Source organism: Haemophilus parainfluenzae, assembly GCF_036288925.1.
GTDB lineage: Bacteria > Pseudomonadota > Gammaproteobacteria > Enterobacterales > Pasteurellaceae > Haemophilus_D.
In genome coordinates, this window is sequence record NZ_CP127167.1 from 458,512 (window position 1) to 573,552 (window position 115,041).

Annotated in this window: 121 protein-coding genes and 5 pseudogenes (2 of these 126 cut by a window edge); 53 read left to right on the forward strand and 73 right to left on the reverse strand. The window is 40.9% G+C overall.

The genetic code is table 11. The features are described 5' to 3' along the window. Window positions 1-726 carry the 3' portion of a ketol-acid reductoisomerase gene (gene ilvC / locus QQS40_RS02325; RefSeq protein WP_005627251.1) on the forward strand. It extends 756 nt beyond the left edge of the window, so only the last 726 of its 1,482 coding nucleotides appear in the window; its start codon lies off the left edge, out of view; its stop codon occupies window positions 724-726. Window positions 727-1,171: 445 nt separating this feature from the next. Beyond that, window positions 1,172-1,435: a hypothetical protein gene (locus QQS40_RS02330; RefSeq protein ID WP_049357491.1), complete on the forward strand. Its 264-nt coding sequence runs from the start codon at window positions 1,172-1,174 to the stop codon at window positions 1,433-1,435. A gap of 39 nt (window positions 1,436-1,474) precedes the next feature. Here the strand turns inward: QQS40_RS02330 and QQS40_RS02335 are convergent, their stop codons facing one another. The 13 genes and pseudogenes from QQS40_RS02335 to QQS40_RS02395 form a co-directional block, all read right to left on the reverse strand. Further along, the gene (locus QQS40_RS02335; RefSeq protein ID WP_329505902.1) at window positions 1,475-2,320 is read right to left on the reverse strand and encodes a DNA adenine methylase; all 846 of its coding nucleotides are present in this window, start codon (window positions 2,318-2,320) and stop codon (window positions 1,475-1,477) included. A 56-nt stretch (window positions 2,321-2,376) separates the two neighbouring features. Next, the gene (locus QQS40_RS02340; protein ID WP_128787198.1) at window positions 2,377-2,496 is read right to left on the reverse strand and encodes a Com family DNA-binding transcriptional regulator; all 120 of its coding nucleotides are present in this window, start codon (window positions 2,494-2,496) and stop codon (window positions 2,377-2,379) included. Window positions 2,497-2,671: 175 nt separating this feature from the next. Then, window positions 2,672-3,160, reverse strand: a complete 489-nt coding sequence (locus QQS40_RS02345; RefSeq protein ID WP_329505904.1) for an enoyl-CoA hydratase — start codon at window positions 3,158-3,160, stop codon at window positions 2,672-2,674. Beyond that, window positions 3,153-3,908 (reverse strand): hypothetical protein, encoded by a 756-nt coding sequence (locus tag QQS40_RS02350; protein WP_329505906.1) that lies wholly within the window; start codon window positions 3,906-3,908, stop codon window positions 3,153-3,155. Before QQS40_RS02350 ends, QQS40_RS02345 begins: the two co-directional genes overlap by 8 nt. Before the next feature lie 10 nt (window positions 3,909-3,918). After that, the gene (locus QQS40_RS02355; protein ID WP_329505908.1) at window positions 3,919-4,827 is read right to left on the reverse strand and encodes a phage tail protein; all 909 of its coding nucleotides are present in this window, start codon (window positions 4,825-4,827) and stop codon (window positions 3,919-3,921) included. Window positions 4,828-4,835: 8 nt separating this feature from the next. Continuing rightward, on the reverse strand, window positions 4,836-5,414 hold the full coding sequence (locus QQS40_RS02360; protein WP_329505910.1) for a phage tail protein: 579 nt from the start codon (window positions 5,412-5,414) through the stop codon (window positions 4,836-4,838). After that, entirely contained in the window at window positions 5,407-6,507 is a 1,101-nt protein-coding gene (locus QQS40_RS02365; protein WP_329505912.1) for a baseplate assembly protein, read from the reverse strand. Before QQS40_RS02365 ends, QQS40_RS02360 begins: the two co-directional genes overlap by 8 nt. An 8-nt stretch (window positions 6,508-6,515) precedes the next feature. Then, window positions 6,516-6,878, reverse strand: a complete 363-nt coding sequence (locus QQS40_RS02370) for a GPW/gp25 family protein (RefSeq protein WP_329505914.1) — start codon at window positions 6,876-6,878, stop codon at window positions 6,516-6,518. Window positions 6,879-6,937: 59 nt separating this feature from the next. Then, window positions 6,938-7,486 carry a phage baseplate assembly protein V gene (locus QQS40_RS02375; protein WP_329505916.1) on the reverse strand — a complete coding sequence of 183 codons (549 nt, stop codon included), beginning with the start codon at window positions 7,484-7,486 and terminating at the stop codon, window positions 6,938-6,940. After that, window positions 7,473-8,534, reverse strand: a pseudogene (locus QQS40_RS02380) (phage late control D family protein). The gene QQS40_RS02375 and the pseudogene QQS40_RS02380 overlap by 14 nt, the downstream one beginning before the upstream one ends. Then, complete coding sequence (locus tag QQS40_RS02385) at window positions 8,527-8,757, reverse strand: tail protein X (protein WP_329505918.1); 231 nt, start codon at window positions 8,755-8,757, stop codon at window positions 8,527-8,529. The pseudogene QQS40_RS02380 and the gene QQS40_RS02385 overlap by 8 nt, the downstream one beginning before the upstream one ends. After that, entirely contained in the window at window positions 8,738-9,673 is a 936-nt protein-coding gene (locus tag QQS40_RS02390; protein WP_329505920.1) for a phage tail protein, read from the reverse strand. Before QQS40_RS02390 ends, QQS40_RS02385 begins: the two co-directional genes overlap by 20 nt. 12 nt (window positions 9,674-9,685) lie before the next feature. Beyond that, window positions 9,686-12,550 carry a phage tail tape measure protein gene (locus QQS40_RS02395; RefSeq protein ID WP_329505922.1) on the reverse strand — a complete coding sequence of 955 codons (2,865 nt, stop codon included), beginning with the start codon at window positions 12,548-12,550 and terminating at the stop codon, window positions 9,686-9,688. Between the two features lie 45 nt (window positions 12,551-12,595). Here QQS40_RS02395 and QQS40_RS02400 point away from each other — a divergent pair, with 45 nt between their 5' ends. Continuing rightward, window positions 12,596-12,910 carry a hypothetical protein gene (locus tag QQS40_RS02400; RefSeq protein ID WP_329505924.1) on the forward strand — a complete coding sequence of 105 codons (315 nt, stop codon included), beginning with the start codon at window positions 12,596-12,598 and terminating at the stop codon, window positions 12,908-12,910. Here QQS40_RS02400 and QQS40_RS02405 read toward each other — a convergent pair. From QQS40_RS02405 to QQS40_RS02450, 10 genes and pseudogenes are all read right to left on the reverse strand, one after another. Continuing rightward, a complete protein-coding gene (locus QQS40_RS02405; RefSeq protein WP_005661658.1) occupies window positions 12,895-13,041 on the reverse strand; it encodes a GpE family phage tail protein in 147 nt (48 codons plus the stop codon). The two genes, QQS40_RS02400 and QQS40_RS02405, sit on opposite strands and share 16 nt — an antisense overlap. Continuing rightward, the gene (locus tag QQS40_RS02410) at window positions 13,025-13,309 is read right to left on the reverse strand and encodes a phage tail assembly protein (RefSeq protein ID WP_329505928.1); all 285 of its coding nucleotides are present in this window, start codon (window positions 13,307-13,309) and stop codon (window positions 13,025-13,027) included. The genes QQS40_RS02405 and QQS40_RS02410 overlap by 17 nt, the downstream gene beginning before the upstream one ends. 89 nt (window positions 13,310-13,398) lie before the next feature. Continuing rightward, a pseudogene (locus QQS40_RS02415) lies at window positions 13,399-13,917 on the reverse strand (phage major tail tube protein). A 12-nt stretch (window positions 13,918-13,929) separates the two neighbouring features. Beyond that, complete coding sequence (locus QQS40_RS02420; RefSeq protein ID WP_329505930.1) at window positions 13,930-15,315, reverse strand: phage tail sheath family protein; 1,386 nt, start codon at window positions 15,313-15,315, stop codon at window positions 13,930-13,932. A gap of 10 nt (window positions 15,316-15,325) precedes the next feature. Further along, window positions 15,326-15,793, reverse strand: a complete 468-nt coding sequence (locus QQS40_RS02425) for a Gp37 family protein (RefSeq protein ID WP_329505932.1) — start codon at window positions 15,791-15,793, stop codon at window positions 15,326-15,328. Between the two features lie 10 nt (window positions 15,794-15,803). Continuing rightward, on the reverse strand, window positions 15,804-16,238 hold the full coding sequence (locus tag QQS40_RS02430) for a gp436 family protein (RefSeq protein ID WP_329505934.1): 435 nt from the start codon (window positions 16,236-16,238) through the stop codon (window positions 15,804-15,806). Continuing rightward, the gene (locus tag QQS40_RS02435; RefSeq protein ID WP_329505936.1) at window positions 16,238-16,498 is read right to left on the reverse strand and encodes a DUF7210 family protein; all 261 of its coding nucleotides are present in this window, start codon (window positions 16,496-16,498) and stop codon (window positions 16,238-16,240) included. Before QQS40_RS02435 ends, QQS40_RS02430 begins: the two co-directional genes overlap by 1 nt. A 74-nt stretch (window positions 16,499-16,572) precedes the next feature. Further along, window positions 16,573-17,499: a major capsid protein gene (locus QQS40_RS02440; protein WP_329505938.1), complete on the reverse strand. Its 927-nt coding sequence runs from the start codon at window positions 17,497-17,499 to the stop codon at window positions 16,573-16,575. Between the two features lie 11 nt (window positions 17,500-17,510). Continuing rightward, complete coding sequence (locus tag QQS40_RS02445) at window positions 17,511-18,623, reverse strand: peptidase (protein ID WP_329505940.1); 1,113 nt, start codon at window positions 18,621-18,623, stop codon at window positions 17,511-17,513. A gap of 235 nt (window positions 18,624-18,858) precedes the next feature. Then, a pseudogene (locus tag QQS40_RS02450) lies at window positions 18,859-18,990 on the reverse strand (phage virion morphogenesis family protein); the annotation flags it as partial. Window position 18,991: 1 nt separating this feature from the next. Here QQS40_RS02450 and QQS40_RS02455 point away from each other — a divergent pair. From QQS40_RS02455 to QQS40_RS02525, 15 genes and pseudogenes are all read left to right on the forward strand, one after another. Continuing rightward, window positions 18,992-20,236, forward strand: a pseudogene (locus tag QQS40_RS02455) (TnsB C-terminal domain-containing protein); the annotation flags it as partial. Window positions 20,237-20,296: 60 nt separating this feature from the next. Beyond that, window positions 20,297-21,469, forward strand: coding sequence for an AAA family ATPase (locus QQS40_RS02460; RefSeq protein ID WP_329505942.1), 1,173 nt, complete (start codon window positions 20,297-20,299; stop codon window positions 21,467-21,469). A gap of 8 nt (window positions 21,470-21,477) precedes the next feature. Continuing rightward, window positions 21,478-21,681, forward strand: coding sequence for a hypothetical protein (locus tag QQS40_RS02465; protein WP_329505944.1), 204 nt, complete (start codon window positions 21,478-21,480; stop codon window positions 21,679-21,681). Next, the gene (locus tag QQS40_RS02470) at window positions 21,674-21,898 is read left to right on the forward strand and encodes a hypothetical protein (RefSeq protein WP_329505947.1); all 225 of its coding nucleotides are present in this window, start codon (window positions 21,674-21,676) and stop codon (window positions 21,896-21,898) included. Before QQS40_RS02465 ends, QQS40_RS02470 begins: the two co-directional genes overlap by 8 nt. 1 nt (window position 21,899) lies before the next feature. Continuing rightward, a complete protein-coding gene (locus QQS40_RS02475; protein WP_329505949.1) occupies window positions 21,900-22,421 on the forward strand; it encodes a host-nuclease inhibitor Gam family protein in 522 nt (173 codons plus the stop codon). Beyond that, complete coding sequence (locus QQS40_RS02480; RefSeq protein WP_329505951.1) at window positions 22,421-22,642, forward strand: ANR family transcriptional regulator; 222 nt, start codon at window positions 22,421-22,423, stop codon at window positions 22,640-22,642. Before QQS40_RS02475 ends, QQS40_RS02480 begins: the two co-directional genes overlap by 1 nt. Then, complete coding sequence (locus tag QQS40_RS02485; RefSeq protein WP_329505953.1) at window positions 22,639-22,797, forward strand: hypothetical protein; 159 nt, start codon at window positions 22,639-22,641, stop codon at window positions 22,795-22,797. Before QQS40_RS02480 ends, QQS40_RS02485 begins: the two co-directional genes overlap by 4 nt. Further along, on the forward strand, window positions 22,794-23,201 hold the full coding sequence (locus QQS40_RS02490; protein ID WP_329505955.1) for a hypothetical protein: 408 nt from the start codon (window positions 22,794-22,796) through the stop codon (window positions 23,199-23,201). Before QQS40_RS02485 ends, QQS40_RS02490 begins: the two co-directional genes overlap by 4 nt. A gap of 44 nt (window positions 23,202-23,245) precedes the next feature. Further along, window positions 23,246-23,734: an HI_1489 N-terminal domain-containing protein gene (locus QQS40_RS02495; protein WP_329505957.1), complete on the forward strand. Its 489-nt coding sequence runs from the start codon at window positions 23,246-23,248 to the stop codon at window positions 23,732-23,734. Beyond that, entirely contained in the window at window positions 23,710-24,084 is a 375-nt protein-coding gene (locus QQS40_RS02500) for a hypothetical protein (RefSeq protein WP_329505959.1), read from the forward strand. Before QQS40_RS02495 ends, QQS40_RS02500 begins: the two co-directional genes overlap by 25 nt. Further along, entirely contained in the window at window positions 24,081-24,467 is a 387-nt protein-coding gene (locus tag QQS40_RS02505; RefSeq protein ID WP_329505961.1) for a regulatory protein GemA, read from the forward strand. The genes QQS40_RS02500 and QQS40_RS02505 overlap by 4 nt, the downstream gene beginning before the upstream one ends. After that, window positions 24,467-24,841, forward strand: a complete 375-nt coding sequence (locus QQS40_RS02510) for a Mor transcription activator family protein (protein WP_329506710.1) — start codon at window positions 24,467-24,469, stop codon at window positions 24,839-24,841. Before QQS40_RS02505 ends, QQS40_RS02510 begins: the two co-directional genes overlap by 1 nt. 2 nt (window positions 24,842-24,843) lie before the next feature. Beyond that, window positions 24,844-25,194, forward strand: coding sequence for a phage protein Gp27 family protein (locus QQS40_RS02515; RefSeq protein ID WP_049357475.1), 351 nt, complete (start codon window positions 24,844-24,846; stop codon window positions 25,192-25,194). A gap of 162 nt (window positions 25,195-25,356) precedes the next feature. Then, window positions 25,357-25,644: a hypothetical protein gene (locus QQS40_RS02520; RefSeq protein ID WP_329505963.1), complete on the forward strand. Its 288-nt coding sequence runs from the start codon at window positions 25,357-25,359 to the stop codon at window positions 25,642-25,644. Between the two features lie 324 nt (window positions 25,645-25,968). Further along, window positions 25,969-26,655: an rRNA large subunit pseudouridine synthase E gene (locus QQS40_RS02525; RefSeq protein ID WP_128787849.1), complete on the forward strand. Its 687-nt coding sequence runs from the start codon at window positions 25,969-25,971 to the stop codon at window positions 26,653-26,655. A gap of 2 nt (window positions 26,656-26,657) precedes the next feature. On the opposite strand, the gene QQS40_RS02530 is transcribed toward QQS40_RS02525, so the two are convergent. The 4 genes from QQS40_RS02530 to QQS40_RS02545 all read right to left on the reverse strand — a co-directional run bounded on the left by QQS40_RS02530 (window position 26,658) and on the right by QQS40_RS02545 (window position 29,460). Beyond that, window positions 26,658-27,467 (reverse strand): hypothetical protein, encoded by an 810-nt coding sequence (locus tag QQS40_RS02530; protein ID WP_329505966.1) that lies wholly within the window; start codon window positions 27,465-27,467, stop codon window positions 26,658-26,660. Window positions 27,468-27,528: 61 nt separating this feature from the next. Beyond that, a complete protein-coding gene (locus QQS40_RS02535; protein ID WP_329506711.1) occupies window positions 27,529-28,350 on the reverse strand; it encodes an IS3 family transposase in 822 nt (273 codons plus the stop codon). Beyond that, on the reverse strand, window positions 28,335-28,688 hold the full coding sequence (locus QQS40_RS02540; RefSeq protein WP_128787400.1) for a helix-turn-helix domain-containing protein: 354 nt from the start codon (window positions 28,686-28,688) through the stop codon (window positions 28,335-28,337). Before QQS40_RS02540 ends, QQS40_RS02535 begins: the two co-directional genes overlap by 16 nt. Window positions 28,689-28,776: 88 nt before the next feature. Then, window positions 28,777-29,460, reverse strand: coding sequence for a 2,3-diphosphoglycerate-dependent phosphoglycerate mutase (locus tag QQS40_RS02545; RefSeq protein WP_005694847.1), 684 nt, complete (start codon window positions 29,458-29,460; stop codon window positions 28,777-28,779). A gap of 186 nt (window positions 29,461-29,646) precedes the next feature. Between QQS40_RS02545 and envC the strand changes: the two genes are divergently transcribed. Both envC and QQS40_RS02555 read left to right on the forward strand, forming a co-directional pair. Further along, entirely contained in the window at window positions 29,647-30,879 is a 1,233-nt protein-coding gene (gene envC / locus QQS40_RS02550) for a murein hydrolase activator EnvC (RefSeq protein ID WP_289902415.1), read from the forward strand. Continuing rightward, complete coding sequence (locus QQS40_RS02555; protein ID WP_128787852.1) at window positions 30,879-31,721, forward strand: divergent polysaccharide deacetylase family protein; 843 nt, start codon at window positions 30,879-30,881, stop codon at window positions 31,719-31,721. Before envC ends, QQS40_RS02555 begins: the two co-directional genes overlap by 1 nt. Window positions 31,722-31,769: 48 nt before the next feature. Here QQS40_RS02555 and QQS40_RS02560 read toward each other — a convergent pair whose 3' ends face one another. After that, complete coding sequence (locus QQS40_RS02560; RefSeq protein ID WP_049364186.1) at window positions 31,770-32,399, reverse strand: response regulator; 630 nt, start codon at window positions 32,397-32,399, stop codon at window positions 31,770-31,772. Between the two features lie 180 nt (window positions 32,400-32,579). Next, window positions 32,580-35,084, reverse strand: a complete 2,505-nt coding sequence (locus QQS40_RS02565; protein ID WP_329505970.1) for a class I adenylate cyclase — start codon at window positions 35,082-35,084, stop codon at window positions 32,580-32,582. A 136-nt stretch (window positions 35,085-35,220) separates the two neighbouring features. Between QQS40_RS02565 and hemC the strand changes: the two genes are divergently transcribed. The 8 genes from hemC to QQS40_RS02605 all read left to right on the forward strand — a co-directional run bounded on the left by hemC (window position 35,221) and on the right by QQS40_RS02605 (window position 42,643). Next, window positions 35,221-36,153 (forward strand): hydroxymethylbilane synthase, encoded by a 933-nt coding sequence (gene hemC, locus QQS40_RS02570; protein ID WP_289902413.1) that lies wholly within the window; start codon window positions 35,221-35,223, stop codon window positions 36,151-36,153. Between the two features lie 9 nt (window positions 36,154-36,162). After that, the gene (locus QQS40_RS02575) at window positions 36,163-36,924 is read left to right on the forward strand and encodes a uroporphyrinogen-III synthase (RefSeq protein WP_329505972.1); all 762 of its coding nucleotides are present in this window, start codon (window positions 36,163-36,165) and stop codon (window positions 36,922-36,924) included. A gap of 9 nt (window positions 36,925-36,933) precedes the next feature. Continuing rightward, complete coding sequence (locus tag QQS40_RS02580) at window positions 36,934-38,232, forward strand: uroporphyrinogen-III C-methyltransferase (RefSeq protein ID WP_289902411.1); 1,299 nt, start codon at window positions 36,934-36,936, stop codon at window positions 38,230-38,232. Between the two features lie 9 nt (window positions 38,233-38,241). Beyond that, on the forward strand, window positions 38,242-39,528 hold the full coding sequence (locus tag QQS40_RS02585) for a heme biosynthesis protein HemY (protein ID WP_289902410.1): 1,287 nt from the start codon (window positions 38,242-38,244) through the stop codon (window positions 39,526-39,528). A gap of 173 nt (window positions 39,529-39,701) precedes the next feature. Continuing rightward, window positions 39,702-40,361 (forward strand): amino acid ABC transporter permease, encoded by a 660-nt coding sequence (locus QQS40_RS02590; protein WP_049364192.1) that lies wholly within the window; start codon window positions 39,702-39,704, stop codon window positions 40,359-40,361. Then, on the forward strand, window positions 40,351-41,019 hold the full coding sequence (locus tag QQS40_RS02595) for an amino acid ABC transporter permease (RefSeq protein WP_128787858.1): 669 nt from the start codon (window positions 40,351-40,353) through the stop codon (window positions 41,017-41,019). The genes QQS40_RS02590 and QQS40_RS02595 overlap by 11 nt, the downstream gene beginning before the upstream one ends. An 18-nt stretch (window positions 41,020-41,037) precedes the next feature. Next, the gene (locus QQS40_RS02600) at window positions 41,038-41,802 is read left to right on the forward strand and encodes an amino acid ABC transporter ATP-binding protein (RefSeq protein WP_289902408.1); all 765 of its coding nucleotides are present in this window, start codon (window positions 41,038-41,040) and stop codon (window positions 41,800-41,802) included. Beyond that, window positions 41,786-42,643: a cysteine ABC transporter substrate-binding protein gene (locus QQS40_RS02605; RefSeq protein ID WP_054420144.1), complete on the forward strand. Its 858-nt coding sequence runs from the start codon at window positions 41,786-41,788 to the stop codon at window positions 42,641-42,643. Before QQS40_RS02600 ends, QQS40_RS02605 begins: the two co-directional genes overlap by 17 nt. A 54-nt stretch (window positions 42,644-42,697) precedes the next feature. On the opposite strand, the gene QQS40_RS02610 is transcribed toward QQS40_RS02605, so the two are convergent. Next, window positions 42,698-43,096 carry a pyrimidine dimer DNA glycosylase/endonuclease V gene (locus tag QQS40_RS02610; RefSeq protein ID WP_289902407.1) on the reverse strand — a complete coding sequence of 133 codons (399 nt, stop codon included), beginning with the start codon at window positions 43,094-43,096 and terminating at the stop codon, window positions 42,698-42,700. A gap of 157 nt (window positions 43,097-43,253) precedes the next feature. On the opposite strand from QQS40_RS02610, the gene QQS40_RS02615 reads away from it, so the two are divergent. Together QQS40_RS02615 and QQS40_RS02620 are read left to right on the forward strand one after the other, a co-directional pair. Further along, entirely contained in the window at window positions 43,254-43,742 is a 489-nt protein-coding gene (locus QQS40_RS02615) for a YbaK/prolyl-tRNA synthetase associated domain-containing protein (protein WP_128787861.1), read from the forward strand. Window positions 43,743-43,809: 67 nt separating this feature from the next. Then, complete coding sequence (locus QQS40_RS02620; RefSeq protein ID WP_297568943.1) at window positions 43,810-44,211, forward strand: HI_0559 family membrane protein; 402 nt, start codon at window positions 43,810-43,812, stop codon at window positions 44,209-44,211. On the opposite strand, the gene tusB is transcribed toward QQS40_RS02620, so the two are convergent. From tusB to fkpA, 5 genes are read right to left on the reverse strand one after another with little or no spacing between them, the layout of a single operon-like run. Next, entirely contained in the window at window positions 44,206-44,493 is a 288-nt protein-coding gene (gene tusB / locus QQS40_RS02625; protein ID WP_128787862.1) for a sulfurtransferase complex subunit TusB, read from the reverse strand. The genes QQS40_RS02620 and tusB overlap by 6 nt on opposite strands. Window positions 44,494-44,501: 8 nt before the next feature. Beyond that, a complete protein-coding gene (tusC, locus tag QQS40_RS02630; protein WP_049364201.1) occupies window positions 44,502-44,861 on the reverse strand; it encodes a sulfurtransferase complex subunit TusC in 360 nt (119 codons plus the stop codon). Then, window positions 44,858-45,238 (reverse strand): sulfurtransferase complex subunit TusD, encoded by a 381-nt coding sequence (gene tusD / locus QQS40_RS02635; RefSeq protein ID WP_128787863.1) that lies wholly within the window; start codon window positions 45,236-45,238, stop codon window positions 44,858-44,860. The genes tusC and tusD overlap by 4 nt, the downstream gene beginning before the upstream one ends. Further along, window positions 45,238-45,903, reverse strand: coding sequence for a helix-turn-helix transcriptional regulator (locus QQS40_RS02640; protein ID WP_075875883.1), 666 nt, complete (start codon window positions 45,901-45,903; stop codon window positions 45,238-45,240). Before QQS40_RS02640 ends, tusD begins: the two co-directional genes overlap by 1 nt. A 59-nt stretch (window positions 45,904-45,962) precedes the next feature. Further along, a complete protein-coding gene (fkpA, locus tag QQS40_RS02645; RefSeq protein ID WP_128787865.1) occupies window positions 45,963-46,685 on the reverse strand; it encodes an FKBP-type peptidyl-prolyl cis-trans isomerase in 723 nt (240 codons plus the stop codon). A gap of 94 nt (window positions 46,686-46,779) precedes the next feature. On the opposite strand from fkpA, the gene QQS40_RS02650 reads away from it, so the two are divergent. After that, window positions 46,780-47,001 (forward strand): SlyX family protein, encoded by a 222-nt coding sequence (locus tag QQS40_RS02650; RefSeq protein ID WP_005699194.1) that lies wholly within the window; start codon window positions 46,780-46,782, stop codon window positions 46,999-47,001. 48 nt (window positions 47,002-47,049) lie between these two features. Here QQS40_RS02650 and QQS40_RS02655 read toward each other — a convergent pair whose 3' ends face one another. After that, entirely contained in the window at window positions 47,050-48,273 is a 1,224-nt protein-coding gene (locus QQS40_RS02655) for an MFS transporter (protein WP_329505980.1), read from the reverse strand. Window positions 48,274-48,447: 174 nt separating this feature from the next. On the opposite strand from QQS40_RS02655, the gene QQS40_RS02660 reads away from it, so the two are divergent. The 4 genes from QQS40_RS02660 to QQS40_RS02675 all read left to right on the forward strand — a co-directional run bounded on the left by QQS40_RS02660 (window position 48,448) and on the right by QQS40_RS02675 (window position 51,978). After that, on the forward strand, window positions 48,448-49,158 hold the full coding sequence (locus QQS40_RS02660; RefSeq protein WP_289902405.1) for a FadR/GntR family transcriptional regulator: 711 nt from the start codon (window positions 48,448-48,450) through the stop codon (window positions 49,156-49,158). Continuing rightward, complete coding sequence (locus QQS40_RS02665) at window positions 49,148-50,221, forward strand: Gfo/Idh/MocA family protein (RefSeq protein ID WP_289902437.1); 1,074 nt, start codon at window positions 49,148-49,150, stop codon at window positions 50,219-50,221. The genes QQS40_RS02660 and QQS40_RS02665 overlap by 11 nt, the downstream gene beginning before the upstream one ends. Before the next feature lie 10 nt (window positions 50,222-50,231). Further along, complete coding sequence (locus tag QQS40_RS02670) at window positions 50,232-51,338, forward strand: Gfo/Idh/MocA family protein (RefSeq protein ID WP_049371401.1); 1,107 nt, start codon at window positions 50,232-50,234, stop codon at window positions 51,336-51,338. A gap of 85 nt (window positions 51,339-51,423) precedes the next feature. After that, complete coding sequence (locus QQS40_RS02675) at window positions 51,424-51,978, forward strand: hypothetical protein (protein ID WP_128787868.1); 555 nt, start codon at window positions 51,424-51,426, stop codon at window positions 51,976-51,978. 64 nt (window positions 51,979-52,042) lie between these two features. On the opposite strand, the gene pdxH is transcribed toward QQS40_RS02675, so the two are convergent. From pdxH to QQS40_RS02715, 8 genes are all read right to left on the reverse strand, one after another. Next, on the reverse strand, window positions 52,043-52,675 hold the full coding sequence (gene pdxH / locus QQS40_RS02680; RefSeq protein WP_049364208.1) for a pyridoxamine 5'-phosphate oxidase: 633 nt from the start codon (window positions 52,673-52,675) through the stop codon (window positions 52,043-52,045). A 66-nt stretch (window positions 52,676-52,741) separates the two neighbouring features. After that, window positions 52,742-54,388, reverse strand: a complete 1,647-nt coding sequence (locus QQS40_RS02685; protein WP_128787869.1) for an ABC transporter substrate-binding protein — start codon at window positions 54,386-54,388, stop codon at window positions 52,742-52,744. A 133-nt stretch (window positions 54,389-54,521) separates the two neighbouring features. Continuing rightward, the gene (locus tag QQS40_RS02690; RefSeq protein ID WP_308601825.1) at window positions 54,522-55,931 is read right to left on the reverse strand and encodes an MDR family MFS transporter; all 1,410 of its coding nucleotides are present in this window, start codon (window positions 55,929-55,931) and stop codon (window positions 54,522-54,524) included. Then, a complete protein-coding gene (gene mobB / locus QQS40_RS02695; RefSeq protein WP_308601826.1) occupies window positions 55,910-56,419 on the reverse strand; it encodes a molybdopterin-guanine dinucleotide biosynthesis protein B in 510 nt (169 codons plus the stop codon). Before mobB ends, QQS40_RS02690 begins: the two co-directional genes overlap by 22 nt. A gap of 135 nt (window positions 56,420-56,554) precedes the next feature. Next, window positions 56,555-57,499 (reverse strand): sigma-E factor regulatory protein RseB, encoded by a 945-nt coding sequence (gene rseB / locus QQS40_RS02700; RefSeq protein ID WP_049356887.1) that lies wholly within the window; start codon window positions 57,497-57,499, stop codon window positions 56,555-56,557. 64 nt (window positions 57,500-57,563) lie between these two features. Further along, window positions 57,564-58,145 (reverse strand): RseA family anti-sigma factor, encoded by a 582-nt coding sequence (locus tag QQS40_RS02705; protein ID WP_329505986.1) that lies wholly within the window; start codon window positions 58,143-58,145, stop codon window positions 57,564-57,566. A gap of 21 nt (window positions 58,146-58,166) precedes the next feature. Further along, window positions 58,167-58,742, reverse strand: coding sequence for an RNA polymerase sigma factor RpoE (rpoE, locus tag QQS40_RS02710; protein ID WP_014064431.1), 576 nt, complete (start codon window positions 58,740-58,742; stop codon window positions 58,167-58,169). A gap of 116 nt (window positions 58,743-58,858) precedes the next feature. Next, entirely contained in the window at window positions 58,859-59,116 is a 258-nt protein-coding gene (locus tag QQS40_RS02715) for an FAD assembly factor SdhE (RefSeq protein WP_014064432.1), read from the reverse strand. 113 nt (window positions 59,117-59,229) lie between these two features. Between QQS40_RS02715 and QQS40_RS02720 the strand changes: the two genes are divergently transcribed. Together QQS40_RS02720 and QQS40_RS02725 are read left to right on the forward strand one after the other, a co-directional pair. Then, complete coding sequence (locus QQS40_RS02720) at window positions 59,230-59,583, forward strand: helix-turn-helix domain-containing protein (protein ID WP_128787400.1); 354 nt, start codon at window positions 59,230-59,232, stop codon at window positions 59,581-59,583. Further along, on the forward strand, window positions 59,571-60,389 hold the full coding sequence (locus tag QQS40_RS02725) for an IS3 family transposase (protein WP_329506704.1): 819 nt from the start codon (window positions 59,571-59,573) through the stop codon (window positions 60,387-60,389). Before QQS40_RS02720 ends, QQS40_RS02725 begins: the two co-directional genes overlap by 13 nt. Window positions 60,390-60,447: 58 nt before the next feature. Here the strand turns inward: QQS40_RS02725 and QQS40_RS02730 are convergent, their stop codons facing one another. The 14 genes from QQS40_RS02730 to gpt all read right to left on the reverse strand — a co-directional run bounded on the left by QQS40_RS02730 (window position 60,448) and on the right by gpt (window position 76,440). Next, window positions 60,448-62,124, reverse strand: coding sequence for a fructose-specific PTS transporter subunit EIIC (locus QQS40_RS02730; RefSeq protein ID WP_329505989.1), 1,677 nt, complete (start codon window positions 62,122-62,124; stop codon window positions 60,448-60,450). A 4-nt stretch (window positions 62,125-62,128) separates the two neighbouring features. Beyond that, entirely contained in the window at window positions 62,129-63,070 is a 942-nt protein-coding gene (fruK, locus tag QQS40_RS02735) for a 1-phosphofructokinase (protein WP_329505991.1), read from the reverse strand. Window positions 63,071-63,073: 3 nt separating this feature from the next. Beyond that, the gene (gene fruB, locus QQS40_RS02740; protein ID WP_297568920.1) at window positions 63,074-64,594 is read right to left on the reverse strand and encodes a fused PTS fructose transporter subunit IIA/HPr protein; all 1,521 of its coding nucleotides are present in this window, start codon (window positions 64,592-64,594) and stop codon (window positions 63,074-63,076) included. Window positions 64,595-64,669: 75 nt separating this feature from the next. Next, window positions 64,670-65,200, reverse strand: coding sequence for an HI_0449 family lipoprotein (locus QQS40_RS02745; RefSeq protein ID WP_128787876.1), 531 nt, complete (start codon window positions 65,198-65,200; stop codon window positions 64,670-64,672). Window positions 65,201-65,281: 81 nt separating this feature from the next. Next, the gene (paeA, locus tag QQS40_RS02750; protein ID WP_049356900.1) at window positions 65,282-66,592 is read right to left on the reverse strand and encodes a polyamine export protein PaeA; all 1,311 of its coding nucleotides are present in this window, start codon (window positions 66,590-66,592) and stop codon (window positions 65,282-65,284) included. 99 nt (window positions 66,593-66,691) lie between these two features. Further along, a complete protein-coding gene (locus QQS40_RS02755; RefSeq protein WP_297568917.1) occupies window positions 66,692-67,216 on the reverse strand; it encodes a DUF1523 family protein in 525 nt (174 codons plus the stop codon). 26 nt (window positions 67,217-67,242) lie between these two features. Further along, window positions 67,243-68,025, reverse strand: a complete 783-nt coding sequence (locus QQS40_RS02760) for a YchF/TatD family DNA exonuclease (RefSeq protein WP_128787877.1) — start codon at window positions 68,023-68,025, stop codon at window positions 67,243-67,245. 7 nt (window positions 68,026-68,032) lie between these two features. Then, window positions 68,033-69,013 carry a DNA polymerase III subunit delta' gene (locus QQS40_RS02765; RefSeq protein ID WP_128787878.1) on the reverse strand — a complete coding sequence of 327 codons (981 nt, stop codon included), beginning with the start codon at window positions 69,011-69,013 and terminating at the stop codon, window positions 68,033-68,035. Beyond that, entirely contained in the window at window positions 69,010-69,642 is a 633-nt protein-coding gene (gene tmk / locus QQS40_RS02770) for a dTMP kinase (protein ID WP_128787879.1), read from the reverse strand. The genes QQS40_RS02765 and tmk overlap by 4 nt, the downstream gene beginning before the upstream one ends. Continuing rightward, window positions 69,642-70,691: an endolytic transglycosylase MltG gene (gene mltG, locus QQS40_RS02775; protein WP_128787880.1), complete on the reverse strand. Its 1,050-nt coding sequence runs from the start codon at window positions 70,689-70,691 to the stop codon at window positions 69,642-69,644. The genes tmk and mltG overlap by 1 nt, the downstream gene beginning before the upstream one ends. 64 nt (window positions 70,692-70,755) lie before the next feature. After that, window positions 70,756-71,688 (reverse strand): peptidylprolyl isomerase, encoded by a 933-nt coding sequence (locus tag QQS40_RS02780; protein WP_128787881.1) that lies wholly within the window; start codon window positions 71,686-71,688, stop codon window positions 70,756-70,758. A 77-nt stretch (window positions 71,689-71,765) separates the two neighbouring features. Next, window positions 71,766-72,305, reverse strand: a complete 540-nt coding sequence (pyrR, locus tag QQS40_RS02785) for a bifunctional pyr operon transcriptional regulator/uracil phosphoribosyltransferase PyrR (RefSeq protein WP_049356914.1) — start codon at window positions 72,303-72,305, stop codon at window positions 71,766-71,768. Window positions 72,306-72,392: 87 nt separating this feature from the next. Then, a complete protein-coding gene (gene dnaE / locus QQS40_RS02790; RefSeq protein WP_329505998.1) occupies window positions 72,393-75,872 on the reverse strand; it encodes a DNA polymerase III subunit alpha in 3,480 nt (1,159 codons plus the stop codon). 109 nt (window positions 75,873-75,981) lie between these two features. Then, a complete protein-coding gene (gene gpt, locus QQS40_RS02795) occupies window positions 75,982-76,440 on the reverse strand; it encodes a xanthine phosphoribosyltransferase (protein ID WP_128787884.1) in 459 nt (152 codons plus the stop codon). Window positions 76,441-76,552: 112 nt separating this feature from the next. On the opposite strand from gpt, the gene QQS40_RS02800 reads away from it, so the two are divergent. After that, window positions 76,553-78,001 (forward strand): aminoacyl-histidine dipeptidase, encoded by a 1,449-nt coding sequence (locus tag QQS40_RS02800; RefSeq protein ID WP_329506000.1) that lies wholly within the window; start codon window positions 76,553-76,555, stop codon window positions 77,999-78,001. Window positions 78,002-78,119: 118 nt separating this feature from the next. Here QQS40_RS02800 and QQS40_RS02805 read toward each other — a convergent pair whose 3' ends face one another. Continuing rightward, window positions 78,120-78,833 (reverse strand): UTRA domain-containing protein, encoded by a 714-nt coding sequence (locus QQS40_RS02805; protein WP_128787886.1) that lies wholly within the window; start codon window positions 78,831-78,833, stop codon window positions 78,120-78,122. 195 nt (window positions 78,834-79,028) lie between these two features. On the opposite strand from QQS40_RS02805, the gene malQ reads away from it, so the two are divergent. Genes malQ through QQS40_RS02825 form a run of 4 tightly spaced genes read left to right on the forward strand, consistent with a single transcriptional unit; the run spans window position 79,029 to window position 85,281 of the window. Next, window positions 79,029-80,549 carry a 4-alpha-glucanotransferase gene (gene malQ / locus QQS40_RS02810; protein WP_289902398.1) on the forward strand — a complete coding sequence of 507 codons (1,521 nt, stop codon included), beginning with the start codon at window positions 79,029-79,031 and terminating at the stop codon, window positions 80,547-80,549. Continuing rightward, on the forward strand, window positions 80,536-82,803 hold the full coding sequence (gene glgP / locus QQS40_RS02815) for a glycogen/starch/alpha-glucan family phosphorylase (protein ID WP_289902397.1): 2,268 nt from the start codon (window positions 80,536-80,538) through the stop codon (window positions 82,801-82,803). The genes malQ and glgP overlap by 14 nt, the downstream gene beginning before the upstream one ends. Before the next feature lie 11 nt (window positions 82,804-82,814). Beyond that, the gene (locus tag QQS40_RS02820) at window positions 82,815-83,606 is read left to right on the forward strand and encodes an endonuclease/exonuclease/phosphatase family protein (RefSeq protein ID WP_289902396.1); all 792 of its coding nucleotides are present in this window, start codon (window positions 82,815-82,817) and stop codon (window positions 83,604-83,606) included. 10 nt (window positions 83,607-83,616) lie between these two features. Continuing rightward, a complete protein-coding gene (locus tag QQS40_RS02825) occupies window positions 83,617-85,281 on the forward strand; it encodes a PTS transporter subunit IIBC (RefSeq protein WP_289902395.1) in 1,665 nt (554 codons plus the stop codon). 82 nt (window positions 85,282-85,363) lie between these two features. Here the strand turns inward: QQS40_RS02825 and QQS40_RS02830 are convergent, their stop codons facing one another. The 3 genes from QQS40_RS02830 to QQS40_RS02840 form a co-directional block, all read right to left on the reverse strand. Continuing rightward, window positions 85,364-87,244 (reverse strand): glycosyltransferase, encoded by a 1,881-nt coding sequence (locus QQS40_RS02830; protein ID WP_289902394.1) that lies wholly within the window; start codon window positions 87,242-87,244, stop codon window positions 85,364-85,366. 11 nt (window positions 87,245-87,255) lie between these two features. Beyond that, window positions 87,256-88,392 carry a DUF2827 family protein gene (locus QQS40_RS02835; RefSeq protein WP_049356931.1) on the reverse strand — a complete coding sequence of 379 codons (1,137 nt, stop codon included), beginning with the start codon at window positions 88,390-88,392 and terminating at the stop codon, window positions 87,256-87,258. 131 nt (window positions 88,393-88,523) lie between these two features. Further along, window positions 88,524-89,288: a YadA family autotransporter adhesin gene (locus QQS40_RS02840; protein WP_329506008.1), complete on the reverse strand. Its 765-nt coding sequence runs from the start codon at window positions 89,286-89,288 to the stop codon at window positions 88,524-88,526. Here QQS40_RS02840 and QQS40_RS02845 point away from each other — a divergent pair. Next, complete coding sequence (locus QQS40_RS02845) at window positions 89,191-93,873, forward strand: hypothetical protein (RefSeq protein WP_329506010.1); 4,683 nt, start codon at window positions 89,191-89,193, stop codon at window positions 93,871-93,873. The genes QQS40_RS02840 and QQS40_RS02845 overlap by 98 nt on opposite strands. A gap of 1,901 nt (window positions 93,874-95,774) precedes the next feature. Here QQS40_RS02845 and htpX read toward each other — a convergent pair. Together htpX and mobA are read right to left on the reverse strand one after the other, a co-directional pair. Continuing rightward, on the reverse strand, window positions 95,775-96,626 hold the full coding sequence (htpX, locus tag QQS40_RS02850; RefSeq protein ID WP_289902391.1) for a protease HtpX: 852 nt from the start codon (window positions 96,624-96,626) through the stop codon (window positions 95,775-95,777). A 78-nt stretch (window positions 96,627-96,704) separates the two neighbouring features. Further along, entirely contained in the window at window positions 96,705-97,271 is a 567-nt protein-coding gene (gene mobA / locus QQS40_RS02855; RefSeq protein ID WP_289902337.1) for a molybdenum cofactor guanylyltransferase MobA, read from the reverse strand. A gap of 66 nt (window positions 97,272-97,337) precedes the next feature. On the opposite strand from mobA, the gene QQS40_RS02860 reads away from it, so the two are divergent. The 6 genes from QQS40_RS02860 (at window position 97,338) to QQS40_RS02885 (ending at window position 100,985) form a co-directional block, all read left to right on the forward strand. Next, window positions 97,338-97,604, forward strand: a complete 267-nt coding sequence (locus QQS40_RS02860) for a YihD family protein (protein WP_289902338.1) — start codon at window positions 97,338-97,340, stop codon at window positions 97,602-97,604. Between the two features lie 9 nt (window positions 97,605-97,613). Further along, entirely contained in the window at window positions 97,614-98,219 is a 606-nt protein-coding gene (gene dsbA, locus QQS40_RS02865; RefSeq protein WP_289902339.1) for a thiol:disulfide interchange protein DsbA, read from the forward strand. A 55-nt stretch (window positions 98,220-98,274) separates the two neighbouring features. Next, window positions 98,275-98,610 carry a MaoP family protein gene (gene maoP / locus QQS40_RS02870; RefSeq protein ID WP_289902340.1) on the forward strand — a complete coding sequence of 112 codons (336 nt, stop codon included), beginning with the start codon at window positions 98,275-98,277 and terminating at the stop codon, window positions 98,608-98,610. A gap of 100 nt (window positions 98,611-98,710) precedes the next feature. Beyond that, a complete protein-coding gene (trmA, locus tag QQS40_RS02875; RefSeq protein WP_329506013.1) occupies window positions 98,711-99,802 on the forward strand; it encodes a tRNA (uridine(54)-C5)-methyltransferase TrmA in 1,092 nt (363 codons plus the stop codon). Continuing rightward, complete coding sequence (locus QQS40_RS02880; protein ID WP_289902342.1) at window positions 99,784-100,551, forward strand: class I SAM-dependent methyltransferase; 768 nt, start codon at window positions 99,784-99,786, stop codon at window positions 100,549-100,551. The genes trmA and QQS40_RS02880 overlap by 19 nt, the downstream gene beginning before the upstream one ends. Further along, window positions 100,545-100,985, forward strand: coding sequence for a SoxR reducing system RseC family protein (locus tag QQS40_RS02885; RefSeq protein WP_289902343.1), 441 nt, complete (start codon window positions 100,545-100,547; stop codon window positions 100,983-100,985). Before QQS40_RS02880 ends, QQS40_RS02885 begins: the two co-directional genes overlap by 7 nt. A gap of 99 nt (window positions 100,986-101,084) precedes the next feature. On the opposite strand, the gene QQS40_RS02890 is transcribed toward QQS40_RS02885, so the two are convergent. The 3 genes from QQS40_RS02890 to pepE all read right to left on the reverse strand — a co-directional run bounded on the left by QQS40_RS02890 (window position 101,085) and on the right by pepE (window position 104,444). Further along, entirely contained in the window at window positions 101,085-102,356 is a 1,272-nt protein-coding gene (locus QQS40_RS02890) for a M20 family metallo-hydrolase (protein ID WP_289902344.1), read from the reverse strand. Between the two features lie 70 nt (window positions 102,357-102,426). After that, a complete protein-coding gene (gene dcuC, locus QQS40_RS02895) occupies window positions 102,427-103,722 on the reverse strand; it encodes a C4-dicarboxylate transporter DcuC (protein WP_289902345.1) in 1,296 nt (431 codons plus the stop codon). A 17-nt stretch (window positions 103,723-103,739) separates the two neighbouring features. Then, the gene (gene pepE / locus QQS40_RS02900; RefSeq protein WP_289902346.1) at window positions 103,740-104,444 is read right to left on the reverse strand and encodes a dipeptidase PepE; all 705 of its coding nucleotides are present in this window, start codon (window positions 104,442-104,444) and stop codon (window positions 103,740-103,742) included. Between the two features lie 176 nt (window positions 104,445-104,620). Here pepE and QQS40_RS02905 point away from each other — a divergent pair. After that, a pseudogene (locus QQS40_RS02905) lies at window positions 104,621-104,767 on the forward strand (SoxR reducing system RseC family protein); the annotation flags it as partial. A 101-nt stretch (window positions 104,768-104,868) separates the two neighbouring features. Here the strand turns inward: QQS40_RS02905 and potE are convergent. The 4 genes from potE to QQS40_RS02925 form a co-directional block, all read right to left on the reverse strand. Further along, window positions 104,869-106,188, reverse strand: coding sequence for a putrescine-ornithine antiporter (gene potE / locus QQS40_RS02910; RefSeq protein WP_112122537.1), 1,320 nt, complete (start codon window positions 106,186-106,188; stop codon window positions 104,869-104,871). A 104-nt stretch (window positions 106,189-106,292) separates the two neighbouring features. After that, window positions 106,293-108,455 carry an ornithine decarboxylase SpeF gene (gene speF / locus QQS40_RS02915; protein ID WP_126469984.1) on the reverse strand — a complete coding sequence of 721 codons (2,163 nt, stop codon included), beginning with the start codon at window positions 108,453-108,455 and terminating at the stop codon, window positions 106,293-106,295. Window positions 108,456-108,705: 250 nt separating this feature from the next. Then, window positions 108,706-108,813 (reverse strand): leader peptide SpeFL, encoded by a 108-nt coding sequence (gene speFL / locus QQS40_RS11215; RefSeq protein ID WP_420485557.1) that lies wholly within the window; start codon window positions 108,811-108,813, stop codon window positions 108,706-108,708. Window positions 108,814-109,110: 297 nt separating this feature from the next. After that, window positions 109,111-110,115, reverse strand: coding sequence for an ornithine carbamoyltransferase (locus QQS40_RS02925; RefSeq protein ID WP_329506021.1), 1,005 nt, complete (start codon window positions 110,113-110,115; stop codon window positions 109,111-109,113). A gap of 229 nt (window positions 110,116-110,344) precedes the next feature. Between QQS40_RS02925 and cpdB the strand changes: the two genes are divergently transcribed. Beyond that, entirely contained in the window at window positions 110,345-112,318 is a 1,974-nt protein-coding gene (cpdB, locus tag QQS40_RS02930; RefSeq protein ID WP_289902349.1) for a 2',3'-cyclic-nucleotide 2'-phosphodiesterase, read from the forward strand. A gap of 57 nt (window positions 112,319-112,375) precedes the next feature. On the opposite strand, the gene QQS40_RS02935 is transcribed toward cpdB, so the two are convergent. Next, entirely contained in the window at window positions 112,376-112,474 is a 99-nt protein-coding gene (locus QQS40_RS02935; RefSeq protein WP_049355588.1) for a methionine/alanine import family NSS transporter small subunit, read from the reverse strand. A 2-nt stretch (window positions 112,475-112,476) separates the two neighbouring features. Then, a complete protein-coding gene (locus QQS40_RS02940) occupies window positions 112,477-113,991 on the reverse strand; it encodes a sodium-dependent transporter (protein WP_289902350.1) in 1,515 nt (504 codons plus the stop codon). 164 nt (window positions 113,992-114,155) lie between these two features. On the opposite strand from QQS40_RS02940, the gene QQS40_RS02945 reads away from it, so the two are divergent. Both QQS40_RS02945 and ilvG read left to right on the forward strand, forming a co-directional pair. Then, entirely contained in the window at window positions 114,156-114,794 is a 639-nt protein-coding gene (locus tag QQS40_RS02945) for a tellurite resistance TerB family protein (RefSeq protein ID WP_289902351.1), read from the forward strand. 186 nt (window positions 114,795-114,980) lie between these two features. Beyond that, a protein-coding gene (gene ilvG / locus QQS40_RS02950) for an acetolactate synthase 2 catalytic subunit (RefSeq protein ID WP_329506025.1) crosses the window boundary here: on the forward strand, window positions 114,981-115,041 show its start. 1,595 nt of this gene lie beyond the right edge of the window; only the first 61 of its 1,656 coding nucleotides appear in the window; the start codon lies at window positions 114,981-114,983; its stop codon lies beyond the right edge, outside the window.

A 115,041-nucleotide genomic window follows, 5' to 3' on the forward strand; every position in this document is an offset into this window, starting at 1 on the left:
TTGATTCAATACGGTTGGGAAACCATTACTGAAGCATTAAAACAAGGCGGTATCACATTAATGATGGATCGCTTATCAAACAGCGCAAAATTACGCGCATTTGAACTTGCCGAACAAATCAAAGAAAGCCTTGGTTTCTTATATTACAAACATATGGATGACATCATCAGCGGTCACTTCTCAGCAACTATGATGGCTGACTGGGCAAATGGTGACAAAGATTTATTTGCATGGCGTGAAGCAACCGGCAAAACTGCCTTTGAAAATGCACCAAAAGCAGACGGCATCAAAATTTCTGAACAAGAATACTTTGATAACGGTGTATTAATGGTTGCAATGGTGAAAGCAGGTGTTGAATTAGCCTTTGATGCAATGGTGGCAAGCGGTATCTATGAAGAATCAGCTTACTATGAATCACTTCATGAATTACCGTTAATCGCTAACACCATCGCGCGTAAACGTTTATACGAAATGAACGTAGTTATTTCTGATACGGCAGAATATGGTAACTACTTATTCTCTAACGTCGCGACCCCTATTCTTGCTAAAGAAATCATCCCAACCTTACAAAAAGGTGACTTAGGTGAACCTACACCAGCAGTTGCTATCGACAACATCACCTTACGCGATGTAAACGATGCAATCCGTAACCACCCGGTTGAATTAATCGGTCAAGAGTTACGTGGCTACATGACAGATATGAAACGTATCGCTGTTGCAGGTTAATAACTTAAATTAAGAAAATCTAAGCCAACTTATTTAATAAGTTGGCTTTTTTTATGTTTTGAAAAGAGTAATATAAAAACAAGAAAATTTTTGACCGCACTTTCCATGATCGTTTAACTGTTATGACATTAGCGTTGCGGTGTAATAATAGTGTTCATAGAAATTAGATTTCTAGGACAGAACTGAATTTTTGTAATTTCTCCTGATGACAGGATAAGCAAAGTAAACCCGCGCAACATAACCGCCCCTAAAAAAGCAAGATAATTTCTATTTCTTGCTTTTTTCATTTAGTGAAATGGCGTTACATATCTGCACTTATTTAGCCGTCCACACCTCCCCAGCCTAATTCGACCGCAGCCAGTCGTTTTGCCGCAATGATGACTTGCTATGCCTGCCGAAGAGAGTAATCCTGTTACCAACTTAAACAAATACAGGAAACCGCAAAATGACAAATTTTAAAATGAGAACCGAGCAGGAAATGATGATGGAATTAGCTCTTGTTGCGGTGAAAGAACACGACGGTTTTATTGCGGACGGTTCGCAATATTCACTACCTAACGGACGGGGGCAAACCTTTGTGTATAACACGGCGTTTTTAGATGTGCGGTTTGTGGAAGACGGGCATAAAGATTGTGTAGTCAGATTTACGTCCACACTTGCCCCTTTCGCCCCACCGTTTTATTGTTTGCTTTCCGAATTAGAAGACTAATGCAAAAGGCTTCGTGATCACGCGAAGCCTTTTTTACTACTAGAATTTATAGACTAAATTATCTTCATACGCCACTTGGTAGTTCAGTTTTGCATTCACCGTAATTCGTTTGGCGTTTTCAAACGCCTGCCAATTATCCACCTTGTCTTCCAACATATAATTCACAAATCGAATAAACTCCGACTTCGTCGAGCTAAAAAACACATACGGCGGACGAGTGATATTGACCAGTCGCAAGAAGTCAATCAAGTCAAAATAGGTGGCTTGTTTGTAACTTTCTTGTTTGGTGCAAAGGTAAGGCGGATCTAACACAAATAGGGCTTTCGGGTCGTTGGCATACTTTGGCAGCAAGGTATGAAATGACTCGCGTACAACTTCTACGCCGTCCAAATAACCGTCCGCACTTGGATAATCGCTCAAGCGCACACAATGCCAGAAATCTTTGTGGTAGAGTTCTTCAAGCGAACCGACTTGCTGACCGCTAAACAATAACCAGCTCGCCAAGCAGTTTAAGTCTTTATAGCCCTGAAATTCATCAATGATTTTAATGATTTCTGCCTTCAATACCTTTGGTAACCGCTTATTTTTTTGCGTAGCGTTACCGATTTTTGCAAAGATTTGTGCGCGTAGGGCGTTTGTGTCGTCTATATGCACCAATCTTTCCGCATAGCCATCAAAATCATTGTAAATCACTCGGGCTTTCGGTTTTAACCGTTTGGCGGTATGGCTGAGCAAGCCTGAACCACCAAAGGTATCAAGAATTGTCCAGCCCTCACCGTCATCGGGAATGTTCTCATTTAAAATCTGCTCAAATTGTTTGAGAAACATTCGTTTTTGTCCGATAAATGGCAGCGGGGCTTGTTTAAAGGCGTTTTGATTTGCCATAGTTTTTCCTTTCTATGGCGTTCCTATGCTCAAGGCATTCCGACACTCAAATCAAATTAACAGGTAGTATTGACGGTTTTGCAACGTGGGCATTTGATTTCTAAATAACCAACTGTCCCCACTTTCGCCAATAATTTGTTACAAAATGTACAACGGATTGCTTTAATTGACTGCATATATTTCTCCTAATTAAAAGATTTGTTACAATCCGCCCGCCTTGCGCAAGGTAGGCGGCGTATGGCTATATGCAGGCTGGTTCTGCGTAGCTGGTAACAACGAGCATTCCCAGTGCCGTTGTTATCGCCGTCTTTTCTTCATTGAATTAAACGTTGTGCAGGGTAAACCCTCCTTTTAAATTCTTCCTTTGTTAAACATTGCTGCCAACTGATTCGGACTAAACCGCCAGCCTTCTTCATTCCCATAGATCGCATTAAAGCACCACTCACTACAAAAATACTTTGAGCGTTTTTGTTTGATGCCAAGCACGATGCCTAATGCTCCCCACCAGTCATATTTTTTGCCCGAAGTGCGGTCAAAATAGGCTTTGATTTGTGCTTCGGTTACACCGTCTAGCGAAATTAAATCCCATTTGGTGTTATCGGACACATCAATCTGCTTGCAACGCACACCACCGTCTTGTACCGATGATGAGTAGCAGTCATATACTGTCTCATGCTCATAATGATGTCCGTTGCCAAACTCAATACGCTCAATAGCAATCTCGCAGTGAGAATATTGGCCTTTGGTAAAAAATCGAGTAATGCGGTCGGCTATCGCTTTGATTGGCTCTTTACGCCAGTCTCGCTTGTGTTTGTACATCGCCAAATAAACCTTAGCCATTTTGATATGCCTCCATCAAGTTATCCATTTGCTTGATAATGTCGTCATAAGTTGCCTGTATTTGCTCAAGCGTTAAACCCGGTGCTTTGAGCTCATACTTACGCATGCGCTGGTTAGCTAGCTCAACTTGTAGCTTTTCGAGCCCAGCTGCTTGCATTAAAATGAGATTTGTCGCAGTCTTGTTATCCAACCCAGCACGTTGAGCGAAGTCCGTGATATAACGGCTGCACTCACCTTCATAACTTGCAGATTTAAAAGCTTCTGCAGCTGTTTGGCGCTCACGATACTCGGACTCAAAACGCGTCCACATGCTGTAAATTGAGGCAGCGTGCTCATCGATGTTGGCGATAAGGTGAGTTTGCGTTTTTATAAAATTATCAGCAATTTTTTCTTCATCTTTTACCCATTCTGTGCCATTCCACTTGCAAGGTGTGGTAAGTGGTGCAAGTGCGGTTAAATTATCAGGCAATTCACCCAGTGCAGTATGTTCTACTTTTTCGCCTGTTTCCTTGCTGTAATAGGTGCCACGATGGTCGGCTTGATATTGCCAATTGTTTTCTGCTCGCATAATGACAAAGCCTTGTTTCGGTTGTGGCGGGGCATCTAAATAACTGCCTGCGGAAAGGCTTCCGCCTTCGCTCACATATTCAGCCGTGGTGTGGCTGTAAATACCTTGGTTGTCAGTGCAATATACGGTGATTTCGCCACTAGTTTCGGCAAAGCCGTCTTGATTAAATGTTACGGTCATGTTGTCCTCCTTATGCGGCTAGGCAGATGTAGTGATAGGCGATGTTGCGGGGGCGATTTTCATTCGCTGTTGGCACAACGCGACTTGCGTCAAAGCCAATGTTCATTTCTTTATATACGTAAGAATCGCCAGTATTTATTGAATTTAGATTTGTGCTACGATCTGCCAATGTTGGTCGCCAATCAGTTTCACTGCCTGAAAACGCTCCTCTATTTGCTGTAGTTTTAGATTTCAAAATATTATCTGAACCACCTGTAATATTCCGAATTGCATCCCCCTGTGCCGACAACAATGTCCGCCGCACGTCTACCCCACGCCCATTATCCCAGCCACGGATAAATTCACCGCGCATGTCTGGTAGTTGCCCTGATGGGTATTTCAAAGCCAATTTAGGATAATGCGTCTTATCAAACCGCTGTCCGTTCATGGCTAAGCAACCTGTTGGGACGGTAGAGAGCGGATAAGGAATAGGGATACCAATAAATAAATCATGTAAGGCATTAAAATCAGTGGCGTTGGCTTTCTTCCCAATTTCAGCAAGCAACGTCGCTTTTAAGTTTGCATCACCTGCTAACGCACGAGCCAGTTCTTCCAGCGTGTCCAATGCCGCTGGCGCAGAACCCACCAATGCGGCGATTGCGGTTTTCACAAATGCTGTGGTTGCAATTTGAGCGTTGTTCGTGCTAGCTGCTGCGGTTGGTGCAGTCGGCACTCCGATGAATGCAGGGCTGGTTTTGGTGGCGTAGCCGGTACGTTCGCGATTGATGTTATCTACTTGGCCTTTTAAATATTTGGTTCGATTGGCGAGTTGTTTGATGGATTTGTTGGCAATGCCTTCTTCACCACCTAATACTGGGTCAGAAGTTTCAATGCGATAAATACCGTCTTCCCAATTGCTTATTTCAGTTAGATTTGCCATAAATTTTCCTATGCTGTCCCAAAGTTAAATTGTCCATCGTAGCGTTGTTTGCCATTGTAGCGTAACGCCACTTGCTGATAGTCAAGGCTTGCCAACACACAACGCGCAGGCGCGAACACCCGCAAGGTTTTTCGCAACAAATCCGCTTGGTCTTGAGTAACGGGTTGTTTGAGTAACACTACGTAATGTGCCCATTTACGGGTGTCGTGATAAGTAAAAATGCCGTTGTACTGAATGTTGCCTTGATAGTTCTGGTTATATAATCCCTCAATAATCTCCACTTCACCAAACCCAAGCTGACGGATAATCTCCCGCATTGCCCAAGGCGTACCTTTGTAACGGTGCAGTTCGACCGCTCGTTTAATCAGCTTACGTTTGGCATCTTCACTTTCTGCAAGCAACCAGCCGTCATAACCTGTCACACTCCATTTTTCGGCAAGTAGCTCTAGAAACTCGGTCGGAACTAAATCTACAAAACTGGTCATAATTTGCGATTTATCCAGCCGATTTAACCGCTTGCCAAGGTTAGCAAGTGCGGTCAGTTTTGGCGATATTTCAATAATTGACGGATATTGCAACTTAGCCATCTTTGCGCTCCGCGTTGATGTTTATCGTGATGTTTTCGCATTCTGCCCATTGTTCAGGTGTGAGCTCGGTAAGTTGTGGGCTTACCAAATGCACGTTATACACGCCTGCGACTTTCAGCACGCTTTGAATATCAAGCGGTACGATGTCAAGCCCCAATTTTTGCGTGCGTGATGAAAGATAGGTTCGCAACGCAGTTTCAGCTTTGGCTTTCACTTCATTTTCGGCGACGGTAGCGAGCAAATCTAAGTTAGCAACCACACGATAGCTTTTGCGTTCAGGCGCAGCCACAATCACGGTGTCACACAGCGGTCGGTGTTTTTCACCACTGATGTAATGGCGAATTTTTTTCTGCAAAATCTCAGACGGCAGTCCGTGCTTGGTCAATACCGTGACTTTGACCGTGCCACCTTGAGGGGTGGAAATCGCCACATCAGAAATCACTTGCGACACGCTACGAGTGTGATATTCGTAAGCGGCAACCGAACCGCAAGTGGTGAAGGCTTCTGGCGCAAGCAAAATCCGCTTGCGGTAGTCATCATCACTTTCAGTGTCGATACCATTTGCCGATACATCAATATTGGAGGCGGTTACATCGGTTGGCAGTTCGCTTTTGAGCGTTTTTACTTGCCCGATTTGCCAGCCATTGCCACTTTCGCCTGTGGTTTGGCAAATGGCGGTAACGTCTACATATTGCTCGGTCGGGTTAATTCGCACTTCGGTTTGCGTAGCGAATAATAGGCTGTCGGTTGCACCAACTAACGTGCCTTGCGGAATCACGATTGCCGAATGACTGCCTGCAACATTAAATCGCAAGGTGACATCTGCTGCTTGGTCAGATAGACGATAACAGCCCATTGGCTCACCGCATAAATCTAAAGCAAGCCCTGTGGCAAATTGCGGAAAGGTTTGCAAAAAGGCATGGTTAATTCCTTGTCGCACTAACATTTCGCGGTAGGCGTAAGATTGAATAATAGAGCGTTCAATATGGGCAGGTTGCAATGTTTTACTTGTGCGCTGCTCGTAGTCGGCAATGGCATCCGCTAAAATTTGCTTGATGTCGTCAGACACAATTTTTACGTCTTCTTTTTTCATTGCGGTTCCTACATTACGAGTGTGGTTTGATAAATCTCCCGATACACTTCATCCACTAACGCCCAATAAATTGTCAGTTCAAAATACGGAGCCTGTCCATCAATGGCGATATGATCAACCTCGATGCGGGGTTCCCATTTTTGTAGGGCAAGCGTGATTTCACGCACCATATTGGGCAGTGCGATGTCTTCGGGGTAGTCGATGTAACGAAAGTGGTCGGAGCCAAATTCGGGGCGAAGCACATCGGTGCCTTTGAGTGTGTTGAGAATGTTGGCAATACACTGATGAATATCATCAATGCCTTGCATCGCCTGTTCATTAAGGTTAGGTGCAAGTTGCCAGTGGGTTGAGTGTATCGGATTTGTATTCATAGCCTTGATGATACAAGGCTATTTGGGCTGGGGCTTTTAAACTGATTTAAAGAAGTGGGCTATTCTGGAATGCCTGTTTTACCGCCGGAGTCACCTGTGTGTTTATGTTTGCCGAGTTCAATGCTTCCTTGAGTTACTTTCGGTGCGGAAACTTCTGTGTCTGATGTAATTTTTCCTGTGGCGTGCAATTTGCCATTGATAGTGGTGTCAGCGTTAATAGTTGCACCACCGTCTGCTGTTGCAGTGAGGTGTCCTTGGGTTTTCACAACGACATCACCGCTTTTACGATTGTGCGAAATGACCGTACCGTTACTGAATTTCTTCATCCACATATCGCCATCACTAGTTGGTGTCGGGTCTTGCGCGTTATAAATTGCACCTAGCACACAACCGCCCTCACCGCGAGTGTCAAGAAGTAGCGCGACTAATTCGCCCTCGTCTGGCAGGCAATAAAATTGATTGCCACCTGCGTTGGGCGTGAGATACGAAAGCCACGCGGTTTCCAAATCTTCAAGCGCAGGGATTCTGCATCGCACTTTGTGGCTTTTCGGGTCGATTGCCGACACAATGCCTTCTTGATAGGTCGCACCAAAATTATGGGTTTGCATTCGTCATCTCCATGCCTAAAGTCATCAAATCATCTGGGATAAATTCCAACATTCTCACCTCGATGCTGGTGGTGTAGCCCTGTTTGTTAAAGGTATGGCGTGATTGTTTGATTAAGTATTTGCCAGAAAATACGCCCAAATTTTTAAGCCAAATAGTCGAACCTGCCACCAGTTTTGGGTTGCCAATCAGGGTAATATCGCCTGCACTTTGGTCTTCGTTTTGCTCGCTTAATGCTGCATCGCCTCTAGCATCAATCTGTTCTTAGCTTTCGCCACGTGTGGTGATTTTGAGCGTATCGCCACTTGCTGCCTGTGCTTGCTTCATTTTCGGGCGAAGTGCGGTCGCTTTTTTGCTTTTTTTCAGCACTTTTTTACCGCTTGTGTCAAAGCCCTTGATTTCCACCTGTTTTGCGGTGTCTTTAATCCGATCTCGAAGTCGCAAGCTGATACATTCGCTTTCATCCAACACGACCACAGGTTCACTTTGTCCGAGTTCATCTTTATCGGTAAACACCAGCTGATTGCCGACAATTTTAAAGCTGTGATGATATTCACGAGCAAGGCGTGCTAAAAATTCCACATCACGCTCTTGATATTGGGTAATGCGTTGAATGGGAATGTGGCGAATTTTGCCCACCACTTTTAGCTTCAGGCGATTTGCCACCGCTGCCACTACCTGGGCGAGCGTGGTGTTCTCGTAGGCTTTCGGCTTGAGCGTGCGGTTAGCTTTGCTAATGCCAGTGGATAAGGCTCGCAAGGTAATGCTAGATGGGTGATAGCCGTATTCCACCTCATCAATCTCAAACGCCCCAATTTCGACTAACGGCTCGCCCTGATAGCCAATCGCTGCCTTGAGTTTATCGCCCTGTGTGGGAAACCATTGGCGAATCCACTTGCCGCTGATGTCTTCAAAGGAAACGGACAGCTCGTCCGATTGCCCTTCTAAATAGTCGGTGTAGGTCAATTCCAGCAAAGACGGTTCAATGTCTGCCGTGATATTGGTTTTCTCATAAAAAAGCGAAAAATCGGGATGTTGCACTTTAATCATTATCACCCCTTAACCACGGCGGCAGGTTTTCGTTTTGGGTCGGCTTCACATTTAGCACAGGGATAAACACGGTCGCCCCTGTCGGCAACACTTCGCAAAAGCTGATATGTGGATTGGCTCTAATGATGCGAGCATATTCCAGAGCGTCGCCATAGTAATAATAAGCAAGGTTATCCCAGCGTTCGCCTTGTTTGACAGTGTGTTTAAGGACGGTTTGGGTCATTTTCATTCTCCACGTTTTCATCTTCACGCAACACGATCCAAGCGGTCATTTTGGCCACTGAATTTGCGGAATTATCCAGCCGCTCATTGATTTCAGTTAAAGCATTATCGGCAGGCGTAAACCAGTTATTCCATTCGCTATCAGCAGACGCCCGACTGAAACTCTGTTTCATTATTTGCAAATCATCATATACCGCAGACACATCACGGCTAAATTCGCTAATGGCAGGCAGATACTGGCGAACTCCCTCGAAAGCAGATTGCATTCCGACCAGTTCGCCAAAACCACCCAAGGCGTTGTCTAAATTAGCAAGCGTACTCGGCAAATACGCCAATGCGGAAGCGGGGTTGTGTGCCAACGGGCGAACTACTGCAATGGTGTTGCGAACTTCATCCACCGCACGTTTGCCTTGGTTGTAGAGTTCCACGCCACGGCTAACCGCCGTTTTCACAGTTGAAAGTGTGTTGGTTAAGCCTTTCGGCAAAATCGAACCGAGCAAGGATTTCCCGCCCACATTCAACGCCGCACCCAGCAGGTTGTTTTGCCCATTACCGACAAACTCTCGCAAGCTGATATTCATCTCCCGAGCCAAGGCATTGCCTTTGGCATCGGTGAAAAGGGTGGTCGATGAAATATCGGTGATCACAAAATTGCCTTTGTATTTTGAACCCCACATCAAGGCAAGGGCGTCTTGCTTGGCTTTTGCCGAAAGTAGCGATTGATAACGACTTTCCACGCCGCCGATTTTGTGGTGTAGGCGAATCGCAAAGGATAAATCTGTCAGTTTCTCGCCCATAGCTTGCAATTTTGGCTTGCCTTTGAGCACCGCGTGTTCGGCAAAATCTGCCGAATGGGTTTCGTTGAAGTCGGTCAAATTGACAGGCTCAAAGACGATATTACCTAGCATAAAATACATCGTTGTTTCTCCTTAGTAGGCTCTCCGCTGACGTTGGTCTAGCACGCGATTAAGCAGGCGTTCAAATTCCACAAGGCTCATATTCAACCCTTGCTGCACCTGTTCCATTACGCCCTGATTTTGGCTACCGTTCACGTTAATGGTCGGGTTAAAATTGACCATGATGCCGTTGTGCTGATTGGTTTCGTTATTGGTAACCGCATTTCTATTTAGCGGTTGATAATCGCGAAAGATTGACGGATTTTGACCGCTTGCCTGATTAAAATCAGGCGTGCGGAAATCGGTCGATTGATTTAGCCCAAGCAGATTGCCGACAAAATTCGCTCCGAATTTCACATCGTCCCACAGTGTGCCTAAAAAGCCTTTTTTCTCGTTTAACAGCGGTTTAAAGGCGGTTTCAATGCCATTTAAAACAGGCTCGAATTTCACCGCACTTTTTGCTACCAGTGGTTCAACCGTTGGCATTTTTGGGGCTTTTATTGCAGGTGCAGCCACGTTTTTTGGAGCTGCTTTCTTGACCTTTTTCCCCATTTTATCGACCGCTTGTGTGGCTTGAAGGGCATTTTCAGCAATCCCAATGGCAAGCCCTGAGACGATATTTTCGCCATAACCTTTAAACACACGTGAAGGGGAATGGATCTTCATTTCGCCAGTAAACCAACCTTTGATAGATTGTCCTAGACTAATAACCCATTCTTTCGCTCCGTCCCACGCATTGCGAATACCATTGACTAAGCCATTGATAAGGTTAGAACCAAATTCGGTAAACTTCGCTGGCATATCAATACCAAACCACGACAACACGGTAGAAAATACTTGCTGGAATAAACCGAGTGGCGACCAATTGAGAATCGTGGCAGTAATGTTGCCGATGCCTGAATCGAAAAAACTAGTAATACCGTCCCACAGTTGTCCAAAATAATCCGAAACCCCCGACCACGCACTCGACACCCATTCAGTCGCGCCATTCCAAATACCTTGCACCCACGTACAAAAACTTTGGAAATAAGCGGTTATATTTGTCCAAAGATTTGCAAACCACGCAGAAATAGGTTCCCAGTTGTCATAGATGAGATAGGCGGCAACAGCGATGGCGGTAATGGTTAAGCCGATAGGGTTGGTAAGCAAAGCTTGCCCTAATCCAATAAAGGCTTTTTTTGCAATACCAAAAGCTGAACCAAGCAATTTTATTACTCTACCTGTTTTGGTAACTGTACCCGTTAAGCTTTCAAGTTCTTTTGCTGCTTTAATTGCCTTAAATACTTTAAATGGCATAAATGCTGCTGAAAAAATGGATGCTATGCCACTAAACGCAAATTTAAGGCTTAAACCAACCGTGCTTAATAAGGCAAATCCACCTGCAACATAAGCTCCCCATTTAATTAAAGTTTTATGTTCATTGATAAAGGGGGTAAGCGTATTTTCAATAAATCCCTGTAAATCATTTGAAAGTGATTTAATATCGCTTGCAAAAGCGGAGCCAAAAGAACCTACAGCACTATCCCAAACACCACCTAAACTTTCTAATGAAGAAGCAAGCGTACTTGTTTTTTGTTCAATGCGCTGTGTAATGCTGGCTTGCTGATCCATTTTCTTGAGGAATTTTTCTAACCCCTCAGCACCTTGTTCAATTAAAACCTTAGCAACCCTTGCACCTTCTACACCAAACAACTCTTTCGCAACAAGCCCAACACCTTCATCGCCAAATTTTTTCTTGATTTTCTCAAATTTCATCAACTCTTGAAGTGCACCATCAATGCCTTTAAAGTTGCCCGTTTTCTTATCGTAGAATTGGAAATCGACGCCTGAAGATTCCATCATATCTCTTGCCTCTGCCTTCATTCCTTTTTTGGCTTCAGCAATCATTTTCGGACCTTCATTAAAACGTTCTAACATTGCAGAAAAGTTTGTACCAAATGAAGTGCCTTCCAAGCCTTGTTGTCCATTCATTCCTTCTAAAGCAAGTAATTTTTTCGTATTTTCAAGCCCCGTCAGTCCAAGACCACGAATAGCCGTGGCGTTATAAGACATTGAACCGTACATTTGATCTTTACTTAAGCCGCCTGCAAATTTAGCTCGCTGTAACATATCAACAGCTTCAAAAAGTTCAGAATCTTTTAATCCCCTTGCTTCCATAAATTTAGCAAGAAACTCGCCTCCCTCACCTTGATCCATATTAAGCAAAACGGCAAGATTGGCAGAAGCCTCTAAGCCACCATTTTCAATCACTTCATCAGATACGCCTTGTTCGGAAAGGCTTGTTGCATTTCGTAAGAAATCGGCTTTAGAACCAGGCAATTTATTACCTAATTGCCCAGCTTTTTTATCTATTGCATCAAATCGCCCATAACTACCATCTGCTTTCATCATTGCAATTTTTAAATTATTTGATGCTTCTTCTTGAGTGATATAACTTTTAACAGCACCCCAAGCGGGCATTGCGATAGATGCAGCTGTTCCACCTGCTGTAAAAATCTTACTTTTTAATTCTTCTCTATTCTGAGCACGCATTTTTTGAGCATCAATTGCTTTTGATAAAGACTTTTGGGCTTTTTCAGAAGATTGAATGGCTCGGGTAAAATGTTGTTGCTTTTCTGCTGTGCGAGCAATTACTGCCTGCATTCGCTCATAACGTCGAGTAAGTTTGCCAATATTCTGATCGCCCGAAAGATAGGCAAGTTGCATTTTTTGATGCAGTGCGACTTGGCGTTCTTGCCATTTCGCCATTTTTGCACCCAATTTTTCGTTTTGCTGGGTTGCTTTACCCAAATTATTAGAAAGGTTTTCAATGGTTTTATTCGCCTTTCCAAAGGCAGCAGAAAAACTACCTTTTAAAGAAGCACCAATCACTAAACCAAGTACTAAATTATTTGCCATTTTTTGCTCACTATGTTAAATATACGAAAAATTCAGGAGGCATTTATGTTCGACTTATTCAAAGAAATCATAGAAGACTGGAAAGATTACGATATAGTAGAAAAAGCCTACTGGTCTGTGATAGGTTTATTGTTTTCTATCGGTTTTTTGGCGTTTTCTTGGTGGTATTGGGTAGGTATGTTTAATGCCACAGACAACTTCTTTATTGCTTTTGGTGTGGGTTTTATTCTTTATCTTGTATTAGGCACAATTATCGCGTTAGTAACTGCCCCTTTAATGACCTTGCTTTCTTTAAGTGCTGCAACAATCACAGGGGCAATTATTGGGCTGGTTAAATTTTACCGTCAAGCTCGTACATAACCCGCCTTAACCTGACGATTGGCTTGAAAAAGCCAATCGTCAAGTTCTTTTAGTGTCCAACCATCAATTTCTTCTGCTGAAAAACCAAACCACCAAACAATGTCGGCAATCGCATTATTCAGCGTCTCCATCTTCACTGCTTGCACCAAACAGAAATCGTTGAATTTGAACGTAATCTTTCCATTTGATTAAGTCCATATCTTCCAAGACTAAACCACAACATAAGGCAGCCACGATAATTTCACGGTCTTCTGCTGTTTTACCTTGTTGGCTTGCAATACGGAAATCTTTGACTAACGGATCACGCACTTTGACTTCTTCAATGACTGTGCCATCAGGTAAGTTAATCGGGCTGGATAATTTAATGGTGGTGCGAACTGCATCGACTTTTTGAGACATAAAAAACTCCTTTGTGAGTATGTTGTTTAACTTTCACAAAGGAGTTTACTTAAATGAGCTTTAAAGGTCGTTTAAACTGCTTTAAAGAATTACTGCCCAATATTCGTGCGGTATTTTTGCAATACATCTTGACCGTTTACGCGGTAAATGTTCGCAAGCACGTCCACAAAAAGGACTTCTTTACCTGCAAGGATTTGCTTGATGGAATAAATTTGGAAGGTGTCGGAATGTTCCGTCGCTTCTTTATTTTTCAAGCTTCCACCTGTGGTTTTATTAAATGCCACGTTCATAATGGTGACAAGGGCTTCTTCCGCAGCCAAGCCACGAGAATCAAACACTTGCACATTAGAACGTGCCATCAATTACACATTTTTATAAGGATTATAGGCGTTTACTCGTACTTCAGGATAAAAACTATCCCAAATCACTTCGCCTTCCATTGCATTTAACCCTGCAGGCAGTTTGATTGTGCCGTGTAGCCCCAAGCCTTTGTGTTCAATAAACTCGAACTCGATGTCAGGTAATTTAAACTCTTTGGCTTTGCCCAAAAGCGAGTTGCCGTTCATATACACATTGGCGTTCACAATCTGATGAATTGCGGTACTCATAATTTTCTCCTTCTAGCGTTGTGACACCAAGTTCACTAAGTATTTACGGGTCATTACCGATTTATTGCCAATCAATTCCGCTGGCAATTTTGGCGTGTATTCATACATCAACGGCACGTGACCTTTACTAAATTCATCCACCAAGTCGTAATCATGGTCAAGACTGACGCTATAACCCACGATAGACGGCAATGCACGCAAATAGGTGTCCACGGTTTCAGTTAGACTGTCAATCAATGCGTCATCAATCGGACGGTCGATAAATTGCAACTCGGTGCGGCGAATGCTTTCGTCAATTAAGTCGCCTGTGCGCAACGCCGTTTCAAAATTGATGATATGGGTTACTGTTGGATAGTTTGATGAGCGGTTACCCCATAAGCGGAAGCCTGTGCCAAAACTATTGAAAATTGTGGTAATACCTACTGCGTTAAGCAGGTTGGTTTCTGATTGTTCATCGTCCACACGAGCAGTCAATGGCACTTCCATTCCAATCACGCCTTGCAACTGACGGTTTGAAGTAGAGAACCAGTAGCCGTTGTCGGTATCGGTTTTCATCCGCAAGCCTGCTGCGTGCACCGCTAAACTTTCTAATGTATTACTTGAGCCAAGCGCATAGGGATAGAAATGGCGAACACGTTCAGAACTTGCGGAGGCATTCAATACACCAATCGGGCCGCGAGCTTGAATCGCTTTAGAAAGCGATGTGCCTTTTGGTAATTGCACGTAAGCTACTGCTTTGAGCTGTTCTGCAAGAGTTGAAAGTGCGGCAGCACAACTTGCGGTTTTATCAAATTCAGGGCAGATTAGAATTTTTGCATCCGCACCGTAAAGGTTGAAACCATCACGCACCAATTCCAAGCCTTTGCGTTTGCCCGTCGCTGAATCAATGCCGCCTTTGATGTCGGCTTCCGTCACTTTTTCAGGGTCGGCATAGGCATAAGTGGCTTTTAAGCCTTCGTGCATTGCTTTCAAGGTAATTTCCCCTGTTTGCAAATTCACGCTGTAATCGCTGCCTTCCGATAAGGTTTGGCTGTTTGATTGAAGCGTTAGGCTTAATAGACCCGCTTTTGCGGTTTTCGCCATTAAAGTGCTGCTATCTTGGGTAAGCACTTCATCGTTTATGTCGGTTTTGTGTTTTTTCGGATCTAACACATTGACCACATACACCTTACCTGCAGCATAGCGAGCCAATACATCAAAGGCATCAGGCAGGGTAAAGCCTTGGTTTAAAATCACACCAAATTGAGCAAAATCTTTGGTGGTTTGGCACACGGTCAATTCATTGACTGCGCCGATAGGTGCAGTCCCTACGATGCCAATAATTGCACCGTCCACCGTTTCCACCGCGACAGAACCGCCTGCCACGCGTGTTGTTTTCGTTCCGTGATGAAACGCCATAATGTTCTCCTTATGGTTCTTTGCGGCGGTAACATGCCGCGGTAAATTTTGGTAAATTTTGCGGCTGGTGTACTTCCACCTGCCACGTTTCCGTTTGAATAATCAGTTGATATTGCCAAAGCCCATCGTCTTCACCTGCAAATTCTTCACTCACTAAGCTACAAGCGGTGCAATTTGTCGGGCGAAATCCCACAATCGCCAGCCTGAGTTGGTCGAGCATTTCCAACGCCCCTGTATCATCGTGTTGGCTGCGGGCAATCACTGTGAGGGCAATCAGCACTTTGCGGCGCTGTTGGATAATGTCGGTGCTATCAAGACTTTCAAATTTGGAACCTGCATACTGCACCAGCACCGCACCATATTGGTCGGTGAGGTTGTAGCGGTCTAAGTCATCGGGAAACAACTCGATGGAAAAACGCGTGGTCTTCTGTTCGATGTGGTTTCGGATGCTTTCCAAAATAGGCAAAGTGGCACTCATAGATGCTCCCTTAATAGCCCGACAAATCCAATTTCTGCGGTGCACGGGCTTTAAATTTCAACGCAGACGGCAAACTGTCATCGCCTTCCGCGCCGATTTCCGTTAAGCCCAAATGCAGTTTGCCACTGGCAATGTGCTCCAAATCTTTTAAGGCTTGGCTGTGGGTTTCTTTTACATTGTCGGGAAAGCCTTTACCTTCAGGACGGCGTGAATACAACCAATAGCGAGCCAGTTGTAGGCAAATGTTACGCACAAGCGTTGGCACATCATTTAACGGTAGCAAATAACGTGAACGTAAATAGCCGTCCACCGTTTCGGTAGCGTATTCGCACGCCTTGTTTAATACGGCATAATCGACTTCCGTTGCTCTTGTGTTGTCATTAGAGAGTTGCACAAGCACCACTTCGCTCACTACTTCCGTTAAATCTTGTGCCTGAATGTACATTATTCTTTACCTTCGCCTTTGTTGTTTTTGTTTGCCTTTTCCGCTTCTTTGCGGGCTTTTTCTGCTTCCGCAAGACGAGCTTTTTCCGCCTCAGCTTCCGCCTGTTTGCGTTTTTCGTCTTCGGCTTCATCTAGCTTCACATAAAGCGAGATTTGGGCGTATTCTTCATCGGTTAATTCAATTTTTGCACCTTGTTCATAACGATTGCCGTTATGCAGAATGGCCATGGTGCCGATAACAACGTAAAGTTTTTTGTTCATTGGTTTCTCCTAGTGAAACGGTGTTACAAATCTTCCCTAACCCCTCTTTACTAAAGAGGGGGGATTTTTTGGGGTTATAGGCAACCTTTAATCAAATAACCAGCCGATGCACCGAGTAAGTGCGGTTTGTGAATATCGGTGGTGCGAATGACTTCAAGCTTGCCACCGTTTTCTTTGTAGGTGTCCACAAATAAGCCACCTTGACGACGGACGGTGTAGCCATAAGACGGCTCATACACTGTGCCTTTGCGTTCGGTTGAACGTGGCGCAACATAGGCAAGCACAATGGCATCAGACCAGATGTCTTTAAGTTGATTGCTTTCTTCATACACCGCTTCGCCGATTTTTACGGTATCAATGCCAATCAACTTGCCGAATACTTCAGGCGTTACAATCGCCACTTGTGAATACTTGAGTTTTTCAATGACAGCTGGGTGTTCTTTCAACGCCGCCCACACATCGCCTCCAATCACGCATACATTCGGCTTGCGACCAATCGCACGCTTCACGGCACGAATGCCCGTGTCGAACATCGCAAAGATGTCTGCTTGTTTGCTGGTGATTTTTGATGTACCGCTTAACGTGACTTTGTTGCCACTGTCGTATTTGCTTTCATCAAGCGCGAGCGTTGCCACTTCTTTTTCACGACCGAGTGCAATCACATCTTGGGTAGTGTTTAAGGCGAATTGACGGAGCGAGAAAATCGCTTCGTTTTCTTCGCGGTAGTCGATGGCGTATTCCACATCGTGCTCTTCCAACGCCACGTCGATTGCCGTGATGTCTGCAGGATCTAAACGATTTGACGTGCCGCGTAAGTTACGCACCGTACTTGGTAAGCGGAATGCAAGGCGACCGAATTTCGGAATTTTGCCCGCTTCTTTGTCGATTTCGACGGTCGGCATTAACACTTCGCCGATGAGTTCTAAATTGTGATAGCCCTGTGCCAATTTGGTTAAAACAGGATCTTGCACACGGAGTGCTGCGAGATTGTGAGCAGTCATAAATTTCCCTTCTATTGATAAATTGCGTTAAAGGCGGCGGTGTAGCTCACGCCGTGTTCTTTGGCATACGCCATAATTTTTTGGTCAGCTTCGATGCTGGCTGGGTTTGTGCCTTCGGCATATTCCACCGTGCCGTCTTGCGGAGCTGCCACTTTGTCTTTGGTGGCGACTTCACCGAAGTTCACCACTTGTGGCTGAGCATCCAAAAAGGCTTTGAGTTTGCTGTGTAGGTTTTCGCCTTCGCTAAATTCAACTACACCACCTTGCATTGTGGTGGAAGCATAGTTCAATAAATCTACCGCTTGCTGTTTAGCAATCGGGGCAAGTTTGCCTGCTTTCACTAAACCTTCAGCAAAGTCGGCATTTTCGGCTTTGGCTTGGTTGAGCGCGGTTTCAGCTTTTTCGGCTTTCAATTTTTCGTTTTCTGCCTTGAGCTGTTCAATTTCTTCAGGTGTCATTTCAAGTTCTCCTTCGGTTGATTGAGCTGGGTCTGAAGTTGGGTTATTCGGTTCATTAAAATTCGGCACAGGAAAACCTGCTTCATCTTGTTGATACCGTTTCAAATCATTGCGGATAGATTCTTCTACCACGCTATTGACTAAATAATCAGGCAATGCTTTGTCGGCTTCATCTTGTCCGTGTTTGCCAATCAGCCATTCACGCAAACGTCGCCACAAACCTGCTTCCGCCCAGTCGGAAAAATCCACTACGCCTTGTTCGTTTTCGGCAAATTCAGGGTTACGCAAGCCTTTTACGGCGGGTGGCATTGCCCCTAAGAAACCGACGTGGCGTAAGTACAAACTGCCCGGGCAAGGATTGTTTGGGCTATCGGCAAGATAGAACGAAGACGACACTTTCTTAAATCGTCCTTTTTCCACCATTTCGGCAAATTCAGGATCCACTTGGTCGAACTCGGCTTTGAGTACATCACCGTCCAACTCAAGGCGTTTTACCCAGCCATAGGCAGGTGCATTGTGTTTTGGGTGTCCAACTACCGCGGGGGATTCGTGAAAGTTTACGTCGTAGGCATTGACGGCTTGTTGCAAATCATCGATGGTAATTTCCACTTCTACGCCATTTGCATCTAGTCGTTTGCCGGCTTTGAAAATTTCAATAAAGGTCATTTTGTTCTCCTTGTTTGCACACATCATAGAAAAAATGACCGCTTGTAGCTTTTAAACTGGTTTAAGGATTGAAAAAGAGAATTTGAAATGGGAAGAAGGAGAAAAGGCGTGTTTTTGCGTGTTTACGGGTGTTTATAAACACGCCCAAGGGATTTCGAGCAATCATTTATCGAATCCAATTTAAAACGCCACAGAGGGCGTTTTATGCGTTATTTTTGAGTTTTAGACAAAGTGACTAACTTTGGTCGATTTGGCGTTGCAAAAGAGCGGTCGCTTTTCGCAAGAGTTTTTGCTCGTCTTGTTCGCTTACGCCTAACCACGGACGTTTAGGAATGGTGACTTTACCCCCACGCCCCGCCTTACCGCCGGTGGCGAAAGTCGAACCGCAACGAGTGTGGCGGTATGTGATTACCGACCACGCGAGTGGCGTGATTTATGTGGAATATGTGTATGGCGGCGAAACGGCAGAGAACATATCAGAAACCTTTATTAACGCCATTCAGAAGAAAGATAACCCTGCCGAGCCATTTTTCGGTGTGCCGAAAATTTTGATGTTCGACCGTGGTTCTGCCAATACGTCGCAAATATTCACGCACTTGCTGAACCAGTTAGACGTAAAAATTGAAGTGCCGAAAGCCCATAACGCCCGAGCCAAAGGGCAAGTGGAAAAAGGCAATGATATTGTGGAGCGCCAATTTGAAAGCGGTTTGCGGTTTATGAATGTGAGTGGCTTGGCAGAGTTAAACCAGCTTGCTCACCAGTGGATGCGGTATTTCAACGGCAAAGCCATTCATAGCCGACACGGTATGACACGTTACGGTGCGTGGCGAAAAATCCACGCCAATGATTTGTTATATCCGCCCAGCCGTGAGATTTGCCAAGAGCTGATGATTACCGCACTCACCGAGCGATTGGTGACCGATAAATTGGAAATCAGCTTTGAAAATCGCCGATATGATGTGCGTGATGTACCTGATGTGAAAATTGGCGAGAAAATCACGGTGGGCAAAAATCCGTACCGCCCTGAATGTGTGCAAGTGCAGTGCTTTGAGCAGATTTTTGCTGATGATGGCGCGATGAGTTTAAAACCTTACTGGGTGGTGTTGGAGCCGATTGAAGTGAATGAACTAGGCTTCCGTGTGGATGCGGCAATCATCGGCGAAGAATACAAATCCCACCGCAAAACGGCGTTTGAAGCAAATAAGGAACAGGCGGAGCAACTGGCTTATGGCGTAGAAACCGAAGACGAGTTGAAGCGAGCCAAGAAAGCCAACGCACCGTTATTCAACGGCGAAATCAACCCTTACAAACATATTGAAGAAAGCAAGCTGACGTGGTTCTTACCGAAAAAAGGACAAGAACACGAACTGACCACCAACGCACGCCGTGTTGAGCAAAAACCGATGTCGGCGGTGGAATTTGCCAAAAACGGCAAAGCACGCTGGGGTGAGCTGTGGAACGGTGAGTGTTATCAATGGGTGAATGGCAGATACCCACAAGGCGTGCCGCAACTTGAAGCGGAACGGCTGTTGAGCTTAGGGTTTGAGGATTTTAAAGCGGAGTTTGTGGCACCAGAGCCTAAAACCTCGCATTTGAAATTGCTTGCCGCTTAATCACCAAAATCTCCCCTACCCCTTTTTACAAAAGAGGGGGACTGATTGAAGGAGCATTTTATGCTGAAACTAAAACAGGTGCTGATTGATAAGGGCGTGAGCTTAAGGCAGTTGGCACAGATGATGAATGTGTCGCCTGCGACCATTTCCCAGTTGATAAACCATAATCAACGGGTGCGCGAGTGGGCGGCATTTGAGAAGAGTTTAATAGCGTCTTTGCAAAAGATTAGGATAAACCAACCGCTTGCAACGCTATTAGAAAAGGAAGCGACAGGGGAAAGTTTGGCGACCGAGCCTGCCGCTTCCGCCCTTAAAACCAAACGAGAAATTAAGGACGAGATTATGTTACTCGCAAAACAGGCTTTATTTCCAGCCACTAAGAAACATTTTTTATTACCGATTGACCCTTTTTCCGTCGATGTTCGCTCGGCTGATGAAGTTTTCGTCACCAGCGACATTCGTTATGTGCGGGAGTCGCTTTATCAAACCGCCAAGCACGGTGGTTTTATGGCGGTGGTGGGTGAAAGTGGTGCAGGTAAATCCACACTCAGACGGGATTTGATTGACCGCATTCGTGCCGAAAACGCTCCGATTGCGGTGATTGAGCCTTACATTATCGCGATGGAAGACAACGACATCAAGGGCAAAACGCTCAAAGCAGCCCATATTGCCGAAGCGATTATTTCCACCCTTGCCCCACTGCAAAGCGTGAAGCGTTCGCCTGAAGCACGTTTTCGCCAGTTGCATCAAGTGTTGAAAGAAAGCTGTAAATCGGGCTATTCGAACGTGCTAATCATCGAAGAAGCGCACTCCTTGCCAATTCCTACGCTTAAACACTTGAAACGCTTTTTTGAGTTGGAAGATGGCTTTAAAAAGCTGATTTCGATTGTGTTGATTGGTCAGCCTGAATTGAAGCTGAAACTGTCAGAACGCAACACCGAAGTGCGCGAAGTGGTGCAACGCTGTGAAGTGGTCGAACTCGCCCCACTCGATGCCGAGTTGGAAAACTATGTGACGTTTCGCTTGGCGAAAGTGGGCAAAAAATTGAGCGATATTTTTGAAGAAGATGCGTTTTTAGCGGTGCGACAACGCTTAACGGCGGTGGGACGAAATAAAACCACCACCAGTTTGTTGTATCCGCTGGCGGTAAACAATTTGCTGACCGCTGCGATGAACTTAGCGGAAAGTTTGGGCGTGCCGAAAGTGAATGGCGATGTGGTGATGCAGGTTTAGGGGGCTGTATGAAGAAAACGACTTTGATTTTAACCGCACTTTTGTTGGTTGGGTGTGATGACGTAATGATACAAAAGCAAACGTGGGCTTATTCCGAACTTTGTATCAGCGGTGTGATTTATCTCCGTTCCCCCAACGGCAACTTAACCCCAAAAATTAACGCGGATTTTTATCCTTATACTTGCCAAAAAGGAGTAACAAAGAATGGCTAAAATTGAAATTATTAACCGAGATAATAAAGAAGAATTTCTCAAATGTTGTTTCGTATTTGCAACTAAAACAAGAAATAACCCTATGGTCATGGCAACGGCTCTTGAGCAAGGCATTCACCATTTTGAACTCAATAGAGCAAATGGAATGGTTGAAATCAAAGCAGCTTTAAATGCTAATGTTGAAGAAATTAAAATAAATTTTAGTAAGGAATTTTAAGATGGCTAAACGCGCAACAAGAGTAAAAAGTGAAGTGCAAGAAATCGCCTTGCAAACCCAAGATGAAGTGGCGTTGGCGATTAAACAGATCGGCGATTTAGAACGCGAGCAGGTGCGATTAACCACCCAGCAAGCGGATGAGAAAGCAGCGGTTGATGAAAAATACACGGCGCAATTGACCGCGCTGAAAGAACAATTGAAGCCTTTACAAAAGGCGGTGCAGGCGTTTTGTGAAAGTCGTCGTTTAGAGCTCACTAACGGCGGCAAACAGAAGACGGCTTACTTTACCACTGGAGAAGTACAATGGCGTGCCAAACCGCCGAAGGTGGGGATTAGTTCAATGGCGAAAGTGATTGAGAATATCAAGAGCTTGGGGCTGTTTCAGTTCTTACGCGTGAAAGAAGAAGTGAACAAAGAAGCCTTGCTGGCTGACCCGAATAATGCCAAGGCGATTGCAGGTGTGAGTATTCGGGAAAATGAAGAAGAATTTGTCATCAAACCGAATGATGAGGAGGTGCGCTAATGGGGCGAAGACCGAAAATCGACCGCGATGTTCTAGAAGAAGTCTATCGCGAAGCAACGGAAACCGCAGCAGCAATTGAACGTTCGGGCAATTATGCCCGAGCTAGTGAATTGTGGGGAGAAGCAGCAAAGCAAGCGGTAACACTCAAACAACGTGAGTGGTGCAACACGCGCAAAACCTACTGTAAAACATGGCAAGGTAAACGGGAGAAAAGACAATGATTTCCACACTAGAAGCCTTAAAAATGCAACTTCGCCAAGCGATTATTCAGCTTGAGCAGGCGGAGAAATTGCTGGATAAAGAACAGATAATGCACGCCAGTATTTATGTGCAGAATGCGAAGGGGATTTTGATGAAAATGGGGGTAAGAATATGACGGCACATTATTTGACCACAGTTTCTATTGGCGTTTGTCCAACAACAGAAGAACTAAACTTTACGATAGGTGCTAAATATTCCGCTAAACTGCCAAACAAAGTTAGAACCATAATAACTGATTTGATGACAACAATACCTATTGTCGTAACAAAAGGCTGGTATCAAATTATTCGCTTAGTACCTGAAGCAGACAAAGGCTTCACAGCTGACCTTCACTTTGATTTCTTCCTTGATGAAGACAATGATTGGGCTGTAAATGGACAAGTTGAAAATAAGGACGGCATTGAGCCAGTATTAATGGGAATGGCAAAAATGATTTTTACCGATGATCCTGTTATTAAATCCTTACTGGAAGATGATGACGAGCCTGAATATATTCAGCATTTTGACCCAACTTGTTAAACCAAACCGCCTTCGGGCGGTTTTCTTGTATTAGGAGAACAGAAATGAAAGTGAAATGTAGTGCGTGCGGGGCGTTGCACTCGTTGGACGCGTTGATTGCCAACCAAGCGGCGAGCGAGGCATTAAATGCGGCGTTGATGGTAAACGGTGGGCTGGGTGAGGCGTTGATTCGGTATTTGGGGCTGTTCCGCCCTGCGAAAAGTTCGCTCACTTTTGATCGTGTGGCAACGCTGCTGGGTGAACTTACGCCAATGTTTCAAGCGGGCAAGATTAAGCGTGATGGCGTGGAATGTGCTGCCCCTGTGGAGGCGTGGATTTATGCGATCAATCAGATGATGGCAAATCGGCAGGCGTTGAAGTTGCCGATGAAATCCCACGGTTATTTATTGGAGATTATTGCGAGTTATAAAGCGGTGGGAACGGCGGTGATGGTGCAAGATGTGGGGCAAAACAGACCGCTTGTGGCAGCACCAAGTAGCAAGATGAACGCAATCAAAGGGGCGTTGGAATGGGGCGAGACAATCAATGGTTAAAACCTGTGTTGGCAAAAGGTGTGGCGATGTTGTTGCTGCTTCGGCTGAAAAATTCGCCTACAGAAGATGTGATTCAGCCTACGCTTGAGGCGTGGTATCGGGTGATCACGCATAAAAAGGAGTGGGATATGACGTTGGATAAGCCAAGGTTTGAGGCGGCTTTTATGCTGCTTGGGCAGACCTGTGATTGGTTTCCTACGCCAAAACAACTTCTAGAAACCTTACCTGGGCGTGAATATCCTGAGCTTCCGTCACCACCGCCGAAAAGTGTGGAGGAAATGGCACAGGAAAAGGCAAAAATGGAAAGTAATTTACAACGATTGAAAGCAATTTTAAGGGGTAAACAATGAGAAAACGATTATTACAACTGGTGCATATTGGGAAAAGTCAGTTAGGAATGGACGATGAGACTTATCGAAGTCTATTATCTCAGCAATTCTACCAAAATTCTGCGAAAAATATAAGCTATTCAGAGCTAGTGAAACTGGTCAAAATATTGCAACAAAAAGGTGCAAAAATTCGCTTACCGCGTGATATTCCACAGCTTTCTGCCGTTCAGCGGAAATTATGGGCAGTGTGGAAAGCGGTAGCTGATGAAAGCAGTTCGGCAGCGTTGAATGCGTTTGTTGCTCGATATTATGCGGACGTTGCAGACTGGCGTGAGCTGGATAGTGAGCAAACGGCATCTATTATTGAGCAGTTAAAACAGTGGAAAAAACGAGTAGGTAAATGATGAACGAAGCCAAATTTGACAATAATGACTTTCAAACCAAAGCCCCCGATTTATTGGCAGATTTGGCAAAATATACGGTGACGGCGGTGCGCGAATGCTTTCCTGATATTGATGCGGAAATGGCGGAAAATATCGGAATGATTGTGGCGTTGAAAACAGGACATAACTGGGGCGGATTGAATGTTTATGTGCCAAAGTCGATGTCACTTTTCGCCTGTGAACGTGAAAAGCAAATTTTCAACGAGTTCACGGGCAATAATCACGCCTACCTTGCTAAGAAGTATGGTTTATCTTTGCAATGGATCTACAAAATAGTGAAACGTGTGCAGAAGGAAGAGATTGCGAAAAGGCAGTTTGATATGTTTAGGGAGTGAAAATGAAAACATCTGAAATTTTACATCTGCCAAATGATGTAAAAATTGAATTACACAAACGCTTGAGAAAATCCAATTATTCAGGATTTGTTGAGCTTGAAACTTGGTTAAGGTCATTGGGTTATAAAACGTCTAAATCTGGCATTCATAGATACGCCAAAAAATTGAAAGATTTAGATGGCTTTGTGGGGAAAAGTGGTTCATTTGAATTAGCTACTCAAATTGATGTTGCTAATGCCTCAGAACCGAACCAATCGCTAACTCAACTTTATCAACAACTTGGTCAGATTGAGTATCAAAAATTCCAAATCTTACAAAAAATTGCTGAATTAAAAGCAGGAATCCTACCTTAATAATAAACCCAGCTTACTAAAAATAGGCTGGGTTTATTTTTTCATATATTGAAACTTCGTTACATTTGAATTTTATATCTTCCCAAATAGTCAGGTTTCTTCCCACATTTATCTTAGTTTATATATATAGGTTATGTTAGATGGGTTTAGCAAAGGAACAAAATGCAGTATTTATATTTTTTATTGATGGTAGCAGGAATAATACTGCTGATTATTGGTTTTAAAACGATACCCCGTTTAGTCAATACAAAATTGTTATATGAAATGCCATGTGTAGACAAAGAAGGAACTTTTTTCTTGCCGAAGGGAATGTATGGGATATGGCTTAGCGGAAAATTATTTACCAAATCCCCTATAGGAAAAGTGGGTTTCAAAATAACCAATCAGCAGACCGGAAGAGCGGTTCCATTGTCAGTTAGCATTCTCAAAACTTCATCAAGTGGATTTTAAAAAGGGCGGCTGGAATTATATTGGTTCCAAGCAGAAGAAGGAAACTATCTTCTTTCACTAGCTGGTGAAGGAAATATTATAGAGAGAGCAGAAGCAGCCATTGCGGATATCATAATCAAAAAGTCTGTAGATTACAGTCAATTTTCTGTGCAAATTCGAGAACGTCATTCTGTCTTTATTTTTCTTCTCTCTATTTTAGAGATTTTTCTTGGTATGACTATGATGAAGTTTGGGATTATTCATCTGGTAGCTCTATGATAATCAATGGTAATATAAAAGGGCGGAGTAAAATCCGCCTTTTTTCTCTTTTTACTGAATAAATATATGTCAAAATCTTTCTCTTCTCACTCATTTACAACCAAACGAACGGCAAAACCTACTCGTTCATTTAAGCCAAAAGCAAAGCCACTTACATTAGAACAAACAATCGTTGTTTTATTTAATAAACCGTTTGATGTACTGACACAATTCACCGATGAAAGTGGCCGAGCTACATTAAAAGATTTTATTACCATTCCTAATGTGTATGCGGCAGGACGATTGGATCGTGATAGTGAAGGGCTGCTGATTTTAACGAATAATGGTGAAGTGCAACATCGTTTGGCGGATCCTAAGTTTAAAACAGAAAAAACGTATTTTGTGCAAGTGGAAGGCATTCCTGAAGAAACTGACTTAGAAAAACTCCGCAAAGGCGTTGAATTGAAAGATGGAATGACGAAACCGGCAAAAGTGCGGTTGATTTCAGAACCAGATTTTCTCTGGCCTCGCAATCCACCTATTCGTGAACGTCAAAGTATTCCAACGAGCTGGTTGGAAATTAAAATTAGCGAAGGGCGTAATCGACAAGTACGTCGAATGACGGCACATATCGGCTTTCCGACATTGCGTCTCATCCGTTATCAAATGAGCCGTTTAACACTTGATGGACTAAGTAATGGTGAATATCGCTGTTTGAATAAAGAAGAAATACGTGCGCTATTCAAACAACTTCATTTAAATAACGCACGTTAAAATTAGAAACGTTGAGCGGGTTGTGCGTTTTCAACTTGCACAAAAAAGCCTTTATCATTCAAGATAATGCTGTAATTCGTAACATATTTAACGCCATTAGTTCTAACTATAGCGTTACAACTCCGAATGCCTTGTTGTGGGTAAGATTGTGTTTCATGTGCTTGGATAATCTGTTTTACAGTCATTGGTGTATTAGTTGCAATACCTTGCTTGTGGAACGCATCAGATAATACGGCAAAAACTTTTGAATCATTACATCTTGGTACAACAACGGATTTTGTCGCGGTATTCGTTGTTTTCTGAGTAACAGCTTCCACGCTATTTTCAGTCACTTTTTCAACCGCTTTTGGTTCTGCTTTCTTCACTTCGGTTTTAGCCGCGAGTGTTTTTTTAGCCATCACTTTTTCAGGTTTAGCTGATTCTTTAACTGCACTTTGCTTGCTTTTCGCTACCGTCTTTTTGTCTTTTACTGCAGTTTGCTTAGTTTTTTCTACTGGCTGTTTGCCTTTCGTTTTTATCGACTCTGCTTTAGAGGCTTTATTTGTCGTTTTATTTTTCATTTTTTCTTTTTTCGTTACCGCTTTTTTCGCTTCGGCAATTTTAGTTGGCTTTTTCGCTTCTGCTTTTTTGGCATCGGCTTTCTTTTTTGCTGTTTTGACTACGGCTTTAGGCGTAGTGGCTTTCTTGACTTCCACTTTTTTAACTGCCGTTTTCACTGACTTAGTTTGAGTTGATTTTGCCGAGTGATTTGGCGATGCTGCAAAGGCCAAAACAGGTAACAAGGCAAAAATCACCGCAAGTAATTTTTTCATCCGTTATTCTCCTTAAACAAAAAGTGCGGTCAAAATGATCTGACCCCAAAAAGTTAGACTGTTATTTAAAGGATTGTTTTCGATATTGTACCGGACTCAGTCCTTTTAATTTTAGTTGAATCCGTCGATGATTATAGTAATCCAAATAATCCCTGACGGCATCAACTATCTCTTCTTTTGTTTTAAATTCCCGACCATAAAAACATTCTGTTTTTAATCGTCCAAAGAAACTTTCCATTGCGGCGTTATCTAAGCAATTCCCTTTTCTCGACATACTTTGAATGATGCCATGTTCAGCTAAAATTCGACGATAAGCTACCATTTGATATTGCCATCCCTGGTCTGAATGTAAAATGACACCACAAGCTTTATTTAATCCTTTGACGGCTTGCATTAACATGTCCTCTACTTGCGCCCAATTTGGGGAATAGCTGAGATTATAGGAGACTATCTCATTGTTAAATAAGTCTAAAATTGGAGATAAATAGACTTTACTCCCATCTTTCGCCTTAAACTCGGTGATATCTGTCACCCATTTTTGTTTCGGGGCCGTTGCACTAAAATCGCGTTCAAGATGATTCGGTGCAATTACCCCTATCGTGCCTCGATAGGTGGTAAATTTCTTGCTTTTTCTTGACCGCACTTGAAGCCCAAGTGTCTGCATTAAACGTTGAACTTTTTTATGATTCACGCCTGGCAAGCTGGCATGAACACGTCGGTAGCCATAATCAGGATGATTGGCTTTGATGCGTTTAATGGCCTTTTTCAGCTCCTCATCCTTATCCGGTTTAATCTGAAGTTTCGCAAAAAACGTACTACGCGCTAACTGTGCAAAGCCTAAAAGCCATTTTAACGGATAGCGTGTTCTTAACCTTTGGATAATTTCCGTTGCTCGGCTTCGTCCTGAAGTCTGAGCCTTCTCAACTCCTTTAGGTAGGCTACCTCCGCTTCAAGCTGTAAAATTCTCAGGCGTAAACGGTCTTCTTCAGTTTTGGGTGGCGGTGGCATTCTGGCATATTTAGGTTTCATAGGCGGTCGTCCTGATGGTTTACGGGGAATAAGTCCCTTTATGCCACTTTTTTCAAACCGTTTCAACCATGTCCCGACTAGGGCGTTGGAAGGAATATTGTAAAAACGAGCTGCTTCTCTAATACTCATTTTTCCATTCAAAATAGGTTGAAGAATTTGTAATTTAAATTCGATTGTGTAGTGTTTACCCATAAAAAATCTGCACCTCAATTGTTGGTTTGTTGAGTCCAACTTTTGGGGTGCAGATCAAAATTAACCGCACTTTGAAATCATTTATAAATTAAAGATAGTAGTGTTCTACATAGTTTAATTTATCATCAAGTTTTAACACTAACGGTTGACCGGTTGGGATTTCAAAATCCATGATTTCCGCATCAGAAATACCAATAATGTGTTTTGCTAATGCACGAAGTGAGTTACCGTGCGCCACCACTAAAACACGTTTACCAGAAAGCATTGCTGGTGCAATTTGATCTTCCCAGAATGGTAACGCGCGTTCTAAGGTTAATTTTAAGTTTTCTGCGTTTGGTACCACGTCAGATGGGATGTTTGCATAACGACGGTCGTTATGGGCTGAGTTTGGATCTTTTGGATCTAAATCTGGAGGAGAAATGTCATAAGAACGACGCCAGATATGAACTTGTTCGTCACCGTATTGTTCTGCGGTTGCTTTTTTATCTAAGCCTTGTAATGCACCGTAGTGACGCTCATTTAAACGCCAGTTTTTCACTTGAGGAATCCATAATTGGTGAGATTCTTCTAACACGATGTTACAGGTTTTGATTGCACGAGTTAAAACAGAAGTGAAGGCAATATCAAATTCATAGCCTTTCTCGAACAATTTTTTACCCGCTGCTTTTGCTTCTTCTACGCCGCGCTCGGTTAAATTCACATCACGCCAACCAGTGAATAAATTTTTTGCGTTCCACTCACTGAAACCGTGACGAATGAATACTAATTCCATAAGGATCTCCTAAGTATTGATAAAAAATGAATGGTTCTTTTATAGCAAAAAATCATTATGTTTAAAAGTAAAAAGGCGGCATTTACTGATCTTTCGCAAAAAATCGCCTGTAAACTTTTAGCCACTCAAAAATAATGCTAGTATTTAAGTTTTATTCGTCCCTTAATTTCTCTTAAGTTTAGATGTATGCAACAAAGCAATCGTAGAAAAAAAAGCTTATCAAAACTGACCGCACTTTTTGCTTGTGGCTTGCTTGGCTTTTCATCTTTCGCGCAAGGCAACGATCTCAACCAGATTCAAAAACAAATTAAACAACAAGAGTCAAAGATCGCTGAACAGAAGCGAGAACAAGCCAAATTACAAGCGAGTCTTAAACATCAAGAAAGCAAAATTAACAGTGTTGTCGGTGAATTACGCGAAACAGAATTAAGCTTAAAAGAAATTCGCAAGCAAATGGCGGAAACCGAAAAGCAAATCAAGCAATTAGAAAAGCAAGAGCGTGCGCAAAAAGTGAAGCTCGCACAGCAAATAGACGCTATTTATCGCTCAGGTGTAAATCCTTCTACCTTAGAAAGAATGCTTTCAGAAGATGCGAAAAAAGCGGAACGCATGAAACTGTATTATCAGCACTTAAATCAAGTTCGCATCGATATGATCAACAATCTGAAAGCGACACAAGAGAGTTTAGCGAAACAGCGCGAAGCGATTTCAGGGCAACAAAAAAATCATCGCGATCAACTTTCTACGCAAAAGAAACAGCAGCAAGAATTACAAAAAGCGCAGCAAGAACGCCAATCTACGTTAAATGAACTCAACAAAAACTTAACGAAAGATCAGAATAAGCTGGAAACGTTGAAAGCGAACGAAAATGCCCTTCGCCAAGAAATTCAACGTGCAGAACAAGCCGCTCGCCAACAAGAACAACGTGAGCGTGAAGCCCTTGCACAGAAAAAACAAGCAGAAGAAAAACGGACCTCAAAACCTTACCAACCAACCGATCAAGAACGTAAGTTGATTAATAGTACCAGTGGTTTAGGTAGCGCCGCTCGTCAATACAGTCGTCCAGTTTCTGGCCCAACGTTGTATTCCTTTGGCTCAATCCAAGCAGGCGAAGTGCGATGGAAAGGTATGGTTATCGGCGCACCAATGGGGACCGCAGTAAAAGCCATTGCAAGTGGTCGTGTTATTCTCGCCGGCCATCTTAATGGCTATGGTTATATGGTGATTGTGAAACACGGCGATAGCGACTTGAGTCTGTATGGTTTCAACCAAGCGGTATTTGTAAAACAAGGTCAGCTTGTTTCTGCGGGACAAACCATCGCACAAGTGGGGAATACGGGTGAGCTCTCTAAACCGGCACTTTACTTTGGTATCAGCCGTAAAGGGGTACCTGTGAATCCGGCTGGGTGGATTAAATAATGGCAAGGTTCTTTCAAAGTGCGGTCAAAAATACAATTATTTTTTCAACCGCACTTTTCTCTACTTTTAGTTTTGCACAAGGCAAGCTGGCTATTGTGATCGATGACATTGGCTATCATCCGAAAGAAGATGCAGAAATTTTAGCGATGCCAAAGGAAATCTCTGTCGCCATCATTCCTGCTGCACCCTATGCCAAAATTCGCAATCAACAAGCGAAAACGCAAAATCACGATATTCTCATTCATATGCCGATGCAGCCAATCAGTAATATTAAAATTGAGGAAGGTGGTTTGACTTTAGGGTTATCTGAAGCGCAAGTAAATGAACGAGTGAAAAAAGCTAAATCTATTGTGCCAAATGCCATTGGAATGAATAATCATATGGGCAGTGCAGCCACAGCCGATGCCACATTAATGACCTATTTAATGACCGCACTTCGCGAGCAACATTTATTCTTTTTAGATAGCCGAACGATCGGGAAATCAGTTGCGGGAAAAATAGCAAAAGAACAAGGCGTACGTGTATTAGATCGCCATATCTTTTTAGATGACAGTGATAATTTAGTGGATGTGCAACGCCAATTTCAAAATGCAATCCAATATGCACGTAAACATGGCACAGCCATTGCTATTGGGCACCCTCGTCCAAATACCGTAGCTGTATTAAAATCAGGAATAAAAAATTTACCCGATGATATTCAATTAGTGGGTATAGGCAGTTTATGGCGAAATGAAAAAATCTTGCCACCTAAATCATTTATCTTAATTTTTAATGATATTCCTGCACCAACCTCGGTTGCACCGTTTGAGCCAATTCCTTTATTACGGGGCGTGCCAAGATAACAAAAAAGAGCGGTTGAAAACTGCTCTTTTTTATCGTTTTAAACTTGCCTATCGACCATTTCGTTCAAAGAACAAGACAGTTGCCGCAACGCGTGAGTGAACGTTGAGTTTACGAAGTAAATTACGAATATGCACTTTAACTGTTTCTTCAGAAATAAAAAGCTGACCCGCAATTTGTTTGTTCGATAAACCTGTCGCAATTAAACGTAATACATCCATTTCTCGATCGGTGAGTGAATCAATGGGATCAACCGTATGTTTACGCTCTAAAAGTAAATTCTTAATCGAATCGCTTAAAATTACTTCACCTTGTGCAATACGTTTAATTTGCTCAAGTAACACATCTGGCTCAGTATCTTTCAATAGATAGCCATCTGCACCCGCATCGATGAGCGTGAAAATATCATTTTTCGCATCAGACACAGTTAAGATCAAAATTCGTGCGTCAACACCCTCCGCACGCAACCCTTTAAGGGTATCTAAACCAGAGAGGCCTTTCATATTCAGATCTAAAATAATTAAATCTGGGGATTCTTGAATCGCAATGGAAATACCTTCTGTACCGCTTCCTACATCAGCGACAACTTCAAAATTCTCTTCTAATTCCACTAATTGTTTGATACCGCGACGCATCAATGGATGGTCGTCGATAATTAATACTTTTAACTTTTCTTGCATAATTTTCTCCAAGAGATGAGAGGGCGCACATTCTATCGCCTGAAGGCGAAAACGTCCACAGCCTTAGATTATTTCTCAATAGATTTTCAAACGAGGGATTCTATCGGGATTTTGCCTATCTTCCAATGCATAGTTGCAGATATATTTGATTTATCTCAAATCATGCTTGTTTTGATTTAGCTAGTCGCAAGTCCTTTTGCTTTTAAATTTGAACGGCATAATACGCATGCCGCTTTCTGTCGAGTGCAATTGATAAAATTGCGGGTAATTAAAATTCCGTTGCACCATTTTATACGGATTTTTACAACCTTTCGAGCCGAGTGACTGATAAATCTGGTTCACTTCACGCACTTTATCATCTTTTAAGCCCTCGCATTGACGATAAATCTCGAGGCGATTCTTTTCATCTAACAAATAAACATTAAAGCTATTATCGGTATTATCTTCAAAGAAGAACTGTAAAAATTCTTCACTAGCAAATAAATCAATTTCAGGTGGATATCGGCGTGTTTCAGGAATAGTTTCTTTCTCTTCTAACTGAGTTGGTAAAACGTCTTCAAAATTGACCGCACTTTCTTTTCCATCGTCAATCGGTTGTAAGCTAATCCCTTTTTCTTCAAAGAAGAATTGCCAGTTTTTCCCAGCCACTCGTAAACGGGAATGCGTTGTTGGGCGACTATCACCTAATTGAATACTAATGCAACGATTAACCAAGGCACTTACTAAATTTCGTAATGTACGATTATAATGTTTACTGTAACAAAAAATCTGTACAGAACGAGGTTTATTTACGCCTTGATAAATTTTATTAGAAAGCACCTTTAAAGCTAGCAAAATCGCATTTTGGCCTTCAAAATGTAAGGTTCGAATTTCATTCCACATATTACGGTAAGTGAAATCAATGCTACCGACCAAGCTCTGCTCTAATTGACCAAAACTGAATAAATCACTTGGCGAGATATTGGATTTAAGTTCTTCCACTTGTGCTGTTGGATCATTCACCAAGTTCACCGCAATGAAAAGATCTCGGATTTCACATTGCGAAGAAAGTGCCTCATTTGTCGGTACTTGACCATTTGTATGGGGGAAAAACAATCGTAAATCAGCGACAAAATTACGTAAAGTGAGTTGGTCGATATTTTGACTAATTAAATGTAAATGCGTTTCTGCCGTCAACAAGCGATTAAAATAAGCCCATGAAACAACCTTATTTAAACTTTCCCCATATTCCATTACACGTTCTTTCGAAAACATAATATGATGTGGCGGTTGATTGACCACATACCAACCATCTTTAAAGTGTTTATTGCCATGAATTTCAATGAATGTAAGATGATCTTCCGCTAAATTATGCGAAATTTGAGGATTCAGTAGTGTAATTTTACCGGGTAACTCTTCAAATGCCGTATAAAGTTTACGAGAAAGTACCGTGATATCTTGTGGGATCACGCTAGAATTAATTTTATGTTTGCGTGCAAAATCAACCAGGTTTCGATAACTCATCATCAAGAAACTCACCAAATTATTGTGACTTTCTTTCACCCGTTTGATTTTCCAAGTTGGGCGTTGGTCCAATTCTTCAATACGTTCTTTCGACCACCCCCATTCTTGGGCCATCATTTTCATATAAGAAATACGCCAATTTGATGCGTGGTATAATGCAAAATCTTCCGTCGCTTTCACATAAAAACAAGAACGCACAAAATCAAGACGCTTAAATTCTGAATGTGCGGTCAAATATTGGCTAATTCTCTCTAAAATCGCAATATAAGGATCGAAATGATGTATAGCGGTGCTATGGCCAGAAAGCAAATCCTCTTTAAATTGGCGAGCAATTAACTGGGCATTTGGGTATTCTTGGGCATAAGTTTCTAACAATAAGATTTTCATCACCGATTTATAAGGCGAATCAATACCTTTATAAAGTTGCCACAAGCTTGCGCCAAAATATTCACTGGCTGAGAATTGCCCTAATCCACCAAAATCCACCCAATCATTTAAATTAAGCTCACCTGTCGCGACTAAACGCGCAACTTCGGCCTCATATTGCTTTTCATCTTCCACCCACAAGTGCAGCCACAATAATGGTTTACCCGCAAGGCGTACCGCAGAGCGATAAAATTCTTCCAACAGCAACATATATTGCGCAGAACCACTGTTTTCTTTAGTTAGCGGATCGGAATAACGTTCGTTACGGAAACGCTGTTGCGTCATTAAATAGAAGTGCATTTCTACATGAAATGTCGATGCCCATTGGCTGATTTTCTTCGTTTTTTCCGCTAAGCGCTGCTGATCTTGTTTAGACAAATCATCTTGATGGCAGATCCAAATATCTAGATCCGAAGCTGAAGTTTGGCTAATGGAGCCAAAACTTCCCATCACATAAATACCTAAAATCGGTGCAAAAACAGCATCAGAATTGACCGCGCTTTGCACACTTTCTGCAAGTTCAGAATGTTCTTTTGAAAGAAAATCTTGCTGATAATTGGAAAAAATAAAATCGGCGATGCCTGCGGGGGCATCTTCCACATAACCCGGTAGAGTGGGATGATTAAGATGCAACAATAATGGCATCAAAGAGACGATGTGTCGGAAGGCATCTCCAGAGCCCAATAGTGCTCGCTCCAAACGACGTTTGTCTAGTGCGTCAATACTTTTTCGAGCTTCATTGAGATCGTATTTCAAGGCTTCCTACCCATGGCCAAATAACTGGTGTTAATGTATCACTTACCTAATCGGAAATCAAAAATTTAAATGATCTGACTTTTTGCCCTAAAAATGGTAGCATAGGACACATTTCTATTTAAAATCAGCGGTATTTATGGCAGTACTTAAAACCTTAAAAATTGCGACTCGTCAAAGCCCTTTAGCACTTTGGCAAGCAAATTTTGTAAAAGATCAATTAGAAAAATTTCACCCAACACTTTCTGTTGAATTAATTCCGATGGTGACAAAAGGCGATGTCATCCTAGATTCCCCTTTGGCTAAAATTGGTGGGAAAGGCTTATTTGTTAAAGAGTTAGAAAATGCTTTACTCGAAAAACGTGCCGATATTGCTGTTCATTCAATGAAAGATGTGCCGATGGAATTTCCAGAAGGTTTGGGCTTAAGTGTGATCTGTAAACGTGAAGATCCGCGCGATGCTTTCGTGTCTAATACATACCGTTCATTAGATGAATTACCCCAAGGTGCTATTGTTGGGACATCAAGCTTACGTCGTCAATGCCAATTAAAACAATTACGTCCTGATCTTGATATTCGCTCCTTACGTGGCAATGTGGGAACCCGATTAAGTAAATTAGATAATGGCGAATATGATGCCATTATTTTAGCCTCAGCTGGCTTAATTCGTTTAGAGCTAGCAGAACGCATTGCCTCGTTTATTGAAGTGGAACAGTCATTACCGGCTGCTGGGCAAGGCGCAGTAGGCATTGAGTGCCGTGTTGATGATGAAGAAGTGAAAGCATTGCTTGCTCCACTTGCCGATGCAACTACGACGACTTGTGTTTTGGCTGAGCGTGCAATGAATACCCGCTTACAAGGCGGCTGCCAAGTACCAATCGGTGGCTATGCGATTGCGCAAAATGGCGAAATTTTCTTGCGTGCACTCGTCGGAGAAACCGACGGCTCTGCGATTATTCGTGCGGAAGGTAAAAGTGCGGTTGAAAATGCCGAAGCATTAGGCGTGACCATTGCTGAACAACTTCTAGCACAGGGCGCAGATAAGATTCTGGCGAAGATTTACTCAGCATAGGAAATTACCATGGCCGTACTAGTTACTCGCCCGGATGAACGAGGAAAAGCCCTAGTTGACCAGCTGAATCAAGCCGGTGTGGTTGCCTTGCATTTGCCTTTGCTTTCTATTGAAGCGAGTGCTGAATTGGCTCAATTACCGACGAAACTTAATCAGCTAAAAAGTGGTGATTATGTGTTTTTGGTTTCAAAAAGTGCGGTCGATTTTGCGGATAAAACCCTGAAAGATATTGGCTTTAGCTGGCGTCAAGATTTACAATACTTTACAGTTGGACATAGAACGGCACAGCATTTTTCCTGTCAAACTGAATGTACTGTTCGTTATCCAATCACGTCGGAAAATACTGAAGGTGTATTAAATTTACCGCAAATGGCAGAATTAACAGATAAAAACTTGTTAATTTTACGTGGCAACGGTGGACGAGAATTATTACGCGAACAAGCAACACTACGCGGTGCAACTGTTGAGACAGTCGAATGTTACCAACGAGTACCGATTAGTTATAACAACGAAGAGCAGACCAGTATTTGTATTCGTTCCGGTGTACAAACCTTGGTGGTCACAAGCCTTGAAATTTTGCAGGCGTTAATCGAATTTGTACCTGAAAATGAACAAAGTTGGCTAAAAAATTGCTGTTTAGTCACGGTAAGTCAACGCATTGCGGATGTTGCAATACAACAAGGTTGGCATCATGTGGTGGTTTCCGCCGGTGCGGATAATCAAAGTTTACTTAATACCTTACTAAATGAAGTAACTCCCCTTTCTCACTAAGGAAAAGATATGGCGAAAGAGAAATTAACCCCAGAAACAACAGATGAAATCCAAGCAACAGATGCAGTGGAAATTCAAACTGAAGATCATGAACCTGTTGCACCTCGTACACAAACAGTTGTGAAGAAAAGTGGTACAGGATTAAGTTTATTGGCTATTCTCATTGCACTTGGCGTGGGTGGTGCAGGTTATTATTTTGGCCAACAAAAAGTGGATGAATTCCAACAAAAATTGACCGCACTTGAAGCTCAAATTAATAATAAAACAGTGGTTTCAGCACCTACTCAAGACGTAAAATTTGATACCACGCAACTTGCTCAATTAGAGTCAGCGAATAAAGCAACGCAAGACAAAATTGCACAAGTAGAAGAGCTCATCAATGCCAAATCACATGAGTTAGTTGGCTTACAATCACAAATCAATAAAGTGAGCGCGCAAGCTAATGCTCAACAACCTACTGATTGGTTATTCTCAGAAGCTGATTTCTTGCTCAACAATGCATTGCGTAAATTAGTGTTAGATAATGATGTGGACACATCGGTTTCACTCTTAAAACTCGCTGATGAAACCCTTGCGAAAGTGAACAACTCACAATCCGCGGCTATCCGTAGTGCTATCAATCAAGATCTGAAACAACTTCTCTCCGTAACTGGCGTGGATCAAAATGCGGTCATGCAAAAATTATCACAATTAGCTAATACGATTGATGAGTTACCTGTGTTGGATGTGAATTTCGGTGATGATCAAAATGCAACAAAATTATCAGATTCCCTGTCTGACTGGGCGGAAAATGCAGAAAAAAGTGCGACCTCATTCTTAAATCACTTTATCCGTATTTCACCGAAACATGGTGCGGATCGCAAAGAATTATTAGCGCCAAACCAAGATATCTACTTGCGTGAAAACATTCGTTTACGCTTACAATTAGCGATTATGGCGGTGCCTCGTCAGCAAAACGAACTTTATAAACAATCTTTAGAAGCTGTTGCATCTTGGATTCGTAGCTATTTTGATACCAATGCTGAAGTGACTCAAAATTTCTTAAAATCAGTGGATGAATTATCTGAAGTATCCATCTATGTGGATGTGCCAAGCCAATTACAAAGCTTAAGTATGCTTGATAAGTACTTAAATCGTACACCTTTAGATGTTCAAAAAGTGGAAATTGAAGCAGAAAAAGCGGTTGATAATTCACCAAGAAAAGAAGAAGTAAAACCAGCACCTGAAGCGAAAGCGGAAGAGCCAAAAGCTGAAGAAAAACCCGCTGAAGCACCAGCTGCACAACCGGCAACTGAACCCCAACAATAAGGATAGATAATGTTTAGAGTTCTCTTTTTAATGATCGCCTTACTTGCCGGATTGATTGCAGGCCCTTACCTCTCCGGTCAGCAAGGTTATGTCAGAGTTGAAACGGCAAACACCGTATATGAAATGTCACTCACCACATTAGTGATTCTCTTTGTAGTTACACTTGCAGTGATTTATTCGTTAGAGTGGTTGGTGACCCGTTTCTTCCGTTTAAGTAGCAATACCTATAACTGGTTCTCTCGCCGTAAACGCGTGAAAGCACAGCGTCAAACCCTTGAAGGCTTGATGAAAATGAATGAAGGCGATTATGCCAAAGCAGAAAAACTGATTGGTAAAAACGCAAAACATTCTGCCGAGCCAGTATTAAATCTGATTAAAGCCGCTGAGGCTGCTCAGCAACGCGGTGATGAATTCAGTGCAAACCGTTATTTAATTGAAGCGACGGAGCTTGCAGGTTCAGATAACCTGGTCGTTGAAATTGCTCGTACCCGTATTTTATTACAACAAAATAAATTACCGGCTGCGCGTAGTTCCGTCGATAGCTTACTTGAAATGTCAGATCGCAACAAAGAAGTATTAAAACTTGCTGCTGAAATTTATAGCCGTTCTAAAGCTTATCAAGCTTTAGATGAAATCTTAGATTTAATCGAAGGTTCAGGCTTATTCTCAGCAGAAGAATTTAAAGCGCTTCAACAAGAAACAGAAAATGGCTTGTTAGATGAGAAAATGAATGAAGAAGGCGTTGAAGGTCTGCTTGCTTGGTGGGAAGCTCAACCACGCCGCCGTCGCAATGACTTAGAGTTAAAAACCGCTTTAATTCAACGTTTGATTGATTGCAACGACCATGAGTCAGCTTATGAATTCACGCTTGAAATTATGAAAAAATTGGGTGATAACACTCCAATCAGCCCTGAACTTTGCACGCAAATCACTCGTTTACAAGCGGAAGATAACAGCAAACTGCTCAAGTTAGTGGAAAAACGTGCAAAACGTGCCGATGAAAGCCAACGTTGTTGCCTCAATCGTGCATTAGGCTATCTTTATGTGCGTAATAACGAGTTTGCTAAAGCAGCAGAAGCATTTAAAGAAGTGACTGCTTGCCCAACCGAACTTCAACCAAATGATGTCATGATGGCGTCTTATGTGTTTGAACAAGCTGGCGACAAAGCAGCAGCGGAAAAAATTCGTCAAGACAGTTTAAAATCAGCCATGTCTATTCAAGATAAACCTGCTGAAATACAAGATGAACCAAAAAAAGACGAAGAACCAACCGCACTTATTGCGAAACGTGATTAAAATAAACAAAGACGGGGCTGAATAAAGCTCCGTTTTTTATTCTTTCTCTCTTGCAGATCTTATTTGAAACGTATCTCTTATTACATTTCATTATAAATAATGCATTTCCATTCTTTTCTCACCGATTCAAAATTTTTTACTATATCGTTACGCAAACGATTAAATTATAAAAAATGAATTGGGATTATATTTTAAGCGTCACCCCACGTTTTATTCACGCCACGCTGATGACGCTTCATCTTGCCTTTTGGGGCATTTTATTGTCGCTAGTGATTGGTGTGATTTGTGCGGTGATTACCACCTACAAAGTCAAATCATTAACTTGGTTAGTAAAAGGCTATATTGAACTTTCTCGTAATACGCCTTTATTAATTCAAGTATTTTTTCTCTATTTTGGGCTGTCTAAAATCGGCCTAAAATTAGATGGGTTTACTTGCGGCATTATCGGCCTGGCATTTTTAGGTGGAAGCTATATGGCAGAAGCCTTTCGTGGTGGTCTGGAAGCAGTATCAAAAGGACAAATTGAATCTGCCTTAAGTATTGGTCTCACCCCTTTTCAAGCTTTTCGCTATGTGATTTTCCCGCAAGCCTTTGCGATTGCTACACCTGCAATCGGAGCAAATTGCTTGTTCTTAATGAAAGAAACCTCAGTGATCAGTGCCGTTGCCGTAGCCGAACTGATGTTTGTAGCGAAAGAAGTCATCGGGCTCGATTACAAAACCAATGAAGCCTTATTTTTATTAGTGGTGTTTTATTTGATCATTCTATTACCGATGTCTCTGTTCATCGGTCATTTAGAACGCCGTACTCGGAGAGCAAAATATGGGGCTTGAGTTATTATTCCAAGGTAGCAACATTGAACGCTTGCTTAACGGTTTATGCGTGACGGCTGAAATTGCGTTCATTTCTGTCTTCTTCGCCTGTATTTTAGGCGTGATTTTTGGCGTAATCATGACGAACAGAAACCCAATTATCAAAGCCATCTGCCGCTTTTATTTAGAATTTGTACGTATTATTCCATTATTAGCCTTACTTTTTCTCGCGTATTTTGGTTTGGCAAAATGGTTTGATATTCACTTAGATGGCATTTCTGTATGTATTTTGGTGTTTATTTTCTGGGGAACAGCAGAAATGGGGGATTTAGTGCGTGGTGCATTAACTTCCATTGAAAAACATCAAGTGGAATCAGCCTACGCTTTAGGTTTAACGCCGTTTCAAACCTTTGTGTATATTTTACTTCCACAAAGTTTAAAACGTGTGACACCAAGTGCGATTAACCTCTTTACCCGCATGGTAAAAACCAGTTCCTTGGCAATGTTAATCGGTGTAGTAGAAGTGATAAAAGTCGGTCAACAAATTATCGAGCATTCATTATTTAGTAATCAATCGGCGGCGCTTTGGATTTACGGTGTCATTTTTAGTTTATACTTTGTGATTTGTTACCCGCTATCCTTATTTTCCCGTTATTTAGAAACCCGTTGGGAAAGTTAATTTTTATTAGGAAAACACATGGCGTTATTAGAAATTAAAAACCTCGTCAAAAATTACGGTGATGTAGAAGCACTCAAATGCATTAATCTTTCTATAGAGAAAGGCGAAGTTGTCGTTATTTTAGGTCCATCGGGTTGTGGTAAAAGTACTTTTTTACGCTGCCTAAATGGATTAGAAGAAATAAAGCGCGGTCAGATTTTGCTGCAAAATGCAGGAGAGTTAGGTAAAGACATTCCTTGGGTCAAAGCACGTCAACGCATTGGGATGGTATTCCAAAGTTATGAACTCTTCGCTCATTTATCAGTGATTGACAATATTTTGCTCGGTCCTTTAAAAGTACAAAAACGCGATCGCGCAGAAGCTGAAAAACAAGCCGATGAGTTACTTAAACGTGTAGGTCTATATGACCGAAAAAATGCCTATCCGCGTGAATTATCAGGTGGGCAAAAACAGCGAATTGCTATTGTGCGTTCACTTTGCATGAACCCTGAAATTATTCTGTTCGATGAAGTCACTGCTGCCCTTGACCCTGAAATGGTACGCGAAGTACTTGATGTGATTTTAGGTCTTGCCAAAGATGGTATGACGATGCTCATCGTTACCCATGAAATGAACTTCGCCCGTCAAGTCGCTAACCGCATTGTGTTTATGGATAAAGGGCAAATCATTGAACAGGCAAAACCGGAAGATTTCTTCACGAATCCAACCACGGATCGTGCGAAAACATTCTTAAATATCTTAAATTATGAACCGAGAGGGACAAACTATGAAGAAAACATTTAAAACATTGACCGCACTTTTAGCCACTGCCACCTTAGCATTTGGCTTAACCGCGTGTAATGATAAAGAGCCCGCTAAAGACGGAGCAAAAACGGTTTCAAGCCTTGAGCAAATACAAAAAGATGGCAAAGTGCGCATTGGTGTATTTAGCGATAAACCACCATTTGGTTATGTGGATGCGCAAGGTAAAAGCCAAGGCTTTGATGTCGAAATTGGTAAAGCGATCGGTAAAGACTTATTAGGTGACGAAAACAAAGTGGAATTTGTTTTAGTGGATGCCGCAAACCGTGCTGAATACTTACTTTCTAAGAAAGTTGATATTATCTTAGCTAACTTTACTGTGACACCAGCTCGTAAAGAAGTGGTAGATTTTGCTAATCCATATATGAAAGTGGCACTCGGTGTCGTTTCAAAAGATGGCTCAGTCATTACTGATCTTGAACAATTAAAAGGAAAAACTTTAATTGTAGATAAAGGTACCACAGCTGATATTTTCTTTACCAAAAACTATCCAGATGTGAAATTATTGAAATTTGAACAAAATACAGAAACCTTTGAAGCCTTACGTGATGGTCGTGGTGATGCATTATCTAACGACAATACCTTCTTATTCGCTTGGGCAAAACAAAATCCAGGTTATACTGTGGGCGTAAAAAACTTTGGCGATCAAGATGTTATTGCACCAGCAGTTCGCAAAGACGCACCTGAATTGTTAAATTGGTTAAATAACGAAATCCAAACCTTAGGCAAAGATGGTCGTTTAAAACAAGCTTACGAAAAAACTTTATTGCCAGTTTATGGTGATACCGTCAGCGAAAGCGATATCGTGGTTGAATATAAATAATTTAACCCCATTCACTTCCCCTGTAATTTCCCCACAGGGGAAGTGAAAAACGCTTTATTTTTGATCGCTCTTTGAAAGATGTGGTGTAAATCTCGCCTTTAATGGCATTCTTTCTTGAATACGTTCACGATTAATCTGTAACGCCGCCTCTGTGGCTTCATAGTCCAACCATAAACTTGGATCATCAGGTAACGTTTCATTCCAAATATACTGCACGTTAAAGCCTCGCGCCTTACATTCCGCATGCAATGCATCATAGCGTTTCTTTAAAAACGCCAATTTATTAAAGAAAAAGCGTACATGCCCTTCACCTAACTTATATTCTGCAGGCTGTCCTTTTAAGTGATATTTACCTTTCGCCACGGCGTTAGGAATGCGGGTTAATTCACGATGCTCCGCTAAAAGATGCTGATCACAAAGCTCCTCAGGTGGAACAAGATTAATTCGAGTCATAAGAGATACCAAATAAAAAGGAACATAGTACGGGGCGTAAAGGTATTTGTCTATCTCATAATAAATACGACTCAAAAGATGAATTATTTTTCTTTGATTTTCACATGAATCAACCTTTGTTAAACTCATTAAAAATATCGCTATTGAAGGAACCCGCATGTCTGTCAAAACATTTGAAAAATTGACCGCACTTTTAGATGAGCATCAAGCACGCTATCGTGTCGTTGAACACCCCACAGCAGGAAAATCAGAAGAAGTGGCTAAAATCCGTGGTACAGAATTAGGGCAAGGGGCAAAAGCGTTAGTATGCAAAGTAAAGGGAAATGGCATAAAACAAGCGGTATTAGTGATATTGCCAGCTGATCAACAATCTGATTTAAGCAAAGTGGCGGCCTATTTAGGTGGCACGAAAGCCTCTCTTGCTAGTCCGGCAGAAGTAGATACCTTAACTGACTGTGTATTTGGTGCAATTCCGCCTTTTAGCTTTCATCCTGATTTGTTTCTAATTGCTGATCCTAGCTTACTGTCTCGTTATGATGAATTGGCATTTAATGCAGGTACGTTAGAACGCTCTATTATTCTCAATACACAAGATTATGCCTCAATCGTTCAGCCCACATTAGTGGATGTAATAAAAACCAAATAGAGAAAAGATTGGTTGTCTTTCATTTGATTGATACAATGCTTCCGTTTTTCTATTAATTGGACATCTCATGAAAAAATATCTTAAAGCATTTATTCTTTTACCGTTGATTATTCAAATTATTGGCACTGTCGCCTTAACATTCTCGAATAATGATACTGATCAAATTCAGAGCTCGGTGCTTTCTGTCTTTATTGTCGCTGCAGTGCCGACTTTTCTCATTACGCTTTGGGCGGCATTTCACCGTTATGCAAGCTACAACGTGAAAGCTATTGCATTAATTGCAGGATTAATCGGATTTAGTTACACAGTCGTGGCAGGATTCTTTTATGCCACACTCGTTAATGACATGGGATTTGGCGAATGGTTACGCGCAGGAGGATTAGAAATTACCTGCTTAATGGCTGCAGGTTTGGCACTTTATTCTGTTATGGTATTACCGCTCTTGTTACCGAAAGAACGCCCACTATAAGGCGATTTGAGGCGAATATTGAGCAGTTAAATCCACCAAATCTGCTAATGAAATTGACCGCACTTGATTGTTTTCTGGCAAAAGTGCGGTTAAATTTCTAGCTAAAATATCCTGCTCCAACACAAAACATTGCCCTTTGCATTGAGTAAACATTTCCCCATACTTCACAGCTAACAACACGCCATCTTGCCATAAAACCACCGCATCATTTTCCGTGATTTCAGTCAAATAACGTTGAAGGTCTGTCTCAGAATAATGAGCTTGAGAAAAGGTATAAAGCATAATATTCCTTAAAACGTAAACACTTTTTCTGCTTGGCTAAGTTTCTTGATCAACGAAGTGCGGTCAATTTTTTCAGCAGAAATAATGAGTTGTTCTGTTTGCAAATTGTATTGGTCGAGCGAATCGGCACAGACAAAGCGCTGTTCAATATCGTATAAATCTAATAATTTAAAGGTACGAATAAAATCTTTTTGTAACAATAACTCAGGATTTTGCCCATCGAGTAAATTTAATACGCCATCATCGATAAAAAAGACACCAATTTCCTCTTCATCACAAAATGCTGTCGCAGCAAGCAAAGCATCTAAACCTTCACGAGAAATCGCGTTTCCATGCGGTGCGGTACGAAATAAGAATGCTAGCTTCACAATGTCACCACCCGATCCGCTTTTAATGCCATCGCCATAAACTCGCCTAAGCCTGTAATCTCAAAACCTTCTGCAAGATTCGTATGATCCGTATCTTTTGCCGTAAGCGCATCCACTACGCCACGACGTTGTGAAGCCGCCACACATAAATGCAAAGGGATATGATGCTGCGCTGAAAAGGCTTGCCAAGCTTGCGTGAGATTAAATTCATCATTGGCAGGATAAACCAAGCCATTGCCATTACTCACACCGTCTTGGAAAAAGAAAATTTGGCTAATGGCATGCCCTTTTTCGAGTAACGCTTGGGCAAATTGATAGGCAAGAAAAGCCCCTTGTTTTCCATAAACGGGACTTTTCACGGCGAGAACATAGTTCATTATTCTTGCTCTTGTTTGATTTGACGAATATACAAATACACGGTGTGGCGAGAAATCGCGAGGCGATCAGCCACTAAATTGATCGCATCTTTAATATCAAAAATGCCTTTTTCGTAAAGTGAAATCACAATCTGACGGTTCTTATTATTATTCGAAACCGAGCGATCTGCATTCACTTCTTCAATGGTTTTTTCTACCGTTTGTGCCACCAATTCTTCCACTGAACTTGCAAAATTGACGGAAGAGGTTTCATTTTGTTCCTGCGTTGGCATAAAGGCCTGCATAAATTGAGAAACCGGCACATCCAAATTAATATTGATACAAAGTAAACCAATAATGCGTTGTTTGCTATTTCGAATGGCGATAGTCACAGACTTCATCAACACATTGCCCTTCGCACGCGTGAAATAAGGCTTAGACACACTCTCACTTTGCATATTACGCAAGGATTTCAAGGCTAAATCCGTAATCGGTGAACCCACTTGGCGATTGGTATTATGCCCGTTGGCAATACAAATGGCAGAATGCTCAATATCTTCCAAAGAGTGTAATACGATTTCACAATGCTCGCCAATCAACGCGCTCACGCCATCAACTACTGCTTTATAGGAAATCAGAATAGCACGATCTTCATCGGTGAAAGGTTGTCTATCGGTTAGTATCATTTTTCAAATCTGGTAGGGAAAATGACCGCACTTTGGACAAAGTGCGGTTAAATTAAGGCTTATTTTTTAGGATTAACGTCTAATACTTCAACGTCGAAGTAAAGCGTTGCATCAGGTGGAATTGAATCGCCTGCACCTTGTTTGCCATAAGCTAATTCAGGTGGAATCACTAATTCGATTTTACCGCCTTTCTTCACTAACTGAAGGCCTTCAGTCCAACCTTTAATCACTTGGTTTAATTTAAACTCAACCGGTTGACCACGTTCAACAGAGCTATCAAATACTTTACCATCTGGTAATTTACCGGTGTAATGTACTTTCACAGTATCTGTTGCTTTAATCGCATCACCTTTACCTGCTTCAGTGATTTTGTAAAGTAAGCCATCTTTGGTACTTTTCACGCCATCTTTTTTCGAAAATTCAGCGCGGTATTTATCACCTTCTTCTTTTGCGGCTTTCGCTTGTTGTTCTACTTTTGCTTTAGCAGCAGACACTAATTGCTCTTGAATGCCATCTAAGGTCTTTTGAATTTTTTCGTCTTTACGAACATCAACTTTACCTTCTAATGCATCTTTTAAGCCATCTAAAATACGCGCATTGTCGTATTGAATGACTTCTTTTTGAGCATCCACTAAATCTTTTACTTGGTTACCCATTAACGCACCCACAGCATAAGACGCATCACTTGCGCTTGGCGCGGCTTTATCTTCTGCAAAAACAGAACCTGAAACGACCGCACTTACCATAAGTGCAGCAAGAGAAAGCTTTTGAATTTTCAACATTTTGCTTGATCCTTTATAATAGAAACGGAATAGTGAATAGGTTAAATCGGATTGACCAAATTCACAACATTTTTTTAGAAATTAGAGAAATTTTATGCAAAATCAACAAATTTTAGAAGATCGCATCGCTGAACTTGAAATGAAAATTGCTTTTCAAGAACAACTTTTAGACGAACTCAATCAAGCATTAGTTCAACAACAGTTTGATATGGATAAAATTCAACTTCAACTCCGCTATCTCGCCGGCAAATTAAAAGATATGCAACCTTCTAATATTGCTAGCCAAGCAGAAGAAACGCCGCCTCCGCATTATTAAACAACAAACCGCACCTAAAAGTGCGGTCTGTTTTGCTTTCGTTTTTTATTATTGCATACGAGCTTGAATACGTTCTGGCAATCTTAATCCAACGAGAGCAACAAGGACAATTGTCCAGAATAAGGTCACATACACAAGGGCTGAACCCAGTCCTACTCTTTCGCTAAGTGCGGCGGCAATCACAGGAGACACCCCTCCACCGATCGCAGCGAAGTTATAGATGAAACCGATACCTGTGCTTCGCATTTCAGCCGGGAAGAAAGTCGCCATATATTTTGGTACTAAACCGGCAATCCCTAAGTTAGTTGCAAGTAAGAAGAAGAGCAATGCACCAAGGGCTAACACATTATTTTCTGGCAAATAGAATACTGGGAAGAGGAAGAAAAGTGATAACAATAAGCTATATACAAAGGTTTTCTTCTCACCCAATTTATCACCGATAAAGCCTGCAATTAAGGTACCGATGAGGATACCAAAGCCTGCCCAGAACATCAGTGATTTCACATTTTCAGCATAGCCGTTTTCTTTGAGGTAAAGTGGAAGCAAGCCTACTACCGGCCAGTTTACGGAGAAAATTGAATAACAAACTAAGAAAATAATTAAGGTAATTGGTAATTGTTTTTTAGTAAATAGGTCAGTAAGTGGCACTTTATTCACTTTACCCGCAGCTTTCGCTTGCGCCCATTCTTCACTTTCAGGTGCATGGCGACGAACATAGAGTACTAAAGCAACCGGAGCTAAACCAATAAAGAAAGCCATACGCCAACCATAAGTTTGAGATACCCAAGGAATCACTTGAGAGGCAAGAATATTACCAATGGAAAAGCCACTCACTAAGAATGCGCTGGCTTTTGTACGTAAATGTTGTGGCCAGCTTTCAATGGCATAAGAGGAAGAACACGCATATTCACCTGCCATCCCCATACCGATAATCATACGGAAGATGAAAAGCCAAATATAACTGGTGGATAAGCCGCACAAGAATGTGCCAACGGAATACGTGATAATGGAAACAATCATCGCCAAACGACGACCATATTTATCGGCAAAACTACCAAAAATCGCCCCACCTAATGGACGTGCGACGAAGGCCGCAAGTAATAGTGTGGATGTTTCCGTTGTGCTCATGGCGAATTCCTTTTGAATATCCAAAAGCACATAAGTGATAAGCATATAATCGAAGCCATCAAAAACATAACCTAACCAAGCCGCAAATAACGCTTTTTTTTGCGTAGGACTGACTTCTTTATACCATGGTAGTGATGTTGTCATAACAACCTCCTTTCCTTGTATTTGAGAATTTTGTGGTTTAGATCACAGAATTTAAAATCACTGCTAATTTCTGCTTGCATAACCAAAGATAAGACGTATGATGTCTTATGTCAATTGGAGAGAATGAGAGCTGGATCACAAATTCAGAAAATAGATTAGAAAATGAGAACAGAAATGAAAAAAACAAGTAAAAAAGAAGCAAGTCTCGTTTTGCAGGATAAAATCAAATCGCTCATCATTAAACAAAATCTCAAATCTGGCGATTTGATGCCAACAGAAAATGAACTGATTGAACAACTTGGTGTAAGCCGTTCCAGTTTACGTGAAGCCATTAAATCTTTAGAGGCGCTACACATTTTAGACATTCGCCATGGTGTTGGTACCTTTGTGAGTGAATCCTCTCTTGTACCAATGATTCGTGGATTAAGTTTTCACACTCAACTGAATTTGCATAATGATCATAATCAGCTGATTAATATTTTGGATATTCGGGAAATTTTAGAATACGGTTTTGCCCCGATGGTGTTGGGAAAAATTAGCCAAGAACAGACCGTACTTTTGCAAAAATCAGTGGCCAACATGGAAAAAAATGCCCGTGAACAAAAATTTTCCCCTAAAGATGAATACCACATTCATTTAAAACTTTATGAACCATTAAATAACCCATTACTGATTCAATATTTAGATGCGTTTTGGCAAATTTATCAGCAAGTAGAAAAAAGCTTACCACCACCAATACTTTCTCCTGAAAAATTAGCTATGCAACACCGTGAATTAATTGATGCCGTGGAAGCACATGATTTGGTACGGATGCAACGCGCGATCTTGCAATATTTCCAAAGTATTCGCCAACGCTTACAACAAGGAGGGCATGATGCAAACTAATGGATTAAACATCGCCTTAATCGGCTGCGGCTTTTTTGGCGTTCAGTTGGCTTCAGCATTTGATAAAGCCCAAGCAAACTTAATTGCAGTGGCCGATATCAACCCTTCTCTGGCACAAAAACTCGCAGACCAATACGGCAGCCAAGCCTTTTTTAGTGAGGAAGAAATGTTGGCTAAAACTAAACCGGATTTAGTGGTCATTGCCACACCAAACTATGCCCATTATTCCCCCGCTATCTTAGCGTTAAATGCAGGCTGTCATGTCTTTATTGAAACGCCTTTTACCTTAAGCTCTTCTCAAGGCCAACATTTACGCCGTCTTGCTGAAGAAAAAGGTAAAGTCATTTTTGTGGGCCATTTGGAACGTACGTTACCTGGCATGTTAAAAGTCAAAGCGGCTTTAGAACAAGGAAAATTAGGTCGCATTACAGTAGCACGTGCTATGCGTCAGCGTTGGATTGAAAACCTACCAAACAAAGAATGGTGGAAATTAGATGCCAATCTTACGGGTGGTGAGCTTTTCCACCTCATTCATGAACTGGATTTACTCTGTTGGTTATTAGGCGATATTGAGGCGGTCTTTGCTCAAGCCGCTAATCAAGCGCATCACGATACGCCAGACAGCCGTGATGTGTTGCAACTGTTACTACGTTTTGAAAATGGCGTGTTAGGTTCGCTCGAAATGGGTACCGCTTATCGATTACACCAATGGGGCATTCAAATTCATGGTGAAAACGGTGTGATTGAAGTCAATTTCTTTACCTCAAGTGTCACATTTAATTATCTAGATGGAAAAATAGAACACGTTGATTTATTTGATGAATTTGAGGCTGATTTATCTTTACGCGAAAGTGCAAAAGGCACTCAGCAATATAATGTCACCCACGCACCCTGCCAACTTTGGTTAAGCCGAGCGGCTGAAATCGAAGTGCAAAGCGTGGTAGAGCACTTAACGCAAGGAAAAACCAGCCCATTAAGTCTATGTTTAACTGAAGCCATCGAAGTTGCAGAAGCAGCGAAGCAATCCATGGTAACGGAAAAACAAATCTCAGTGAAAAAATAAGGAGTTTATTATGATGCGATATGGTGTTGTTGGCGTTGGCTATTTTGGTGCAGATTTAGCCCGTTTCATGAATGAATTTGATGATGCACAAATTACCGTAGTATATGACCCTGAAAATGGTGAAACCATTGCTCAAGAATTACAATGCGTAGCGGCAAAATCTCTTGAAGAATTAGTCACTTCACCTGATGTGGATTGCGTAATTGTCGCCACCCCAAACTACTTACACAAAGAACCGGTCATCCTTGCAGCAAAAAACAAAAAACATGTTTTCTGTGAAAAACCTATTGCCTTAAGTTATCAAGACTGTGATGACATGGTGCGTGCTTGCGAAGAAAATGGCGTCACTTTTATGGCTGGTCATGTGATGAACTTCTTTAACGGTGTTCACCATGCCAAAGAATTAATCAATCAAGGTGTGATTGGTAAAGTGCTTTATTGTCATACTGCACGTAATGGCTGGGAAGAACAACAACCAACCATTTCATGGAAAAAAATCCGTGAAAAATCTGGCGGTCACTTATACCACCATATTCACGAATTAGACTGCGTACAATTCATTATGGGTGGTATGCCAAAAACCGTTACCATGGCAGCTGCCAATGTTGCCCACAAAGGCGAAAAATTCGGGGATGAAGATGATATGATTTTTGTCACCATGGAATATGATGACAATCGCTTCGCTGTTCTCGAATGGGGTTCGGCTTTCCGTTGGGGGGAACATTATGTATTAATTCAAGGGGAAAAAGGTGCGATCAAACTGGATATGTACAATACCAAAGGCACCCTTCGTGTGGATGGAAAAGACACTTATTTCCTCATTCACGAAACCCAAGAAGAAGATGATGACCGTACCCGTATTTACAACAGCACAGAAATGGACGGCGCGATTCAATACGGTAAACCGGGCAAACGCACACCACTCTGGTTGAGTTCTATCATGAAAAAAGAAATGCGTTATTTAAACGACATTCTGCATGGTATGGAACCAACTGAGGAATTTGTAAAATTACTCACCGGTGAAGCAGCCCGAGCTGCCATCGCCACTGCCGATGCGTGTACCCGTTCTCGTTACGAAAACCGCAAAGTTGATTTATCAGAAATCATCGGTAAATAAAAACAATGTAAAAAAACAACCGCACTTTGGTTGAGGAATCAAAGTGCGGTACTTATTGCTTGCTAATAGGAGGAATAATAACATCATGGATAATAAAACGTGGCTAGATTTTTTAACAGCTTTTGGTTCTATTGCAACTCCAATTCTAGTTTTATTCCTTACTGGAGCAGGCTGGAAAATTAGACAATCAATTGAACATAAAACAAAACTAGAAGAAAAACTAAGAGATGACCGGATAGAAATTTATCATCAAATACTTGAACCCTATATTATAATGTTAATGCCTGATGAAGCTTGGAACTTAGATCCACAAAATAAAGAGAAAGATAAATATATGGAAGCGACAATGAAGTTACTCTCCCTAGAATATAGAAAATTATCATTTAGGCTATCTTTAATTGGATCTGATAATGTAGTTAGAGCATTCAATAACTTATATCAATATTTCTATAAGAATGCTGAAAACTCCGAATCTACCATACAATCAAATCCTACTGATAAAGCAAAAGAAATGATGTCACTCATTGGATTATTATTGTTAGAAATACGGAGAAGTATGGGAAATGAAGAAACCCAATTAAATGAATGGGATATGTTGGAATGGTTTATTACTGATGCAAGAAAAATGAAAGAAAAATAAAATCAGTTTTTATAAAATACCAAAAACCACCAACTATCTAAAAGTATGGTGGTTTTCAAATATATTACGGCGATAACCGCTCTATTTCCCATTTTCCATCATTGAATAAATAACAAATTCGGTCATGCAGTCTACTTGGGCGACCTTGCCAGAATTCGATACGATCAGGAATCACAAGATAACCGCCCCAATGTGGTGGGCGTGGGACGTTTAATGGGTGTTTTGCTGCAATCAGAGCAGCTTTTGCTAATAAAGATTTGTGGCTAGAAATGACCGCACTTTGCTCGCTGGCCCAAGCGCCAATTCGGCTGGTGTAAGGGCGAGTCGCAAAATATTCATCTGATTGTTCAGGCGAGATTTTTTCGGCTTTGCCCTCAATACGCACAGAACGTTCTAATTCAGGCCAAAAGAATGTCAGGGCAACGAAAGGATTATGTTCTATGGCACGACCTTTTCGGCTGTGATAATTCGTGAAAAAGACAAAGCCTTGTTCGTTCACTTCTTTTAACAGTACCATTCGACTTGTTGGACGACCGTCTTCATTGACCGTCGCAACATTAACACCTGTCGGCTCATTGACTTTAGCCGTAATCGCTTCGTTGAGCCATTTTTCAAATTGTTTTATTGGATTGGGATCGCAATCATGCTGAGAAAGCGCCTGTTTGCAATAATCCTCACGAATATCATGTAAGTCCATTTTCTTTCTCCTTTTGCTTGAAAACAAAAAGCCCTTGCAACTGCAAGGGCTAGTATAGTCCGTTAATTATTTACTATCAACACTCACGCCATAAAACGCATCGTAGCCGAATGGGCTTTGTACGTAACCTTTTACGCGAGGGCTAAGTGGTGCAAAACCAACTGAGTGTGCAACTGGAATCCATGGCGCTTGCTCATGGAAAATCACTTGTGCTTTTTTATAAAGTGCCGCACGCTCATCTTTATTGGTTAAGCCAATCGCTTTATCTAATAAGGCATCAAATTCTGCATTTTTGAAACGAGCAAAGTTTGAGTTGCCAGCGTTAGCACTTGCAAGTAACGGAGAAAGGAAGTTATCCGGATCACCGTTATCGCCTGACCAACCAAAGATACCCGCCGTTAATTCACCTGCTTTAGCACGTTTTTGATAGTCAGCCCATTCAAACGTGACTGGATTTGCTTTTACGCCCACTTTCGCCCAGTCTGCCATCACAAGTTCAGCCATACGTTTTGGATTTGGGTTAGACGCACGTACCACCGGTTGAATCCAGAAGTCCGTTTCAAAACCGTTTGGATAACCTGCTTCTGCTAAAAGCTGTTTCGCTTTCTCTGGATCATACGGATAATCTTGGATTTCATCGTTATAACTCCAAATTGTTGGCGGTAGTGGGTTTTTCGCTGCAGTGCCCGCACCTTGATAAACCGCTTCAATAATTGCTTTTTTGTCCACCGCATAGTTCAATGCTTGGCGCACTTTCACGTTATCAAATGGCGCTTTCTCTGTATTGAATGCGATATATGCCACGTTCAAACCTTTTTGTTCCAAAAGTTGTACTTTCGGATCAGTTTTCATCTTGGCTAAATCCGCCACGTTCGGGAAGAGAATTAAATCACAAGAACCCGCTTGTAACTTCGCATAACGCGTCGTCGCATCTGGTACGATACTGATCACTAAACGATCAAGCGGTGTACGACCTTTCCAATAGGTTTCATTCGCTACGTATTGTGCCGCTTGGTCAGTTTTGTAATCCACAAAAATAAACGGACCTGTACCCACTGGTTTGTTATCAATCGTTTCTGGTTTACCCGCTTTCAGCATCGCATCTGCATATTCAGCGGAATAAATAGAGATAAAGTCCATTCCCAAGCTTGCTAAGAAAGTCGCATCTTTTTTATTCAAGGTGATACGAACGGTGTTGTCATCCACTTTCTCAACTGATTTTAATAAATCTGGGAATTTCATCGCTTTGAAATATGGATAAGTCCCTTTCGATACGTTGTGATAAGGGTGGTTAGGATCTAACTGACGTTGGAAAGAAAAGATCACATCATCCGCATTAAAATCACGTGTTGGCGTAAATTCTTTTGTCGTATGGAACTTCACTCCTTTACGTAAATGGAACGTATAAGTTAAACCATCGTCACTGATGTCCCAGCTTTCAGCCAAGGCTGGCTCAAGGTCAGTTGAACCTTTTTTAAATTCAACCAAACGGTTATACACTTGTTGTGAACTCGCATTGTAGGATGTGCCTTCCATTACCAATGCCGGGCTAAAGCCAAGTGGTGCTTTTGCCGTACAGTACACAAACGTGTTATTGCCCGAAGGTTTTGCTGTTTCTGCTTTCGTACTTTCTTTTGCAGCAGAACCAGATTGATCACAAGCCGCTAAAAACAAACTCGCTGCAATAAGAGTTAAGGTCGCTTTTAATTTCATTAGTTGTCCTTCTTTAATCGGGTCAGATACCCAAATATGAATATAAAATTTTACTTAAGATATAAGCAAATCAAACTTTTACGAAATAAGAAAAAGATCTTTCTTATAACAAATTAAACTAAGGTATTCAATATCATCGTTTTTTCCGCAAATGATCCCCGTCTGTTTTGTGCAAATAGCTCAATATCCAAACTAATGCGATCGCAAAAACAGAAGTGGTCAGAAACGTGTAACTGAAAGCATGTTGTAATGCTTCACCTTCGTTACCAATTAATTGACGGTATAACGTTAAAATAATAGATGCTACGGCGATACCAAAACCAATACCCACTTGTTGCACAATGCTCAATACCGTCGAGCCTACACCGCCTTGTTCCTGTGATAGATCCCCGACCGTGAGTGTATTAATTGAGGTAAAAATCATCGACATACAGGCACCATACCACATCAGATTACATATAATCCATATCGTTGATGATGAGGAATCAAGCCATGACATAGAAACCGTTGAGCCAGCCATTAAAACTGACGATAAAATTAATGTCGTTTTATAACCTAGCCTATTTAAAATACGCCCAATAAAGCGTTTAAATACGACGGACATTAGCGCAATAGGTGCAAGCAACCAGCCTGACACTTCAGCTGAATAACCAAAGGAAAGTTGGAACATTAATGGCAATAAGAATGGCACAGCCGAACCGGAAAGACGGATAAAAATATTGGCTGTAATGCCTAATCGGAATGTTCTTGTATTGAAAAGAGATAACGGCAAAATGGCACGATCATTACCCTTCGCATAAAAATAATAAGCCATCAATAATGCCATGCCAATCGCTAATGCACTGTACGTGGTTATGCGATCACTATGACTTTCACCGAGTAAATCAAGCCCGAGCGTTAAACCCACTAAACCAAATGCAAAGAGTAAAAAGCCCGTCCAGTCTAACTTATTCGCATTACCCTTATGATTGCCCATCACTTTAGCCGCCGTCCAAAAGCCTAACATACCAATAGGAATATTGATTAAGAAAATCCAATGCCATGAGGTATGCACCACAAGCCAACCACCTAAAATCGGGCCAAGAATCGGACCAATGAGTCCTGCTGTCGCCATTAAATTCCAGGCATTAATTAATTGATTTTTCGGTACGGTTTGAATAATCGCAAGGCGAGCGACAGGCATCATAAATGCCCCGCCAATACCTTGGATAATTCGTGCGAGCACAAGGGTTTCAAGAGAGATTGACATCGCACAAGCTACCGAGCCGAATACAAAGGTAAAAACAGCAGAACGGAAAACAGTGAGCGTACCGAATTTCGCTGCCGCCCAAGCAGTTAAAGGAATAAATAAGGCAACGGCAAGAGAATAGGCGATAATCGCCATTTGCATTTCAAAGACAGGGGTTTGAAGATCTGTTGCAATAGTTGGTAAGGCAGTATTTAAAATAGTCGCATCCAAGCTTTGCATAAACAAAGCCATGGAGGCCACCCAAGCCAGCCCTTTATAGTGCTGACGTTCTATTACTGCGTCTTTTTCCACCATTGATAAATAAACTCAACGATCTGTTCAATGTGATTAATATCTAATAAAGTGCGGTCAGTTTCAAGAGAATAATTCGTTGCTAAAGCCAACACGTTTTCATCTAATTCCGGCAAAGGTTTTATCATCTCTTGTCGATGCAACAGAATCTTTGGAATAGGTTCTTGTTTAAAGCCTTCCACCAAAACCAAATCTGTTAAATGACGATCAAATTGTTGGCTTAAATAGGCTAATGAAACCGGCTCTTGAGGCGTTTCTGTCATTAATGCCCAACGAGTATCACATGCCATAATAACTTGTGCAGAACCCGCCTCTTTCATTCGCCAACTATCTTTGCCCTCTTTATCCACCTGAGCGTTGTGATGGCTGTGTTTAATCACTGAAACATGTAGGCCTTTTTTAATTAATTGAGGAAGCAATTTTTCCAGCAATGTGGTTTTGCCACTACCGCTGTAACCCGTAATACCAAGAAGAGGAAGGGGATTATTCATTGTAAAAACCTTAAGAAAAATGACCGCACTTGATAAAACAAAACCCCGCAGGACGGGGTTTAGCTATCAAAATCCATTAGGTGAAGAAAGTATAGCAAGGGGAAACAAAATAGCAACTTTCTTACGTCTACTGAATTATTTTAGGAATGTCACGCCTTGTACAATTTGCTTAGCCGTAGCGATTGGAAGCTGACCAATAAACGTAATTTCTTTATCACCTATTACTTTACTATAAATCGTGTAAGCGCCCTGTCTCCACGTATTTTCTTTTGCTGCAATACGATCTGCTTTATTAACATATAATGTAAAAGTAAAAAGCCCATCACTAAATAACGCATTTTCAATCACTTCTTCATTCATAGAATCTTGATTCTGACTCACCAACTCAAATCCTTGTGGTAACCAATCAGGTTTCCAATTTATTCTAAAGGATGATTCCTGCTTACTTTCATGTAAAAACGGAGGAGTGGAAACTTTATTAAGGTAATCGGTTAAACCACGTAAACGATTATCAATATACAAGGTGACAACACGAAATTGATCTAGTAAATTTCCTTCTCTATCCAACATATCTGCACGTAATAATAATCCATTATCTTCATCTAAAAAAACAAGATATTGATAGCGAAAATCATCTTTAGGCACAATACGAATTGTATCGACAAATCGGCCTGCAATTCGGTCTTTTCCAAGCTTAATAAAATCATAATACTGATTGAGTTTATTAAAATCAGTACGAATAACGGCAGGAAGCGCATCAACAATATATCCACTATTAATCGTAAACGCTTGGGAGCCAGGTTGAAAATAGCTAACTAAATTATCCCGTTGGATAATTTCTTGCTGTTCCCCATCGAGAGTGACTAGCTGAGCATAGACTTTTTGCTCTTGTTTAATATGACGATAACGAAACGAATCCATATTGGTTGGCGATGTTTGTACAAAAGCAACTTCATAATTTAAATCGCTCATAGCTTGTGACATCTTATTTAATGCCTGAAGAGAATCTTCAGCTAATACCGCAAAAGGCAATAAGCATAAGCTCAAAAGAGTCGTCAATTGAGAAGACATTTTCTTCATAAATAAACCTATCCATAAAAAAATTCACCACGCCTAAGGTGGTGAATTCAATTCATTGCAACAACTATTTAGCTTGATTACTACCTACATTTAAACTATCTGCATGAATGCGACGCTGTAATTCATAGTTTTGTAACATCGTACCAATACGGCGATTTTTTTGCTCAACCTGTTCCGAAGTCGCTACATCTTTGGTCGGAGCGTTGTAACTTACTTCTTGAACAGAATTGTTAAATGGTAAGGTTTGTAAAACTGGGTTTTCAGGTGTAACCGAGGTGCTTTTTGCATTGAATGATTGCACACCTACTACTGCCACTAAACACACACCTGCCGCCACGGCAATTTGTGTCATTGGTGCAAAGAATGCTTTTAATTTTTGCACGAATGGTAAGCTGTCAGCTTCTTCTGGTGTTGGTTGAGAAACAGTAATCTCTACGTGTTTTACTTCTTCTAATTCAATTAAGTCCGCCATTTTCGCCGTAAAATCAGCACCTAATAACACTGGTGACTCTTTACGCATAACCGATCTTACTGTGTGATATGCCGCCCAAGATTCTTGTGAATCTTTATCCTGACAGAGTTGTTCCGTCAACTCGGCACTGACTTCTTCTCCATCCATGTAGGCTGAAAGTAACTCTTTTTGCATTTTATAAACTCCGACTTTATTTTAACGTTGCATAAGCGGTTGTATTTTGTTCTCAATCACTTCCCGAGCGCGGAAAATGCGAGAACGTACAGTGCCTACTGGGCAATCCATTATTTCTGCGATTTCTTCGTAACTTAACCCTTCAAGCTCGCGCAAGGTAATCGCAGTTCTTAAATCTTCTGGCAAACTGTGAATAGTATCAAACACCACTTTTTCTAATTCGCTAGATAACATTTCGTTTTCAGGGGTATCTACATCACGTAGATGAGTTCCCACATCGTAGCTTTCGGCATCTTCAGCCAAAATATCTTCGCTCGGTGGACGGCGCCCCTGTGCCGTTAAGTAATTCTTTGCCGTATTAACGGCAATTCGATATAGCCAAGTGTAGAATGCACTATCGCCCCGAAAGGATTCAATGGAACGATAGGCCTTAATAAAGGATTCTTGTACAACATCTGGAATGTCGTTATGAGAAATGTAGCGGGTTAAAAGTCCGGCTACTTTATTTTGATAACGAGAAACCAATAAATTAAAGGCTTTTTTATCGCCTTGCTGCACTCTTTCTACCAAAGCCTGATCTGTTAGCTGTTCAGCCATATATCTCCTATGCTACGTCTAACACGCCTTCATATATTCAAGACAGCAAGCTATTGTTGCTTTATCAGACAGAGTTAAAATTGAAAAGTTCCTTATGTATAAAAAATTTCAAAAAATTAACGGACATTCGTTTTCTGCACATCTTGGATATATTCAACCATCGCTTGCACTTCAGCATCGTCTGATTGACTGCCATTAAAAAACCACGAAAAAAGTTGTAAATCCGTGGCGGCAAGTAAACGAATAAAAATATCTTTTTTGTCGTCAGTCAGTTGGTCAAAATGCGCTTTATAAAAAGGCATGATGATTTTATCCAGCTCAAGCATACCTCGACGACAATCCCATTCAATGCGGAGTTTATTGTATTTATCCATAATTTCTCCCTAAATCATTGTAATTATACTTGATAAATGAAAAGTGCGGTTAAAAATGATCTGCACCCCAAAAGTTGGACTCAACAAACCAACAATTGAGGTGCAGATTTTTTATGGGTAAACACTACACAATCGAATTTAAATTACAAATTCTTCAACCTATTTTGAATGGAAAAATGAGTATTAGAGAAGCAGCTCGTTTTTACAATATTCCTTCCAACGCCCTAGTCGGGACATGGTTGAAACGGTTTGAAAAAAGTGGCATAAAGGGACTTATTCCCCGTAAACCATCAGGACGACCGCCTATGAAACCTAAATATGCCAGAATGCCACCGCCACCCAAAACTGAAGAAGACCGTTTACGCCTGAGAATTTTACAGCTTGAAGCGGAGGTAGCCTACCTAAAGGAGTTGAGAAGGCTCAGACTTCAGGACGAAGCCGAGCAACGGAAATTATCCAAAGGTTAAGAACACGCTATCCGTTAAAATGGCTTTTAGGCTTTGCACAGTTAGCGCGTAGTACGTTTTTTGCGAAACTTCAGATTAAACCGGATAAGGATGAGGAGCTGAAAAAGGCCATTAAACGCATCAAAGCCAATCATCCTGATTATGGCTACCGACGTGTTCATGCCAGCTTGCCAGGCGTGAATCATAAAAAAGTTCAACGTTTAATGCAGACACTTGGGCTTCAAGTGCGGTCAAGAAAAAGCAAGAAATTTACCACCTATCGAGGCACGATAGGGGTAATTGCACCGAATCATCTTGAACGCGATTTTAGTGCAACGGCCCCGAAACAAAAATGGGTGACAGATATCACCGAGTTTAAGGCGAAAGATGGGAGTAAAGTCTATTTATCTCCAATTTTAGACTTATTTAACAATGAGATAGTCTCCTATAATCTCAGCTATTCCCCAAATTGGGCGCAAGTAGAGGACATGTTAATGCAAGCCGTCAAAGGATTAAATAAAGCTTGTGGTGTCATTTTACATTCAGACCAGGGATGGCAATATCAAATGGTAGCTTATCGTCGAATTTTAGCTGAACATGGCATCATTCAAAGTATGTCGAGAAAAGGGAATTGCTTAGATAACGCCGCAATGGAAAGTTTCTTTGGACGATTAAAAACAGAATGTTTTTATGGTCGGGAATTTAAAACAAAAGAAGAGATAGTTGATGCCGTCAGGGATTATTTGGATTACTATAATCATCGACGGATTCAACTAAAATTAAAAGGACTGAGTCCGGTACAATATCGAAAACAATCCTTTAAATAACAGTCTAACTTTTTGGGGTCAGATCAAAAATTACCGCACTTTTTAATCAACGAATCGATTATTCTGTCGCCTTCGGCTTAATCACCGCATAAACCACACCGGTTAATAATGCCCCCGTTGCAATTGCACCTAGGTAGAGTAATGGTTCAGAGACAAACGGAATCACAAATAAACCACCATGTGGTGCTTGCAGAGAAATATTCAATGCCATTGAAATCGCACCCGCAGTTGCACCACCGATCACCGAGCTAATAATCACACGCAATGGATCGGCAGCTACAAACGGTAATGCCCCTTCAGAGATAAAACATAAGCCTAAGACAAAAGAGGCTTTACCTGCATCACGTTGATTACTGGTAAATTTACTGCGAGCAATCCAAGTGGCAATCGCCATACCAATTGGCGGCACCATACCGGCTGCCATGGCGGTTGCCATTGGTGTGTGAACTTGAGAAGCTAACATTCCCACGGAGAACGTATAAGCCGCTTTATTTACTGGACCGCCCATATCAATACACATCATGGTACCGATAATCGCGCCTAACACCATCGCATTGACTTCCCCCATGGATTTTAACCAATCGCTTAAGGTGGTCATAATTTGTGAAACCGGTGGGTTAATCACATAAATCATGGCGAGGCCAACAATCAAGGTACCAAAGAGCGGGAGAATTAGAATCGGTTTTAAGGAAGTTAAACTTGCCGGCAATTTAATGGTTGCATTTAATCCTTTCACCACATAACCCGCTAAGAAACCGGCGATAATCCCACCTAAAATCCCGGCGCCCGCCGTGGTGGCTAACATCCCGCCAATAAGACCTACTGCAAGCCCCGGACGGTCTGCGATAGAAAAGGCCACATAGCCGGCAAATACCGCAATCATCAAGTGGAATGCTGCGCCACCGCCAATATCCATTAAGGCTTTTGGAATACCATGAAAAATTGTTTCATCTTTGAAGGCTTCGATACCAAACATGAAGGAAATCGCAATTAATAGGCCACCGGCAACCACCAATGGCAACATGTGCGATACACCTGTCATCAAATGTTTATAGACACCTTTTTTCTCACCACTTTCTTCAGATTTTGCAGAAGATTTTGCTGTGCCACCTTCGTAAATTTTCGCTTCTTTAAATGCCTTATCGAATTCCTGTGCCGTTTTCTTTAAAGCCAAACCCGTTGATGTACGATACATCGGTTTACCTTGGAATTTATCTAACGGCACATCAATATCGGCCGCAACAAAGACTAAATCTGCTGCAGCAACTTCTTCAGGGGTAATTTCATTACCTGCGCCCACTTGGCCACGGGTTTCTACTTTGACCTGCCAACCTTGTTTTTTTGCATAGGTTTCAATGGCTTCAGCAGACATAAAGGTGTGTGCCACACCCGTTGGGCAAGCTGTAACCGCAACAATATTTTTGACGCCAGAAACGCCGCCAAATCCAACCGCACTTTGAGCCGGTTGAACATAGTCCACTGCTTGATTGAGTGCATTCGTCAGCGTTGCCTCAGGTGAAGCAATCGCCGTGTCTTCATTAGCTAAAAAGACTTTTTTGCCCACAAGTTCAGCAGCGTTTGGCAAACTGGATCCGAAAGCAATCACTAAATCTGCCTCTTTGGCTTGTTCAACCAGAGTATGATCGGCTTTTTTCGCTGCAACGCTCAATGCTTGGCGAAGTAAATAGGCTTTTGCCGCACCCATTTGCGGAGATTGAGTTAAAAACAAATTCATTACATTATCCTTCAATCACAGAAATTTTGACATTCACCAGAATTGGCTCAAGCAAGGCGATATCGCTCACACCCACATTGCTTTGTGAAACGGCAAAGGCGGAAACAGCACTTGCAAACGCTAAGGTTTCCGCTTGAGATAAGCCTTTTTCAATACCATAAATTAAGCCAGCTACCATAGAGTCACCCGCTCCTACGGTGCTCACCACATTTTCACATTTAGGTGGTTGAGCTTGAATCACAGCTTGATCACTCAGCCATAAAGAACCGTTTTCTCCCATCGAAATAATCACATTAGCAATGCCTTCTGCTTTAAGTTTTTTGGCAGCAGCAATAATTTCATCAAGAGAATTTAATGAATGCCCAATCCACGCTTCCAATTCGCGATGATTCGGTTTCACCAACCAAGGATACGCTTTCAAACCAGCCGTGAGCGCGGCATTACTGCTATCTAATACGACTTTCACACCAGCTTGATGCAACTGATTAAGCCAATCTGCGAACAATTCAGGAGTGACACCACGCGGTAAACTGCCGCAAACTGCAACGATGTCAAAATTTTGGCAGTACGCTAATGAATCTGCTGTAAATTGCTGCCAAGCTTCTGGAGTGATTTGATAACCTAAGAAATTTAAATCTGTTACATCCGCTTCAGTTTCAGTAATCTTTACATTAATACGAGTTTTGCCCGCAACACGATGAAATTTGTCTTCCAATCCCTGTTTTTTAAATAAGGTTTCAAAATCACCGACGTTGTCTTCCCCTAAGAAGCCACCAACGGCCACCTCTACGCCCAAATCTTTTAATACCTTAGCGACATTGATGCCTTTGCCTGCAGGGAAAATACCGAGCGTTTCAACGGTATTCACTTCGCCGATTTCAATACGCGGCAAACGCCCAACTAAATCATAAGCAGCGTTTAAGGTAATTGTTGCTACTTTTGCCATCACTTACCCCCGACCTTCACCTAAACCACTTTCAATCACTGCACCAATACCCTCAATCGCTTGCTGAGCTTCTTCACCGCTCGCGACGAAACGTAGGCGATGACCTTTCACAACACCAAGTGCCACAATTTTCATCAAACTTTTTGCACTGACTAATTGGGTATCACGATCTAAGTTTTGTACCGCAACCGACGCATTATATTTTTTCACTTCATTAACGAGCACGGCACTTGGACGAGCGTGTAAACCGTGTTCATTACGAATCATAAATACCGCTTCAATGGCATCGGCTGGTAAGCCCGTGTTTTCTTCGTGGATTTGTGGTGCATGCTCGCGGCTTACTTCAATGGTATCCGGTTCAGCCGGTGGTACAGCAGATACGCTTTCGCCAAGTCCACTCGCAATGATCTTACCTAAGGCTTCAATAGCTTGTTTCGCATCATCCCCTTCCGCAACAAAACGTAAACGATGAGCTTGAGTCACACCTAATGCCACAATTTTCATCAAGCTTTTTGCACTAACTGGTGCGGTTTCTCGAGTAAGATTTTGTACCGTGATCTTGGATGTGAATTTTTTCACCTCATTGACGAGCACCGCACTTGGGCGAGCGTGCAAACCATGTTCATTACGAACAGTAAAGGTACCAATCACTGCACCTGTCGCAATTTGGTCTTCAGATTGAGTAGCTGCTGCAACAGGTACTTTACCGCCATTAAGTGCGGTCAAAATTTGCTGCACATTACCACTTAATAAAATATTTTGGACTTCATCATTCAATAAACGCGCTAATGTCTCATTGATTTGGTCACTGACAGCCGAAATCGTCAACACGCCTTTCACCGCTTTGCCATTATGATTAAAAATGGTTTTCGCACGACTGAATGCCAAGGCATTTTTCACATTACCTGAGACGGCATCTGTTACCCATAAACCTTTACCAAGTGGCAAAGCAGAATTGGATATCACTTCAGAAACAAAGCTATTTTCAACCGCACTTTGCTGTTGTAATTTACCTGCATTGATGGCGGTAAGAGTGAGCAAACTTTGTGTTTCAATATCTAAACTTAATGTTTCGTCAGTCATGCTAAAAGAATCACTTTCACCCAACAAAATCGCACGGAATTTTTCAACATCTGTTAATGTCGCTAATTGAGCTGCGGTGTCCTCACCACCTAAAACATGTGTTAATTGACGAAGTAGAGCAAGATGCTCATCAGAACGGGCAGCAATACCGATCACAACATAGACAATATTGCCCTCACCCCACTCAATACCTTGTGGAAATTGGAAAACTTGTACACCGGTTTTTGTCACCATTGAACGGGTTTCTAATGTACCGTGTGGAATCGCAATTCCATTACCTAAAAAAGTAGACGTTTGTTGTTCTCGTCCAAGCATACCTTGCAAATAGCCTTGTTCAACATTGCCAGCTTGCTCTAATGCACTCGCGGCCATTTCAATAGCTTGCTGCTTATTTGTTGCCGTAGCATTTAAATGAATGTTGCTTTCCGAAAGTTCTAACATTCTTGCTCCTTCACATTGATAATTTTCAAAAAAGAAAAACTGCTGATGAGATCGCTCATCAGCAGCTCAAATAAATTATTGGCTAGTACAGGCTTTAAGTAACATTTCGCTACCTTGAGAAATATAGACGTCATTCTCACCTCGCTCTTTGCCATTTTGCAAATCTCGCATTGCATCGTAAATTCCTTGTGTCACACTCAGTGAATCCACTTTTTGCCAACAATTTGCACTTAAACGACTGAAATTAGCTTGCAATGCCTCTGCATGTAGCACACCGCTATAGTAAGCATACACATCTGATTCATGACCACCCGTATAAAGTTTCTCTTGAATTTGTTTAATTGGCACAACGATACGACCGAGATACCAATCATTTGCACCACTTGCAAAATTATCCACAAAGAAATGTTTCGTTACACGACCTTTATACGTTGCTACAGTCGCTTCATAAGAAGCTGCATAAGATTTTTGGTCAATTTTATCTTTATCTAAATCAATAACCTTCTTGTCTTTGCCTATAAACGGAATGTTAGAGGTCATATCTGAAATCGAAGAACAACCTGCTAGCATTACTGCCACAAAGAATACCGAGATTTTTTTAAACATTAAATTTTCCTTATTTATAGGCGATTAAAACCGCCGCTAATTATACTTAGAATGAGGGATTACGCAAGGTAGCACCTAGCACTATACAGATTCTTTAGTCATGCCATTATCTTTGATAATAGAAACTAGAATTTGATCAATTTTAAAATTTTCGGTATCGATGACTTCAAATTTATATTTATCGTATACGACAAAATCGGTTTTTTTGGGGATTTTGCGTAACATATACATCATAAATCCACTGATAGTTTCATAATTTTCTTCATCAGGAAAAGATTCAATATCCAAGACACGCATCACATCTTCAAGCGGTGTTGCCCCATCAATTAGCCAAGAGTTTTCATCTCTGCTCACAATTTGTTCTTCTTCGTTAGAAACCAATTCGCCCATTACAATGCTCATCACATCGTTTAAGGTAATTAAACCTACGACAAGTGCATACTCATTGACGATAATCGCAAAATCTTCACCTGTAGATTTAAATAATTCCAATACTTCATATAATGACAGCGTATCCGGAATGAATAACGCTTTTCGTAATAAACGGTTATCCGTTAAATCCACGACTTCCTGTTGAAGATAGAGCGTCAACAAAGTATGTGATTCTACATAACCTAAAATTTTGTCCAAACCATTATCACAGATCACTAATTTAGAATGAGAATCTGCTGATAAAGTATTCAAGACTTCTTGACGAGTAAAAGTGCGGTCTAAAAACACAATATTTTCACGGGTCGTCATGGTTGAAGACACGGTTCGCTCTTGCATCTCAAAGATATTTTCAATTAAATAATGCTCTTGTGTTTTTAACACGCCTGCTTCTGCACCAGCTTCCACTATCGCGACAATATCTTCGGATGTCATATTATCTTCACGCGTAGTTGAAACTCTCATAAAACGAAATAAGACATTAGAAATACCGTCAAAAAACCATACAATAGGTTTTAAGAAAAAAATAAAGGCTTGCATAATGCCCACTGTCCGAAGCGCCACAGTTTCAGGGTTAATTAGCGCAAGGCGCTTCGGAATTAAATCAGCTAATAAAATAAATGTCGTGGTGACAATAAAAAAGGCAATCCATGATGAAGCCGGCTCAACCCACTCTGCCTTGGTATATTCATACAAAAAGTTTTGTAAATGAAGACTGATCGTCGCCTCACCAATCACACCACCAAGTACAGCGACCATATTTAACCCAATTTGCACTACCGTAATAAAACGGCCTGGATGCTCTTGTAGCTGTAAAACCTTTGCAGCATTGATATTGCCTTCATTTGCTAAAGTTTGTAATTTAATGCGTCTTGCCCCTGCAAGAGAAATCTCTGCTGATGACATAATTGCACTAATAATAATTAACACGATTAAAATAAAAATCGCGGCGGATAAACTCATAATATTCTCTTTATTGATTTAAAAGAGTGGTCAATATACCACCTGTTTTTGATTCGAAATGTATTTAGGGCGCAACCTGCGCCCTGATAATTGATAGGTCTAGTTTTCGCTGTCAAACCAGCCACGCACAAATTGTACGGAAAGGAAAAGGGTAACTAATAAGAAAGCATAGAATACCCAAGATAAAATTGGATAGCTTGGTGTGATATCTCCACTAATTTCTTTCACCGAAACCGCATTGCGATATTCATCAAACATCGTCATACGCCAACCGTAATACTTGATTTGTACCAATTTGTTTTCATTACCCAAAGCTTGTACTTGAGCCTGCAAGTTGGCAGAACCAAATTTAAAATAGAATGGGAAACTCCAACGAGTATCTTCATTACGATACACCATGATTTTGCCATCATCATTTTGTGTATTAATAAAATACACATCGCGCGTTGGGCCATCCGCTGGATTTACCTTAGTAATCGGACCATCTTTATCGACACGTTTGACCTCAACCCCAGTGACTCGAGTGACATCATAGTGGGGAAAAACATAGTTTACTACCGCAAACATCACACCATGAAAACTAAACACGACTAAAAATAAAAAATACTTTAAAAATTTCCGCATAAGACTCCCTTATTTATAACGAAGATTTATTGTACATTAATTTTAAACAAACGCTCGAAGTTTTGTGTACTAATTTGCGCAAATTCTTCTGCTGATAGCCCTTTTAACGCTGCCACATACTCACACACTTCACGTGTATAGGCAGGTTGGTTCTCTTTGCCACGATAAGGCACGGGTGCTAAGTAAGGTGAATCGGTTTCAACTAACAAACGATCTGCCGGAACATAACGAATGGCTTCACGAATACTTTCCGCATTTTTAAAGGTAATAATGCCAGAACAGGAGATGTAAAAACCTAGATCAAGTGCCTTTTTCGCAAAATCCAAGGTTTCCGTAAAACAATGAATTAATCCACCGCACTTTTCAGCATGATGCTCACGCAACATGGCAATGGTATCTTCTGGCGCTGAACGAGTATGAATAATCACGGGTTTATCCACTTCATTAGCAATTCTGATTTGATCCGCAAAAACCATTTGCTGCAATGCCTTATTATCTGCACTGTAATAATAATCCAAACCAATTTCGCCAATTGCAATCACTTTTTTATCTTGGGATAAACGTAATAAACGCTCGGCATCGTAAGGTTCTTCTTCAAGATCTAATGGATGCACGCCGCAAGCTAAAGACACATTCGGAAATTTGGCTAATTCAGGATACGCTTTTTCAAAACGGCTTAATGTTACGCCAATGGCGAGTAAATGCTTCACATCTCGTGCGTGGGCTTTGGCCACCACATCAGCAATATCTTTGTGTAAATTTTCATAATCCAATGCATCTAAATGGCAATGGGAATCTACGATAAACATAATTTATTTAGTCCTTAAATACGTCAGTAATTAATTTTGTTAAACCATCCAATAACATTAATTCAATATTAACGCCATTAATAGTGAGTAAATCCGATCTTACTTTGTGCATAATTTTATTTGCAGTTAATAATTCAAGGATCGTTTGCTCATCTGCAAATTGCGTTACACCTGTTTTAAGATCGAGTGTTTGCCAGCCACTTTGTATTTCGAGTTTGTATTTAATGGCATCGCTTAAAAACGCTAAAATCCAATCCACTTGCTGTAAAGTGCGTTCTTTTTCAAAGAAAGGCAAAATTTCCAAAGGCGAACGACGACGATAAAACAGCCAAAATTGACGTAGGAAATTCTTCCGTTGTTCAATTAGTCCTTGCTGAAGTGTGTCTAATGCTAACAGTGGACGCCCCAAATTCATCGCAAGTGCGGTTAATAATTCTGATGTTTCTGCCTGAAATTGAGAAGAAAGCCAAGTTAAGGCTTCCGCTTCCGTTGGCAAACTCACATTCCACACTTGGCAACGGCTGTAAATAGTTGCTAATAATGAAGAGGAAGGCTCTGTTTGCAACAAGAAATACGTGTTCGGACGTGGCTCTTCTAAGGTTTTAAGCAATGCATTCGCTGCCGCTTCCGTAAGACGTTCTGCCTCTTGAATATATACTAATTTATTGCCGTTTTGTTGCGCATGTTGGCTGACAATCTCATTAATCGCCCGTACCTGATCAACCCCAATGTCTTTGCCTTCTTGAGAGGCTAAAACATGAAAATCAGGGTGACTGTGCGCTGCTATTAAATGGCAAGCATGGCAATGGCCACAAGGTGCATTACCTGGCGTTTGACACATAATGCGTTTTGTTAAAGCCTCAAACAAACCTTCAGCACCGAGACCTTGATCAGCTTTAATCAATAGTGCATGATGCCCCAAACCTTCGCTAAAAGTTTGGCTGATTTTGTGATAAGTAGGCACTAACCAAGGATAAAGTTCGCTCATTTTGTTTGTGAAACCCACCAATTTTTGACCGCACTTTGAATGTCTGCTTGTACTTGTGCCAAAGGCTGACCCGCATTAATAATGGCGGCTTTCGGGTTGTTCTGCACCAATTCCAAATAACGTTGGCGAGTACGATGGAAGAAATCCAGTCCTTGTTGTTCAATGCGGTCTAATTCTCCACGTCCTCTTGCACGAGCTAAACCTTCAGCTGGATCAATGTCTAAATACAGTACAAAATCAGGCTCAAAATCGCCTAATACCATATTTTTTAAATTCGCCATCAGCGTTTGGTCAAACTGACGTCCACCGCCTTGATAAGCCTGTGAAGACATATCGTGACGGTCACCTACCACAATTTTGCCTTCTGCCAATGCCGGCTTAATCACATTTTCTACCAATTGAATTCGTGCCGCATAAAGCATCAATAATTCTGCTTTATCCGTAACAGGTTCTTCTGTTTCATGTTTAATTAAATGGCGCAATTTTTCTGCTAAAGGGGTACCACCTGGTTCCCGAGTAAACACAATATCGCTTACACCAAGGGATTTTAATGTATCCACCACCGTTTGCATGGCAGTACTTTTACCTGCGCCTTCCAACCCTTCAATCACGATAAATTTGCCTTGCATTAGTGGACTCCTTTTTGTTGGTTACGATACCAACGTAAATATTCTTGTACTGCTTTATTATGCTCATTCAGATTACGAGTAAATTTATGGCCACCACTTCCATCGGCAACAAAATAATAAAAGTCCGTTTTAGCGGGATGCGCAACAGCCTGCAAAGCGCTCTCACTCACCATCGCAATTGGCGTTGGTGGTAGCCCCTCAATCATATAAGTATTGTAAGGAGTTATCGTTTCCAAATCTTTCTTACGAATATTTCCGTTGTAACTCTCACCCATTCCATAAATCACGGTTGGATCAGTTTGTAGTTTCATATTGGCTTTCAAACGATTAATAAATACGGAAGCCACTTGTGGACGCTCCGCCGCAATCCCCGTTTCTTTCTCTACAATAGAAGCCAAAATCAGCATCTGATATGGATCCGCTAACGGAAGATTTTCATCGCGTTCACTCCATGCTTTATCCAAGGCTTTTTGTAGACGAGTAGTTGAACGTTTTAATAATTCAAGATCAGTCGAATTTGGGGTGTAATTATAGGTATCTGGATACAACCACCCCTCTATGTTATTCCATTCGTAAACGGCTTTTGTAACGGCTGGAATATCCAATAGAGCCATAATTTCTTTATCACTTTTACCTTGCAAGGTTTGTTTTAAGTGCGGTGCATTTTCAAAGTTTTTACGCCATTCCTTGAACGTTTTACCTTCAATAAACTTCACACTAAATTGCGCTTCCTTGCCAGAATTAATCATATCCAATAAATCCTGCAACGTTTTCACGTCTGTTAAAGAATAAGTCCCCGCTTTTACTTTGTTGAGTTGCGGTTGTAATTTCAATAACCAAGGTAATAAATCGGCATGCTCAAGAATTTTTTCCTGCTCTAATAACGCAGCAAGTTTACTACCCGTAGTGCCTCGGTCAATTGTAAGCAATTGATCTTGTGTGACATTCACCGGCGTATGAACAAACTCCGTTAGTTTTTGATAACCCCAAAAACCAACACCGCCAAGAATAAGCAGAAGAATCAATAAAAAGACAAAAATTTTTTTCATGCGTCACTCATTTTATAAAAACGACAAAAGGGGCAAAATGCCCCCCTTATTCTAACGGTTTCTGTTATTTATCGAAATATTGAATATCAGCATTTTTACGTAATGCCTTCACCCAGTCTTTGGTCGCTTCTTGTAATTGACTATTCACAATCTGTTCATAAGCTTTTTGGCGATACGCATCTTCTGTTTTATCGCCATCACGACTGCCCACTACTTCTAAAATATGCCACCCAAATTCAGATTTAAATGGTGCTGAAATACTACCCTGTCGTGTAGTTTCAACTGCTTTTGCAAATGGACCTACATAAGCTTCAGGGAAAGCATAGCCCAAACTGCCGCCATTCGCACCAGATAAATAATCTTTAGAGTATTTTAATGCCGCATCAGCAAATGTCATTTTGCCGGAAATGATATCACGGCGAATACGCTCTAATTCTGCTTTTGCTTGCGCATCATTCAGTAATGGGTTTAATTTTAATAAAATATGACGAACTTTATACTCTTTACCCGTTACTTTCTTTGCATTACCTTTTGCCTTTGCCTCATCGAGCATTTGCTTACCTAGTGCATCCACTTGTTCACGGGTGACATCAACACTATTTTGAATGGCATGATTACGCACACCCGCCATTAACATTTGACGAGAGATTTGTTGTTTAAATGCATTTAGAGAAATACCTTGATAATCTAATGCATCTAAGAATTGACCATAAGTTAAACCATTTCTTTCGGCAATATCTTCCACAATGCGATTTACTTCCGCTTGGTTGACTTTTACTCCCGATTCTTTGATAGCCTTATCTGTCAGTATATCATCAATAATCTTATCTAATGCTGCTCGTTGACTACCTTTTTTACCCATTACTGCGTTTACTTGACTTTGTAAAATGGGTATACCATTCACTGTCGCCACAACGCGTTCTTCTGCTTGTACTTGTGAGAAAGCCAGTAAGCCGATCATCGCAAATAAGAAAGATTTTAACATTGATTTTTCCATTTTAGTTGTCTTTAAAAATAATAGGATAACGTTTCTTAGATTATCAATTTTATTAAAGGTTCACAATAGGCTAACCGCTATTTAGCCAATAGTGCTACACCATAACAACCATCAAGCTTTAATGTACGAACTTGAACTTGCTCCTCTCGAGACGTCGGCACATTTTTACCGACATAATCTGCCCGAATCGGTAATTCACGGTGTCCACGATCGACTAAAATCACCAATTCAATTTTAGACGCTCGCCCAAAATCCGTTAATGCATCCATTGCTGCACGAATCGTTCTCCCAGTAAATAACACATCATCAATTAAAATGACTTCTTTACCCTGAATATTCATATAACTTGATGCACCACTATACACTGGAGTTGGATTTTCAGGTTCGACATATTCTAAATCATCGCGATAAAACGTAATATCCAATTCCATCATTGGCAAAACTACGCCCTTTAATTCCTCAATACGACGTTGAATTAGTTCAGCAATTTCTGCCCCTCGACGTTTAATCCCAACCAAAATCACATTATTGAAATCCTGGTGCTTTTCAATAATTTCATGGGAAATCCGAGAAATGGTGCGTAAAAATCTATCCGCATCAATAATGATTTTTTCCATTTTATCCCTCACTTTTTTACACGCTAAAATGTCATAAAAGTGCGGTCAGAAAAATACACATTTTTTAACCACACTTTTAACAGAATACTAACTAAACTCTAATTCTACCGCATTTTCACCCAATAAATTCACCAATTCTGTCAAAATCTCATCAGTTGGCATAATTGACCATTGAATTCCTAAACGCAGTAAGACACGACCTTTTGTACTTTGATAATATACGTTAATTGGTAAAGTTCCGCCACTAACAGGCGCTAACATTTCTTTCAGCTTTTTAATAAAACTTGAGCTAATCTGCTCTTCGGACAAGCTTACCGCCAAAGATTTCGCATAACGGGAACGCGCCTCATCTAAGGTCATTAAATCCCGTACCGACATTTTTAATCCACCAGAAAAATCGTCAAAACTCACCTGACCAGATACCACTACAACCGTATCTTTTTGTAGTTTTTCGCCGAATTGGTCTAAGCTTTCGCCAAACAGGGTTAGGTCTAAACGCCCTGAACGGTCATCAATGGTCGCGATACCAATTCGATTTCCTTTTTTCGTTGTAGCAAAGCGAGTTGATACTAATAAACCAGCAGCTGTGCTAATTTGTCCACGGCGATTTGGCGTGAGATCTTTTAATCGCGTAGAGCTGTAATGAGAAAGCTCTTTTAAATAACGACTTACCGGATGGCTACTTAAATACAAACCTAGGGTTTCACGCTCACCATCTAAAATTTGCTTTTCTGTGTAAGGTGGCGTGTGGGCATAAGCATTTTCGACTTCTTCGTGTGTTTCTGTCAGCACACCGAACATATCGGCTTGTCCCATGGCTTCATCTTTTGCATGCTGATCTGAAGCTTTAAGTGCATCTTCTAGATTCTTAGATAACGCCGCACGATGTGGTCCTAACTTATCAAATGCGCCCGACATAATCAGACTTTCAAAGGTACGACGGTTAATTTTCTTCAAATCAACGCGAGCACATAAATCAAATAAATCTCTGAAAATCCCACCTTCATTACGAGCGGTAATCAATGCATCAATCGGGCCTTCACCCACCCCTTTAATGGCGCCGATACCGTAAACAATCTCACCATTTTCATTCACACTGAAATGATGTTTCCCTACGTTGATATCCGGTGGCGTGACTTTTAAGTCCATACGTAAACATTCATCGTATAAGCCAACAATTTTATCGGTATTATCCATTTCCGAAGTCATTACTGCTGCCATAAACTCAGCAGGGAAATGGGTTTTCAGCCAGAGGGTTTGGTAAGATACCAATGCGTAAGCGGCAGAGTGCGATTTATTGAAACCATAGCCCGCAAATTTTTCCACTAAGTCAAAAATCTTCATGGAAAGCTCACCATCAACGCCATTTTTTTCCGCACCTTCTTTAAACACGGAGCGCTGTTTCGCCATTTCTTCCGGTTTTTTCTTACCCATCGCACGACGTAATAGGTCCGCACCACCAAGAGTATAGCCCGCTAGCACCTGAGCAATCTGCATCACTTGTTCTTGGTATAAAATAATACCGTAAGTGGGTTCTAAAATCGGTTTAAGGCTTTCATGTTGATAGTTTGCGTCAGGATAAGACACTTCTTCTCGACCATGTTTACGGTCAATAAAGTTATCCACCATGCCCGATTGCAATGGACCTGGTCGGAATAACGCCACCAACGCGATAATATCTTCAAAACAGTCTGGCTGCAGACGTTTAATCAAATCTTTCATCCCACGCGATTCCAACTGGAATACTGCAGTCGTTTCAGACCGTTTCAATAAATCAAAAGAATCGGGATCATCTAATGGAATAGCGGCAATATCGACTAGCGGTTTACCTTCACGAGCAAGGCGGGCATTGATCATATCGAGTGCCCATTTGATAATGGTGAGTGTGCGCAAACCTAAGAAGTCAAACTTCACTAAACCGGCATATTCCACATCATTTTTATCAAAGTGAGTAACCGGATGAAGCCCCTCGTTGTCACAATAAAGTGGTGCAAAGTCTGTAATCAAAGAAGGCGAAATCACCACGCCACCTGCGTGTTTACCCGCATTTCGCGTGACACCTTCTAGCTTACGCGCCATATCAATTAGGGCTTTAACTTCTTCATCTGAATCATATGCCACTTGTAACTGTGGTTCAGCCTCAAAAGCCTTGGCTAAGGTCATGCCTGGATCCGGTGGAATCATTTTCGAAATACGATCCACAAAGCCATAAGGATGGCCTAACACGCGACCTACATCTCGAATTACCGCTTTCGCCGCCATAGTACCAAAAGTGATAATTTGTGATACCGCACCACGTCCATAGGTTTCTGCGACATGATCGATAACGCGATCGCGTCCATCCATACAGAAATCCACGTCGAAATCGGGCATGGAAACACGTTCTGGGTTGAGGAACCGTTCAAAAAGAAGATCGAATTCAAGGGGGTCCAAATCAGTAATTTTTAGTGCATAAGCGACCAATGAACCCGCACCAGAACCACGTCCAGGTCCAACAGGAATATCATTATCCTTTGACCACTGAATAAACTCCATGACGATTAAGAAGTAACCCGGGAAGCCCATTTGGTTTATCACTTCGAGTTCGACTTGAAGACGCTCATCATATTCGGGTCGTCTTTCTGCCCGCACTTTTTCATCGGGGAATAAAAACGCTAAACGCTCTTCCAAACCTTCTTTGGATTTCATCACCAAATAATCTTCCGTACTCAGATCGCCTGTTGGGAATTTTGGAAGGAAATACTCACCCAAACGCAAAGTGACATTACAGCGTTGCGCAATTAATATCGTATTTTCAAGCGCAGAAGGAATATCCGCAAATAATTGGCACATTTCTTCTTCTGAGCGGAAATATTGTTGTTCGGTATAACGTTTTGGACGTTTCGGGTCGTCTAGGGTGTAGCCATCATGAATAGCGACACGAATTTCGTGCGCCTCAAAATCATCAGGTCTAAGGAAGATAACATCATTGGTCGCGACAAGCGGTAAATCACGCGCCTTAGCCAGTTTTAATGCGGCTTGAATATAACGTTCCTCATCTGGACGACCTGTTCGAGAAAGCGAAAGGTAAAAATGGTCAGGAAAAAATTCTTGATAAAAACTGACCGCACTTTCAATTTCGGAGAGATTTTCTTTTAGCAGTTTTTTACCCACATCACCCTGTGTGCCACCGGATAAAACAATCACACCTTCACGGTGTGCAATCAACCACTCCTGGTCAATATAAGGTAGATCCACATAGCCACGTTGATAGGCTTTTGAAAGCAGTAATGTGATGTTTTTATAACCTTTATTGTTCTTAGCAAGTAAAGTGAGCGTGAATAATTCCTCACCACATAACTCACTTTTAACATGTACATCAGCACCAATAATTGGCTTAATTCCTGATGAAAGCGTTTCGCCGTAAAAACGCACCACACCACAAAAATTGGTAAAATCTGTTAATGCCAATGCGACCATGTTATCTGCTGCACACGCCTTGACTAATGGTTTCACTTTCGCGATTCCATCAATCATAGAAAAATCAGTGTGCGTACGAAGATGCACAAAACGCGGTTTGGCTGACATTCAAATTCCTTGTTAAGTAAAAGTGCGGTTAATTCTAACGGGGTTTTGCAATTGGCTCAATAAAACAAAATGCGAGGCTAAACCCCGCATTTCCAATTCATATTTGTAATTATTTTCTTGCCAATGGTGGCACGAAAGTTAAACCTAAATCCCAAGGTTGTTCAATCCAAGTATTTTGTGGAATATCAATCACGTAATCATCCACTAACTCAGCACCTGCAGGTTTTGCGAATACCGTGACAAATTTCGCTTTTGGATACATTTCACGAATTGCACGAGCGGTATTGCCGGTATCCACTAAATCGTCTACCACAATCATTCCCTCGCCATCACCATCTGCGCGGTGTAATACTTTTAATGCGCCTTGCTGATCATGATCGTAACTGGCAATACAAACCGTCTCTACAAAACGAATATTTAATTCTCGAGCGAGTACCGCTGCAGGAAATAAGCCACCACGACTTACGGCTATAATTCCCTTCCATTGCGTAGCAGGAAGTAAACGCTCCGCTAATTTGCGGGCATGCATTTGGAACATATCCCAAGTCACAACATATTTTTCGCTCATAACAAATACCTTAAACTTTGTCGCTAAATAAAAAATTGTGGCGAATGATAACCTGAAATGGCGTTTTATGCTATGATTTCCGCAAAAATTTTAATGAAAAAAGGAGTTCATTATGTCAGCAATTACCACATTACAACCGCAATTACTTTGGAAATGGTTTGATCAAATTTGTGCAATTCCGCATCCTTCTCATCACGAAGATGCGCTCGCGACCTTTATTGTCAACTGGGCGAAAGAAAAACAATTTTTTGCCGAGCGTGATGAAGCCGGTAATGTATTAATTCGTAAACCTGCCACAGCAGGAATGGAAAAAAGCCAACCTGTTGTGTTACAAGCACATTTAGATATGGTGCCGCAAGCGAATGAAGGCAATCCACATAACTTCGTTCAAGACCCAATTCGTCCTTATATTGATGGCGATTGGGTGAAAGCACAAGGTACCACGCTTGGTGCAGATAATGGTATTGGATTAGCATCCACCTTAGCCGTACTAGAAAGTACCGATATTGCGCACCCTCCGCTTGAAGTGTTGCTCACCATGACAGAAGAAACCGGCATGGATGGAGCCGTACACCTTCGTCGTAACTGGTTAAAATCAGAAATTTTAATCAATACCGACACCGAAGAAATCGGTGAAATCTACATTGGTTGTGCTGGCGGAGTGAATGCGAATATTGAGCTTCCTATTCAACGTGAAAGCAATCCATTCAGCCATAGTTTGCAAATTAACTTAAAAGGTTTGCGAGGTGGTCACTCTGGTTGTGATATTCACACCACACGTGCGAATGCAATTAAAGTATTGGCACGCTTATTAGCAAAACTTTCACAAAATCAACCGCACTTTGCCCTTGCAGAAATTCGCGGCGGTTCAATTCGTAATGCGATTCCACGTGAAGCGGCCGCAACCATTTGCTTCAATCATGATGTAGAAAGCGTAAAAAGCGCGGTCAAGAATTTTGACGTTTTATTGAAAGAAGAGCTTGCTATCGCTGAACCAAACTTAACCTTAACCGTTGAGCAAGTTGAAAATCCACAACAAACCTTCACGCTTGAAACCACCCAAAAAGTGATTAATTTGCTGAACATCTTACCAAATGGCGTAATCCGCAACAGTGATGTCATCAAAAATGTCGTGGAGAGCTCGTTGAGCATTGGTGTATTAAAAACCCTTGAAGATAAAATCAAAGGCACGATTCTTATTCGCTCATTGATTGAAAGCGGTAAAGAATATGTAAAAGAAACCTTAACTTCACTCGCCAAACTCACGGGTGCAACGGTCGAATTCTCAGGTTCTTACCCGGGTTGGAAACCGGTAAACGACACGGCAATTTTAGCCTTAATGAAAAAACATTATGCAGAAGTGCTTGGCAAAGAGCCTGAGATTAAAGTAATTCATGCGGGTCTTGAATGTGGCTTATTAAAAGAACATTATCCGAACATTGATATGATTTCTGTGGGGCCTACTATTCGTAATGCGCATTCGCCAGATGAAAAAGTCCAAATTTCAACCGTACAAACATACTGGGAATTACTCACAAAAGTTTTAGCGGAGATTAAATAATCTCTCAGCAAAAACAGAATACTTATCTGCTCCCCAAAGGTTGAACTAAGCTTCAGCTGATTAAGGAGCGGTTTTTTTTCACTAGTTCAATGTATTTAACACTAACTAGCTAAACACATTATGCATGTCGTTTTGCGGTTGAGATAAACGCAATTTTATCTGGTCGGTAGCTAATACTCCCATATTGAAACGGTCGACCATCAGCCAAATAAGTCGTGCTCGTCACATTTACGACCATGTCATACTCATCAAGATTTATCGCATTTTTTTCTTCTTCATTTGCATAACGAAAGACAATTTTTCGTTGTGAGTGGCTAATTTTTAATTTTAATTCGTTTTCTAGATAGTGATAAATAGAGTGTTCTGCGATTTCTCGGCTAATAAACGGCACGATACGGCGATCAAAATAAGACACTTCATGCTCAACCGCTTCACCATCAATTTCACGGAGACGAGCAATGCGGTAGAAATCGATCTGATCGTTGACGTTAAAAATATCCATCAATTCTTCTTCACCTTGCACAATATACAAGCTGGTTAATGTGGTTTTTACTTGGTGTGTAGAGGCACTGTTTAATTCGCTAACGGTTTTAATTTCAGAAAGCATTTGTGGCTTAGATAAGTCATGCTCTAAAACAATTGAATTTCGGCCTTGTTGCTTTTGAATATAGCCATCAATTTCAAGTAAAGAAAGCGCTTTTCGAATGGTGTCTTTAGAAAAACCATAACTCTGCATGAGTTCATTTTCACTAGGAAGCTCTTGTAACGGTGTAAAATTACCATGGTTAATTTGGCTTTTTATATCGTTATAAACCTTCTTGTACTTGCTCATTTTTAATCCTTTTATCTACCATTCGTTCCATAGGTATAGCTATAGCATATCATAAAACCCAAAATGTTATACGTATAAAATGTGACAAATATCACTCTTTTACGAAAATGATTTAAACTTTTACGTAAAAGTTATTGCGTTAAAATATGTTTAGGTTAGAATGAGCCAAAATCATGACTTCCTAGAGGATATATTATGCTGACTCGTTCAAGTGGTGTTCTTATGCACATTACTTCTCTACCAAATGCATTTGGGATTGGTAGTTTTGGGCAATCTGCTTATGACTTTGTCGATTTTTTAGTTGAAACTAAACAAACTTATTGGCAAATTCTTCCACTTACCACCACCAGTTATGGAGATTCTCCTTATCAATCTTTTTCTGCGATTGCAGGCAATACTCACCTTATTGATTTTGACTTATTAACTCAAATGGGCTTGTTGAAGAAAGCTAATTATACATCAGTCAATTTTGGTGATGATCCAACTAACGTGGATTATGAACGCATCTTCTATGCGCGCCGTCCAATTTTAGAAATCGCCGTGAAAAATTTTTTAGCGAATCAATCATTCCAAGCGGATTTCCAAAATTTTGAAAAAAACAACCGCTTGTGGTTAGACGATTTTGCTGAGTTTATGGCTATTAAAGAACATTTTGGTAACCAAGCGTTGCAAAAATGGGATGATAAAAAAGTCGTGGCGCGTGATCCAAACACGCTAGAAAAATATCGCACGATGTTATCGGATCAAATTCAGTACTTCAAAGTGACGCAATATTTCTTCTTTAAACAATGGGGCGAATTAAAACATTATGCGAATCAAAAAGGTATTCAGATTATCGGTGATATGCCAATTTATGTGGCAGCAGATAGCGTAGAAGTTTGGACCAAACCAGAACTTTTCCAATTAGATAAAGAACGCAATCCGCTTTTTGTTGCCGGGGTTCCAGCTGATCAGTTCAGTGCAACTGGGCAGCTTTGGGGTAACCCGCTTTACGATTGGGAAGTGCATAAAAAACAAGGCTACACTTGGTGGATTCACCGTATTGAAGAAAGCTTCAAGATTTATGATGTACTGCGTATCGACCATTTCAAAGGTTTCTCTGATTATTGGCAAGTGGACGGAAAAGCAGAGGTTGCTAAAGATGGTAGCTGGCAGCCAGGCCCTGGTTATGACTTATTTAAAGCCGTTAAAGAGCAACTAGGCGATTTACCGATTATTGCCGAAGATTTAGGTAATATTGATGATAAAGCCAGAAAACTGCTTGCAGATTGTCATTACCCAGGTATGAAGATCCTACAATTTGGCTTTGAAGATGTTAGCGGAAAAAGCTTAGATAGCCCGCACTATTGCATTCCACATTCCATTGTTTATACCGGCACACATGATAATGATGTGACTAATGGTTGGTATAACAGCCTGACTGAACAACAGCAGCAATATATTAATGATTATACCCACCGCCGTGAGGATGAATCCATTTGCCAAGCAATGATTCGTCAGCTTTTTGCGACGGTGAGCAATACGGCGATTGCCACAATGCAAGATGTTTTAGACTTGCCTGCGAGCTCAAGAATGAATGTTCCTTCAACAATTGGTGGAAACTGGCAATGGAGAATGCAACAATCAGATTTAACACAAGATAAAAAAGACTTTTTAGCAAAAATGACCACGTTATATCAACGTGTGAATCAGGAAAAACATAATGATGAAATTTAGTACATTTGTAAAAAACGAAACCAATAAATCGCTTGAACAATTAAGCGATAAAGAAACTTATATTCAATTATTAAATTACGTAAAAACACTCTCAGCAGATAAACCGAAAAACACAGGTAAACGTAAGGTTTATTATATTTCTGCAGAATTCTTAATTGGTAAATTACTTTCTAATAACCTGATTAACCTTGGTGTGTATCAAGACATCAAAACGGAATTAGCAAGTGCGGGTAAATCATTAAGTCATATTGAAGATATTGAGCCAGAACCGTCTTTAGGAAATGGTGGTTTAGGGCGTTTGGCTTCTTGTTTTATTGATTCCATGTCTACGCTTGGATTAAATGCGGAAGGGGTCGGTTTAAATTATCATTATGGCTTATTTAAACAAGTCTTTAAAAAGAATGAACAACATGCCGAGCCTAATGATTGGATTGAGGATAACTCTTGGTTAATTCCAACAGATATTAGCTATGAAGTACCATTTAAGAAATTTACGTTAACCTCTAAATTAGATCGCATTGATATTTTAGGTTATAAGAAAGAGACGAAAAACTATCTCAATTTATTTGATATTCAATCAGTAAATTCAAAATTGATTAAAAAAGGGATTGAGTTTGATAAAACTGCGATTGAAGAAAATCTGACTTTATTCCTTTATCCAGATGATTCAGATAAAAATGGGGAATTACTGCGTATTTATCAACAATACTTTATGGTATCAAATGCGGCACAGTTATTAATTGATGAAGCGATTGCTCGTGGCAGTAATTTACATGATCTAGCCGATTATGCCTATGTACAGATCAATGATACACACCCTTCAATGGTGATTCCTGAATTAATTCGCTTATTAATGGAAAAACATCAGATTAAATTTGCAGAAGCGGTTGAAATTGTACGTAATATGGTGGGCTATACCAACCATACGATTTTGGCTGAAGCGCTAGAGAAATGGCCACTCGATTATCTCGATGAAGTGGTGCCACATTTAGTGGTGATCATTAAAAAATTAGATGAATTAGTGCGTGCGGAATATCAAGATCCAGCCGTACAAATTATTGATAAACAAAAACGTGTGCATATGGCGCACATGGACATCCACTTTTCAAATTCTGTGAATGGTGTGGCGGCATTACATACGGAGATTTTGAAAAATTCAGAGCTTAAAGCGTTCTATGCGTTATATCCTGAAAAATTCAATAATAAGACAAACGGTATTACATTCCGCCGTTGGTTAGAGTTTTCTAACCAACCATTAGCGGCTTATATTAAAGAATTGATTGGTGATGAGTATTTGCATGATGCAACGAAATTAGAAAAATTGTTAGCCTTTAAAGATGATAAAAAGGTTCACCAACAATTAGCGAAAATTAAGTTTGAAAACAAATTGGCATTAAAAACCTACCTTAAAGAAAATAAAGGTATTGATTTAGATGAAAATTCAATCATTGATACGCAAATTAAGCGTTTCCATGAATATAAACGCCAACAAATGAATGCACTTTACGTGATTCATAAATACTTAGAAATTAAAGCAGGTAAATTACCAAAACGTAAAATTACCGTGATTTTCGGTGGAAAAGCTGCACCTGCTTATATTATTGCTCAGGATATTATTCACTTAATTCTTTGTTTATCTGAGTTAATCAATAATGATCCTGAAGTGAACAAGTATTTAAACGTGCATTTAGTGGAAAACTATAATGTGAGCGTGGCGGAAAAGCTGATTCCTGCAACCGATATTTCAGAACAAATTTCACTTGCCTCTAAAGAAGCTTCTGGCACAGGGAATATGAAGTTTATGCTGAATGGCGCGTTAACACTAGGCACAATGGATGGTGCTAATGTTGAAATTGCAGAATTAGCAGGCACTGAAAATATCTATACTTTCGGTAAAGATTCAGAAAGCATTATTAAACTTTATGAAACAGCGGGTTATGTTTCAAAAGCGTATTATGAAAACGACAAAGAGATTAAAAGAGCGGTCGATTTTATTCTAAATCCTGCCGTGGTGAAATTAGGGAACAAAACACGTTTAGAACGTCTTTATAACGAATTATTGAATAAAGACTGGTTTATGACGTTAATTGACTTTAATGCTTATGTCGAAGCGAAAGAACAAATCTTAGCTGATTATGAAGATCAAGATAGCTGGAATGAGAAAGTGGTTCACAATATCGCAAAAGCGGGCTTCTTCTCATCAGATCGCACTATCGCTCAATATAATGCAGACATCTGGCATTGTGAGGGCTAAGGGGGAAAGCAATGAAACTACTTACCCTGAATGTACACGCTTGGTTAGAAGCTAACCAAGCGGAAAAAATAGAGATTCTTGCTGAGACGATTGTGGAAAAGGGCTATGACATTATCGCCTTACAAGAGGTTAATCAATTGATGTCGGCTCCTGCTATTTCGCCGACATTAAAGCAAGATAACTATGGTGTCATTCTGTTGAATAAAATCAATCAACGCGTTGCACAAAAATATTCGTTTTTTTGGAGCAATTCGCATATTGGTTACGATAAATATGATGAAGGCATTGCGTTTTTAACCCGTTTGCCTGTCTATGATGTTGATGCATTTTATTGTAGCCAACATCAACGTATTGACTCGATTCTCTCGCGTAAAATCATTGGTTTGACGGTGGAATATCAAGGTCAGTTAATTGAATGTTATTCTTGCCATATCAATTTGCCAAATTGCGATGGGGAAAACCAACTCGATAATGTTCGTTATATTGTAGAACGGAGTCAAAGTGCGAATCTTAAAATCTTGATGGGCGATTTTAATACCGATGCAATAAGCGATCAGCAAGCTTATCAACAAATTAAATCCTTAGGTTTATTTGATACGTTTGAAATGGCAGAGCAAAAGGATAGCGGCATCACTGTAGAGAAAGCGATTGATGGCTGGAAAGGCCATAGTCAAGAAAAGCGATTAGATTATTTTTTTTTAAACCAAGCAAAAAGGGTTTTATCCAGTCAGGTTATTTTTAATGGAAAAAATAAACCGATTGTTTCCGACCATTTTGGCGTAGAAGTAGCTCTCATCTTGTAGGAGAATAGATATGAAAAAAATGCTCAGTTTTGAGTTTTGGCAAAAATTCGGTAAATGCCTAATGGTGGTGATTGCCGTTATGCCAGCAGCAGGTTTAATGGTGAGTATTGGCAACTCACTGCCTTTGATTAGTGACACAGAATGGCTAGTACGTGTCGGAAACATTATCGCTCAAATTGGTTGGGGGATTATCGGTAACCTTCATTTATTATTTGCTTTAGCGATTGGTGGTAGCTGGGCAAATGAGCGTGCAGGTGGCGCATTTGCAGCGGGTCTTGCTTTCATTTTAATTAACTTAATCACTGGTAACTTTTTCGGTGTGAAACTTGAAATGCTAGCGGATCCAAATGCACACGTAAATACCGTATTTGCAGGCGAAATCCCAGTTGCACATTACTTTGTGAATATTCTAGGGCAACCTGCATTGAATATGGGGGTTTTCGTCGGTATTATTGCGGGTTTTGTGGGGGCAACAACCTTCAATAGTTACTACAATTTCCGTAAGTTACCTGAAGTACTCACCTTCTTTAATGGTAAACGTTTTGTTCCTTTCGTTGTTATTTATCGTTCTGTATTAGTCGCTATCGTCTTATCGCTATTCTGGCCTTTAGTCCAAACCGGAATTAACCATTTCGGTCAATGGATTGCTAATTCACAAAACTCAGCGCCAATCTTAGCACCATTTATTTATGGTACCTTAGAGCGTCTATTACTTCCGTTTGGTTTACACCACATGTTGACTATCCCAATGAATTATACGTCATTAGGGGGTACTTATGAATTCTTAACAGGTGTACAACAAGGTAAACAAGTATTTGGTCAAGACCCGCTATGGCTTGCATGGATTTCTGACTTAATTAACCTTAAAGATGCGGGTAATGTAACCCAATATAACGAGCTACTTTCAACCGTGACACCCGCTCGATTCAAAGTAGGGCAAATGATTGGTTCAAGCGGTATCTTAATGGGTTTGACACTTGCGATGTATATCAACGTAGATGAAGATAAGAAAAAACTCTATAAAGGTATTTTCCTTTCATCAGCACTTGCGGTGTTCTTAACAGGGGTAACAGAGCCAATCGAATACATGTTTATGTTTGTCGCATTACCACTTTATATTGTTTATGCGTTAGTACAAGGTTCTGCTTTTGCCATGGCAGATATCGTGGACTTACGTGTGCATTCCTTCGGTAACATTGAGTTCTTAACCCGTACACCAATGGCGATTAAAGCCGGCATTGGTATGGATGTAATCAACTTTATTTGGGTATCTATCCTATTTGCCGTTGCTATGTTCTTTATCGCGAACTTTATGATTAAGAAATTTAATCTTGCCACAGCAGGCCGTAATGGTAACTATGATGCAAAAGGTTCAGATGAAGCTTCTAGCGATGAGCCAAAAGTGGCAAATGCTAGCGCGCAAGTTATTCAAATCATCAACTTACTTGGTGGACGTAATAACATCGCAGATGTTGATGCTTGTATGACACGTTTACGTATTACCGTACATAACCCAGACTTAGTGGGTGATAAAGCAAGCTGGAAACAAGCGGGCGCAATGGGCTTTATCGTGAAAGGCTCTGGTATCCAAGCGATTTATGGGCCAAAAGCAGATGTTTTAAAATCGGATATTCAAGACGTGCTTTCATCAGGCATTAACATTCCTAAAATGTAATTCTACTTAAATATTGATTTTATCCCCGCTTTCAAAAGTGGGGATAATCGACTAATCACCCATAGCAACAATAAGGACAGTGCTACTCAATTGTTTTAAGAAATGCAAAAAATTGTTTAGATACCGACTCAAACATAAATGGCTTGACCGCCTCAATTAATTTCTTTCGATAAGCGGTACTGATGATATCATTCGTTAAAAATTGATAAGCTTGTTCAATAAACGCTTTCTCATCACCTAATGGTATTAACATACCAAATTTACCATCATTTAATATTTCTCTCGGACCTGTTGGGCAATCAAAAGCAATGATTGGTGTACCACATATCATACTTTCAATAAATACTGTCGGAAGCCCTTCTAAACGAGAAGTATGCATAAATAACTTCGCATGCTTCATAAACGGAAAAGGATTATCACGGCTTCCTAATAACAAGCAATCATCTTGTAAACCTAAGTGATGAATTTTGTCTACTAATTGTGCTTCGATATGTTCATGCCCTTTACCGATAATATAAAGTTTTTCTTTACAGCCACGTTTTTTTAACTCAGCATAAATATCCAACATCTGTAAATGATTTTTATATTCGAATAACCTTGCTACCGAAAGAATAAAAGGTTGTGCAAATAAGGCTTTATCCTCTGGATTGATTTCCTCGGCCAAGCGACAAATTCTAAAATTATCTACAGGGTTATAAATCATCTGAGTTGGTAATGCTAAATTCATTTTAGCAAAAGAAATTTTGGCCAAATGATCCATATCATGAGAAATTGTAATTGCGGCACAATGTTTAGCCAAAATAGGATAATACTGTGTGGCATTCTCTCGATATCGATCAAGATCATCTTTAATATGTACCCAACGAATAATTTTACTTGATACATCGTATTGAGAAAGAAAATCATCTAAATGCTGATTAAAATTCACAATAATGTCAAAATGATTTTGGGTTAAAAAATCTAAGATCGCATTATTTGTTCTTATCTTTATTCCGTTTTGCCAACTAGAGAAATAATGTCTCTCTTTTTCTGTTAATTGATCTTGTAATTTCCAATATAAAAAAATATTAAACTCAGACTCTACTTCCGTTAGAATAAAGGAAACTTTCACGGAATCTGGAATTAGCGAATTAATTCTTGATATAGGTGCTTCATTTAAAAGAAGTAGTTCAACCTCATAATTGGGATTTAATGCCAGTATCTTTAAGTAATTTAACAGAATCGTTTCTGCTCCACCAATGATCAATGATTGATGAACAAACAAAATCTTTTTCTTTTTATTAGGTAAATCTCTATCCCAAATATAAGAATCGCTCCATTCTGTAATCGACCCTAATAAAGGATTTGCAACCGTAATATGATTACTCTCACAAAATGCGGTAAAAATATCTGCCAACCAAAATGGTTTGATCCTTTGGCATTTTTCCGTCATCTTTTTAGCAAATGATCTACGTATTAAATAAAGTGATGCCCCGTCATTGTCATATTCATTATGATTTAAAAACACAACTGGCTTAATTTCTTCATCACCTGTTGAAATTGCACTTTTCCAAAAAGGAATTCGCCCGCCAATTTTATGTAAAAGAACAATATTCGACTCACTCTTTCTCATATTATCAATTAATTGACGAACGGAATAAGAAAAACGAGGTGCCAAGATAATGTCATCTTCAGCGACTACAGCAAAATCGTCATCATTAAGTGATTGATCTTCAGCGATCATTTTCCAAGCTTTAATATGTGAAAGGGTACAACAGATTTCTCCTAAACTCACTGATGCTCTATGATAATGAGATTGAACAAATGTTTGATCAAACAATAAATTTTCCACATTCGAAATATGCTCAAAATCATTTTTATCGATTGCTTCTAGCCTCGTAAAAAATTTTGCATCTGGATGTTGATTAAATCTATAGAGTCTTTCTTTACTTCGGGTTAAGTTAATTACATAGCCTTTAAACATAACAAACCTTATTATTCAAATAATCTTTTTAATTCTTTCTCGTATAGGTATATATTAACTGGGTTAGTGGGCAATAAAGAATCCAAATACTCATTTGCGCGTTTTACATATTGAACATGATTTTTATCATGATTCTCGATCACATCTAATAGCACTTTTGCGCCATTAAAAGCATCAAATTCATCATAGTAATAGCCAACACCTTTCGGTAATAATTTAGAATTGTGAATGAATGGATATCCCCCGTACAATGCATCATTATAGGCATAATTTAATCCATTTTCCCATTGGTGACTGAGTACTACATCAACATATCTTGTTAAAAAATCTGGCATCTGATAACGACCTTCAACAGTCATTATTCCTTTTCCTACAATTTGTGTTCTACCGATAAAGTTAAAAAATGTCGGGTTATCTTTTTTATGATAAGTATTACAAGCATAAAAATGCTTAATTTTACTTGGATCAGTTCGGTATGCCTGTTCACAAATTAAAATCGGAATAAAGCTCGTTTTTACAATATTCATATTAGCTTCAAACGAAGCAATGCGCTTACCTTTTTCAACAAAATTTGGCTTATAACCAAACTCCAGATTATGATCTTTTTTTAATCGTTCAATTACTTGATCACAAAATATTGGAGACCAAATAGCTGGTACAACATAAGAATCGCAGTCATACATAATTGAAAGATAAGAACGACAGGTATTTTCATGCTGAGGAATCATCCATACCTTATCAAACATCGTACCATTAAATACACGACCGGCTTTCTTATCAAAAAGAAAATATTCCATATCCATCACAAAATCGTTACCCATTTTATAACAGACTACTTTCCCACCATGTTCATGCATACGTGTTACTTGAGGCGGTTCAACGGTTAATGATCCCTCAATAAGAACATCCAACTCATCAATCACATCGTCAATATAGGCAAATTTTAAGTTAAGGTTATCTAGCATAAAACCTTTCGGTGGTGTTGTTCGCTTCTCAGGCCCCCAGGAAACCAATACAACATCTTGCACAATATCAGAATGTTTAAATAGTGTATAAAGATGAATCACATTTTGATTTGCGCCATTTGCCCAGATATCTGCAACTTGCGCTTCTAAATTAAAAGTAATCCCAATCTTATATTTTTTCACGTTATATCCTTGTTATATAAATCCTCTAAAAAGAGCGGTTAAACTTTAAGGTATTTTATTTATCATACTTGAAGCCATATAAAAATGACTCAGGAATTTCCTGAGTCATTTCAACTTAATGCATCAATTCATTACCATTGGTAACCGATACCGGCTCCAATATTATAATCACCTTGAGTTGTTGCTCCACCGGTTACTTTGAAGATAATCTTATTATTATCACTCATTCTCGAATAACCTACGGCAACTGCGCTTTGACCTTTATAATTGCCAACACCAGCACCAACCATTGATGCACCAGGACGCGTCACTTGTGGAATATTGGCAATAGCTGTTGCACCGGCAATACCACCACGAAGTTTCTTATCCGTTTTTCTCAGATCACTACGTACTGAATTCACATCATTACGAACCGAACTCACGGCACTATCAACATATTGTTTATTTGCCGCATCAGTCGCATGAACAGGATTCGCAACATTAGTAATACGACGTTCATGATTTTGGCGTCCTACAGATACAGTATCTTTCTCATGAGCCTCAGATCCCTGACCAATCGCCACTGCATTTTCTGCTGTTGCTTTAGCATCTTGACCTAATGCTGTTGAGTTTTTACCTGATGCTTCCGCATTATTACCAATAGCTGTTGCATTTTCGCCACTTGCATTTGAACCATACCCCATAGCTGTCGCATCTTTACCTTTCGCTGATGCGCTATTTCTATCACTAGTATTATCTGCTGCAATCGCCGTACGACCTTTGCTATCAACAATTCCTGCGTCTTCAATACGTCTTGCCGTGCTTTCTGCTACTGAGGCAGAAGATGCCGCTGAGCTTGCGCTGTTACTTGCTGCTGACGCTGAACTATCCGCTGCACTTGCGCTGTTGCTTGCCACGGATGCGGAAGATTGCGCGGAGCTTGCGCTATTACTTGCCACTGACGCTGAAGATTGCGCTGAGCTTGCACTGTTGCTTGCCGCTGAAGCTGAAGATTGCGCAGAACTTGCACTGTTGCTTGCGATAGACGCTGAAGACTGTGCAGAACTTGCGCTATTACTTGCCGCTGATGCGGAAGATTGTGCAGAACTTGCACTGTTGCTTGCCGCTGAAGCTGAAGATTGCGCGGAGCTTGCGCTGTTGCTTGCGATAGACGCTGAAGACTGTGCAGAACTTGCGCTGTTGCTTGCCGCTGAAGCTGAAGATTGTGCGGAGCTTGCGCTATTACTTGCCACTGACGCTGAAGATTGCGCAGAACTTGCACTGTTGCTTGCAATAGACGCTGAAGACTGTGCAGAACTTGCGCTGTTGCTTGCCACTGACGCTGAAGATTGCGCAGAGCTTGCACTGTTGCTTGCCGCTGAAGCTGAAGATTGTGCGGAACTTGCACTATTGCTTGCGATAGACGCTGAAGATTGTGCAGAACTTGCACTGTTGCTTGCCACGGATGCGGAAGACTGTGCAGAACTTGCACTGTTGCTTGCCGCTGAAGCTGAAGATTGTGCGGAACTTGCGCTATTACTTGCCACTGACGCTGAAGACTGTGCAGAACTTGCGCTATTACTTGCCGCTGATGCGGAAGATTGCGCAGAACTTGCGCTATTGCTTGCGATAGACGCTGAAGACTGCGCAGAACTTGCACTGTTGCTTGCGATAGACGCTGAAGATTGTGCGGAGCTTGCGCTATTACTTGCCACTGACGCTGAAGATTGCGCTGAGCTTGCACTGTTGCTTGCGATAGACGCTGAAGACTGTGCAGAACTTGCGCTGTTGCTTGCCGCTGAAGCTGAAGATTGTGCGGAGCTTGCGCTATTACTTGCCGCTGATGCGGAAGATTGCGCAGAACTTGCGCTGTTGCTTGCAATAGACGCTGAAGACTGTGCAGAACTTGCGCTATTACTTGCCACTGACGCTGAAGATTGCGCTGAACTTGCACTGTTGCTTGCCGCTGAAGCTGAAGATTGCGCAGAACTTGCACTGTTGCTTGCGATAGACGCTGAAGACTGTGCAGAACTTGCGCTATTACTTGCCGCTGATGCGGAAGATTGTGCAGAACTTGCACTGTTGCTTGCCGCTGAAGCTGAAGATTGCGCGGAGCTTGCGCTGTTGCTTGCGATAGACGCTGAAGACTGTGCAGAACTTGCGCTGTTGCTTGCCGCTGAAGCTGAAGATTGTGCGGAGCTTGCGCTATTACTTGCCACTGACGCTGAAGATTGCGCAGAACTTGCACTGTTGCTTGCAATAGACGCTGAAGACTGTGCAGAACTTGCGCTGTTGCTTGCCACTGACGCTGAAGATTGCGCAGAACTTGCACTGTTGCTTGCGATAGACGCTGAAGATTGTGCGGAGCTTGCGCTATTACTTGCCACTGACGCTGAAGATTGCGCTGAGCTTGCACTGTTGCTTGCGATAGACGCTGAAGACTGTGCAGAACTTGCGCTGTTGCTTGCCGCTGAAGCTGAAGATTGTGCGGAGCTTGCGCTATTACTTGCCGCTGATGCGGAAGATTGCGCAGAACTTGCGCTGTTGCTTGCAATAGACGCTGAAGACTGTGCAGAACTTGCGCTATTACTTGCCACTGACGCTGAAGATTGCGCTGAACTTGCACTGTTGCTTGCCGCTGAAGCTGAAGATTGCGCAGAACTTGCACTGTTGCTTGCGATAGACGCTGAAGACTGTGCAGAACTTGCGCTATTACTTGCCGCTGATGCGGAAGATTGTGCAGAACTTGCACTGTTGCTTGCCGCTGAAGCTGAAGATTGCGCGGAGCTTGCGCTGTTGCTTGCGATAGACGCTGAAGACTGTGCAGAACTTGCGCTGTTGCTTGCCGCTGAAGCTGAAGATTGTGCGGAGCTTGCGCTATTACTTGCCACTGACGCTGAAGATTGCGCAGAACTTGCACTGTTGCTTGCAATAGACGCTGAAGACTGTGCAGAACTTGCGCTGTTGCTTGCCACTGACGCTGAAGATTGCGCAGAGCTTGCACTGTTGCTTGCCGCTGAAGCTGAAGATTGTGCGGAACTTGCACTATTGCTTGCGATAGACGCTGAAGATTGTGCAGAACTTGCACTGTTGCTTGCCACGGATGCGGAAGACTGTGCAGAACTTGCACTGTTGCTTGCCGCTGAAGCTGAAGATTGTGCGGAACTTGCGCTATTACTTGCCACTGACGCTGAAGACTGTGCAGAACTTGCGCTATTACTTGCCGCTGATGCGGAAGATTGCGCAGAACTTGCGCTATTGCTTGCGATAGACGCTGAAGACTGCGCAGAACTTGCACTGTTGCTTGCGATAGACGCTGAAGATTGTGCGGAGCTTGCGCTATTACTTGCCACTGACGCTGAAGATTGCGCTGAGCTTGCACTGTTGCTTGCCGCTGAAGCTGAAGATTGCGCAGAACTTGCACTGTTGCTTGCGATAGACGCTGAAGACTGTGCAGAACTTGCGCTATTACTTGCCGCTGATGCGGAAGATTGTGCAGAACTTGCACTGTTGCTTGCCGCTGAAGCTGAAGATTGCGCGGAGCTTGCGCTGTTGCTTGCGATAGACGCTGAAGACTGTGCAGAACTTGCGCTGTTGCTTGCCGCTGAAGCTGAAGATTGTGCGGAGCTTGCGCTATTACTTGCCACTGACGCTGAAGATTGCGCAGAACTTGCACTGTTGCTTGCAATAGACGCTGAAGACTGTGCAGAACTTGCGCTGTTGCTTGCCACTGACGCTGAAGATTGCGCAGAGCTTGCACTGTTGCTTGCCGCTGAAGCTGAAGATTGTGCGGAACTTGCACTATTGCTTGCGATAGACGCTGAAGATTGTGCAGAACTTGCACTGTTGCTTGCCACGGATGCGGAAGACTGTGCAGAACTTGCACTGTTGCTTGCCGCTGAAGCTGAAGATTGTGCGGAACTTGCGCTATTACTTGCCACTGACGCTGAAGACTGTGCAGAACTTGCGCTATTACTTGCCGCTGATGCGGAAGATTGCGCAGAACTTGCGCTATTGCTTGCGATAGACGCTGAAGACTGCGCAGAACTTGCACTGTTGCTTGCGATAGACGCTGAAGATTGTGCGGAGCTTGCGCTATTACTTGCCACTGACGCTGAAGATTGCGCTGAGCTTGCACTGTTGCTTGCGATAGACGCTGAAGACTGTGCAGAACTTGCGCTGTTGCTTGCCGCTGAAGCTGAAGATTGTGCGGAGCTTGCGCTATTACTTGCCGCTGATGCGGAAGATTGCGCAGAACTTGCGCTGTTGCTTGCAATAGACGCTGAAGACTGTGCAGAACTTGCGCTATTACTTGCCACTGACGCTGAAGATTGCGCTGAACTTGCACTGTTGCTTGCCGCTGAAGCTGAAGATTGCGCAGAACTTGCACTGTTGCTTGCGATAGACGCTGAAGACTGTGCAGAACTTGCGCTATTACTTGCCGCTGATGCGGAAGATTGTGCAGAACTTGCACTGTTGCTTGCCGCTGAAGCTGAAGATTGCGCGGAGCTTGCGCTGTTGCTTGCGATAGACGCTGAAGACTGTGCAGAACTTGCGCTGTTGCTTGCCGCTGAAGCTGAAGATTGTGCGGAGCTTGCGCTATTACTTGCCACTGACGCTGAAGATTGCGCAGAACTTGCACTGTTGCTTGCAATAGACGCTGAAGACTGTGCAGAACTTGCGCTGTTGCTTGCCACTGACGCTGAAGATTGCGCAGAGCTTGCACTGTTGCTTGCCGCTGAAGCTGAAGATTGTGCGGAACTTGCACTATTGCTTGCGATAGACGCTGAAGATTGTGCAGAACTTGCACTGTTGCTTGCCACGGATGCGGAAGACTGTGCAGAACTTGCACTGTTGCTTGCCGCTGAAGCTGAAGATTGTGCGGAACTTGCGCTATTACTTGCCACTGACGCTGAAGACTGTGCAGAACTTGCGCTATTACTTGCCGCTGATGCGGAAGATTGCGCAGAACTTGCGCTATTGCTTGCGATAGACGCTGAAGACTGCGCAGAACTTGCACTGTTGCTTGCGATAGACGCTGAAGATTGTGCGGAGCTTGCGCTATTACTTGCCACTGACGCTGAAGATTGCGCTGAGCTTGCACTGTTGCTTGCGATAGACGCTGAAGACTGTGCAGAACTTGCGCTGTTGCTTGCCGCTGAAGCTGAAGATTGTGCGGAGCTTGCGCTATTACTTGCCGCTGATGCGGAAGATTGCGCAGAACTTGCGCTGTTGCTTGCAATAGACGCTGAAGACTGTGCAGAACTTGCGCTATTACTTGCCACTGACGCTGAAGATTGCGCTGAACTTGCACTGTTACTTGCGATAGACGCTGAAGACTGTGCGGAGCTTGCGCTATTACTTGCCGCTGACGCTGAAGACTGTGCAGAACTTGCACTATTGCTTGCCGCTGAAGCTGAAGATTTTGCAGAGTTTGCTGCACCTACTGCATTTGAAACCGCTGAACTAATCGTATTTTTTGAAGTTTGCGACCAACCGTAGACAATATTACCCATCTTATCAGTGGAAACTTCAAGATCATCAGTAGCACCAAATGTTACACCACCATCGTTCTTAAGATCCCAACCAACAGCTTCACCTTTATCATTCTTTAATTTATTAACGTTATTCGCAATATTAAACTTGTACTGTCGCTGATGTAGCGCACTGATTGCACTACTTGCTGCATTTGCCGTATCGCGGGCGCCAGTCGCCACTTGATAAGCCGCTGAAGCTGAATTACTTGCGGTGCGAGCTGTTGTTAAACCTAAATTAGCCGTATTCTGAGCAGATGAGGCCACTGTACTCGCTGTTTGCGATACATTTAATGCATTATTGGCAACTGTTGTTGCTGAAGAGGCCGATGTACTTGCCTGTTGCGCTGTAGTTAAAGCATTCGATATATTATTTTTGGTTTTTTGAGATAAACCATATTGCACCGTACCATTCGCATCATCGATATATTTAACCTCAAGATCGCCTGTATTCTCAACGGCAAAATTAATTCCATTTCCTGTACCAAGATTCCACGTTTTCTTTACTTCTCCTGCAACACGAAACTGATACTCGGTCTCTTTATCCGCTTTTGAATCCGCTACCGTATTAATTGCTTTAGCAACATTTTTTGCTCTTGCCACAACATCATCATCGATTGCTTCTGATGCTCGCCCCTTGCTCACTGTGATATCTTGTGTCTTCACATTAAACGTAACGTCTGCGCCTGACGCAGTTGATGCCACACTTGCGGTGGTATAAGCACCATTTACAAAATTAACGTTTTTGTTGTTTGTAATGCGCGATGTATCCGTCCCTGCTTGTTTAACATTAAAGCCACTTTTTGTTAATACGTGATAAAGTTGGCTACCATTTACAGCGTCTGTACTGGACTCCGCTATTTCACCCGCACCAACATTAACAATCTGGCGAGTAAATGGGGGTTTACCACCTGAGCCAGCATTACCTATAGAGCCAGCATTACCTATAGAGAGTGTGCCAATATTGTTTTTACCTGCTGACACCGCAGTAACATCTTGCCCATCTTTATTTTTATAAGTAATATCTAGGTTACTTGTCGATGTTGACAAACTATAAGAGCCTGAACCTAAAGCAATGCTATGAGCTTGATCATCACCAGCCATAACAACAGCGCCTTCACCAAGGGCTAAACCACTATTTGCAAGCACCTGTGCATCGGAACCTATCGCCACGCCTTTAGAGGCTGTTACAAGGGTTTTAACCCCAAAACCGATGGCATTCCCACCATTAACGCTTGTCGCTAACTTGTCTTTACCACCAATCGCAATATCACCATTTTTGACGGCTTTTACTCCCCAACCGATGGCGATAGGCCCATTACCTTGGTCAAGACTTGTACTCTTTGGGTCACCTGCTGTCCCTCCTGCAATGGCGATAGCACCTCTGTCGTCAGTTCTAACTAATGTATCTCGATTTCCTGCTGTTACTGCAGCATAAGCGACATCACAGATTTGAGAAAAAAATAAGGCTAAAACGGATAGTTTAAAAAACTTTCCCGTTGTGGAATTTTTTGATGAACTCGAGGATGAGGCTTTCGCTTCCCCTTTTGCTAATTCGGAAGTCACCACTAATGATTGTGTGGTTTTATTCCAAATAATCTTGAATACTTTATTCACTTTTCGATTATCCTAAATAATGATTAAAAATAAATTTATTTACAATACAAAAATACATACTGCAAATATACACATAGAAATGTCATTTTCGCTCAATAAGGCTAAAAAGCCTACAAACAGATGAGCCTATCAATTCTATGACAAATTAATGAATCAAACAAGAACAGAAAAAATACAATAATGAGAAGGCAGACCGACCGTGATCTTCAAGGTAATAAAAAAACCTATACACCAAGTGTGTATAGGTTTTTTTTATAATATACGCAATGCTTCGATTCGTTTTTCTAGCGGAGGATGGCTCATAAAGAGTTCACTACGTTTACCGTTAATCATAAAGGCATTAAGTGAACCTTCCATCTCTTGCGGCTCATGAATTTGCTGTAAACGTTGCAATGCCGCAATCATTTTTTCTTTACCGACAAGTTGTGCAGAACCTGCATCTGCGCGGTATTCGCGATAACGAGAGAACCACATTGCGATGATGCTCGCTAAAATACCAAACAAGATTTCTAACACCATTGAAACCAAGAAGTAAATACCTGAGCTACGGCTTTCTTCATCACCATTACGAGAACTTGCTACCACATTAGCAATCACGCGAGATAAGAAAATCACGAAGGTATTCAATACGCCTTGTAATAAGGTCATAGTCACCATATCACCGTTTGCGATGTGTGAGACCTCGTGAGCCAATACCGCTTCAGCTTCTTCTTCCGTCATGGCGTTTAATAAACCCGTACTAATTGCCACTAAAGAATTGTTTTTAGTTGCACCCGTCGCAAAAGCATTCGCATCATTAGAATGGTAAATCGCGACATCCGGTATTGGGATGCCTGCTTGTTGCGCTTGACGACGTACCGTTTCAACCAACCAACGTTCAGCTTGATTACGTGGTTCGGTGATCACCTCTGCACCCACAGAACGTAATGCCATAGTTTTTGATAAAAATAATGAAATCAATGATCCGGCAAAACCAAAAAGCATCGCCATAATTAAAATGCCACCTGTACTATTTCCTGCAATACCGGTCACATTTAAAATAATCCCTAACACAAGCATCACAGCAAAGTTAGTGGCTAAAAATAAAAGGATTCGCATCATAATAAAGTTCCTCAATAAACTAGAAAGTAAACACGGCAATAATGGAGAATTTTTTACAAAATTCAAGGTTAAACAAATAATTTATTGTAAATCTTCTAAGGTATTAAAATTTACAAATCGTCCTTCTTGTTCGTCAAATTGGACAGCAACCGCGCCATTTTTGTTCATAAATTGTAATAAACGACGTTCGCCTTGGTTTAAATAAGCGCGTAACTTCTCTTTAAGCTGAACTGACATCAAACAAAATGTCGGGTGTTCACGCGCTTTATCTTTTGCATAAGCCATCAAAGTGCGGTCATTTTTAACCGCACTTTTTAGTTTTTCTAATAAGTTTTGCGGAAAATACGGGCTATCACAAGGCACAAAAAGCACGAAATCCGTTTTAGCTTGTTCGAGTGCTGTTAACATACCGCTCAATGGTCCCTGAAAATCAGGCAATTCATCTGAAAATACAGGAAAACCCCATTGTGCATATTCCGCATGGTGACGATTAGCATTAATTGAAATATCAATCACTTGAGGTTGTAAGCGTTCAATCACATGGCTAATTAATGGTTTATTTTGTAAAAGCTGCAAGCCTTTATCCGCACCATTCATCCTCCGTGCTTTTCCTCCCGCCAAAATAACCGCACTTATTGTGTATTTCATATTTTCTTATTGCCTTATTTGAAGTATGATCTAGCCTTATTTTTCTCCATTTAAAAGGAAATAGCAATGAAATGTAAGCGTTTAAATGAAGTATTGGAACTTTTACAACCTTATTGGTCTAAAGACCCAGATCTGAGCTTGCTACAAATTCTGCAAAAAATTGCTGATGAAGCGGGATTTGATAAATCGGTAGCAGAATTATCTGATGAAATTATTATTTATCATTTAAAAATGCACGGCACAGATAAATTTGAGCCAATTCCAGGCATCAAAAAAGATTATGAAGAAGATTTTAAAACCGCATTGTTAAAAGCGCGCGGAATTATTAAATAAGGAAAACAAATGAAAAACATTTTATTTTTACTCGGTGCTTTATTTTCATTTAATGCATTCGCAGCTAATCTAGAAGAAGGGAAACAATACATTCAAGTGGGCCAAACCGCTTCCGTACAACCAGAAGTCATTGAATTCTTCTCTTTCTACTGCCCACATTGCTATGCCTTTGAAATGGAATACCACATTCCAAAACAAGTTGCAGAAAGCTTACCAAAAGGTACTGAATTTAAACAATATCACGTTAATTTCTTAGGTCGTCAATCTGAAAACCTCACTCGTGCATGGGCATTAGCGATGGCACTTGGTGCTGAAAACAAAGTGAAAGCGCCTTTATTCGAAGCGGCACAACAAGATAAATTAAGCTCAATGAACGATATTCGCAAAATCTTCATTGATAACGGCGTTACAGCTGAGCAATTTGATAACAACATCAACAGCTTTGCTGTAAACGGTTTAGTGAATAAACAAGTAAATGCAGCGGAACAGTTCCAAGTACGTGGCGTACCTGATTTCTATGTCAATGGCAAATACCGTGTAAACCCTGAAGGCTTAAATTACGACGATTTCGTCAAAGATTATGTAGAAACCGTGAAAGGTTTATTGCAAAAATAAAAAAAAATTGGTTTAATGCCTGCCGTTTTTAAATATAAAGAAGAGAGATGATTTTATGGCTGCTAGTTTCAGTGTTACTCGTCGTTTTTTTGACGACAAAAACTACCCACGCGGATTTTCCCGTCACGGTGATTATACAATCAAAGAATCCCAAGTATTAGAGCAATATGGCCAAGCGTTTAAAGCATTAGATTTAGGTGAACGCAATCCAGCGACACAAGAAGAAAAAGAATTTGTTGCATTTTGCCGTGGTGAACGTGCGCCGGAAACTTTCTTCGAAAAAACGTGGAATAAATATCGTACTCGCATCAACACCACAAAACGTGTTTACACCTTATCGGGTGATGTGAGCGAAGCGACTTCTGGTGGCGAAGATTATTCTGGCGAATAATACATTTTAAAAGGCAGGCAGAAGCTTGCCTTTTGCTTTTTTACCAATCCCCATGCTTGCCAAGGGCTGTGGGATATTTATCATTCAAACGTAAACATCAATGCAACTACCCATTTCCCAATATACCGAACTCCTGCAAAAAAAGACCGAAAAGCTGACCGCACTTTTGCAGCCCTTTAACGCCCCAGAAATCGCCGTGTTTGATTCGCCAACTAGCCATTATCGGATGCGTGCAGAATTTCGTATTTGGCATGATAAAGGCGATTTTTATCACATCATGTTTGACCAAAGCACCTTACAGCGTTATCGAGTGGATGAGTTCCCAATTGCCAGCGAACTGATCAATCGCATGATGAAAACCTTACTGCCATTGTTAAAAACTCAGGAAGTATTACATAAAAAACTGTTCCAAATTGATTATTTGAGCACGCTCAGCAATAAGATTATTGTCAGCCTGCTTTACCACAAGCAACTCACAGAAGAATGGCAAAACGCTGCTACACGCTTAAAAGAAGCATTACAACAACTTGGTTTTGATGTGCAGTTGATTGGTCGTGCGAGTAAACAAAAAATCTGTTTAGAGCAGGATTTTGTTGATGAAGTGTTACCGGTGAAAGGGCGTAATTATGTTTATCGCCAAGTGGAAAACAGCTTTACCCAGCCTAATGCAGCGGTAAATTGCAAGATGTTGGAATGGGCGATTGATTGTACCCAAGGTTCGCAAGGGGATTTATTGGAACTGTATTGTGGTAACGGTAATTTCTCCATCGCCCTTGCACAAAACTTCCGCAAAGTACTTGCTACCGAAATCGCCAAGCCATCTGTTGCGGCTGCACAATTTAATATTGCGAAAAATGGCATAGATAATCTGCAAATTATCCGTATGTCGGCAGAAGAATTTACCCAAGCCATGAATGGCGTACGTGAGTTTAATCGCTTAAAAGGCATTGATTTAAAAGCCTATCAATGCAATACGATTTTTGTGGATCCACCACGAGCAGGGCTTGACCCTGACACGGTAAAACTGGTGCAGAATTACGATCGTATTTTGTATATTTCCTGCAATCCACATACCCTTTGTGAGAATTTGCAAATCCTAAGCCAAACCCACCGCATTGAAAAAGCGGCGCTGTTTGATCAATTCCCTTATACAGATCATATGGAAAGCGGCGTATGGCTGGTGAGAAAATAAAAATTCAACTGCTTGCTGAAGCGGGAACATCGTCGGAATTGACCGCACTTTGTTCCCCTTTTGGTATTGAGCATTGTACTGAAAGCCCGCTTGCATTGGTGCGAACCGAAACCCACCTTGCCCTACGTAAACTGGATGAACCTAAGTTGGGCGATGTCTTTGTAGATTTCGTAGCCGGTGCGATGGCTCATCGTCGTAAATTCGGTGGAGGTCGTGGTGAGGCAGTTGCCAAAGCTGTAGGCATTAAGGGCTCAGAATTGCCTTCCGTGATTGATGCCACAGCAGGGCTTGGTCGAGATGCCTTTGTTTTAGCTTCTATCGGTTGCCAAGTGCGCTTAGTAGAACGTCATCCAGTAGTATATTTGCTATTGCAGGATGGACTCAACCGCGCCTATCAGGATGCAGAAATAGGTGAAATGATGCAACAAAATATGCAATTACTAGATGTTCATCATATTGCCGAACTTAATCCACAAACCGAGAGTGCCGATGTAGTGTATTTGGATCCAATGTATCCACACAAGCAAAAATCCGCCCTAGTTAAAAAAGAAATGCGGGTATTCCAACATTTGGTTGGTGCAGATTTGGATGCCGATGAGCTCTTGACACCTGCGCTACAATTAGCCCGTAAACGCGTGGTGGTAAAACGTCCTGATTATGCGGAATTCTTAGCGCAAAAAGCGCCCCATGTTAGTCGTGAAACCAAAAATCACCGCTTTGATATTTATATGGGAGAAGCACAATGCTAAAAGAAAGTGCAGTTGTAATGAGCTATGATGCGAAAACAGGCCTTGCTAAAGTGAAATGTCAATCACAAAGTGCCTGTGGAGCTTGTTCGGCTAGAGAAGCCTGTGGAACAGCTTCCCTTTCTGAGCTTAACGGAAAACGAGGTGAACATATCTTCACGGTAGAAACCATCACGCCACTCCGTGCAGGCCAAATGGTAGAAATCGGTCTAGAAGAAAAATCCATGTTATTTTCTGCATTATTAATGTATATCGTGCCGCTTTTCACTCTATTGTTTGCAACATTACTTTCTAACTATATCAGTGAAAATGAGCTCATCCGTGCGATTTTAATCTTTATTTTGACCGCACTTTCCTTTGTGATGGTTAAACGTTACACCCACAAACTCGGCCAACAAACAGAATTTCAGCCTGTTTTGTTGAGAGTGTTGTCCTAAATAAAAAGAACAGCTGAAAACAATTAAATTTTCAACCGCTCTTTTATACTTAGCTTATTACTACTCGAAAGAGCCTACATGAAGATGTAGGCTTTTCTATTAAGATAATAATCTTTGTACTAAAGAAATATAAATATTAACCCCAGTAAACAATTGATTTTCATCAAAATCAAATTCAGCTTCATGATGACCTGCTGTTCGATCTGCACCAAGAATGAAGTAAATAGCTTTGCCTCCGTGTTCTTGTACACGTCTACCTAAAATAGTCGCATCTTCACTTGCATTGAAAGCATAATCTGAATTTACGTTATTTATTTGTGGTTGTTCAAGAGATATTTCTTCGATGAGTTTTATAAGTTCAACATCATTATTCATATCCACGGCTTCACCTACAATTTCAGTTTCATACACTACATCAAAACTTATGGAGATACCTTTGGCTATTTGCATGACTTGTTCAGTCATATATTCATTAATTGCTTTATTTTCTCCCCGCACTTCTAATTGTAATTCAGCAGAGGATGGAATGACATTTCGTCCTTCACCCGCTTTTAGCACACCCACATTAATTCTTGTCATGCCTTCACCATGGCGTGCAATACCATGAAGTTGAGTGGCTGTATGCGCTGCAGCTAATAAAGCATTACGACCTAAATGGGGGGCAGCACCTGCGTGGGCTGGTTTACCTTTATAGCGAATATCAATTTTTGTAGTGGAAAGAAAATTTCTTGGATTAGCAATAACAGTGCCTGTATTTGCGCAAAAACTAATGTGTGAAGAAGCAAAATAATCTGCATCATCAATTATGCCACTTTGTGCAATGGCTGCTGCACCTCGAACACCTTCTTCTGCTGGTTGGAATACAATTTTTACTTTTCCAGTGAGTTTATCTTTGTTCTGAGCGATCCATAATGCAATGCCTAAACCTATTGTAATGTGTGAATCATGTCCACAAGCATGCATAAAACCATCGTTAATTGAGGCAAAACCTTCTTTATTTGGAATATGCTCGGGTGAACGAGTTTCCGTTACATTCACACAGTCTATATCAAAACGTAATGCAATAGTTTTTCCTGGTTTACCTGAATCAAATAATGCCACACAACCAGTATATCCTTCCATTTTTTCGAGCCATTTTTCATTGGCTCCATAGGCTTTTGCATTAGTTAAGCCTTTATCTACTACGGCTTGTTTTCGTCCACGAACAAAGTCAGGATTTATAATCTGTTTACCAAGAAAAATTTCAAAACAACCTAAGTCTTCCAAGTAATCTGCAATGCGAGAAGTTGTCCAAAATTCACTCCAACCAATTTCTGGAAAACGATGAAATTCACGACGCCATTTAACAAGTTGATTTAAATCTAAGTTCATTTTTTTCTCCTTTAAAAGTCTATAAAAATTGACCGCACTTTATTTAAGTGCGGTCAATTTTTTATTATTTCTACAACATAAATAATGCTAAGAATAAAACAGCAAGTATCATGCCTGGTGCGGTACGTTTTACCATTTCTACTGGGCTTACCATCGCAAGGCCTGCACAAACAATGGTTACACCTGCAATTGGTGAAGCTGTACGACCAATTGCACCCGCAATGGCTGCTGCCATACCTAGATTTACATGAGTGTATCCGAGTTCTACAGCATGTGGTGTGACGGCACTGTTAAAGGCAATCGCTGCAGCATCGCCAGAACCTGTAATTAAGCCCATTAAGAATGGTCCAATTGTTGCACCCCAACGTACAAATTCGTTGGATTCTTTTAAGAAAGAAATTGCAGCATCAACTGCGCCCGTAGATTTTAAACCTGCTACAAATACACTGGCTGCAATGATGATACCAAGTACGTTTGCATAAGAATTTCCCATACCATTGAAAAATTCTTCAGTGATTTTCACTGGAGAAATACGAGTGACTATAATGCCATAAATTGCACCAATCAACATCGCTTGAGGCACACCCATTTTAGTCCATTCAAGACCCTGTACTTGTTGTAATGACGTTCCACCAATCACTAAAATAACTAATGGTATTAATGGTGCAAGGGCATAAAGTACATTGACGCCTTCAACAACTTTAATTTCACTTTCTTTTTGTTCTGCGAGATAAGCTTGGCGATGTTGTTCACCATAATCTTTAAAAACAAGCGCAAGAATTGTTAAAACAACCGCACCTATTGCTCCCGCAATCATGTTATATGGCGCATGTGAAAGGTTTACTTGAGCGATAGTTAAGCCTGACATTTCACTAATCATTGCTGAGTGAGAAGAACCTGGGCTCATCATTGAGCCAAAAGTCCCTGCTAAAATAGCTGCCCCAGCAGTAGCTGGTCGAACACCCGCACTTTTTAAAACGGGAATTAATGTTGCGCCAACCGCAGCAGCACAACCAGCAGCAGAAGGAATAGCAATATTGATGAAAAAGGTGATGACTGTTGCAATCGGAATTAAGAAGAATTTTAATCCGCTTAATGGTTTGGTAAGTAAATGCACCAGATGAGTATCACATTGAGTGTATTTCATTACATAAGCAAAACCCATACTAGAACAGATAGCCATAATTAATCCGCCCGATGTCATGCTTTTGGCAAAAGCATCTAATGCGCCCATTGGATTAATCGTCAGAATAGACATTATTAAACCGACACCAATCAAAACGGTTCGGGTTTCGGCTTTTTTAATCAGAAAATAAATTGTGGCAATAATGCCAATCACTGCAACGATGGATTTAAATAATTCCATTATATGTTCCTTTTAAGTTAATAAGAAAAAGTTGTATTGATGTCAAATGTGCCACATTCCATATTTTCACTGAAGCACAAAATAGGATTTTCGCCCAACACAGTTGCCATTTCATTTTGTATATGAAGCGCAGAACCTTCAGGTAATGCATATACAAATGCAGTTGGATTAACGAGTAAAAATTCTGCCAAACGTTCTTCTCGGCTTTCTCCATTGTGGCCTTGCATTTTACCTGAAATAAAGTGCGGATTAATTTGATGAGGAAAAAGTTGTAATGCTTGAAATGAAGGAGGATAAGTAATCGGCATATCATTAGTTGTCATAATGGATGCACCAGCTACATTGGCCCCAGCACTCCAACCAAAATAAGGCGTACCGTTATTTACTTTTTCACGAATGATATCAATCAAATTGTGTTCATAAAGTTGTTTTAACAAACAAAATGTATTCCCGCCGCCAATAGCGATGACATCTGATTGTTCAATGATATCTCGATGCAGCTCACCATGATGAACGGAAACAATATTCATCCCTAAATCAGGGAGTGCATTTTGCACAGTTTTTTCATATTCATCAAAAGTGCGGCGTACCCCAGCATAAGGCACAAAAGCAATTGTTTTACCATGATAATCAGCCAAGAAATTTTGTAACCAAGGTATGGTGTGTTCAAGATAACCTGTGTTCTTGTATTTTGAGCTACTGAGCAGTAACATGTTTTTCATTTTCCACTCCTTTTTAGAGGCATTTAGCAATACCGATATTACGCTTAGAAAAGGTTAATTTTCAACGAAAAATTATTATTGTTTGACGAATATCAAAAAATAAACCGTATCAGGAGAAAACTATGTCAATTAATCTTAATCGTGTTCAAAATTTAATTGAAAAACTGGCTTTTATTTCATGTTATATCAGTGAAAATGAGACCATCCGTGCGATTTTAATCTTTATGTTGACCGCACTTTCCTTTGTCATAGTTAAACGTTACACCCGAAAACTCGGCCAACAAACAGAATTTCAGCTTGTGTTGTTAAGAGTATTGTCCTAAATAAAAAGAACGGTTGAAAACAATTAAATTTTCAACCGCTCTTTTGTACTTAGCTTATTACTACTCGAAAGAGCCTACATTAAGATGTGGGCGTTTCTTTTTTAATTAGCTTGTGATTTTTTAAGATCAAATTTGTAAGAAACAAAACCATACAATGTCCAACCAATAAAGGTCACAATTGAACCATATAACATCGCTTGTTCACCGGCTGCATAAAGTGCATAGATACTATAGAGTGAACCAATAAAGGCAACAAAAACGGTTGTTTTATATTTTTGTGGCGCAACATTTTCCGCTTTCAATAACACTGCGAGAGCAGCCATTGAGAGTAAGTATGGGATGACGTTTGTAACCACTGCTAAGTCCACCAACACGTTAAATTGTTTATTTAATGATGGGCTGATTGTCATTAAAGAGAGTAAAGTTTGTAACGCAGTAATGGTAATCATACCAACAACAGGTGCATCTTTACTGGTAACTTTTTTGAAAAATGCTGGGAAATAACCTTCTTCTGCTGAAGATTTGAATACTTGAGCAATAGTGAACTGCCAGCCTAATAATGAACCAAAGCAAGACATCACCATTAAGCCCATGATAACTTTACCGACAGTTTCATCAAACATATGAGCAAAGGCTAAACCGAATGGCGCTGTTGAATTAGCAAGTTCAAGGTTAGGTACAATACCTGCAATCACGTTAGTTGAAACGATATAAATTACTGCTGCTCCTAAGGTACCACCAAGTACTGCAATTGGTACGTTTTTCTCTGGATTTTCAACGGCATCTGCGTTAGCACAAGCTGATTCTAACCCTAAGAACGCCCATAATGTCATTGAAATAGATACACCGATCGCTTCAAAAGTTGGTACATTGTGTGGATTCCAAGAGTTTACATACATTGAACCATCAAACCATTTCCAACCAATGATAGAAATACCTACCACAGGAATAATTACGCCCCAAATGGTAAATGAACTGATATTACCGGTGATTCTTGCACCACCAAAGTTAAGAACGGTTGCAAGCCAAAGAGTGAAGATAGTCCATAATGCGATAGAAAGTGGTGAAAGGATTGCGCCGAAAAGCTCTGAACCATAACCCACCGCAGAAATTGCGATTGCTGTATTGGCAATAACTAATGATACACCGTAAGTGTAGTTTGCCATGAAGTTACCGGCTTTACCGAAAGAGTATTCCGCATAACCGCCCATACCACCAGATTTTTTGCTAAACATTCCACATTGGGCAAATGCATATGCTAATGCAGTTGAGCCAACCGCTGTGACCAGCCAAGATACTATTGAAATGGTTCCAATTTCGGCTAATTTAGTCGGTAACATAATGATACCAGAACCCATCATATTAACCATGGTAAGAATGGTGAGTTGTACCACACCAATTTTATTACTTTTAGCACTCATAATTTATACTCCTACAAGTGCGGTCAAAAAATCAGATGTTTTTAACCGCACTTTTTTGTTTGTGCTGAGAGAGTTATGAAGAAGATCCTCACAACCTCACTTTATTAATAGTCAGTTAAAACATAGCCATATGCACGAGTACGTCCATCAGGGTCTTTTTGTAAGTAAACCCCTTGGATTTCAGGTGCGAAGCCAGGTAATGTGTTGATACCTTCTTCTAATGCAAGGAAATATTGTTGTGCTGTAGTGCTCCATTTTTCTCCTGGCACTACACATAACACACCTGGAGGATAAGGTAACGCACCTTCCGCAGCCACACGACCAACAATATCAGTCAACGGAACGAGTTCAACTTTGTTACGTACTAACTCAATATTTGCATCATGTGGATTTAATACATATTCTGGTAATGTCGCTTTGCGGAACAAATCTTTTTGAAGTTGTTTTACATTGCGGCTTACATAAAGATCATGCATTTCTTGGCATAATTGACGAATGGTGTAACCTTTGTAACGATCTTCATTGTTTTTATACACAGTTGGTAAGACATCTTTTAATAAAGAGTCTTGTTTAATGTGTTTTTCAAACAAGGCGATTTGAGCAACTAAAGTTTGCATTTTGGTGAGAGTTTCTGCCGGAGTGAGCAAGAATAAGATTGAGTTCAAGTCACATTTTTCCGGAATAATACCGTTTTCACGTAAGTAGTTAGCAAGAATGGTTGCTGGTACACCAAATTCTTCATATTCACCTGTTTCTAAGCTAATACCCGGTGTGGTAAGCAAGAATTTACATGGGTCAACGAAGTATTGTTCATCAGCATAACCTTCAAATTTATGCCATGTATCTGTTGGGTGGAATTTGAAGAACTCGAGATTAGTTGCGATTTCTTCTGTGTCATAATCTTGCCATTTTTTACCTTTAATTGTGGTTGGAATAAATGGACGAATTAATTCACAGTGATTTAATACTAATTTACGTGCTTCGATACCGACTTTCACACATTCATGCCATAATCGACGACCAGCTTCACTACCTTGAATTTTCGCATTCACATCTAACGTAGCAAATAACGGATAGAACGGACTAGTTGACGCATGTAGCATAAAGGCATTATTGAAACGTTTGTGGTTTACATAACGATCTTGACCTTTAATGTGTTTATCTTTTTTGTGAATTTGTGAAGTTTGTGAGAAACCTGCTTGTTGTTTATGAACAGATTGTGTCACTAAAATACCTGGGTCATTTTCATTTAATTCAAGCAATAATGGCGAGCAGTCTTTCATCATTGGAATGAATTGTTCATAACCTACCCATGCAGAGTCGAATAAGATGTAGTCACAAAGATGACCAATTTTATCTACCACTTGACGTGCGTTATAAATTGTACCGTCATAAGTACCTAATTGAATAACAGCTAAACGGAATGGACGTTTTTGGTTTAATTTTTCAGGCGCCACTTCTTTAATTAATGATTTCAAATAATCTTCTTCGAAGCAGTGACTATCGATACCACCAATGAAACCAAATGGGTTACGAGCAGTTTCTAAGTAAATTGGGGTTGCACCCGCTTGAATTAATGCACCATGGTGGTTTGATTTATGGTTATTACGGTCAAATAACACTAAATCGCCTGGAGCAAGTACAGCATTTAACGCAACTTTGTTTGAAGAAGATGTACCATTCAATACGAAGTAAGTTTTATCTGCATTGAATACTTGAGCCGCATATTTTTGTGCATCACAAGCTGCCCCTTCGTGAATTAACAAGTCACCTAATTTCACGTCCGCATTACAAATATCCGAACGGAAAATGTTTTCACCGTAGAAGTCATAAAGGAAACGACCTGCTGGATGTTTACGATAGTATTGACCACCTTGATGTCCCGGGCAGTCAAAAGCAATATTACCCATTTCTACATATTCACTTAACATTTTGAAGAATGGAGGTAACATTTTTTCTTCATAAAGTTTCGATGCAGTTTCGATTTGACGGCTATAAAGTTTGATGTCATAACCGTTTAAATCTTGAATATGGTAAATAGAATCATAGAATTTTGGATCCACTTGTTGTTCTTCTGTTTGAACAACGAATACAGGAACGCCGAATTTTGTTGCTTGAATTCTATCGAGGTATTCACCTACATCACTTGAACTTAATACGATGGCTGCAACATCTGTAAAGTCTGTTTTAGCAATCTCAACTAATTCTCTATTTGTAGAGAAATATTGTTCAACTTTTGGGCTATATGCAATTTTTAAGTTTGGCATAATGAACTCCTTCATTTATTTTTGACGTAAAGTTACCCAGCATTATTAATTTTAATAATGCAATAGATTTATTTAGAATAAAATAACCCTATCTAGTTTTTTATTATAAAAACTAAAGTAAGAATATATTTATTTTAAATTAAATAAGATTAAGTTAATTCCTAAAGATATTTCTTACCTGTTCTAGGCAATACAAAAATATCCAGAAATTAATCTGTGGAGACTCTCTAAACAGAGAGAACAACTCTGTTTAGAGAGCCGTGTTGGATGGTTTGTTTTGAGAAGCAAATAAAGAGTATGAGAAACAAGAACGATAAGATGGCATCATAATATGACGAATGCGACGAATATGAGCCATTAAAGAACGACCTTTTATCGGATTAAACCGTAAAAGTCTTAATGCCTTTGTATGGACATATCTGTGTATATATGTACGAAATAGCATAGAAAAAATCCCTCTTTCTATCTAAACTAACCTTTGTTGGGTACATTCTCTGCTTGTGTAAATATTATGTCAATAATATTTTTCAAAAAACGTGATCATTATCAAAAAATAAATTTAAATTTTACATAAAAATAAAACTACAAAAGTATGGAAATATTTTATCCTTAAAATTAGATGATAAATAAATATACCAATTTATCTAGATCCTTCCTAAGCTAAACTCGCAACCATGACTGCTTTAATTGTGTGCATACGGTTTTCTGCTTGTTCAAATGCAATGTTCATTGGCGATTCAAATACATCTTCAGTTACTTCAATACCATTCGCTAATTCAGGATATTTTTCAGCAATTTGACGACCCACTTTGGTTTCACTGTTATGGAAGGCAGGTAAGCAGTGCATAAATTTCACTTTTGGATTACCAGTGCGTTTCATTAATTCAGGTGTGACTTGATAAGGAAGTAATAATTTAATGCGTTCGCCCCAAGTTTCTAATGGTTCACCCATTGAAACCCACACATCAGTATGGACAAAATCTACACCTTTCACAGCTTTGTCGATATCTTCAGTTACAGTAATACGAGCGCCACTTTCTTTCGCAAATTTTTCGCACATTTCCACAAGACTTGCTTCTGGTAATAATGCTTTAGGTCCACAAATACGAACATCCATACCTAATTTTGCACCAATTAATAAAAGTGAATTACCCATGTTATTGCGAGCATCCCCAATATATACATAGCTAATTTCGCTTAATGGTTTATCGCAATGTTCAATCATGGTAAGTACGTCGGCAAGCATTTGTGTTGGGTGGAATTCATCGGTTAAACCATTGAATACCGGCACACTAGCATAATCAGCAAGTTCTTGCACGGTACTTTGTTTAAAGCCACGATATTCAATGCCATCATACATTCTGCCTAATACGCGGGCGGTATCTTTCATACTTTCTTTGTGGCCAATTTGAGAGGAGTTCGGGTCGATGTAGGTGACTTGTGCGCCTTGGTCATAAGCAGCGACTTCGAATGCACAGCGTGTGCGGGTGGAGTTTTTTTCAAAGATGAGCGCTATATTTTTGCCTTTTAATTTTTGTTGTTCTGTGCCTGCATATTTGGCTCGTTTCAAATCTCGGGAGAGATCTAAGAGATATTTAATTTCACGTTCTGTGTGATGAACAAGACTCAATAGGTGTCTATTTTTAAGATTAAAAGCCATAGCGATCTCCTTATCGGATGCCATCAATAAATGGCTACCTTACTGTGAATGAAGTAATTTTTAGCGGATTTAATACCCTATTTTTGTCCCAAACGTGAAGTTTTGCAATCAAATTAAATCCCTTATTTTGTGATGCATATCACACTTCATTTCAGAACTTTATATTGCGCTTTCTTTATATATAAAAGAGATTTAAAATCTTGCCGATTTTTATACAACAGGAGCTCATATGATCAACAGAAGAGATTTCATCCAACTTGGCGCAAGCAGCATTTTAGCGTTAAGTGCAAGCCGTTTTGCTTTTGCGAAAAGCGACACACAAGTCGATTTACGTATTGTGGCAACGACCGATATTCACAGTTTTTTAACTGACTTCGATTACTACAAAGATGCACCGACTGAGAAATTCGGTTTTACCCGTGCAGCAAGCTTGATTCGTCAAGCTCGTCAAGAAGTGAAAAACAGCGTTTTAGTTGATAACGGTGACCTAATTCAAGGTAACCCAATTGCTGACTATCAAGCAGCTAAAGGTTATAAAGAAGGCAAATCAAACCCAGCCGTGGATTGCTTAAATGCGATGCACTATGAAGTAGGGACATTAGGTAACCACGAGTTTAACTATGGCTTAGATTATTTAGCGGATGCGATTAAACAAGCGAAATTCCCTATCATCAATGCTAACGTAGTGAAAGTCGGTACCGAAGAGCCCTATTTCACGCCTTATGTAATCCAAACAAAAGAAGTGGTGGATAGCCAAGGTGAAACGCATAAACTAAACATTGGTTATATCGGTTTTGTGCCACCACAAATTATGGTGTGGGATAAAGCGAACTTACAAGGCAAAGTAGAAACCCGCGATATCGTGAAAACCGCACAAAAATATGTGCCAGAAATGAAACAAAAAGGTGCAGATATTATTGTGGCACTTGCGCACACAGGCCCATCTGACGAGCCATATCAAGAAGGTGCAGAAAACTCAGCATTCTATCTTGCTGATATACCGCACATTGATGCGATTGTTTTCGGTCACTCTCACCGTTTATTCCCAAATAAAGAGTTTGCAAAATCACCAAATGCAGATATTGCTAAAGGTACTGTGAAAGGCGTGCCTGAAAGTATGGCAGGTTACTGGGCAAATAACATCAGTGTAATCGACTTAACCCTTGCTCAACACAATGGCAAATGGTTAGTGGCTGATGGTAAAGCGGCTCTTCGCCCAATTTACGACGCTGAAAACAAAAAAGCGACCACAGAAAGTGACGCAGAATTGACCGCACTTTTAAAACCTGTGCATGAAGCCACCCGTGAATTCGTGGCGCAACCAATCGGTAAAGCCACCGATAACATGTATAGCTACTTAGCCTTAGTGCAAGATGACCCAACTATTCAAATTGTGAACCAAGCACAAAAAGCTTATGTTGAAAAAGTAGCACCAAGTGTTGCAGCAATGGCAGGCTTACCAATTTTAAGTGCAGGCGCACCATTTAAAGCAGGTGGACGTAAAAATGACCCTACTGGCTATACAGAGGTGAACAAAGGTGAATTAACCTTCCGTAATGCGGCAGATTTATATCTCTATCCAAATACCTTAATTGTGGTGAAAGCAACGGGTGAAGAATTGAAAGAATGGTTGGAATGTAGCGCAGGTATGTTCAAACAAATCGATCCTACAAGTGACAAACCACAATCTTTACTTGATTGGGAAGGCTTCCGTACTTATAACTATGATGTGATTGACGGTGTAAATTATGAATTCGACCTCACTCAACCAGCGCGTTATGATGGCGAATGCAAATTGATTAACCCGAATTCACACCGTGTAGTGAATTTAACTTACCAAGGTAAACCGGTTGATCCAAAAGCAGAATTCTTAATTGCGACTAATAACTATCGAGCTTACGGTAATAAATTCCCAGGCACAGGCGATGCACACATTGTTTACGCTTCTCCTGATGAAAACCGCCAAATTCTTGCGGATTACATCAAAGCAGAAAGTGAAAAGCATGGCCATGTAAACCCAAGTGCGGATAAAAACTGGCGTTTTGCACCGATTAAAGGTAACGATAAATTAGATGTGCGTTTTGAAACCTCGCCAAGCGAACAGGCAGCGAAATTTATTCAAGATAATGCACAATATCCAATGAAGAAAGTCGGCACTGATGAAGTGGGCTTTGCGGTATATCAAATCGATTTATCTAAATAACAAAAAAGGGCGTGCTCAGCACGCCCTACTTATTTCAAAGTGCGGTCAATTTTGACTTTATTTCTCTTCTTTTGGAAGTCTAATTAAAGCAAAGATCAAGCCTCCCCAAATCACAAGAAGCGCCACAATCATCATTGCAATTGCAATACTTGTCATCTTTATTCTCCTTTTTCTTCAAGATTAAAGTTCTCTTCATTTTTCCATTTTAAGCGAGAAAGAATGAACGAAACGACTACAAGCAAAATTGCCATACCCCAACCAAAGGTATTTACGAACCAACTTGGATAACCTTCATAACCTTCTGTAAATACCTTCGCACCTTCACTAAATAACATAAAGGCAAGAATACCCGTGGTGATGACAATGCATAAACGCCATAAAAAACCGACTTTAAATGAAGAGCTTTGATTTAAGTGGTTGCCTAATAAACCTAGTTTTTCATTTGCTACAATCACAATTAATGAAACAAATGCGACCGCTACAATACCAAAGTAGTTCACAAATTTATCGAACACATCAAGCATTGGTAAGCCGGTTGTGGTACCGAATAAAATTACTGATACCACCATCATTGGTAAACCGACGATAAAGGTCACTTTTGAACGACGAATGCGAAGTTTATCCTGTACCGCAGAAATAATTACTTCAATAACAGAGATAAATGAAGTTAATGCTGCGAAAGTTAATGAACCGAAGAACAATACCCCTAACACTTCACCAAATGGTGCTTTATTAATGATGGTTGGGAATGCAAAGAAGGCTAAACCAATACCGCCTTTTGCCACCTCACTCACTTCCACACCTTGTGCAGCTGCAATAAAGCCTAATGCCGCAAATACACCGATACCTGCAAGTACTTCAAAGCTTGAGTTCGCAAAGCCAACAACTAAACCACTTCCTGTTAAATCAGAATCTTTTTTCAGGTAAGACGCATAAGTGATCATAATCCCGAAACAAATAGAAAGAGAGAAGAAGATTTGACCGTAAGCCGCAATCCACACACTTGGGTTAGACAATTTAGACCAGTCTGGGGTAAATAACGCATTCAAGCCTTTTTCTGCACCTGGTAAGAATAAAGAATAAACAACCAACGCCACAAACATCACCACTAAAACAGGCATTAAGATATCTGCAGATTTAGAAATCCCTTTTTTAATACCTAAAGAAAGTACGCCTAATGCTACTAACCATACCGCGATTAATGGACCAGTTATCATGCCGACAAACTCAAAGCTCACTCCATTACTGATCTCCCCCATTTTTAAGAATTCATGTAAGAAGAAATCAATTGGTTGATCGCCCCAAGCAGAATTAAGTGAGAAGTAGGTATAGCTTGCCGCCCAACCTAATACTACTGCATAGTAAAGCCCGATAATGACATTGACCATCACCTGCCACCAACCAAACACTTCAAAATGTGGGTTAAAGCGACGATAAGAAAGTGGCGCACCTCCACGATGGCGATGACCAATTGCGTAATCTAAGAAAAGCAATGGAATACCAGCGGTTAAAAGAGCAATGAGGTAAGGGATAATAAATGCACCGCCTCCGTTTTCATAAGTGGTATAAGGGAAACGCCAGATGTTTCCTAAGCCAACAGCGGATCCAATTGCCGCCATAATAAATGCTTTCCGACCGGAGAAGGTCTCACGCTTTGCGTTTGACTGCGCCATATTAAGTTCCTTTTGAATGAAGAAAGATTTCAATATAATGAATTCTAAAACCGAGTCAAGAACTCGATTTAAAGAGAGATTAAATTCAGTGAATTTTTTTCAAATTTAACTGTCTAATCACACAATTAAATTTTTATTTACACCAAACTGAAAAGGAAACATTTATGGATCTCAACAGCATTTTAAATCAAGTTTTAGATGTCGCTAAAAACTCTGCAAGCAAACTTGAAACCGGCAACCAAACTATTGACTCTATCACTAAAGTAGGTGGCGGTGCTGCATTAGGCGGTATTTTATCAATGATTTTAGGCCGTAGTGGTGGTGCAAGTTTAGCAAAATTAGGCTCACTTGCTGTATTAGGTAACCTTGCTTATCAAGCTTACCAAAACTATCAAAAATCCCAACAAAGCAGCCAACCAAACATCTCAGAAAATGCGTTTGATGTATTAAATTCATCAACTTATATCGATACAGGTGAATTAATTTTACGCACAATGATCGCCGCAGCGGCAGCAGATGGTGAAATTACTGAAGATGAAAAACAAACTATTGCAAACGAAGCAGGTAACAACCCTGAATTAGCACAATGGATTGCACAAGAAATCCAAAATCCAATTTCTATCAATGAAATTGCACGTCTTGTAGGCAACGATACTGCACTTGCAAGCAATGTATATTTAGCTGCTCGTTTAGTAAGCAAAGATTTATCTCGCAAAGAAATCATTTTCTTAGCAGATTTAGCAAAAGCATTAGGCTTAGATGATGCACTTGTTGAACAATTAGAAAAACAAGCTGGTTTCTAATTTTAGACACAGAAAATATCACATTTTCTAATGTCTCTTTTCATCAAAAAACACGATAATATTTTTTATCGTGTTTTTTTCGCTTGTATTTTTGTAAAAACCTGTCTAAAAATAGAAAAATTCAGCTACAATGCTGAACTTAAGCTTTTAATAAACTATATCAATAATCATAAAATAGGAAGCAATATGACAGGTGCACAACTCATCATTCAATGTCTAAAAGCGCATGGCGTAACCGATCTTTTCG

Coding starts and splice junctions, on each gene's coding strand:
- QQS40_RS02560 (WP_049364186.1), bottom strand. CDS start 32,399: ATGCAAGAAAAGTTAAAAGTATTAATTATCGACGACCATCCATTGATG.
- QQS40_RS02665 (WP_289902437.1), top strand. CDS start 49,148: ATGCAAACTAATGGATTAAACATCGCCTTAATCGGCTGCGGCTTTTTT.
- QQS40_RS02370 (WP_329505914.1), bottom strand. CDS start 6,878: ATGAATACAAATCCGATACACTCAACCCACTGGCAACTTGCACCTAAC.
- QQS40_RS02430 (WP_329505934.1), bottom strand. CDS start 16,238: ATGTACATTCAGGCACAAGATTTAACGGAAGTAGTGAGCGAAGTGGTG.
- mltG (WP_128787880.1), bottom strand. CDS start 70,691: ATGAAAAAAATTTTTGTCTTTTTATTGATTCTTCTGCTTATTCTTGGC.
- QQS40_RS02395 (WP_329505922.1), bottom strand. CDS start 12,550: ATGGCAAATAATTTAGTACTTGGTTTAGTGATTGGTGCTTCTTTAAAA.
- QQS40_RS02585 (WP_289902410.1), top strand. CDS start 38,242: ATGTTTAGAGTTCTCTTTTTAATGATCGCCTTACTTGCCGGATTGATT.
- QQS40_RS02730 (WP_329505989.1), bottom strand. CDS start 62,124: ATGAATTTGTTTTTAACTCAATCTCCGCAAATGGGTGCGGCAAAAGCC.
- QQS40_RS02820 (WP_289902396.1), top strand. CDS start 82,815: ATGAAACTACTTACCCTGAATGTACACGCTTGGTTAGAAGCTAACCAA.
- QQS40_RS02800 (WP_329506000.1), top strand. CDS start 76,553: ATGTCAGCAATTACCACATTACAACCGCAATTACTTTGGAAATGGTTT.
- tusD (WP_128787863.1), bottom strand. CDS start 45,238: ATGAACTATGTTCTCGCCGTGAAAAGTCCCGTTTATGGAAAACAAGGG.
- QQS40_RS02540 (WP_128787400.1), bottom strand. CDS start 28,688: ATGGGTAAACACTACACAATCGAATTTAAATTACAAATTCTTCAACCT.
- QQS40_RS02440 (WP_329505938.1), bottom strand. CDS start 17,499: ATGACTGCTCACAATCTCGCAGCACTCCGTGTGCAAGATCCTGTTTTA.
- QQS40_RS02765 (WP_128787878.1), bottom strand. CDS start 69,013: ATGAGCGAACTTTATCCTTGGTTAGTGCCTACTTATCACAAAATCAGC.
- QQS40_RS02650 (WP_005699194.1), top strand. CDS start 46,780: ATGCAAAATCAACAAATTTTAGAAGATCGCATCGCTGAACTTGAAATG.
- glgP (WP_289902397.1), top strand. CDS start 80,536: ATGATGAAATTTAGTACATTTGTAAAAAACGAAACCAATAAATCGCTT.
- QQS40_RS02510 (WP_329506710.1), top strand. CDS start 24,467: ATGAACGAAGCCAAATTTGACAATAATGACTTTCAAACCAAAGCCCCC.
- rpoE (WP_014064431.1), bottom strand. CDS start 58,742: ATGGCTGAACAGCTAACAGATCAGGCTTTGGTAGAAAGAGTGCAGCAA.
- QQS40_RS02610 (WP_289902407.1), bottom strand. CDS start 43,096: ATGACTCGAATTAATCTTGTTCCACCTGAGGAGCTTTGTGATCAGCAT.
- QQS40_RS02760 (WP_128787877.1), bottom strand. CDS start 68,025: ATGTTTATCGTAGATTCCCATTGCCATTTAGATGCATTGGATTATGAA.
- QQS40_RS02410 (WP_329505928.1), bottom strand. CDS start 13,309: ATGTCTCAAAAAGTCGATGCAGTTCGCACCACCATTAAATTATCCAGC.
- QQS40_RS02890 (WP_289902344.1), bottom strand. CDS start 102,356: ATGAACTTAGATTTAAATCAACTTGTTAAATGGCGTCGTGAATTTCAT.
- QQS40_RS02685 (WP_128787869.1), bottom strand. CDS start 54,388: ATGAAATTAAAAGCGACCTTAACTCTTATTGCAGCGAGTTTGTTTTTA.
- QQS40_RS02675 (WP_128787868.1), top strand. CDS start 51,424: ATGGATAATAAAACGTGGCTAGATTTTTTAACAGCTTTTGGTTCTATT.
- QQS40_RS02425 (WP_329505932.1), bottom strand. CDS start 15,793: ATGAGTGCCACTTTGCCTATTTTGGAAAGCATCCGAAACCACATCGAA.
- QQS40_RS02935 (WP_049355588.1), bottom strand. CDS start 112,474: ATGACAAGTATTGCAATTGCAATGATGATTGTGGCGCTTCTTGTGATT.
- QQS40_RS02595 (WP_128787858.1), top strand. CDS start 40,351: ATGGGGCTTGAGTTATTATTCCAAGGTAGCAACATTGAACGCTTGCTT.
- QQS40_RS02350 (WP_329505906.1), bottom strand. CDS start 3,908: ATGACCGTAACATTTAATCAAGACGGCTTTGCCGAAACTAGTGGCGAA.
- fkpA (WP_128787865.1), bottom strand. CDS start 46,685: ATGTTGAAAATTCAAAAGCTTTCTCTTGCTGCACTTATGGTAAGTGCG.
- QQS40_RS02885 (WP_289902343.1), top strand. CDS start 100,545: ATGCTAAAAGAAAGTGCAGTTGTAATGAGCTATGATGCGAAAACAGGC.
- QQS40_RS02590 (WP_049364192.1), top strand. CDS start 39,702: ATGAATTGGGATTATATTTTAAGCGTCACCCCACGTTTTATTCACGCC.
- paeA (WP_049356900.1), bottom strand. CDS start 66,592: ATGAGTTTATCCGCCGCGATTTTTATTTTAATCGTGTTAATTATTATT.
- QQS40_RS02705 (WP_329505986.1), bottom strand. CDS start 58,145: ATGCAAAAAGAGTTACTTTCAGCCTACATGGATGGAGAAGAAGTCAGT.
- fruK (WP_329505991.1), bottom strand. CDS start 63,070: ATGGCAAAAGTAGCAACAATTACCTTAAACGCTGCTTATGATTTAGTT.
- envC (WP_289902415.1), top strand. CDS start 29,647: ATGCAACAAAGCAATCGTAGAAAAAAAAGCTTATCAAAACTGACCGCA.
- QQS40_RS02340 (WP_128787198.1), bottom strand. CDS start 2,496: ATGCAGTCAATTAAAGCAATCCGTTGTACATTTTGTAACAAATTATTG.
- trmA (WP_329506013.1), top strand. CDS start 98,711: ATGCAACTACCCATTTCCCAATATACCGAACTCCTGCAAAAAAAGACC.
- QQS40_RS02655 (WP_329505980.1), bottom strand. CDS start 48,273: ATGACAACATCACTACCATGGTATAAAGAAGTCAGTCCTACGCAAAAA.
- dsbA (WP_289902339.1), top strand. CDS start 97,614: ATGAAAAACATTTTATTTTTACTCGGTGCTTTATTTTCATTTAATGCA.
- QQS40_RS02420 (WP_329505930.1), bottom strand. CDS start 15,315: ATGGCGTTTCATCACGGAACGAAAACAACACGCGTGGCAGGCGGTTCT.
- QQS40_RS02475 (WP_329505949.1), top strand. CDS start 21,900: ATGGCTAAACGCGCAACAAGAGTAAAAAGTGAAGTGCAAGAAATCGCC.
- QQS40_RS02715 (WP_014064432.1), bottom strand. CDS start 59,116: ATGGATAAATACAATAAACTCCGCATTGAATGGGATTGTCGTCGAGGT.
- QQS40_RS02505 (WP_329505961.1), top strand. CDS start 24,081: ATGAGAAAACGATTATTACAACTGGTGCATATTGGGAAAAGTCAGTTA.
- rseB (WP_049356887.1), bottom strand. CDS start 57,499: ATGAAGAAAATGTCTTCTCAATTGACGACTCTTTTGAGCTTATGCTTA.
- QQS40_RS02755 (WP_297568917.1), bottom strand. CDS start 67,216: ATGCGGAAATTTTTAAAGTATTTTTTATTTTTAGTCGTGTTTAGTTTT.
- QQS40_RS02530 (WP_329505966.1), bottom strand. CDS start 27,467: ATGAAAAAATTACTTGCGGTGATTTTTGCCTTGTTACCTGTTTTGGCC.
- QQS40_RS02365 (WP_329505912.1), bottom strand. CDS start 6,507: ATGAAAAAAGAAGACGTAAAAATTGTGTCTGACGACATCAAGCAAATT.
- QQS40_RS02780 (WP_128787881.1), bottom strand. CDS start 71,688: ATGGAAAAATCAATGTTAAAATCTTTCTTATTTGCGATGATCGGCTTA.
- QQS40_RS02670 (WP_049371401.1), top strand. CDS start 50,232: ATGATGCGATATGGTGTTGTTGGCGTTGGCTATTTTGGTGCAGATTTA.
- QQS40_RS02515 (WP_049357475.1), top strand. CDS start 24,844: ATGAAAACATCTGAAATTTTACATCTGCCAAATGATGTAAAAATTGAA.
- QQS40_RS02615 (WP_128787861.1), top strand. CDS start 43,254: ATGTCTGTCAAAACATTTGAAAAATTGACCGCACTTTTAGATGAGCAT.
- QQS40_RS02330 (WP_049357491.1), top strand. CDS start 1,172: ATGACAAATTTTAAAATGAGAACCGAGCAGGAAATGATGATGGAATTA.
- QQS40_RS02805 (WP_128787886.1), bottom strand. CDS start 78,833: ATGAGCAAGTACAAGAAGGTTTATAACGATATAAAAAGCCAAATTAAC.
- gpt (WP_128787884.1), bottom strand. CDS start 76,440: ATGAGCGAAAAATATGTTGTGACTTGGGATATGTTCCAAATGCATGCC.
- potE (WP_112122537.1), bottom strand. CDS start 106,188: ATGAGTGCTAAAAGTAATAAAATTGGTGTGGTACAACTCACCATTCTT.
- QQS40_RS02345 (WP_329505904.1), bottom strand. CDS start 3,160: ATGGCTAAGGTTTATTTGGCGATGTACAAACACAAGCGAGACTGGCGT.
- tmk (WP_128787879.1), bottom strand. CDS start 69,642: ATGCAAGGCAAATTTATCGTGATTGAAGGGTTGGAAGGCGCAGGTAAA.
- QQS40_RS02620 (WP_297568943.1), top strand. CDS start 43,810: ATGAAAAAATATCTTAAAGCATTTATTCTTTTACCGTTGATTATTCAA.
- QQS40_RS02480 (WP_329505951.1), top strand. CDS start 22,421: ATGGGGCGAAGACCGAAAATCGACCGCGATGTTCTAGAAGAAGTCTAT.
- pepE (WP_289902346.1), bottom strand. CDS start 104,444: ATGAAAAACATGTTACTGCTCAGTAGCTCAAAATACAAGAACACAGGT.
- QQS40_RS02460 (WP_329505942.1), top strand. CDS start 20,297: ATGCTGAAACTAAAACAGGTGCTGATTGATAAGGGCGTGAGCTTAAGG.
- pyrR (WP_049356914.1), bottom strand. CDS start 72,305: ATGGAAAAAATCATTATTGATGCGGATAGATTTTTACGCACCATTTCT.
- QQS40_RS02945 (WP_289902351.1), top strand. CDS start 114,156: ATGGATCTCAACAGCATTTTAAATCAAGTTTTAGATGTCGCTAAAAAC.
- maoP (WP_289902340.1), top strand. CDS start 98,275: ATGGCTGCTAGTTTCAGTGTTACTCGTCGTTTTTTTGACGACAAAAAC.
- QQS40_RS02400 (WP_329505924.1), top strand. CDS start 12,596: ATGTTCGACTTATTCAAAGAAATCATAGAAGACTGGAAAGATTACGAT.
- QQS40_RS02335 (WP_329505902.1), bottom strand. CDS start 2,320: ATGGCAAATCAAAACGCCTTTAAACAAGCCCCGCTGCCATTTATCGGA.
- QQS40_RS02925 (WP_329506021.1), bottom strand. CDS start 110,115: ATGGCTTTTAATCTTAAAAATAGACACCTATTGAGTCTTGTTCATCAC.
- QQS40_RS02500 (WP_329505959.1), top strand. CDS start 23,710: ATGGGGCGAGACAATCAATGGTTAAAACCTGTGTTGGCAAAAGGTGTG.
- hemC (WP_289902413.1), top strand. CDS start 35,221: ATGGCAGTACTTAAAACCTTAAAAATTGCGACTCGTCAAAGCCCTTTA.
- QQS40_RS02720 (WP_128787400.1), top strand. CDS start 59,230: ATGGGTAAACACTACACAATCGAATTTAAATTACAAATTCTTCAACCT.
- QQS40_RS02390 (WP_329505920.1), bottom strand. CDS start 9,673: ATGTATTTTATGCTAGGTAATATCGTCTTTGAGCCTGTCAATTTGACC.
- QQS40_RS02435 (WP_329505936.1), bottom strand. CDS start 16,498: ATGAACAAAAAACTTTACGTTGTTATCGGCACCATGGCCATTCTGCAT.
- QQS40_RS02495 (WP_329505957.1), top strand. CDS start 23,246: ATGAAAGTGAAATGTAGTGCGTGCGGGGCGTTGCACTCGTTGGACGCG.
- QQS40_RS02830 (WP_289902394.1), bottom strand. CDS start 87,244: ATGTTTAAAGGCTATGTAATTAACTTAACCCGAAGTAAAGAAAGACTC.
- cpdB (WP_289902349.1), top strand. CDS start 110,345: ATGATCAACAGAAGAGATTTCATCCAACTTGGCGCAAGCAGCATTTTA.
- QQS40_RS02825 (WP_289902395.1), top strand. CDS start 83,617: ATGAAAAAAATGCTCAGTTTTGAGTTTTGGCAAAAATTCGGTAAATGC.
- QQS40_RS02745 (WP_128787876.1), bottom strand. CDS start 65,200: ATGTTTAAAAAAATCTCGGTATTCTTTGTGGCAGTAATGCTAGCAGGT.
- QQS40_RS02860 (WP_289902338.1), top strand. CDS start 97,338: ATGAAATGTAAGCGTTTAAATGAAGTATTGGAACTTTTACAACCTTAT.
- QQS40_RS02555 (WP_128787852.1), top strand. CDS start 30,879: ATGGCAAGGTTCTTTCAAAGTGCGGTCAAAAATACAATTATTTTTTCA.
- QQS40_RS02660 (WP_289902405.1), top strand. CDS start 48,448: ATGAAAAAAACAAGTAAAAAAGAAGCAAGTCTCGTTTTGCAGGATAAA.
- malQ (WP_289902398.1), top strand. CDS start 79,029: ATGCTGACTCGTTCAAGTGGTGTTCTTATGCACATTACTTCTCTACCA.
- QQS40_RS02470 (WP_329505947.1), top strand. CDS start 21,674: ATGGCTAAAATTGAAATTATTAACCGAGATAATAAAGAAGAATTTCTC.
- QQS40_RS02360 (WP_329505910.1), bottom strand. CDS start 5,414: ATGGCTAAGTTGCAATATCCGTCAATTATTGAAATATCGCCAAAACTG.
- QQS40_RS02580 (WP_289902411.1), top strand. CDS start 36,934: ATGGCGAAAGAGAAATTAACCCCAGAAACAACAGATGAAATCCAAGCA.
- pdxH (WP_049364208.1), bottom strand. CDS start 52,675: ATGGACTTACATGATATTCGTGAGGATTATTGCAAACAGGCGCTTTCT.
- QQS40_RS02600 (WP_289902408.1), top strand. CDS start 41,038: ATGGCGTTATTAGAAATTAAAAACCTCGTCAAAAATTACGGTGATGTA.
- QQS40_RS02545 (WP_005694847.1), bottom strand. CDS start 29,460: ATGGAATTAGTATTCATTCGTCACGGTTTCAGTGAGTGGAACGCAAAA.
- speF (WP_126469984.1), bottom strand. CDS start 108,455: ATGCCAAACTTAAAAATTGCATATAGCCCAAAAGTTGAACAATATTTC.
- QQS40_RS02355 (WP_329505908.1), bottom strand. CDS start 4,827: ATGGCAAATCTAACTGAAATAAGCAATTGGGAAGACGGTATTTATCGC.
- QQS40_RS02525 (WP_128787849.1), top strand. CDS start 25,969: ATGTCAAAATCTTTCTCTTCTCACTCATTTACAACCAAACGAACGGCA.
- tusB (WP_128787862.1), bottom strand. CDS start 44,493: ATGCTTTATACCTTTTCTCAAGCTCATTATTCTGAGACAGACCTTCAA.
- QQS40_RS02375 (WP_329505916.1), bottom strand. CDS start 7,486: ATGCAAACCCATAATTTTGGTGCGACCTATCAAGAAGGCATTGTGTCG.
- QQS40_RS02520 (WP_329505963.1), top strand. CDS start 25,357: ATGCAGTATTTATATTTTTTATTGATGGTAGCAGGAATAATACTGCTG.
- speFL (WP_420485557.1), bottom strand. CDS start 108,813: ATGGCTCATATTCGTCGCATTCGTCATATTATGATGCCATCTTATCGT.
- QQS40_RS02465 (WP_329505944.1), top strand. CDS start 21,478: ATGAAGAAAACGACTTTGATTTTAACCGCACTTTTGTTGGTTGGGTGT.
- QQS40_RS02405 (WP_005661658.1), bottom strand. CDS start 13,041: ATGGAGACGCTGAATAATGCGATTGCCGACATTGTTTGGTGGTTTGGT.
- mobA (WP_289902337.1), bottom strand. CDS start 97,271: ATGAAATACACAATAAGTGCGGTTATTTTGGCGGGAGGAAAAGCACGG.
- dcuC (WP_289902345.1), bottom strand. CDS start 103,722: ATGGAATTATTTAAATCCATCGTTGCAGTGATTGGCATTATTGCCACA.
- QQS40_RS02490 (WP_329505955.1), top strand. CDS start 22,794: ATGACGGCACATTATTTGACCACAGTTTCTATTGGCGTTTGTCCAACA.
- QQS40_RS02485 (WP_329505953.1), top strand. CDS start 22,639: ATGATTTCCACACTAGAAGCCTTAAAAATGCAACTTCGCCAAGCGATT.
- dnaE (WP_329505998.1), bottom strand. CDS start 75,872: ATGTCAGCCAAACCGCGTTTTGTGCATCTTCGTACGCACACTGATTTT.
- QQS40_RS02640 (WP_075875883.1), bottom strand. CDS start 45,903: ATGATACTAACCGATAGACAACCTTTCACCGATGAAGATCGTGCTATT.
- QQS40_RS02575 (WP_329505972.1), top strand. CDS start 36,163: ATGGCCGTACTAGTTACTCGCCCGGATGAACGAGGAAAAGCCCTAGTT.
- QQS40_RS02940 (WP_289902350.1), bottom strand. CDS start 113,991: ATGGCGCAGTCAAACGCAAAGCGTGAGACCTTCTCCGGTCGGAAAGCA.
- QQS40_RS02385 (WP_329505918.1), bottom strand. CDS start 8,757: ATGACCCAAACCGTCCTTAAACACACTGTCAAACAAGGCGAACGCTGG.
- QQS40_RS02605 (WP_054420144.1), top strand. CDS start 41,786: ATGAAGAAAACATTTAAAACATTGACCGCACTTTTAGCCACTGCCACC.
- mobB (WP_308601826.1), bottom strand. CDS start 56,419: ATGAATAATCCCCTTCCTCTTCTTGGTATTACGGGTTACAGCGGTAGT.
- QQS40_RS02880 (WP_289902342.1), top strand. CDS start 99,784: ATGGCTGGTGAGAAAATAAAAATTCAACTGCTTGCTGAAGCGGGAACA.
- QQS40_RS02690 (WP_308601825.1), bottom strand. CDS start 55,931: ATGGTGGAAAAAGACGCAGTAATAGAACGTCAGCACTATAAAGGGCTG.
- QQS40_RS02445 (WP_329505940.1), bottom strand. CDS start 18,623: ATGACCTTTATTGAAATTTTCAAAGCCGGCAAACGACTAGATGCAAAT.
- fruB (WP_297568920.1), bottom strand. CDS start 64,594: ATGTTAGAACTTTCGGAAAGCAACATTCATTTAAATGCTACGGCAACA.